Annotated in this window: 101 protein-coding genes and 1 tRNA gene (2 of these 102 only partly in view); 52 read left to right on the top strand and 50 right to left on the bottom strand. The window is 65.6% G+C overall.

Features of this window, described 5'->3' with window-relative positions; genetic code table 11:
• The 4 genes from V6X73_RS01470 to V6X73_RS01455 all read right to left on the bottom strand — a co-directional run.
• A protein-coding gene (locus V6X73_RS01470) for an SLAC1 anion channel family protein (protein ID WP_367958093.1) crosses the window boundary here: on the bottom strand, positions 1-175 show its 5' portion. It extends 785 nt beyond the left edge of the window; only the first 175 of its 960 coding nucleotides appear in the window; its start codon is at positions 173-175; its stop codon lies off the left edge, out of view.
• Positions 176-190: 15 nt separating this feature from the next.
• On the bottom strand, positions 191-538 hold the full coding sequence (locus V6X73_RS01465; protein WP_367958094.1) for a DUF5368 family protein: 348 nt from the start codon (positions 536-538) through the stop codon (positions 191-193).
• A gap of 11 nt (positions 539-549) precedes the next feature.
• Positions 550-1,884, bottom strand: coding sequence for an NAD(P)/FAD-dependent oxidoreductase (locus tag V6X73_RS01460; protein ID WP_367958095.1), 1,335 nt, complete (start codon positions 1,882-1,884; stop codon positions 550-552).
• Positions 1,885-2,001: 117 nt separating this feature from the next.
• On the bottom strand, positions 2,002-2,295 hold the full coding sequence (locus V6X73_RS01455) for a hypothetical protein (RefSeq protein ID WP_367958096.1): 294 nt from the start codon (positions 2,293-2,295) through the stop codon (positions 2,002-2,004).
• A 310-nt stretch (positions 2,296-2,605) separates the two neighbouring features.
• Between V6X73_RS01455 and V6X73_RS01450 the strand changes: the two genes are divergently transcribed.
• A complete protein-coding gene (locus V6X73_RS01450; protein ID WP_367958097.1) occupies positions 2,606-3,109 on the top strand; it encodes a disulfide bond formation protein B in 504 nt (167 codons plus the stop codon).
• Complete coding sequence (locus V6X73_RS01445) at positions 3,106-5,031, top strand: ATP-dependent DNA helicase (RefSeq protein WP_367958098.1); 1,926 nt, start codon at positions 3,106-3,108, stop codon at positions 5,029-5,031. The genes V6X73_RS01450 and V6X73_RS01445 overlap by 4 nt, the downstream gene beginning before the upstream one ends.
• Here V6X73_RS01445 and V6X73_RS01440 read toward each other — a convergent pair.
• Complete coding sequence (locus V6X73_RS01440) at positions 5,010-5,399, bottom strand: ectoine synthase (RefSeq protein WP_367958099.1); 390 nt, start codon at positions 5,397-5,399, stop codon at positions 5,010-5,012. The genes V6X73_RS01445 and V6X73_RS01440 overlap by 22 nt on opposite strands.
• Before the next feature lie 33 nt (positions 5,400-5,432).
• Positions 5,433-5,966, bottom strand: a complete 534-nt coding sequence (ectA, locus tag V6X73_RS01435; protein ID WP_367958100.1) for a diaminobutyrate acetyltransferase — start codon at positions 5,964-5,966, stop codon at positions 5,433-5,435.
• Between the two features lie 116 nt (positions 5,967-6,082).
• Here ectA and V6X73_RS01430 point away from each other — a divergent pair, with 116 nt between their 5' ends.
• The 8 genes from V6X73_RS01430 (at position 6,083) to V6X73_RS01395 (ending at position 12,749) form a co-directional block, all read left to right on the top strand.
• The gene (locus V6X73_RS01430) at positions 6,083-7,369 is read left to right on the top strand and encodes an MFS transporter (RefSeq protein ID WP_367958101.1); all 1,287 of its coding nucleotides are present in this window, start codon (positions 6,083-6,085) and stop codon (positions 7,367-7,369) included.
• On the top strand, positions 7,366-8,064 hold the full coding sequence (tsaB, locus tag V6X73_RS01425; RefSeq protein ID WP_367958102.1) for a tRNA (adenosine(37)-N6)-threonylcarbamoyltransferase complex dimerization subunit type 1 TsaB: 699 nt from the start codon (positions 7,366-7,368) through the stop codon (positions 8,062-8,064). Before V6X73_RS01430 ends, tsaB begins: the two co-directional genes overlap by 4 nt.
• An 85-nt stretch (positions 8,065-8,149) precedes the next feature.
• Positions 8,150-8,596, top strand: coding sequence for an Hsp20/alpha crystallin family protein (locus tag V6X73_RS01420; RefSeq protein WP_367958103.1), 447 nt, complete (start codon positions 8,150-8,152; stop codon positions 8,594-8,596).
• Between the two features lie 65 nt (positions 8,597-8,661).
• The gene (locus tag V6X73_RS01415) at positions 8,662-9,204 is read left to right on the top strand and encodes a Fur family transcriptional regulator (RefSeq protein WP_367958104.1); all 543 of its coding nucleotides are present in this window, start codon (positions 8,662-8,664) and stop codon (positions 9,202-9,204) included.
• Positions 9,197-9,520, top strand: a complete 324-nt coding sequence (locus V6X73_RS01410) for a class I SAM-dependent methyltransferase (RefSeq protein WP_367958105.1) — start codon at positions 9,197-9,199, stop codon at positions 9,518-9,520. The genes V6X73_RS01415 and V6X73_RS01410 overlap by 8 nt, the downstream gene beginning before the upstream one ends.
• Before the next feature lie 28 nt (positions 9,521-9,548).
• Entirely contained in the window at positions 9,549-10,349 is an 801-nt protein-coding gene (locus tag V6X73_RS01405) for a M23 family metallopeptidase (protein ID WP_367958106.1), read from the top strand.
• Entirely contained in the window at positions 10,342-11,907 is a 1,566-nt protein-coding gene (locus V6X73_RS01400; protein ID WP_367958107.1) for a cryptochrome/photolyase family protein, read from the top strand. Before V6X73_RS01405 ends, V6X73_RS01400 begins: the two co-directional genes overlap by 8 nt.
• A complete protein-coding gene (locus V6X73_RS01395) occupies positions 11,904-12,749 on the top strand; it encodes an ion transporter (protein WP_367958108.1) in 846 nt (281 codons plus the stop codon). The genes V6X73_RS01400 and V6X73_RS01395 overlap by 4 nt, the downstream gene beginning before the upstream one ends.
• A gap of 145 nt (positions 12,750-12,894) precedes the next feature.
• Here the strand turns inward: V6X73_RS01395 and pdeM are convergent, their stop codons facing one another.
• From pdeM to V6X73_RS01375, 4 genes are read right to left on the bottom strand one after another with little or no spacing between them, the layout of a single operon-like run.
• Positions 12,895-13,560 carry a ligase-associated DNA damage response endonuclease PdeM gene (gene pdeM, locus V6X73_RS01390; protein WP_367958109.1) on the bottom strand — a complete coding sequence of 222 codons (666 nt, stop codon included), beginning with the start codon at positions 13,558-13,560 and terminating at the stop codon, positions 12,895-12,897.
• Entirely contained in the window at positions 13,557-15,998 is a 2,442-nt protein-coding gene (locus V6X73_RS01385) for a ligase-associated DNA damage response DEXH box helicase (protein WP_367958110.1), read from the bottom strand. Before V6X73_RS01385 ends, pdeM begins: the two co-directional genes overlap by 4 nt.
• Entirely contained in the window at positions 15,995-17,584 is a 1,590-nt protein-coding gene (locus V6X73_RS01380) for an ATP-dependent DNA ligase (protein ID WP_367958111.1), read from the bottom strand. Before V6X73_RS01380 ends, V6X73_RS01385 begins: the two co-directional genes overlap by 4 nt.
• Entirely contained in the window at positions 17,584-18,588 is a 1,005-nt protein-coding gene (locus V6X73_RS01375; RefSeq protein ID WP_367958112.1) for a ligase-associated DNA damage response exonuclease, read from the bottom strand. The genes V6X73_RS01380 and V6X73_RS01375 overlap by 1 nt, the downstream gene beginning before the upstream one ends.
• Before the next feature lie 33 nt (positions 18,589-18,621).
• Here V6X73_RS01375 and V6X73_RS01370 point away from each other — a divergent pair, with 33 nt between their 5' ends.
• Complete coding sequence (locus tag V6X73_RS01370) at positions 18,622-19,389, top strand: SDR family NAD(P)-dependent oxidoreductase (protein WP_367958113.1); 768 nt, start codon at positions 18,622-18,624, stop codon at positions 19,387-19,389.
• Between the two features lie 11 nt (positions 19,390-19,400).
• Here V6X73_RS01370 and V6X73_RS01365 read toward each other — a convergent pair whose 3' ends face one another.
• The 5 genes from V6X73_RS01365 to V6X73_RS01345 are packed head-to-tail and all read right to left on the bottom strand — an operon-like array spanning position 19,401 to position 24,308.
• On the bottom strand, positions 19,401-20,822 hold the full coding sequence (locus tag V6X73_RS01365; protein ID WP_367958114.1) for a M20/M25/M40 family metallo-hydrolase: 1,422 nt from the start codon (positions 20,820-20,822) through the stop codon (positions 19,401-19,403).
• 49 nt (positions 20,823-20,871) lie between these two features.
• Entirely contained in the window at positions 20,872-22,662 is a 1,791-nt protein-coding gene (locus tag V6X73_RS01360) for an SLC13 family permease (protein ID WP_367958115.1), read from the bottom strand.
• Between the two features lie 18 nt (positions 22,663-22,680).
• Positions 22,681-23,601: an ABC transporter substrate-binding protein gene (locus tag V6X73_RS01355; protein ID WP_367958116.1), complete on the bottom strand. Its 921-nt coding sequence runs from the start codon at positions 23,599-23,601 to the stop codon at positions 22,681-22,683.
• A gap of 24 nt (positions 23,602-23,625) precedes the next feature.
• The gene (locus tag V6X73_RS01350; protein WP_367958117.1) at positions 23,626-23,808 is read right to left on the bottom strand and encodes a hypothetical protein; all 183 of its coding nucleotides are present in this window, start codon (positions 23,806-23,808) and stop codon (positions 23,626-23,628) included.
• Between the two features lie 29 nt (positions 23,809-23,837).
• Complete coding sequence (locus V6X73_RS01345) at positions 23,838-24,308, bottom strand: ProQ/FINO family protein (protein ID WP_367991039.1); 471 nt, start codon at positions 24,306-24,308, stop codon at positions 23,838-23,840.
• Between the two features lie 102 nt (positions 24,309-24,410).
• Here V6X73_RS01345 and V6X73_RS01340 point away from each other — a divergent pair, with 102 nt between their 5' ends.
• Genes V6X73_RS01340 through V6X73_RS01330 form a run of 3 tightly spaced genes read left to right on the top strand, consistent with a single transcriptional unit; the run spans position 24,411 to position 26,291 of the window.
• Positions 24,411-24,830 carry a hypothetical protein gene (locus V6X73_RS01340; protein WP_367958119.1) on the top strand — a complete coding sequence of 140 codons (420 nt, stop codon included), beginning with the start codon at positions 24,411-24,413 and terminating at the stop codon, positions 24,828-24,830.
• A gap of 1 nt (position 24,831) precedes the next feature.
• Positions 24,832-25,512, top strand: a complete 681-nt coding sequence (locus V6X73_RS01335) for a uracil-DNA glycosylase family protein (protein ID WP_367958120.1) — start codon at positions 24,832-24,834, stop codon at positions 25,510-25,512.
• Between the two features lie 5 nt (positions 25,513-25,517).
• Positions 25,518-26,291 carry a creatininase family protein gene (locus V6X73_RS01330; RefSeq protein WP_367958121.1) on the top strand — a complete coding sequence of 258 codons (774 nt, stop codon included), beginning with the start codon at positions 25,518-25,520 and terminating at the stop codon, positions 26,289-26,291.
• Here the strand turns inward: V6X73_RS01330 and V6X73_RS01325 are convergent.
• A complete protein-coding gene (locus V6X73_RS01325) occupies positions 26,288-27,394 on the bottom strand; it encodes a GTP cyclohydrolase II (protein WP_367958122.1) in 1,107 nt (368 codons plus the stop codon). The genes V6X73_RS01330 and V6X73_RS01325 overlap by 4 nt on opposite strands.
• Before the next feature lie 59 nt (positions 27,395-27,453).
• Between V6X73_RS01325 and V6X73_RS01320 the strand changes: the two genes are divergently transcribed.
• Positions 27,454-28,275 (top strand): RibD family protein, encoded by an 822-nt coding sequence (locus V6X73_RS01320; protein ID WP_367958123.1) that lies wholly within the window; start codon positions 27,454-27,456, stop codon positions 28,273-28,275.
• Here the strand turns inward: V6X73_RS01320 and V6X73_RS01315 are convergent.
• From V6X73_RS01315 to V6X73_RS01295, 5 genes are read right to left on the bottom strand one after another with little or no spacing between them, the layout of a single operon-like run.
• A complete protein-coding gene (locus V6X73_RS01315) occupies positions 28,256-29,140 on the bottom strand; it encodes a lysylphosphatidylglycerol synthase transmembrane domain-containing protein (protein ID WP_367958124.1) in 885 nt (294 codons plus the stop codon). The genes V6X73_RS01320 and V6X73_RS01315 overlap by 20 nt on opposite strands.
• The gene (locus tag V6X73_RS01310; protein WP_367958125.1) at positions 29,131-29,913 is read right to left on the bottom strand and encodes a class I SAM-dependent methyltransferase; all 783 of its coding nucleotides are present in this window, start codon (positions 29,911-29,913) and stop codon (positions 29,131-29,133) included. The genes V6X73_RS01315 and V6X73_RS01310 overlap by 10 nt, the downstream gene beginning before the upstream one ends.
• Positions 29,906-30,958, bottom strand: a complete 1,053-nt coding sequence (locus V6X73_RS01305; protein ID WP_367958126.1) for a glycosyltransferase family 4 protein — start codon at positions 30,956-30,958, stop codon at positions 29,906-29,908. The genes V6X73_RS01310 and V6X73_RS01305 overlap by 8 nt, the downstream gene beginning before the upstream one ends.
• Positions 30,955-31,359 carry a 6-pyruvoyl trahydropterin synthase family protein gene (locus tag V6X73_RS01300; RefSeq protein WP_367958127.1) on the bottom strand — a complete coding sequence of 135 codons (405 nt, stop codon included), beginning with the start codon at positions 31,357-31,359 and terminating at the stop codon, positions 30,955-30,957. The genes V6X73_RS01305 and V6X73_RS01300 overlap by 4 nt, the downstream gene beginning before the upstream one ends.
• Positions 31,326-32,339, bottom strand: a complete 1,014-nt coding sequence (locus V6X73_RS01295; RefSeq protein ID WP_367958128.1) for a dehydrogenase — start codon at positions 32,337-32,339, stop codon at positions 31,326-31,328. Before V6X73_RS01295 ends, V6X73_RS01300 begins: the two co-directional genes overlap by 34 nt.
• A 73-nt stretch (positions 32,340-32,412) precedes the next feature.
• Between V6X73_RS01295 and V6X73_RS01290 the strand changes: the two genes are divergently transcribed.
• Genes V6X73_RS01290 through V6X73_RS01280 form a run of 3 tightly spaced genes read left to right on the top strand, consistent with a single transcriptional unit; the run spans position 32,413 to position 34,641 of the window.
• A complete protein-coding gene (locus V6X73_RS01290) occupies positions 32,413-33,108 on the top strand; it encodes a CDP-alcohol phosphatidyltransferase family protein (RefSeq protein WP_367958381.1) in 696 nt (231 codons plus the stop codon).
• The gene (locus V6X73_RS01285; RefSeq protein WP_367958129.1) at positions 33,105-33,695 is read left to right on the top strand and encodes a YceI family protein; all 591 of its coding nucleotides are present in this window, start codon (positions 33,105-33,107) and stop codon (positions 33,693-33,695) included. Before V6X73_RS01290 ends, V6X73_RS01285 begins: the two co-directional genes overlap by 4 nt.
• Entirely contained in the window at positions 33,685-34,641 is a 957-nt protein-coding gene (locus tag V6X73_RS01280) for a patatin-like phospholipase family protein (RefSeq protein WP_367958130.1), read from the top strand. Before V6X73_RS01285 ends, V6X73_RS01280 begins: the two co-directional genes overlap by 11 nt.
• Positions 34,642-34,644: 3 nt before the next feature.
• Here V6X73_RS01280 and V6X73_RS01275 read toward each other — a convergent pair whose 3' ends face one another.
• Positions 34,645-35,658 carry a phosphoribulokinase gene (locus V6X73_RS01275; RefSeq protein WP_367958131.1) on the bottom strand — a complete coding sequence of 338 codons (1,014 nt, stop codon included), beginning with the start codon at positions 35,656-35,658 and terminating at the stop codon, positions 34,645-34,647.
• Positions 35,659-35,806: 148 nt separating this feature from the next.
• On the opposite strand from V6X73_RS01275, the gene rraA reads away from it, so the two are divergent.
• The 3 genes from rraA to V6X73_RS01260 are packed head-to-tail and all read left to right on the top strand — an operon-like array spanning position 35,807 to position 37,149.
• Positions 35,807-36,286: a ribonuclease E activity regulator RraA gene (gene rraA / locus V6X73_RS01270; protein ID WP_367958132.1), complete on the top strand. Its 480-nt coding sequence runs from the start codon at positions 35,807-35,809 to the stop codon at positions 36,284-36,286.
• A 22-nt stretch (positions 36,287-36,308) separates the two neighbouring features.
• On the top strand, positions 36,309-36,767 hold the full coding sequence (locus tag V6X73_RS01265; RefSeq protein ID WP_367958133.1) for a CBS domain-containing protein: 459 nt from the start codon (positions 36,309-36,311) through the stop codon (positions 36,765-36,767).
• Positions 36,754-37,149 (top strand): RNA-binding S4 domain-containing protein, encoded by a 396-nt coding sequence (locus V6X73_RS01260; protein WP_367958134.1) that lies wholly within the window; start codon positions 36,754-36,756, stop codon positions 37,147-37,149. Before V6X73_RS01265 ends, V6X73_RS01260 begins: the two co-directional genes overlap by 14 nt.
• Before the next feature lie 4 nt (positions 37,150-37,153).
• On the opposite strand, the gene V6X73_RS01255 is transcribed toward V6X73_RS01260, so the two are convergent.
• The 8 genes from V6X73_RS01255 to lexA form a co-directional block, all read right to left on the bottom strand.
• Complete coding sequence (locus V6X73_RS01255) at positions 37,154-37,618, bottom strand: GlcG/HbpS family heme-binding protein (protein ID WP_367958135.1); 465 nt, start codon at positions 37,616-37,618, stop codon at positions 37,154-37,156.
• Between the two features lie 33 nt (positions 37,619-37,651).
• Positions 37,652-43,159 carry an excinuclease ABC subunit UvrA gene (gene uvrA, locus V6X73_RS01250; RefSeq protein WP_367958137.1) on the bottom strand — a complete coding sequence of 1,836 codons (5,508 nt, stop codon included), beginning with the start codon at positions 43,157-43,159 and terminating at the stop codon, positions 37,652-37,654.
• On the bottom strand, positions 43,152-45,167 hold the full coding sequence (locus tag V6X73_RS01245) for a GNAT family N-acetyltransferase (RefSeq protein WP_367958138.1): 2,016 nt from the start codon (positions 45,165-45,167) through the stop codon (positions 43,152-43,154). The genes uvrA and V6X73_RS01245 overlap by 8 nt, the downstream gene beginning before the upstream one ends.
• A 2-nt stretch (positions 45,168-45,169) precedes the next feature.
• Positions 45,170-46,999 carry a DNA helicase RecQ gene (gene recQ, locus V6X73_RS01240; protein ID WP_367958139.1) on the bottom strand — a complete coding sequence of 610 codons (1,830 nt, stop codon included), beginning with the start codon at positions 46,997-46,999 and terminating at the stop codon, positions 45,170-45,172.
• A gap of 84 nt (positions 47,000-47,083) precedes the next feature.
• Entirely contained in the window at positions 47,084-50,176 is a 3,093-nt protein-coding gene (locus V6X73_RS01235) for an error-prone DNA polymerase (protein WP_367958140.1), read from the bottom strand.
• 4 nt (positions 50,177-50,180) lie between these two features.
• The gene (locus V6X73_RS01230) at positions 50,181-51,461 is read right to left on the bottom strand and encodes a DNA polymerase Y family protein (RefSeq protein WP_367958141.1); all 1,281 of its coding nucleotides are present in this window, start codon (positions 51,459-51,461) and stop codon (positions 50,181-50,183) included.
• A 17-nt stretch (positions 51,462-51,478) separates the two neighbouring features.
• Positions 51,479-52,150 carry a translesion DNA synthesis-associated protein ImuA gene (gene imuA, locus V6X73_RS01225; RefSeq protein WP_367958142.1) on the bottom strand — a complete coding sequence of 224 codons (672 nt, stop codon included), beginning with the start codon at positions 52,148-52,150 and terminating at the stop codon, positions 51,479-51,481.
• A 24-nt stretch (positions 52,151-52,174) separates the two neighbouring features.
• Complete coding sequence (gene lexA / locus V6X73_RS01220; RefSeq protein WP_367958143.1) at positions 52,175-52,804, bottom strand: transcriptional repressor LexA; 630 nt, start codon at positions 52,802-52,804, stop codon at positions 52,175-52,177.
• A gap of 84 nt (positions 52,805-52,888) precedes the next feature.
• Between lexA and relA the strand changes: the two genes are divergently transcribed.
• The 6 genes from relA to ppx all read left to right on the top strand — a co-directional run bounded on the left by relA (position 52,889) and on the right by ppx (position 60,396).
• Entirely contained in the window at positions 52,889-55,096 is a 2,208-nt protein-coding gene (relA, locus tag V6X73_RS01215; protein WP_367958144.1) for a GTP diphosphokinase, read from the top strand.
• Positions 55,097-55,148: 52 nt separating this feature from the next.
• Entirely contained in the window at positions 55,149-56,750 is a 1,602-nt protein-coding gene (locus V6X73_RS01210) for an ExeM/NucH family extracellular endonuclease (protein ID WP_367958145.1), read from the top strand.
• Positions 56,751-56,841: 91 nt separating this feature from the next.
• A complete protein-coding gene (locus tag V6X73_RS01205; protein WP_367958146.1) occupies positions 56,842-57,384 on the top strand; it encodes a hypothetical protein in 543 nt (180 codons plus the stop codon).
• Between the two features lie 23 nt (positions 57,385-57,407).
• Positions 57,408-57,803 carry a DUF2721 domain-containing protein gene (locus V6X73_RS01200; RefSeq protein WP_367958147.1) on the top strand — a complete coding sequence of 132 codons (396 nt, stop codon included), beginning with the start codon at positions 57,408-57,410 and terminating at the stop codon, positions 57,801-57,803.
• Positions 57,800-58,885: a GGDEF domain-containing protein gene (locus tag V6X73_RS01195; protein WP_367958148.1), complete on the top strand. Its 1,086-nt coding sequence runs from the start codon at positions 57,800-57,802 to the stop codon at positions 58,883-58,885. The genes V6X73_RS01200 and V6X73_RS01195 overlap by 4 nt, the downstream gene beginning before the upstream one ends.
• Entirely contained in the window at positions 58,882-60,396 is a 1,515-nt protein-coding gene (ppx, locus tag V6X73_RS01190) for an exopolyphosphatase (RefSeq protein WP_367958149.1), read from the top strand. Before V6X73_RS01195 ends, ppx begins: the two co-directional genes overlap by 4 nt.
• Before the next feature lie 9 nt (positions 60,397-60,405).
• Here ppx and ppk1 read toward each other — a convergent pair whose 3' ends face one another.
• Together ppk1 and sthA are read right to left on the bottom strand one after the other, a co-directional pair.
• Positions 60,406-62,484 carry a polyphosphate kinase 1 gene (gene ppk1, locus V6X73_RS01185; protein WP_367958150.1) on the bottom strand — a complete coding sequence of 693 codons (2,079 nt, stop codon included), beginning with the start codon at positions 62,482-62,484 and terminating at the stop codon, positions 60,406-60,408.
• Between the two features lie 79 nt (positions 62,485-62,563).
• Positions 62,564-63,961 carry a Si-specific NAD(P)(+) transhydrogenase gene (gene sthA, locus V6X73_RS01180; protein ID WP_367958151.1) on the bottom strand — a complete coding sequence of 466 codons (1,398 nt, stop codon included), beginning with the start codon at positions 63,959-63,961 and terminating at the stop codon, positions 62,564-62,566.
• A gap of 157 nt (positions 63,962-64,118) precedes the next feature.
• Between sthA and V6X73_RS01175 the strand changes: the two genes are divergently transcribed.
• The 6 genes from V6X73_RS01175 to V6X73_RS01150 all read left to right on the top strand — a co-directional run bounded on the left by V6X73_RS01175 (position 64,119) and on the right by V6X73_RS01150 (position 71,242).
• A complete protein-coding gene (locus V6X73_RS01175; RefSeq protein ID WP_367958152.1) occupies positions 64,119-66,293 on the top strand; it encodes a malate synthase G in 2,175 nt (724 codons plus the stop codon).
• Positions 66,294-66,438: 145 nt separating this feature from the next.
• Complete coding sequence (locus V6X73_RS01170; protein WP_367958153.1) at positions 66,439-67,611, top strand: TRAP transporter substrate-binding protein; 1,173 nt, start codon at positions 66,439-66,441, stop codon at positions 67,609-67,611.
• An 80-nt stretch (positions 67,612-67,691) separates the two neighbouring features.
• A complete protein-coding gene (locus tag V6X73_RS01165; RefSeq protein ID WP_367958154.1) occupies positions 67,692-68,309 on the top strand; it encodes a TRAP transporter small permease subunit in 618 nt (205 codons plus the stop codon).
• Entirely contained in the window at positions 68,306-69,724 is a 1,419-nt protein-coding gene (locus V6X73_RS01160) for a TRAP transporter large permease (RefSeq protein ID WP_367958155.1), read from the top strand. The genes V6X73_RS01165 and V6X73_RS01160 overlap by 4 nt, the downstream gene beginning before the upstream one ends.
• Positions 69,717-71,072 (top strand): amidase, encoded by a 1,356-nt coding sequence (locus V6X73_RS01155; protein WP_367958156.1) that lies wholly within the window; start codon positions 69,717-69,719, stop codon positions 71,070-71,072. Before V6X73_RS01160 ends, V6X73_RS01155 begins: the two co-directional genes overlap by 8 nt.
• On the top strand, positions 71,072-71,242 hold the full coding sequence (locus V6X73_RS01150) for a hypothetical protein (protein ID WP_367958157.1): 171 nt from the start codon (positions 71,072-71,074) through the stop codon (positions 71,240-71,242). The genes V6X73_RS01155 and V6X73_RS01150 overlap by 1 nt, the downstream gene beginning before the upstream one ends.
• 80 nt (positions 71,243-71,322) lie before the next feature.
• Here the strand turns inward: V6X73_RS01150 and acnA are convergent, their stop codons facing one another.
• From acnA to mnmA, 3 genes are all read right to left on the bottom strand, one after another.
• A complete protein-coding gene (gene acnA, locus V6X73_RS01145) occupies positions 71,323-74,073 on the bottom strand; it encodes an aconitate hydratase AcnA (RefSeq protein ID WP_367958158.1) in 2,751 nt (916 codons plus the stop codon).
• Between the two features lie 124 nt (positions 74,074-74,197).
• Positions 74,198-74,824: a high frequency lysogenization protein HflD gene (hflD, locus tag V6X73_RS01140; RefSeq protein ID WP_367958159.1), complete on the bottom strand. Its 627-nt coding sequence runs from the start codon at positions 74,822-74,824 to the stop codon at positions 74,198-74,200.
• Positions 74,811-75,932: a tRNA 2-thiouridine(34) synthase MnmA gene (gene mnmA, locus V6X73_RS01135; protein ID WP_367958160.1), complete on the bottom strand. Its 1,122-nt coding sequence runs from the start codon at positions 75,930-75,932 to the stop codon at positions 74,811-74,813. Before mnmA ends, hflD begins: the two co-directional genes overlap by 14 nt.
• A 91-nt stretch (positions 75,933-76,023) precedes the next feature.
• On the opposite strand from mnmA, the gene clpS reads away from it, so the two are divergent.
• Together clpS and clpA are read left to right on the top strand one after the other, a co-directional pair.
• Entirely contained in the window at positions 76,024-76,344 is a 321-nt protein-coding gene (clpS, locus tag V6X73_RS01130; RefSeq protein WP_367958161.1) for an ATP-dependent Clp protease adapter ClpS, read from the top strand.
• Between the two features lie 58 nt (positions 76,345-76,402).
• Positions 76,403-78,673 carry an ATP-dependent Clp protease ATP-binding subunit ClpA gene (clpA, locus tag V6X73_RS01125; RefSeq protein ID WP_367958162.1) on the top strand — a complete coding sequence of 757 codons (2,271 nt, stop codon included), beginning with the start codon at positions 76,403-76,405 and terminating at the stop codon, positions 78,671-78,673.
• Positions 78,674-78,692: 19 nt separating this feature from the next.
• Here the strand turns inward: clpA and infA are convergent, their stop codons facing one another.
• The 4 genes from infA to V6X73_RS01105 all read right to left on the bottom strand — a co-directional run bounded on the left by infA (position 78,693) and on the right by V6X73_RS01105 (position 81,596).
• Positions 78,693-78,911, bottom strand: coding sequence for a translation initiation factor IF-1 (infA, locus tag V6X73_RS01120; RefSeq protein ID WP_367958163.1), 219 nt, complete (start codon positions 78,909-78,911; stop codon positions 78,693-78,695).
• A 66-nt stretch (positions 78,912-78,977) separates the two neighbouring features.
• Positions 78,978-79,706: an arginyltransferase gene (locus tag V6X73_RS01115; RefSeq protein WP_367958164.1), complete on the bottom strand. Its 729-nt coding sequence runs from the start codon at positions 79,704-79,706 to the stop codon at positions 78,978-78,980.
• Positions 79,703-80,446, bottom strand: coding sequence for a leucyl/phenylalanyl-tRNA--protein transferase (aat, locus tag V6X73_RS01110; RefSeq protein WP_367958165.1), 744 nt, complete (start codon positions 80,444-80,446; stop codon positions 79,703-79,705). The genes V6X73_RS01115 and aat overlap by 4 nt, the downstream gene beginning before the upstream one ends.
• Positions 80,439-81,596 carry a GNAT family N-acetyltransferase gene (locus V6X73_RS01105; RefSeq protein ID WP_367958166.1) on the bottom strand — a complete coding sequence of 386 codons (1,158 nt, stop codon included), beginning with the start codon at positions 81,594-81,596 and terminating at the stop codon, positions 80,439-80,441. The genes aat and V6X73_RS01105 overlap by 8 nt, the downstream gene beginning before the upstream one ends.
• Positions 81,597-81,689: 93 nt before the next feature.
• On the opposite strand from V6X73_RS01105, the gene V6X73_RS01100 reads away from it, so the two are divergent.
• From V6X73_RS01100 to V6X73_RS01080, 5 genes are read left to right on the top strand one after another with little or no spacing between them, the layout of a single operon-like run.
• Positions 81,690-84,035, top strand: coding sequence for a DNA translocase FtsK (locus V6X73_RS01100; RefSeq protein WP_367958167.1), 2,346 nt, complete (start codon positions 81,690-81,692; stop codon positions 84,033-84,035).
• 2 nt (positions 84,036-84,037) lie between these two features.
• Positions 84,038-84,706: an outer membrane lipoprotein chaperone LolA gene (gene lolA, locus V6X73_RS01095; RefSeq protein ID WP_367958168.1), complete on the top strand. Its 669-nt coding sequence runs from the start codon at positions 84,038-84,040 to the stop codon at positions 84,704-84,706.
• Between the two features lie 60 nt (positions 84,707-84,766).
• Positions 84,767-85,150 (top strand): fluoride efflux transporter CrcB, encoded by a 384-nt coding sequence (gene crcB, locus V6X73_RS01090; protein WP_367958169.1) that lies wholly within the window; start codon positions 84,767-84,769, stop codon positions 85,148-85,150.
• Between the two features lie 15 nt (positions 85,151-85,165).
• Positions 85,166-86,449: a serine--tRNA ligase gene (gene serS / locus V6X73_RS01085; protein ID WP_367958170.1), complete on the top strand. Its 1,284-nt coding sequence runs from the start codon at positions 85,166-85,168 to the stop codon at positions 86,447-86,449.
• Positions 86,446-86,829, top strand: a complete 384-nt coding sequence (locus tag V6X73_RS01080) for a GNAT family N-acetyltransferase (RefSeq protein WP_367958171.1) — start codon at positions 86,446-86,448, stop codon at positions 86,827-86,829. The genes serS and V6X73_RS01080 overlap by 4 nt, the downstream gene beginning before the upstream one ends.
• 11 nt (positions 86,830-86,840) lie before the next feature.
• Here the strand turns inward: V6X73_RS01080 and V6X73_RS01075 are convergent, their stop codons facing one another.
• Positions 86,841-87,512 (bottom strand): 7-cyano-7-deazaguanine/7-aminomethyl-7-deazaguanine transporter, encoded by a 672-nt coding sequence (locus V6X73_RS01075; RefSeq protein ID WP_367958172.1) that lies wholly within the window; start codon positions 87,510-87,512, stop codon positions 86,841-86,843.
• A 37-nt stretch (positions 87,513-87,549) separates the two neighbouring features.
• Here V6X73_RS01075 and V6X73_RS01070 point away from each other — a divergent pair, with 37 nt between their 5' ends.
• Positions 87,550-88,878 (top strand): MATE family efflux transporter, encoded by a 1,329-nt coding sequence (locus tag V6X73_RS01070; protein WP_367958173.1) that lies wholly within the window; start codon positions 87,550-87,552, stop codon positions 88,876-88,878.
• Here the strand turns inward: V6X73_RS01070 and hisC are convergent.
• Positions 88,863-89,960: a histidinol-phosphate transaminase gene (gene hisC / locus V6X73_RS01065; RefSeq protein WP_367958174.1), complete on the bottom strand. Its 1,098-nt coding sequence runs from the start codon at positions 89,958-89,960 to the stop codon at positions 88,863-88,865. The two genes, V6X73_RS01070 and hisC, sit on opposite strands and share 16 nt — an antisense overlap.
• Before the next feature lie 99 nt (positions 89,961-90,059).
• On the opposite strand from hisC, the gene V6X73_RS01060 reads away from it, so the two are divergent.
• Entirely contained in the window at positions 90,060-91,757 is a 1,698-nt protein-coding gene (locus V6X73_RS01060) for an ABC transporter permease (RefSeq protein ID WP_367958175.1), read from the top strand.
• On the opposite strand, the gene V6X73_RS01055 is transcribed toward V6X73_RS01060, so the two are convergent.
• The gene (locus V6X73_RS01055) at positions 91,754-92,893 is read right to left on the bottom strand and encodes an ABC transporter ATP-binding protein (protein WP_367958176.1); all 1,140 of its coding nucleotides are present in this window, start codon (positions 92,891-92,893) and stop codon (positions 91,754-91,756) included. The genes V6X73_RS01060 and V6X73_RS01055 overlap by 4 nt on opposite strands.
• A 145-nt stretch (positions 92,894-93,038) precedes the next feature.
• On the opposite strand from V6X73_RS01055, the gene V6X73_RS01050 reads away from it, so the two are divergent.
• From V6X73_RS01050 to xerD, 3 genes are all read left to right on the top strand, one after another.
• Positions 93,039-94,064: a Fe(3+) ABC transporter substrate-binding protein gene (locus tag V6X73_RS01050; RefSeq protein WP_367958177.1), complete on the top strand. Its 1,026-nt coding sequence runs from the start codon at positions 93,039-93,041 to the stop codon at positions 94,062-94,064.
• A 147-nt stretch (positions 94,065-94,211) separates the two neighbouring features.
• The gene (locus V6X73_RS01045; protein WP_367958178.1) at positions 94,212-94,997 is read left to right on the top strand and encodes a slipin family protein; all 786 of its coding nucleotides are present in this window, start codon (positions 94,212-94,214) and stop codon (positions 94,995-94,997) included.
• Positions 94,994-95,893, top strand: a complete 900-nt coding sequence (gene xerD / locus V6X73_RS01040) for a site-specific tyrosine recombinase XerD (RefSeq protein WP_367958179.1) — start codon at positions 94,994-94,996, stop codon at positions 95,891-95,893. Before V6X73_RS01045 ends, xerD begins: the two co-directional genes overlap by 4 nt.
• Here xerD and fdxA read toward each other — a convergent pair.
• From fdxA to V6X73_RS01015, 5 genes are all read right to left on the bottom strand, one after another.
• A complete protein-coding gene (gene fdxA, locus V6X73_RS01035; protein WP_367958180.1) occupies positions 95,890-96,213 on the bottom strand; it encodes a ferredoxin FdxA in 324 nt (107 codons plus the stop codon). The two genes, xerD and fdxA, sit on opposite strands and share 4 nt — an antisense overlap.
• Positions 96,214-96,295: 82 nt before the next feature.
• On the bottom strand, positions 96,296-98,845 hold the full coding sequence (gene mutS, locus V6X73_RS01030) for a DNA mismatch repair protein MutS (protein ID WP_367958182.1): 2,550 nt from the start codon (positions 98,843-98,845) through the stop codon (positions 96,296-96,298).
• Positions 98,846-98,852: 7 nt separating this feature from the next.
• A complete protein-coding gene (locus V6X73_RS01025) occupies positions 98,853-102,026 on the bottom strand; it encodes an ATP-binding protein (RefSeq protein WP_367958183.1) in 3,174 nt (1,057 codons plus the stop codon).
• A complete protein-coding gene (locus tag V6X73_RS01020; protein ID WP_367958184.1) occupies positions 102,026-103,312 on the bottom strand; it encodes an exonuclease SbcCD subunit D in 1,287 nt (428 codons plus the stop codon). Before V6X73_RS01020 ends, V6X73_RS01025 begins: the two co-directional genes overlap by 1 nt.
• 90 nt (positions 103,313-103,402) lie before the next feature.
• A complete protein-coding gene (locus V6X73_RS01015; protein ID WP_367958185.1) occupies positions 103,403-103,753 on the bottom strand; it encodes a hypothetical protein in 351 nt (116 codons plus the stop codon).
• A 164-nt stretch (positions 103,754-103,917) separates the two neighbouring features.
• On the opposite strand from V6X73_RS01015, the gene V6X73_RS01010 reads away from it, so the two are divergent.
• Positions 103,918-104,847: a LysR substrate-binding domain-containing protein gene (locus V6X73_RS01010; RefSeq protein WP_367958186.1), complete on the top strand. Its 930-nt coding sequence runs from the start codon at positions 103,918-103,920 to the stop codon at positions 104,845-104,847.
• 20 nt (positions 104,848-104,867) lie between these two features.
• On the opposite strand, the gene V6X73_RS01005 is transcribed toward V6X73_RS01010, so the two are convergent.
• Positions 104,868-105,569 carry a response regulator transcription factor gene (locus V6X73_RS01005; protein ID WP_367958187.1) on the bottom strand — a complete coding sequence of 234 codons (702 nt, stop codon included), beginning with the start codon at positions 105,567-105,569 and terminating at the stop codon, positions 104,868-104,870.
• 275 nt (positions 105,570-105,844) lie between these two features.
• Here V6X73_RS01005 and V6X73_RS01000 point away from each other — a divergent pair, with 275 nt between their 5' ends.
• Positions 105,845-106,741, top strand: a complete 897-nt coding sequence (locus V6X73_RS01000; protein WP_367958188.1) for a transporter — start codon at positions 105,845-105,847, stop codon at positions 106,739-106,741.
• An 8-nt stretch (positions 106,742-106,749) separates the two neighbouring features.
• On the opposite strand, the gene V6X73_RS00995 is transcribed toward V6X73_RS01000, so the two are convergent.
• A complete protein-coding gene (locus tag V6X73_RS00995) occupies positions 106,750-107,790 on the bottom strand; it encodes an NADP(H)-dependent aldo-keto reductase (protein ID WP_367958189.1) in 1,041 nt (346 codons plus the stop codon).
• Between the two features lie 165 nt (positions 107,791-107,955).
• On the opposite strand from V6X73_RS00995, the gene osmF reads away from it, so the two are divergent.
• From osmF to V6X73_RS00975, 4 genes are read left to right on the top strand one after another with little or no spacing between them, the layout of a single operon-like run.
• Positions 107,956-108,864: a glycine betaine ABC transporter substrate-binding protein OsmF gene (gene osmF, locus V6X73_RS00990; protein WP_367958190.1), complete on the top strand. Its 909-nt coding sequence runs from the start codon at positions 107,956-107,958 to the stop codon at positions 108,862-108,864.
• 22 nt (positions 108,865-108,886) lie between these two features.
• Positions 108,887-110,047: an ABC transporter permease gene (locus V6X73_RS00985; protein WP_367958191.1), complete on the top strand. Its 1,161-nt coding sequence runs from the start codon at positions 108,887-108,889 to the stop codon at positions 110,045-110,047.
• Positions 110,040-110,981 carry an ABC transporter ATP-binding protein gene (locus tag V6X73_RS00980; RefSeq protein ID WP_367958192.1) on the top strand — a complete coding sequence of 314 codons (942 nt, stop codon included), beginning with the start codon at positions 110,040-110,042 and terminating at the stop codon, positions 110,979-110,981. The genes V6X73_RS00985 and V6X73_RS00980 overlap by 8 nt, the downstream gene beginning before the upstream one ends.
• Complete coding sequence (locus tag V6X73_RS00975; protein ID WP_367958193.1) at positions 110,978-111,682, top strand: ABC transporter permease; 705 nt, start codon at positions 110,978-110,980, stop codon at positions 111,680-111,682. Before V6X73_RS00980 ends, V6X73_RS00975 begins: the two co-directional genes overlap by 4 nt.
• Positions 111,683-111,697: 15 nt before the next feature.
• Here V6X73_RS00975 and V6X73_RS00970 read toward each other — a convergent pair.
• Positions 111,698-111,772: transfer RNA gene (locus V6X73_RS00970), tRNA-Val, on the bottom strand.
• A gap of 140 nt (positions 111,773-111,912) precedes the next feature.
• Between V6X73_RS00970 and gltX the strand changes: the two genes are divergently transcribed.
• A protein-coding gene (gltX, locus tag V6X73_RS00965) for a glutamate--tRNA ligase (RefSeq protein ID WP_367958194.1) crosses the window boundary here: on the top strand, positions 111,913-112,903 show its 5' portion. 440 nt of this gene lie beyond the right edge of the window; 991 of the gene's 1,431 nt are visible here — the first part of the coding sequence; it begins with the start codon at positions 111,913-111,915; the stop codon falls past the right edge of the window.

Here is a 112,903-nt window from a genome sequence, read left to right as displayed (position 1 = left end):
CGAGGGCAAACACGCCAAATATCAGCGTCGCCAGCGCAAGCAGCCCTTGGCCGATCACCGCCGGGGTGTCGAACACCTCGGCGGCTTTCTGCCAGACCAGGCTGAGGCCCGACAGCCCCATGACCATGGCGAAGAAGCCGACCGGAAAATGGGCGAGTCGGGTGTCTGTCTGCATACCGCCCAGTGTCGGTCAGGCCGGACGACGCATCAACAGCTGTACCGGTGGATAGCTCAGCAGCCCGATGGCAACCCCCACACCGATCGCACCGCCGATGATGCCGGCATAGTCGATCATGCTGCTCAGCTGCGATAGATCGGCCCCGGTCCAGGCGGGCAGGTAGAAGGCCGTGGCGGCGGCGGCCACTGCGCCGATGATCAGGCTGGTCCGCACGCCGGCGCGCAGGTTGAGTCGCCGATGCCGCCCAATGACGGCGCCAAACAGCAGCAGATCCGCCGCAACCACCAGCCCCATGGGCAGGAGCAAGGGGCGGAAGAGCTCCAGGACCACCGCCAGGATGCCAAAGATCGAAAATTCCATGACGATTCTCCTCAGACCCGGCCGCGAAGCATGGCGTTGTATGCGGCATGCAGCATGCGCTCTTTCAAAAACCACGGCGCCCATTGGGGCTCGAATGGATTGAGAAAGTCGAACGACGGCGTCATCTCGAGGCTGAAGTCGAACTCCACCAGCATGGCCTGTCCCCGTTCAGTGATCAGCGGGCACGAGGTGTAGCCATTCCAGGCAGCGGGGAATTCCCGTTCCTCGATGGCGGCGACCAGGTTGTCCGCCACCACCGGCGCCTGCGCCTTGACACTGGCGGCGGTCTTGCCAAGCGGGGTGCCGACCACGTCACCGGCCCCAAAGACATTGGGGTAGCGCCGGTGCTGCATGCTGTACTGATCGACTTCCATCCAGTTGCGGAAGTCGCCCTCCTGCCAGCCCAGGTCGCCGTATCGGATCATGTCCGGGGCGGACATGGGCGGGACCACGTGGATGAAGTCATAGCCAACGGTCCGGGGGCCTTCCGGTGTCGTGAAGGTGGCCTCGCGCCGGTCGCTGTCGATTGCCGCCAACGGATGGTTCCAGTCGATGGCGATGCCGCGTTTTTCCGGAAAGTAGTCCTTGAGAAACTCGTGGATATCCGGCTGCGAGAACAAGCCCTCGCCCGGCGGCAGGTAGTGCATCTCGGCCGCCTCACGGGTGCCCTTGTCGCGCAGCGCATCCTCGATGAGCATGGTTACCTTCAGCGGTGCACCGGCACATTTGATCGGCCCCGGCGGACGGGTGAAAAGGCCCACGCCGCCGTTTTCGACATACTGGCGGGCGGCCTGCCAGGTGCGCTCGGCATGATCGGGGTTGGCATAGACACAGCCCACTCCTTTGTTGCCGATCAACGATGGCTCCATGCCCTCGATCTCATCAAAGTTGAGCTGCAGCCCCGTGGTGACGACCAGGTAGTCATAGTCGACACGCTCGCCACCGGCGGTCTCGACCTGGTTGTTGTCCGGGTGGAATGCCACCACGTCGTCCTTGATCCAGCGGGCATCGCCGGGCATGTAGCGGGTGTTCCGGTCCTTGACATGGTCGCCATCCCACACGCCGGTGGCCACCAGTGTGAGACCGGGCTGGTAGAGATGCGTTTCGCGACTGTCGATGAGGGTGATCCGGGCGCCGTTGAGCGAGCGGCTGAGCCGGGTGGCAATGGACAGACCCGCCGCGCCGGCTCCGGCGATGACGATACGGGCGTTGGTGTCGACGGCACGAGCGGCCGGACTGCCCAGCAGGGCACCGGTGCCAAGGCCGGTTGCGGTTGCCCCGGCGGCCATCGCCGAGGCGGTGAGAAAGCGGCGTCGAGACGCGTTCTGTGGCGTCTTGGTATTCATCGTATTCCTCCTCCCGAATCACTGGCTTTAAAGCCATATCAAAGTGTCGCGCCGGGCGCGCCGGGGCGACAGTGACATAGTCACCGAGGTCGCGATGCGGGGAGGGGCGCCCGGTCCCTAGCGCTCATCGGCCGGGGCCGACCCGTCGCCGGCCGCGGGGGTTCGGGCGTCGTTCGCGTTGCTTAACTGGTCGAAGTAGCTGCGCCAGAGTTGCCCGCGCATCTGCAGCGCACTTAGGGAGAGTTCCGAGGCCACATCGACCATGCCGTTGACCCCGGGGACATCGGCGGCATTGCGGCGAATGGTCTCGAGCAGATTGGCCTCAAGGTCGATGGTCCGCTCAACGCTCTCGCGCTGCAGATCGATCCACTGTTGTGCCAGGTCGCTGACGGCTTTCTCGGTCGGTTCCATGATCTCGCTCCACTTGTCGTTGTTGGCCAACCGGCAAACGCTTCGATGCCAGTCTCTGCCCATTGCGACCACGCGGTGAATCCGAAATTCGGGTCAAAGCAAGGCGGCCGCCGGCCGGGGGTGGCGCGGCTGTCATCGAGCCGGCACACTGCCGGATCAGGGAGCGCGGGCGATGGATCTGCGCCCGACACCGTCAAAGGGCTCAACGGTTTTTCTGTGGATCTGGGAATTTGCGTGATGTGCGATCAAACGGTCGACGTAGGCGCGGCGCGCCCAATGCCGCGAGCAGGCATCGCTGCCGGCTAGGCTGATGGCAGCAGTCTATCGACAAAAGCGATTTAACCGCCGGGTCAACGCGCTGGTGACGCTCGTCTGTTTTGCCTTGGTGGCGGTTGCCGTCGCGCTGGAACATTGGGCGGGCATGGAGCCCTGTCCGCTTTGCTGGTTTCAGAGAATGGCGTTTGTGGCCTTAGGGGTGGTTGCGGCAATCGGTGTGATCGCCCCCGGGTGGGTCGTGGCTGGCCTGGGCGTGCTGGCAGCAGTCAGTGGGGTGGCACTGGCGTGGCGTCATCTCTGGCTGCAATCCCTGCCACCTTCGGAGGTGCCGGCCTGTGGCCCGGGGCTGGATTACATGCTCGAGACGTTCCCGTTGGCTGATGCCGTTGCCATGATCCTGTCCGGCTCGGGCGAATGTGCCGAGGTCGACCGTGTCCTGGGTGTGAGCATTCCCGCCTGGACGCTGCTGGCCTTTTTGATCCTCGGCACGTTGATGGTGCTTGGCAACTGGCGGGCACGCGGGTCGGCGCGTTCATGAGCCTTGTCGATCTGGCACAGGCCGCGCTGGCGGAGGACGGGCCGTTTGCCGATTGCATCGACGGTTACCGGCCGCGGCCACAGCAGGCCGCCATGGCGGGTGCGGTGGCCGGCGCCATTGAACAGGGCGACAGCCTGGTGGTGGAGGCCGGCACCGGGACCGGCAAGACCCTTGCCTATCTGATCCCCGCCCTGCTGGCCGGGCGCCGGGTGATCGTCTCGACCGGCACCCGGACGTTGCAGGATCAGCTCTACCATCGTGACCTGCCAATGGCCCGTACGGCGCTGGAACGGCCCGTTCGAACCGCTCTGCTCAAGGGCCGGTCGAATTATCTCTGCCCCTATCGCATGGAGCGCACCCTCGAGGAGGGCCGGTTGGAGGATGCCGAAATGGCCGACAGCCTCCAGCAGCTCAAGGCCTGGTCGGGTCACACCCGCAGCGGCGATCTGGCCGAGCACCCTGCCGGACCGCCGCCGGGGCGGTTAGTGCCCCGGGTGACCTCCACCGCGGATAATTGCCTGGGGCAGAACTGCCCGCTCCACAGCGAGTGCTTTCTCATGGAGGCGCGCCGCCAGGCCCAGGAGGCGGAAATCGTGGTGGTCAACCATCACCTGCTGCTTGCCGACTGGTCACTGCGCCAGGGCGGCTTTGGCGAGGTGCTGCCCGAGGCCGATGTCTACATCCTGGATGAGGCCCACCAGCTGCCCGAGACCGCAGCACGCTTTTTTGGACTCAGTCTCTCATCGCGGCAGCTCCAGGATCTGGTCCGGGATACCCGCCTGGAGCAACAGCGGGAAGCCGGTGACAGCGCGGAACTCCTGGATGCGGCCGCCGTTGTCGAGCGCTGCAGCGCCGATATGAGACTGGCGCTGGGAGAAACCGGGAAATCGGCCTGGGCGGCCATCCGCGGCGAGGTGACACCGCTCGCCCAGGGGCTGATGAATGCCCTGCATGGTCTGACCGAGACGCTGGCGCCGCAGGCAGCCCGGGGCCGGGGCCTTGAGAACTGCCACCGACGGGCCGAGGCGCTGCTCGGGACACTGCGGGCCTTTGTTGATCACCGCGACGAGGACAATCGGGTCGGGTGGGTGGAGACCCGCAGCCAGGGATTCATCCTGCGGCTCACCCCGCTGGATGTCGCCGACCACTTTGCCGGCCATCGCGAGCGTCATGGCAGCAGCTGGGTCCTGACTTCGGCGACCCTTGCTGTGGGCGAGGACTTTGGTCACTTTACCCAGCGCATGGGGCTGCCCGATGCCAGGACGCTTCAGCTGGATTCGCCTTTTGATTATGCCCACCATGCGCTTTTGTACCTGCCGCCGGATCTTCCGGCACCGGGAGAGGCGCGCTTCAACCAGGCCTATCTCGACGCAATCGAGCCGGTGCTCAGGGCCAGCCAGGGCCGGGCGTTTTTGCTCTTTACCAGTCATCGGGCACTGCGGGAGGCCGCCGAGACCTTGCGAAGCCGGGGCTGGCCGGATCTGCTGGTGCAGGGCGAGGGCGCCCAGCAGCAGCTGCTGGAGCGCTTCCGCGAGCGTGCCGGGGGGGTGCTGTTGGGCACGCAGTCATTCTGGGAAGGCGTTGATGTCCGTGGCGAGGCGTTGTCCTGTGTGATGATCGACAAACTGCCCTTTGCCTCACCATCCGAGCCGGTGTTGCAGGCGCGCATGGCCTGGCTGCGGGCGCAGGGCGACAATCCATTTGCCCACCATCAGTTGCCCGAGGCGGTGATCAGCCTCCGGCAGGGGGTGGGCCGGCTGATACGGGATGCCGATGACCGGGGCGTCCTGGTGCTGGGCGACAATCGCCTGACAAGCCGTCCCTATGGCCGTCATTTTCTCGACAGTCTTCCCCCCATGCCGTTGACCCACCGTCTGGATGAGGTCGAGGCGTTTTTCGCTCAGTCCTCCACCAGCTCGTAGGACCCATCGGCATCGTGGGTTTCACGGCCCGTCACCGGCGGGTTGAATGCACAGATCAGTCGCATGTCTTCGGACCCGCCGCGCAGGATATGCCGGTCATGCTGGTCCAGTGCGTAAAGGACACCATCACGAATGGGGTGAATCTCGCCGGTGGCGAGATCTTCGATGCTGCCGTCGCCGGCCACGCAGTACACCGCCTCGAGGTGATTTTTGTACCACAGCTGCAGCTCGGCACCGGCGGGGATGATGGTCTCGTGGAACGAAAACCCCATGCCGTCCTTTTTCAGCAGCAGCCGCCGGCTGGTCCACCCCGGGCCCTCCACCTCTTGGTCGGAGCCCTTGATGTTTTCGATATCGACGATTTTCATGGTCTGGTTCTCTGGCAGTGCCTGGGGGTTGCGCTACGGCGCCAGGCGGTTGAGGGCATCGGGCCGGTACGGGCCGATGGTAAAAAGCTCTTCGGCCGCATGGCCGGGCTCGGGAAAGTCCTCCGGAGCAAAGCAGGGCGACACGCGGCAATCGGTCTCAAGCTCCCGGGCCATCGCCTGAAACAGCGCCCTCGAGGCCTCGTTATCCGGGGCGATGGTGGTCTCTAGCATGCTGGCACGGTCGGCACCGGGCTGGCGGAGGAAAGCGGCGATAAGCCGCTTGCCCAGCCCCTGGCCCTGGTGATCGGGGTGGATTCCCACCTGCCATAGAAAGATCACCTCGGGATGGCGCGGGCGGCGATACCCGCTGGCAAAACCCACCACCTTGCCCTGCCGCTCGGCGACGACGCAGGTGTCGGCAAAATCCCTTGCCAGCAGCATGTAGAGGTAACTCGAGTTCAAATCCAGGGTGCCGGTCGCCCTGGCCACTTCCCACATGGCACCGCCTTCGTCATGCTCGGGGGCGCGTAGACGGATGCCCTGATCGGGGATTTCCTCGAGAATCACGGATGATCACTCCTGCCGGGGTTGTTGCCAGGGTAGGGCGCAGATCTTAGCAATGCCGTCCCGGGGCTTGCCAATCGATCATGGCCAATCGCCGATGGCTGCACTAGACTCTGGCCGTGTACCGCGTTATCTCGCCATTTGTCGCGCTTTTTGTCTCGATCGGGTTATTGCTCGGCGGCGGTGGGCTGCTGACCACGCTGGTGGGTGTGCGGATGTCCGAGGAGACCTTCCCCACCACCCTGATCGGTGTGATCACCGCCTGCTATCCGGTGGGCTTTGTCATTGGCACGCGCCTTTGCGCCCCCATCATTGCGGCCGTCGGGCATATCCGGAGCTTTGCTGCGTTTGCGGCCATGGCAGCGATCAGCACGCTGGTCTATCCGATGTTGATCACCCCCTGGGTGTGGGCGGGGCTGCGTCTGGCGTACGGACTCAGTCTGGCCGGGCTTTTCATGGTCACCGAAAGCTGGCTGAACGATCGCACACCCACCGAGCGCCGGGGCCAGGTCCTGGGCGTCTACAGCATTGTGACCTATGTCGCGCTTGGCGGGGGGCAGTTTCTGTTGCTCACCGGTCGCTCCGGTGGCTTCGAGCTCTTCAGTCTGGCGGCGATGCTGATCGCTGCGGCGGTGGTGCCGGTGACCATCACGCGGATCGTCTCGCCGGAGCTGCCCAGCATCGAGCGGGTCACCCTGCGGGCCCTTCTGGATGCTTCGCCGCTGGGGGTGGTGGGATCGGCGCTGGCGGGCATGATCAACGGCGCCTTCCTCGGGCTCGCGCCGGTCTATGCCCGTGAGACCGGATTTGCCGATGCCGGCATCGCGCTGCTGATGGGCTTGTCGATCCTCGGCGGATTTTTGCTTCAGTGGCCCATCGGTCATCTGTCGGACCGGTTCAACCGGCGGGACGTGCTGGTGGGGGTCAGTCTTGCCATGGCGGTGTGCAGTCTGGCGATCGTACTCGCCACGGGTCGCGGGCCTGTGTGGGTCATCGCATTGGCCGTGCTCTGGGGCGGGCTGGCATTCACCCTCTACCCCATCGCGCTGTCGCTCGCCAATGATTTCCTCAGTCGCGCCCAGATGCTGGGTGCCACCGCCGGGTTGCTCCTGGTCCATGGTCTGGGGATGATCATCGGACCGTTGGTGGCCTCTCAGCTCATGGCCCTGATCGGGCCGGTGGGGCTTTTCTACGCCCTTGCCGGCGCCGGGCTGGCCCTGGGGGCCTTCGCCTGGCTGCGCCAGCGGATCGGGCCGCCGATTCCGGTCGGCGAGCCGGATACCTATCGGGTGGTGCCACGGGAAGGGGTTTATGCCGGTGGCCTGGACCCGCGCTATGAGGAAGTGCAATTGGAGTTTCAGTTCGACGAAGGGCCGCCGGCGCCCACACCGGAGACCGAGCCATGAGTGGATCCCCCGTCATTCTGGGGCTTGAGGCCGCCACCGGCGTCAGCTCGGTGGCATTGATGCATGGCGGTCAGGTCATCACCCGGCGCCATGATCACGGCCGGGCGCGGACCGATGCGCTGTTGTCGCTGGCCGACGAGTTGCTGGCCGAAGCCGGGGTCCGGCGCTCGGCACTGGACGCGGTGGCCTGTGGTCGCGGGCCGGGTGGGTTTACCGGTGTGCGCATCGGCGTCGGTGTCGCCCAGGGGATCGCGATGGGAGTCGGCTGCCCGGTGGTGGGGTTATCGACCTTGCAGATCCTTGCCGAGACCGCCCGGGCGGCGCACCCCGGGCGTCAGGCCATCGCGGCGCTGCTCGATGCCCGAATGGGTGAGGTCTATGCCGGCTGCTATCGCGTCGATGACGCCGGATGGACCACGGCGGTGGGCGCGGAGTGGCTGGCAGACCCCGACACATGGGCGCTGCCGACGGGGGATTGGTTGGGCGTGGGCAGCGGTTTTGCCCGCTTTCCGGCGCTGGCACACCGCGACGGGCTGGTCGGGTGTGAGGCGGGGATGGTGCCGGAGATGCATTGTGCAATGGCACTGGCCGCAGCGCGGTTTGCCGCCGGTGAGATCCTGCGGCCCGAAGCCCTCGAGCCCCGCTATCTGCGCGATCGGGTGGCCCACCAAACACCCGTGGGTGGCGATGGTTGAAACCCTTGTCCCTTGCCCATATATCCGTTGGCGAGGGAGGGATGGAAAGTGAGCAACGATTCATCTCATCGAGGAGGTAACCATCATGGAGCTCAAACCCTATCGACCCATCGGCGGATTAATGGATCTGCGACGCGAACTCGATCGTTTCTTCGACGCCCCCTGGTTGGGCGGTGCGCCGGATGGCTCGACCGTTGAGACCAGCCAGTGGGTCCCGGCGGTGGACATCCGCGAAGAGGCCGATCATTACCGGGTAGAGGCGGATATTCCGGGCGTCAAGCCGGCGGATATCGAGGTCACCATGGAGCACGGCATGCTCAGCATCCAGGGTGAGCGGCGCACCGAACATGAGCAGACCGAGCACGGAGTGCGCCGGATGGAGCGTTCCCACGGAGTGTTCTACCGGCGATTCGCGCTGCCCGATGATGCTGACCCGGAGGCCATCGAAGCCAAGGGCCATGACGGTGTGCTGACCGTCACCATTGGCAAGCACAAGGCCAGTCACAGCCGCCGGATTCCGGTGAAACACTAACCATTCAGGGTTTTACGTATCGGGCCGATGACCGTAGGCTAGCCGCTGGGTCAGGAGCCATATCGATGCGTAAAACCCTTCAGTCAAACCGGGCGACGACCCATGTCGTCAATCCATTCCCGGGCGACGATCACGACCATCAGCACTGTATTGACGAGGCCCTTGCCGAGGCGGAGCGGCTCTGCGCCGAGCGGGGACGCCGCCTGACGGCGCTGCGTCGACGGGTGCTCGAGTTGATCTGGGCCAGCCATCAGCCGGTCAAGGCCTATGAGTTGCTGGCACGGCTCCAGGAGGCATCGGCCTCGGCGGCGCCGCCCACCGTCTATCGGGCCCTGGACTTTCTCCTGGCTGAGGGGCTGATCCATCGTCTCGCTTCTCTCAACGCCTACGTGGGCTGTGGCCAGCCCGATCACCACCATGCCGGGCAGTTTCTGATCTGTCAGGGCTGTGAGGCGGTGGCCGAGCTGGATGATCCGGCCATCGCCGGGCTTATCCGTGAGAAAGCCGAAAACCAGGGGTTTTCGTTGGTGGATCAGACCATCGAACTGGAGGGGCTGTGCCCGGAGTGTCGCGACAACGCGAATGACCGGGGTGTTGTCCATGACTGATGCCCGCGGCGAGAGTGTCGACCCCCGGGAGACCGCGCATTATCACCGCCTGGCCCAGGCCTGGTGGGACCCGGATGGGCCCTTCTGGCCGTTGCACGGGCTCAACCGGTTTCGCGTGGGGTATCTCCGGCAACGCGTCGCCGAGCATTACCACAGCGACGCGGATGATCGACCCGCTGCGGGGCTCTCGGTTGTTGACCGCACCGGCGTGGCGGTCAGTCCCGTGACGCGGCGGTTCCGCTACACATCCAGTCTGGCGGTCAACTATATGATGACGGCCATTCGCGAGAACAAGCCGGGGGTGTCGCTTGCCTAGTCCCCGGGGTGCCGCGATGCTTGTCGCCATGGCTGGTTGGCTTCTGGCCGGTGTGGCCATGGCGCTCGAGCTGGATGGCCCCCGACGCCAGGGGGGTCTGTTGCACGGCGAGGTGCCGCCCGGCAGCGAGGTGCGTTTTCTTGGCCATGCGGTCCCGGTGGATGAGGAGGGGCGTTTTCTGCTGGGGCTGGGTCGGGACGCCCCCGAGCAGCCGGTGATCACGGTGACGGCCGCCGATGGAAGCGTGACCCGCCACCGCCTGACGATCGAGACCCGTGCCTACGACATCCAGCGCATTGACGGATTGCCGGACAATCAGGTCAGTCCCGATGCCGAGACCCTGGCGCGGATCCGGCGGGATGCGGCGTTAGTTCGCGACGCCCGCGCCCGGCGTCTGCCACAGCGTTTCTTCGATGCCGGCTGGCGCTGGCCGCTCACCGGGCCGATTTCCGGGGTTTATGGCAGCCAGCGCATTCTCAATGGTCAGCCCCGACAACCTCATTACGGCATCGATATCGCCCGCCCCACCGGCACACCGGTGCGGGCGCCGTCGGACGGGGTGGTCACCCTGGCCGAGCCGGATCTTTTTTTCTCGGGCGGGACGCTGATTGTCGATCATGGCCAGGGGCTGTCGTCGAGCTTTCTGCATCTATCCGAAATGCTCGTCTCACCGGGCGAGGCGATCCGTCGCGGTCAGGTCATCGCCCGGGTCGGCGCCACTGGACGGGTGACCGGCGCCCACCTGGACTGGCGCGTGAACTGGTTCGATCAGCGCATCGATCCCACCTTGCTGGTCCCACCCATGCAGGAGGTGCGGGGCAATGACTGAATCGAATCGATTGGTGGTGGTGCTTGGGGATCAACTGGATCGCCAGAGCGCGCTTTTTGATGACCTGGATGCCGGCCGCGATCGGGTCTGGATGACCGAGGCGAGTGCCGAGGCTTCCCGGGACGCGGTGCATCAACAGCGTCTTGTGCTGTTTTTCGCGGCCATGCGCCACCTCCGCGATGAATTGCGTGGCCGTGGGGTGACAGTGGAATACCACGCCATCGAGGACCACCCCCCCGGGGCGGCGCCGCGAAGCCTGGCCGACCATCTGGCCGACGACCTGGACCGGCTGCGGCCGGCCGAGGTTGTTATGATGGAATGCGGGGACTGGCAGATCGAGCAGGCCCTCTGCGCGGTGATTGCCGAACGCGGTATCCCGCTGGACTGGCGCGACGACAGGCACTTTCTGGCCAGCCGCGCCGACTTTGCCCGCTGGGCCGAGGGGCGGCGCAGTCTCACGATGGAATATTTCTATCGTCTCATGCGCAAGCGTTATGGCGTGTTGATGGAGGGTGACCAGCCCGCCGGGGGCGCCTGGAACTTCGACAAGGACAACCGGGCCGCCTTCGGTGCCGAGGGACCAGGGGCGCTGCCGGCCCATCCGCAGTTTCAGCCCGATGCCCTGACCGCCGGGGTGATTGCCGCGGTCCGCGAGCGCTATGCCGACCACCCCGGTGATGCCGCCGACTTCAACCAACCGGTGACGCCGGCCCAGGCCAGGGCCGCGCTGGATGACTTCATCGAGCATCGCCTGCCGGCCTTCGGGACCTGGCAGGATGCAATCTGGACCGGTGAGCCGCTGCTCTTTCATGCCCGGCTGTCCACCTCGCTCAACCTGCATCTGCTCGATCCGCGCGATTGCATCGAGCAAGCCGAGGCCGCCTGGCGGGCCGGCCGGGCGCCGCTCAACGCGGTCGAGGGCTTTATCCGTCAGGTGCTTGGCTGGCGCGAGTTCATTCGCGGGGTGTACTGGCTGAAAATGCCGGATTACGCCGAGCTCAATGCCCTGGGGCATGAGCAGGCGATGCCCGCGTTTTTCTGGGATGGCGACACCGAAATGGCCTGTCTGGCGGATGCAATGGAGGGACTGCTCACCCATGGTTATGCCCATCACATCCAGCGGCTCATGGTCCTGGGCCTGTTCGCCCAGCTCTATGGGGTGCACCCGTATGCCTTCCATCGCTGGCATATGGCGATGTATCTCGATGCCGTGGACTGGGTGAGCCTGCCCAATGCGCTGGGGATGAGCCAGTTTGGCGATGGCGGGGTGGTCGGGACCAAGCCCTATTGCGCCAGCGGTGCCTACATCGATCGGATGAGTAACGCCTGCGCCCAGTGTCGCTACAACCCGAAAAAGGCGGTTGGCGACACGGCCTGCCCCTTTACCACCCTGTACTGGGATTTCCTCGACCGGCACGAGGCCCAGCTCGGTGGCAATCGGCGGTTGCAGTTCCAGTTCCGTAACCTGCAACGCAAAAGCGATGCCGAACGCAGCGAGATCCGCCAGGCCGCCGCGGCGCTGCGCACTCGGCTGGCTGACCATGGGGGCGGTGGATGAGGCAGGCCCCGATGTTCGAGCATTGGCGGGAACGGGCCGGCGGGTGGATCGAATCGCCCATCCCGCATTACGGCATCATCGGGCTGATCATCGCCAACGCCGTGTTGCTGGGCCTGGCCACTTCCGATGGCGTCATGGCCCGGGCCGGAGACTGGATCCTGGGGCTCGAGGCGGCCATCGTGGCCATTTTTGCCCTCGAGATCGGCATCAAGCTTTTTGCCTGGGGGCCGCGCTTTTTCCGCAGTGGCTGGAACTGGTTCGATTTCATCATCGTGGGTATCTCGCTGGTGCCCACCGCCGGGCCTTTGAGCATCCTGCGCTCACTGCGGATCCTGCGGGTGCTGCGTCTTCTCTCGACCGTCCGGCGTCTGCGACTGCTGGTCGAGGCGCTGGTTTCGGCCATTCCCAGTATTGGCTGGATTGTCTTTCTGCTCGGCCTGGTCTTCTACATCTTTGGTGTGATGGGCACCGAGCTTTTCGGTGAGCGCTTCCCCGAATGGTTCGGCACCCTGGGTCGGTCGATGTATACCCTCTTTCAGGTGATGACCCTCGAGAGCTGGTCGATGGGGATCGCCCGGCCGGTCATGGCGGCCTATCCCTTTGCCTGGCTTTATTTTGTCTCGTTCATCCTCGTGACGGCGTTCACGATCCTCAATCTTTTTATCGGTATCATCGTCAACACCATGCAGTCGGCGCACTGGGAAGAAGAAGACGAGCGCCGGGCCGAGTCAGAGGCCCGTGCGCACCAGGAGCGCGAGGAAATCCTCGAGCTGTTGCGCCGCACCGATCGGCGGCTCGAGACGTTGGAACGCAAAGCATTGATGCATGTCAAGAACGAGTGATAGGCGTGGCAGGAATAGGTTCATCCGAGCCGGATTTTGCTATACTGCAACGCAACAGAGGGTTTTCTCTCTCTCCTCCTCTTGGCCGGCCGCAATGCCGGCTTTTTTTTGCCCGGATCACGCCGGTGCCACCCGCCGAACCCGGTCAATCGCGGCCGACTTCAATCACCCGCGCGCCGGTCGTGACCAATCGTCGACACCCATCGCCCGGGCCCACGGGGGCACCGCCGGTGAATTCGCCGAACGCAGGCAGGATCAATCCCTGGTCGCCCCGGATGATGAAAGCCGGCAGGCGCAGTGCATCACCGCCGCCGCTGAGGCGGACCACCGGATGCAGGTGCCCGGCGATCCAGGGTTGAGCCGACGGCGTGGCCTCGTCGGGATAGTGACAAAGCGCCAGGCCGTCGCGCTGCGTCCCCTCGGTCAACAGGGTCAGTGCCGGCGTCAGACGCTCGAGAGCGGCGTCGTGGTTGCCCGGCACGGCATGGAACTGAACGCCCGGATGGCCCTCGAGCCATGCATGCAGGCGCGCTTCGAGGTCACGGTCGGTGGCCAGCGAGGTATGCAGGATATCGCCGAGCCAGTAGACGCGCTCGGGCTGCCAGTGGTCGATGAGCGCCGACAGTCGGGTCAGCGTGGCGGCGCTCTGCCCTGCGGGCACCGGCACGCCGGCCCGCCGGAAGGCCGCCGCCTTGCCCAGATGCAGATCGGCCAGCAAAAGCGCCCGTTGGCCCGGCCAGTAGACCGCCCGCTCGGGCAGCAACTGCAGCCATTGGCCGGCGAGCTGGATGGGCAGATCGGTGGTGCTCAAGACGCGGCTTTCTCCAGTTGACCGATCATCCTTGCCACCCGATCCTCCCAGCTTTGTGTGGTCAGCCGGTTACGCAGCCGCTCGGCCCAGAGCGGAAAGGCCAGCGGCGTCAGTCGTTCGGTGTGGTTGATCGTCCATTCCTGGGTTTTCATCCGCTCGAGGGCGTGGCGCAGACGTTCGACCTCGAGCGCGCTTTCCAGGACCTCGCGTCGCGCCTGTTCGAGCAGACGATTGTCCGGGTCGTACCGGCTCAGGGTGTCGAACATCAGCCCGCTTGAGGCCTGCAACTGGCGGTTGCTCTTGCCGCGGCCGGGATACCCCTGAAAGACCAGCCCGGCAATGCGGGCAATATCCCGGAACTGACGCCGGGCCAGTTCGCTGGCGTTCATGGCCCCGAGCAGGTCGTCCACCAGATCGTCGGTGGTCAGTATCGCCCCGAGGCTTGCTGTATCAAGCGCGGGCATCTCACGGCCGAGCAATTCAAAGCCATAGTCATTGACCGCCATGCTGTAGGTGGCGGGCCGGTACCCGGCGAGGCGCCAGGCGACCAGGGTGGCCAGCCCCTCGTGGGCCAGCCGTCCGGCGAATGGATAGATAAAAAGATGCTCGCCCTCCCGCGAGCGGGTGCGCTCGATGACCAACCGGTCGGGGCCGGGGAGGCTGGACCAGCGCTTTTGCACCGCCAGCAGGGGCCGCAGGGCTGCCATCTCGGGTTCTTGCCACCGGCCCTGGTCGGCTTCGGCCAGCAGGCTGAGTACCTGGTCGGCCAGCTCGCTGGACAGCGGCAGCCGTCCGCCTTGCCAGCGCGGAATCGCCTGCCGACGTCGATGGGCCCGACGGACCCAGGCGGTGAGATCGCGGACCCGGATCAGCTCGAGGCTGCGGCCGCCGAACAGAAAGACATCGCCGGGCTTCAGACGGGCGATGAAGCTCTCCTCGATGCTGCCGATATACCCGCCACCCTGGTAGCGCACCGAGACGGCGGTATCGCTGCTGATGGTGCCGATGCTCATGCGATGGCGGCTTGCCTGTTGCCGCGAGGCGATCCGATAGCGTCCATCCGCGGCCTCGACCACGCGCTGGAAGTCCGGATAAGCCGCGAGCACTGGACCGCCGTGGGTGATGAAGGCGAGTACCCAGTCCCAGGCGCTGTCTTCGAGCGCGCGGTAGGCGTGGGTAGTGCGGACCTCGGCAAGGGTTTCGGTCGGGTCAAAACCCTCGCCTGTGGCCAGGGTGACCAGATGCTGGGCGAGGACATCGAGGCTGTTTTGCAGTGGCGGACGGGCTTCGATGACGCCTGCCTGCCAGGCCCGCCGGGCGGCGGCGATTTCGGCCAGTTCCAGCGCATGGGTGGGGACACAGAGAATCGCGCTGCGGCCGTCGGGTTGATGGCCGCTGCGGCCGGCGCGCTGTGCAAGCCTTGCGATGCCTTTGGGACTGCCGATCTGGACGACGCGATCGACCGGAGAAAAATCCACGCCCAGGTCAAGGCTGGATGTGGCCACCACGCAGCGAAATTCGCCCCTGGCCAGACCCGTCTCGATGCGCTGTCGCAGCCGCCGGTCGATCGAGCCATGGTGCAGTCCCAACCCCTCGAGCCAGTCACTGCGCGCATGCAGGATGGTCTCGAACCAGCGCTCGGCCTGCGATCGGGTGTTGGTAAAAAGCAGACAGGTCCCGGGCTGATCAAGATGGGCGAGTACCCCCTCGCTCAGACGCGTGCCCAGATGGCCGGCCCATGGAAAACGCTCGCAGCCTTCCGGTAACAGCGCCTGGATGGCAACCGGCCGGGCCGACGGCCCCTCGATCAGCCGACCATTGTGGCTGTCCTCGCCGAGCAGGGTGTCCTGGGCCTCGCCCAGATTGCCCAGTGTCGCTGACAGCCCCCAGGTGCGAAGCTCCGGCCGCAGCCGGCGTAATCGGGCCAGGCAGAGCTCGAGCTGGACCCCGCGTTTGGTCCCCATCAGCTCATGCCATTCATCGACAATCACCGCCTGGAGATGGCGAAACTGCCGTCCGGCATCCCGGTAGGAGAGCATCAGCGACAGGCTCTCCGGCGTGGTGACCAACGCCGCGGGCGGGCGTTGCCGTTGCCGGCTGCGGGCGCTGCTGGCGGTATCGCCGGTGCGGGCCTCTACCCGCCAGTCCAGACCCACGCCGCTGGCCGCGGCCTGCAGATTGCCCACGGTATCGGCGGCCAGCGCCCGCAGCGGTGTGATCCAGAGCACCATGAGCCCCGGGCTGGCACGGTCGTTGTCGATGCCTTCGGCAAGCGGCCCGCCCCAGGCAGCCAGGGATTTGCCCGAACCGGTGGCCGAGTGGATAAGCCCGCTCTCGCCCGATCGGTACGCCGCCCAGGCTTCGCGCTGAAAGGCCGCCGGCGTCCAGCCCCTGGCGGCAAAGTAATCAGTCAGTGCCCGGGGAAAGGCCTGGCTCATGGCAGCAGGGCCCGGATCTGCTCGAGGGTATCGGCATCATCGGGGCCGAGGTCTTCGCGCCAGCGCTTGATGCGCGGAAAACGCAGCGCGACTCCGGATTTGTGTCGGCTCGAGGGGGCGATGCCCTCGAAAGCGAGCTCGAAGACCTGCACCGGCTCCACCGATCGGACCGGGCCGAAGCGTTCGCGGGTGTGACGGCGGATCCAGTGGTCGAGGCGCCGGATCTCGGCGTCATCCAGCCCTGAATAGGCCTTGGCAATGGGCACCAGGGTGTCGCCATCCGGCACGGCAAAGCTGTAGTCGGTATAGAGATTGGCCCGGCGACCGTGACCGGGCTGGGCGTAGAGCAGGATGGCATCGAGGGTGAGGGGCGCTACCTTCCACTTCCACCAGATCCCCCGCGGCCGACCGGCGCCGTAGGCGCTGTCGCGACGCTTGAGCATGACCCCCTCGACCCGGCGTTCGCGGGCCTCGGCACGCCGATCGGCGAGCTCCGACCATTGCCGGGCATGAATCAGCGGTGAGCACATCAACGGTGCCTGGACATTCGCCATGAGGGCCTCGAGGGTCTGGCGGCGTGCCCCGAGCGGCCGCTCGCGGATGTCTTCACCCCTCTGTTCGAGCAGATCATAGGCGAGCAGCCGCACCGGCACCTCGCGGCGCAGTTTGGGGCCGGCGCGCTTGCGTCCCAGGCGACGTTGTAGCTCGGCAAAGGGCAGTACCGCCTCGTCCCAGGCCAGGATCTCGCCGTCGACCACCGTGTCATCCGGCAACTGCGAGGCGGCCTCAACAATCTCCGGAAAGGTCTCGGCGATCAGCGCCTCACCCCGCGACCACAGCCAGGTCTGGCCCTGACGGCGAATCAGCTGCGCGCGGATGCCATCCCATTTCCATTCGAGCTGCCAGTCATGGACGGGCCCCAGCGTATCGGCCGGATCCCCTTCGAGCGGATGGGCCAGAAAGAACGGATACGGCCGCGAGGCGTCCTCGTCGGCCGAGCGAGCCTCGAAGAGGCTTTTGAAAAAATCAACGCTCGGCTGCCACTGACCCATCAAGCGGTGGGCGATCACCGGTTGGGGTTGTCCAGTGGCCCGGGCCAGCGCGCGCTGCACCAGGGTCTGCGAGACCCCGACCCGAAGTGCGCCGGTCAGCAGTTTGTTGTAGACAAACCGGCCGGATTCATCCAGCGCCTGCCAGGCGGCGGTCACCCGCTGGTACTGCTCGTGCGCTTCGATATCCCGCAGTGCCAGTATTTCTTCCTCCACCCAGCGGGCAAGCGGCCGAGGATCGTGCCGATCGCGATCGCCGGTGGTCTCGAGCATCAAGGCGATGGTCTCGGCCAGATCGCCGACGTGCTGATGGGTTTCTTCGACCAACCACTCGGGCAGCCCGCTGCATCGGGCCAGCCATTCGCGCAGCCGGACCGGGCCGATGAGCCGCTTCAGTCGCCGGCCGCTGAGAAAGTAGACCGCCCAGGCCCCGTCGTCGGGCTCGACCCGGGCAAAGAAATCGGCCATGGCATCGACCTTGGCGTTGGTGCCGCGCTGCTCATCGAGCTGGCGATAAAGACGGGCGAATGCCTGCATCAGCCATCATCCTCGACATCGCCATAGAGCGTCGCCAGTGGGCGGGCTTCCAGCCCCCGCTCACCCAGGTAGCGCACCAGCTCGTCGGCCCGGCCATGGGTGGTCAGCACCCGCCTGGCGCCGGTCTCGGCCAGCGTTTGCAAAAGCCCGGGCCAGTCGACATGATCCGAGATAACGAATCCACGGTCGTAGCCGCGCCGGCGCCGATTGCCGCGGATGCGCATCCAGCCCGAGGCAAACCCGGTCGCCGGTCGGCGAAAACGTCGCATCCAGGTGGAGCCGCCGGCGCTGGGCGGTGCGATCACCAGCGCCTGGGCATAGTCCTCATCCGCCGGGGCCTCGCTCACACGGCGGGTGGTGGGCAGCGGGATGCCGGCAGCGCGGTAATCGTCGGTCAGCGGGGCCACCGAGCCGTGCAGATAGATCGGGCCGGGGGATGGTTGCTCCAGCGCGGCGAGCAGTCGCTGGGCCTTGCCCAGGGCATAGCTGAAAAGCACCGTGGTCCGCCCCTGGCGGGCGTTGTCATGCCACCACTGCTGAATCTCGGCGGCCACCGACGCCACCGGCGGCCAGCGATAGACGGGCAGGGCGAATGTGGCCTCGGTAATAAAGGTATCGCAGGCGATCGGCTCGAAGGGCTCGCAGGTCGGGTCGGGATCGCGCTTGTAGTCCCCCGAGGCCACCCAGACCTCGCCGTCATGCTCGACGCGCACCTGGGCCGAGCCGAGAATATGACCGGCGGGATGCAGGCTCACCCTGACCGGGCCGAACGAATGGACCACTCCGTAGTCGAGCCCACGCAGGGGGGCGTTCTGGCCCAATCGGCGGCGTAACAGCGAAAGCCCGGGGCTGGCGGCGTAGTATTGGTCGCTGCCGGGGCGGGCGTGGTCGGCATGGGCGTGGGTGACCACCGCCTGCGGGACCGGGCGCCACGGGTCGATGAAAAAATCGCCGGCAGCGCAGTAGAGCCCCCGGTCGGTGGGTTGGATGAGCGGCTGGGACATCGGTCAATTGTATCGCGAGGTGCAGGAGGATGAATGCAGCATCTTGATAATGACTGCGAGGCGCTGGTCGTCGGCGCGGGCGGCGGCATCGGCGGTGCCCTGGTGAAAAGGCTGCTGCAGGATACCCCGGTCGGACGGGTCTGGGCCGCCAGTCGGACACCCCGGCAGGCGAGCCTCGCGGCGCTCGCCGACGCGTATGGCGAGCGGCTTGCCCCCATCCATGTCGATGTCGCCGATCCGGACAGCATCGAAGCCATGGCCGGCGAGCTTCGGGCCCGCGGGGTGCGGCTTCATCTGCTCATCAACGCCTTTGGATTTCTGCATGATGCCAACCACAGGATCTGGCCGGAAAAACGCCTCGAGGACATCAGCGCCGAGGGCATGGAGCGGAATTTTCGCATCAACACCCTGGCGCCGGCGCTGGTCGTGCGGCACTGCTTCGATCGACTCAACCATGGCGAGCGGGCCGTGATCGCCAATCTGTCCGCCCGTGTGGGCAGTATCAGCGACAATCGGCTGGGCGGCTGGTATGCCTACCGCGCCAGCAAGGCGGCACAGAACATGTTCACCCGCGGGCTTGCCATCGAGTGCGCCCGCCGGGCTCGCCGCGTCATCTGCCTGGCGCTGCACCCCGGCACCACCGATACTGGCCTCTCCGAGCCCTTCCAGGCCCGGGTGCCGGCCGGCAAGCTTTTCTCGCCGGATTATGCTGCCGGTCAGCTGCTGGCCCGCATCGATGGTGCCACCGAGGCCGACTCGGGCGCCTTTCTGGCCTGGGATGGCGCGCGGATTACCTGGTAGGCCGGCCGCACTCAGGCCGATGTGGCCTGGGCGGCCAGGGCCTCGGCGACCACACCGGTCAACCGGCGGGCCATGGGCAGATGCAGGAACTCGTTGGGTCCATGGGCGTTGGCCCCCGGCCCCAGCACCCCGGTGACCAGAAAGCGGGCGGCCGGGAATCGCGACGCCAGCAGGTTCATCAGCGGGATGCTGCCGCCCTCGCCCATGAACACCGCCTCGCGCTGGAACCAACGCCGGGCGCTGGCGTTGAGGCTGTCCTCCAGCCAACCGGCAAAACCCGGGGCATTCCAGCCGTTTGCCGAGCCACCGGGATGAAACTGCACCCGGGCTCCCTGGGGTGGATCGTCGGTCAATGTCTCGGCCATCGCCCGGGTTGCTGTCTCACCGTCCACGGTCGGGGGCAGTCGCAGCGACAGGCGCAGTGCGGTCCGCGGACGCAGGACATTGCCCGCCTCGGAGCTGGCCGGCAGCCCTTCGGCCCCGATCACCTCCAGCGCCGGTCGCCAGGTGCGATTGAGGATCAGCTCGGCGGTATCCGTGGCATTGGGTCGGGTCGTGCCGGCAAACGGAAATTTGCCCGCCAGTCCGCCGCCGATGACTTCGGCGGCGGCCGTTGCCTGCCGTCGCCGCTCTTCGGGGATGTCGGCCTGCAGGGCCGGATGGGTGATGCGGCCCGTGGCGCTTTCCTCGAGCCGCTCGATCAACGCCCGGGCAATGCGGAAGCTCGACGGCACCACCCCCCCGGCATCGCCTGAGTGGACCCCCCGTTCGAGGACCTCGACGCTGAGATCGCCGGCGGCCATGCCACGCAGGGAGGTGGTCACCCAGAGTTGCTCATAATTGGCGCAGCCGGAATCCAGGCAGACCACCAGCCCCGGGTTGCCGAGCCGATCGGCAAGATGATCGAGCTGGGCGGCGAGATCCGGGCTGCCGCTTTCTTCGGCGCACTCGATGACCAGCATGCACCGGGGGTGGGGGACCCCTTCGTCATGCAGAAGGCGGATCGCCTGTAGCGAGGCAAACAGGGCGTAGCCATCGTCGGCGGCGCCGCGGCCGTAGAGGCGGTCTTCGGCAATGACCGGCTGCCAGGGCCCCTTGTCGCTGTCCCAGCCGCTGGCCTCGGGTTGTTTGTCGAGATGGCCATAAAGCAGGGCTTCACCCTCGCCGGTGGCGGGCACATCCACCCACAGCAACGGCGTTCGACCGGGCAGACGGATGACTTCGACCTGGCTTTGCGGTGGTGCGATGCGCTGGCACCAGTCCTCGGCCAAGCTGACGGCCTCGTCCAGATAGCCGTGGGTGGCCCAGTGCGGATCGAAAGCAGGGGATTTGGCCGGGATGCGGATGAAATCCTCAAGGGCAGGGAGGATGTCCGTTCGCCAGGCCTCGTCGACCTGGGCTCGGGCCTTGTCGATGGGCAGGGTGTCGCTCATGGCAGCTCCGGTTGGTTCAATGCCGATCCACCAGCCTAACGGCCACCGTCTAGAGGGGCCAGACCATGGGGATCAGGGTCAACGCCACCGCCATGACCAGCAGGTTGAGCGGCAGACCGAAGCGCAGGTAATCGCCAAAGCGGTAGGCCCCGGGGCCGAAAACCATCAGATTGGTCTGATAGCCGATGGGCGTGGCGAACGCTGCCGAGGCGGCGATCATGATCGCCACCACAAACGGCATGGGCGAGACAGCCAGTGACTCTGCGGCGGCCATCGCGATCGGGAAGACCAGCACGGCGGCGGCGTTATTGGTAATCAGCTCGGTGGCAATCAGGGTGAGCAGATAAATCGCCGCCAGGGTGAGCAGCGGCGACCCGGCCGTCAGCCCCATGACCTGCTGGCCGATCACCGCGGCGGCGCCGCTGTTGTCCATTGCCTGGCCAATGCCCAGTGCCGCGCCGATGACCAGCAGGACGTTCCAGTCGACGTTGCGCAGCGCCGCCCCCGGATCCATGCAACGCGTTGCGATCAAAGCCAGCGCCGCCAGAAGGGCGGCGTTGAGCATGCTCACCCCGGGCAGGGCAGCGAGCACCACCATCACGGCGAGAATGGGCAGGGCGATCCGGGCTTTGTCGTGCTGGGGCGGCGCGGAGTCGTCGACCCCACTGACCAGATAGAAATCACGCGCATCCCGCTGGCGCTCGATAAAGCTGGGGTGGGTCTCGAGCAGCAGGGTGTCGCCTGGGCGCAGGACGATGTCACCGATCTTGCCGGGCAGCTGGCGACCGGCCCGTGACACGGCAATCACGGCGGCCCGGTAGCGCTCGCGAAATCGTCCGGCCCGGATGCTGCGTCCGACCAGCGGGCAGGCCTCGGCAACCACCGCTTCGACCAGACAACGCTCCCGGCGGGGATCTTCCAGGTCATCCACCGCATCGGTTGCCGGTTTGAGCCCGCGCATTTTCTGCAGATCGACCACCGACTCGAGGACACCGACAAAGACCAGTCGATCGCCGTTGCGCAGTACCTCATCCGGGCCCACTGCCGGTATGACCTGTCCATGGCGCTCGATTTCGGCAAGGAACAGATCGGGCAGATGCCGCAGGCCGGCCCCCTCGATGGTCTTGCCCACCATCGGGCCGTCCGGCTCGACGAGCAGTTCAACGGTGTAGCGACGCGGATCCAGGCGTTCAGCAATGGCCTCGCGCCGATCCGGTAACAGCCAGCCCGAGGCGAGTAACAGATAACCCAGACCCAGGATCGTGGCCGGTACGCCCACCCAGGCCAGATCGAAGAGCCCCAGCCCCTGGCTTGCCGCGCGGGTGCGGAGCAGGTCGTTGACGATCAGGTTGGTGCTGGTGCCGATGAGCGTACAGGTGCCGCCGAGGATGGCGGCATAACTCAACGGCAGGTAAAGCCGCGAGGCGGGCAGCTTGAGGCGCCGGGCCAGATCATCGACCACCGGCAGGAACAGCGCGACGATGGGGGTGTTGTTGAGAAAGGCGCTCAGTCCGGCCACGGGGGTGAGTAATCGCCATTGTGCCGAGCGAAGCCCTCTGGCCCGGCCGATCAGCGGTTCGGCGATCAACGACACTGCCCCGGTGCGGGTCAGACCAGCGGCCACGACAAAGAGCAGCCCCACGGTCAGCAGTCCGGTGCTGCCAAACCCGTCGGCCAGTTCGGCCGGGCTGATCAGTCGATCGGTGCCGGTCAGCGCACCGACGGTCACCAGCAAAGCCACCGCCGTGAATACCACCCCGACCGGTGCCGCGATGTTGCTGGCCAGCCCGGCGAGGACCATCAGTACAACGGCAATGGTAAACCAGCCTTCCCAGGCCATGGAGACTCCCTTGCAATTTCAGCGATCGGCGCGGTACTCCGACGGGCTCGCCGGGCGCCAGTATCCCGCCGCCGGATCCTGCTGACCAGTCCCCAGGATGTGGGCGATGATCTCAAGCCCGGTGAAGGCGCTGGGCCCCGGGCGGCTGAAGTGCCGATTGCCGTCCAGCAGATAGACCGCTGCCGATTGCACCGCGGTCAATGCCGGCCACCCCGGTCGCCGGCGCAGCGATGCCAGGGCGTCGGCCGCCCCGGTGAGATCCTCACCGCAGGGCATGATCAGGATGACCTGGGGGTCGAACGCCTGGACCGCCTCCCATGACACGGTGGTGGAATGGGCCCCGGGTTGGCCCAAGGGGGCACCGCCGGCGGCGACGACCATATCCGGCACCCAATGACCGCCGATGAAAAGCGGGTCGGGCCACTCGACGGTCAACACCCGTGGGCGGGGCGCCGGTGGGGTGCCAATCGCCAGGCGCCGTTCCACGAGCCGGTCAACCAGCGCCTGTCCATGGTCGGTGGCACCGGCGGCCGCGGCAACGGTGTGAATATCGGCGAGCAGTCCGTCCAGATCCCGGCCGTCGAGGGCGAGCACCCGGGCGTCACCCACCGCTGCGGCGGTCAGCGCATCGGGTGTGGCGGCGCAGACATCGCAGAGGGACTGCGAGAGGATCAGATCAGGGCGCAGCGCAGCGAGCGCTTCATGATCGGCCCGAAAAAGGGGCTCGCCCGCGGCCAGTCGATCGCGGACGCGGCGATCGATCTCGGCGGCCTCGGCATCACCGGTGTCCAGCAGCGAGAGACTGACCCGGGGGCGGTCCATGACCGAGGCGGGCTGATCGCATTCGGCCGAGATGCCGACCAGCCGGTCTTCGAGGCCCAGTGCGCAGACAATGTCGGTGCCGCCGGGCAGCAGCGAGACGATACGCTCGGCGTTCATGGCTTGCCGCGGTGCAACGCGGCGTCAGCGCCGCTGATCCTGCGCCCGGTGATGTCGATCGATCCAGGCCTGTTTGTCCAGGTGGGAATCGAGTTCACGGCGCAGCTGCCGCTCGAAGGCCCGCGCCTCCAGTTCGCTGTCCACCTGGGCGCGCAACGCATCCAGAGCTTCACGACTCATCTCGGCCAGATTGATATCTCGCTCCACGGGCTCGTTCCTGTCCTTTTTGACGAAAACTACTGATTGAACCGATCGGCGAGGCGTTGGAGTTTTTCCGATCGCTCGCGTTCCGCTTTGGCCTCGGCCTGTTGGCGTCGACGCTCGGCAGCCCGGGCTTTTTGCTCGGCGCGTCGGGCGCTGGCGTGCTCGATGGCTGCCTCGGTGACCGGCTCGACCGGGTTGCCGTCCAGATCGATGCGATCACCGCCGGCCATCACCGCCGCCAGATAGGCCGGCGTGCGGGTGTAGCGGGCAAGGGCCTGACGGATGAGCCAGCCCGGCACCGGCTCGGTGGCGTCATCCTTCTCGAGCTGGCTGCGGATGGCCTTCTCGATGCCGATGGCCAACGGCCGGACGTCATCCCGGTTGCGGGTAAAGCATGCGGGAAAGCGCTGGGTGAGTGTCTCGACGAACGCTTGTGTCCGCTGTGCCCGGCGGCGTTTCTGGTTGGGCGTGGTAGCCATACTGATCCGCGTCGATTCCTTCAACTGCACTGCTTTTAACATACCGCATGGTGGAGTGGGTCAACAGACCGCCGATCGGGTTGTATGATGCAATAATGACAACCTAGCCATCGCGAGGTGAGCCCCATGACCACCGATGCCATGATTGCCAAGGAAGAACTGCTGCAGATCCTTGAAGAGAGCCCGTTCGAGCATCTCACAAGCAGCGTCCATGTCATGGACAACCAAAAAGGCAAGGGCCATGAACTGGCCGGTGTCTCGCTGTACTCCAACGCGCGGGGCTGGATGGCCCAGGTCAACTGGCGGGCGGTCATCGATGCCGACGAGATCACCCTGCGTGTCGGTGACGGTGATAGTGGCGAGCGCGCCTATGAATTGCGCGGCGAGGACCACGCCCGTCTGAGCGTGGAAGACGACGACGGCGATCTGGTCAGCGCCGACGAAATCTCGGCACTGGTGGCACGGTCACCGCTTGCCAAGAGTTGGGAGGAGGATGTGGTGGGTGTGCTCAAGGACACCCGCGAGCGTCAGGCGACGCTGCACTGAGATGCGGACATTGCCCGCCGCCCTGGCCGAGCGGTTTCACCGCGAGGCCGATCAGCTTGCCGGGGTGGACGAGGCGGTCTACAGCGCCGCCGGCCGGGATGTGCACGATCCGGTCTTCGGGCTTGGTCCCCGCGAGGCAAAGATCGCGTTCTTCGGCCGAGACCCCGGGCGCGATGAGATCCACATCGGCGTGCCGTTCATTGGTGCGGGCGGCCGCCAGCTCCGTCGGGTGCTCTACCGGCGGCATTATCACGGCGAGCTCGTCACCACCGAACAGGCCCTCGCCGCGGGCGAGGGCTACTTCTGGGCCAACACCGTCCCCTACAAGCCGCTGGGCAATAAAGCCTGGTCCATGGGGGTGAAACGGCGATTCCAGCCGCTGGTCGCCGAGGTGCTCAGCCATCAATGGACGGGGCGGCACGTCATCACCCTGGGGCGGGAGGCGTTTTTCTGGTTTGGCATCAATCAACCGGCAGCGCTGCGGCAACACCTCACCCATCACTGGCGCCAGGCGGATCGCTTCGAGACCGAGCTGACCGTCGACTTTGTCACGCCACAAGGCGAACCACGGCCGCTGACGCTCCACCCGCTGCCGCATCCATCGCCGCTCAACGCCACCTGGTTCAAACACTTCCCGGGGCTGCTCGAGGCACGACTCGAGCGCATCGAGGGCACGCCGTGAATCCGATGGACTGGTCGGATCTCACCACCGTGGCGGTGGCCGAACGGGTCAACGATCGGACCGTGGCGGTGCTGCCCCTGGGGGCGACTGAGCAGCACGGCGGGCATCTGCCGTTGGCAACCGATACGCTGATCGCCCGGGCGCTGGTCGAACGGGCCATTCACCGACTGCCGGCGGGCACCGACGTGCTGCAGTTGCCCACTCTTGCCCTGGGGCAGGGCATGGAGCACGCCGACTGGCCGGGGACGCTGGCGCTCTCGCCGGCCACCATGGAGGCGCTACTCGACGATCTGGGGGATTCGCTGGCGCGCAGTGGTCTGCGCCGGTTGGTGATATTCACCGCCCACGGCGGCAATGGGGCGGCCATGGAGCATGCCGGGCTGCGGATGCGTCGCCGGCACGGCATGCTGGTGGTGAAAAGCTGCTATTTCGACTTTCCGCGCCCGGCGCAGCTCCTGGCTGACCGTGAATGGGATGTGGGTATCCACGGCGGTGCCGTCGAGACGGCGATCATGCAGGCGCTGCATCCCCGGCAAGTAGGCCCGGTCCAGCCGTCTGATCCCGTCGGGGCGCATCATCCCGAAACCTCTACTCTGGGGTACGAGAATGCCTCGGGGCGGATCGCCTGGTTGGCCGAGGATATCGGCCCGGACGGGGTGGCCGGCGATGCCAGCCTGGCGACGCCGCAACTGGGTGAGCGACTGGTGGCGCACTACGCCGACGAGCTGACCGCCATACTGACCCGGGCCGGCAGCTGGCCCTTGCCAGGGCAGCCTTAGCGGGAGGCCGAGTCGGTGATGACCGCGTCCAGCCAGTGGCCGGCGCGGTCCGCCTTGGCTGTGAGATATCGCTGGTTGTGCGGGTTCATCAGCCCGTGAACTGCCGATCGCCCCTCGATGCCGATACCGGCCGCTTCGAGGGCGGCGATTTTCTCGGGGTTGTTGGTCACAAGCCGGATCCGGGTCAGCCCCAGGTCCCGCAGAATGGCTGCGGCACTTTCATAGCGGCGCTCGTCCGGGCCAAACCCCAGGCGCTGATCGGCATCCACGGTGTCGAGGCCGGTGTCCTGCAGGCCATAGGCGCGGAGCTTGTTGGCGAGACCGATCCCGCGGCCCTCCTGAGCGAGATAGAGCAATACCCCGCCGCCGTCTTCGCGAATCATGGCCACGGCATTGCGTAGCTGCTCACCGCAGTCACAGCGCAGCGAGCCGAACAGATCGCCGGTCAGACAGGCAGAGTGCAGGCGCAGCGAGGGGGCCGCCGGCCATTGCGCCGGATCGCCGATCAGCACGGCGACATGCTCGTGCAATCCGTCGGCCTCGCGATAGACCACAAAGCGGGCGGATTCGGACGGCTCCAGGGGGACCTGCGCTTCACTGACGCGTACCGGCGGCTCGTGGGCCATGCGGGTGAAATCGGCGACCGCCCGGGGGGTGACCGAGAGGATTTCCATCTCGTTGATGGCCGCTTCGAGCAGGCCACTGCCGGTATCCACCGGCAGGCTCACCAGTGCCGGCAGCAGGCCACCCGAGCGGGCCAGTGCAAGCCCGGCCCGCTCCGCCGTGAGGGCACGCTCGGCGTGGTCAGCCAGGGCGTCGGGCAGCTCATCGCCCAGGCCGAGGCCGACCGGGTCGGCGAGCAACCCTGGATCGTGACAGGGAAATGCCAGGTCCTGCTCGTCCCCGATGTCCAGGCCCACCGCCCGGGCCCGATGGTCTCTCAAGACCAATCGGGGTGTGCGTCGGGTCATGCCATCGAGTGTCGGAAGCACCGATGACTGGAACATCTCAAGCGCGAGAATGATCACCGATGCCGGGCCGTTGTCGAGATGAACCGGCTCTCCGCGCCGCAGATCGGTCAGCGCACGGCGAATGCGTTGCATGGATTGTCCCTTTGTCTGGCCTATGGCGATGGACCATCGATCACTGTAACAATTCCGTGATGACAACGCAGATCGACCCGCCGCCCTATGCCGAGGGCAGTCAAATGATCTGGCGCTACCTGCGGCAGTGCTGCGGCCGGTGGCGCCCGCAAGCCGATGAATCGGCCATGGAACGGGCAGTGGATCTGCCATTGGATGAGACCATGGCCGCCGAGGTCTTGCATCGACGCTATGCCCCGGCAACCGCCGCAGGGCCCGGGTCACCCCGGGTCATTGCCCAGTTGGGCCAATCGCTGGATGGGCGAATTGCCACGGCGACGGGGCATTCCCACTATGTCACCGGCGCCGCGGACCGGGCCCACCTGCATCGGCTTCGGGCGCTGAGCGATGCGGTTGTCGTCGGGGCCGGGACGCTGCGGGCCGACGACCCGGCGCTGACCGTACGGGCGGTGGCCGGACTCAATCCCACCCGTGTGGTGCTGTCGGATGCGCGGGGGGTAAGCGGCGATGAACGGATCTTTCGTGACGGCGAGGCACCGGCATGGCTGATGGGACCCGTCCGCGACCTGCCGACGGGCCTGGATCGCCACGACCGGGTGGATGTGAACGACCCGCATGCGGTCCGTGATGCGCTTGCCGAGGCGGGATTCGAGCGGGTGCTGATCGAGGGCGGTGCCCGCACCGTCTCGGCCTGGCTGGCGGCGGGGTTGGTGGACGTGCTCTATCTTACCATCGCGCCGGTGATCATCGGGGCCGGGCCGACGGGCCTCGAGCTGCCCCCCATCGAGCGCATGGATGAAGCGCTCCGGCCCCGGGTGGCGCGTTTCGAAATGGGCGAGGATATCACCTTCTGCCTCGAATTCAGCGGCGCAACAGGGTGAGCAGGCCCGGCGTGCTGCCGATCAGGCAGACCAGTCCATAGACCACCGCACCACTGATGCCCTGCTCGGCAGAGAGGCCGGCCAGTGGCCAGATCGCAGCCGCGGCGCCCTCGCGCAGGCCCCATCCGCCCACGGTCAGGGGGATGAGCATGGCCAGCAGGATGAGCGGAATCAATGGCAGCCACACCGAGGCCGGCGCCTCGATGCCGATGGCCAGCAGACAGCAGGCGTATACCGCCACATAGCTTGCGACCACCAATGCCGAGGTGGCCAGCTGTACGCCGAGCACCCGTCTTTGCAGCAGTGCCTGCCCCACGGCATGCCGCCACCGGGCCAGCCAGGCGGGTTGATCGTCCGGTCGATGCACACGGCCAAGCCACCCGCCGGTGGCGAGGACGAGCAGCAATCCCGTGCCCGCGCCGGCATAGTGCCGCCAATCGGGCGGTTCGGCCGGCCAGTGGATGAGTGCGATCATCACCGCGCCCAGCATGGCGAGCTGCCCGGAGACCCGCTCGATCACCACCGCCTGGAAGGCCGGGCTCAGGCCGCTGGCGGTCCGGCCGTGGCGCCAGGCGCGGTTCGCGTCGCCGAGTACACCGCCTGGCAGCAGTTGATTGACCAGGTTGCCCAGGTAATACTCGCCGACCGCATCGGCCCCGCCCAGGGGCAGATCCAGTCGGCGCGCGGTGTACCGCCACCGCCAGGCCGACAACAGGGTCTGAGCCACCGTGATCGCCAGGGCCAACGCCAGCCAGGTCGGCTGGGCGGCCAGCAACCGTGCTAAGACGGCCTCGCCGAACCGGGCCATCAAAAGGCCAAGCAGAAGGCCCGTGAAGCCGATGCGCAGCAGCGGGCTTATGGCCATGCCAGAAGGTCCTGATGCCCCACCCGGATGTGGCTTCGATCGAGCAGCTCGACCCGGGTGTGCAGCCACTCATCGAAGCGCTGCCGGTCACCGGGGTTTTGCCGGATCACTGCGGCATGCCAACCCACAAGCAGCTGACGCTGCAGTTCTGCCTCATCGGGGGTGAGTTGCCAGTCGCTGGCCATCAATCGGACTTGGTAGCCGCGCTCGCGAAAAAGCGCCGCGGCCCGTGCCGGGGCCGTGGTGCCGAGCGCGGTGCCCATGTCTTTGGGGCCATTCTGATGGGCCTGGAGCGCCGCCAGCACCCGGTCATCGTTGCTCGCCGGCGGGTCGAGCTGGATTCGGCCGTCGACGCTCAACGCCAGCAGCGCTACACAGTCATGGGCGATGCAGTAGTCCACCAGCCGCGCCAGCCAGGCCTCGGTGACCAGATCGAGCAGGGCCGAGGCGGTGATCAGCTGCGGCGGCGGCAGCGTGGGTGGCGGGAAGGCTTGTAATGCCATGCACAGGGTGTCGAACGGGACATCGCCGGGCGTGGTGACCGCTTCGAGCAGCGCGGCGTCGTGATCGATAAGCCGCCAGTGCTGACGCCGGTCGAGCCGTGGTCCGAGGTAGCGCAGATTGCTGCCGCTGCCGGCGCCAAGGTCGATGACCTCGAGCGGTTCGGTGCCCGGCAGAACGGTGTGCAGGGCGTCGAGCAGCGCCCGGGGGCGAGCAGCATGGTCGGCGGGTTCACGCAACGACAACCAATCCGCGGCAAAAACCTCAATCATGGCCCAGGACCTCCCGCAGGGCGGCGGCAAACCCGGCCGCGGCCTGGTCAGGCGTGGTCAGCGCTGCCCGGGCCGCACGGGCGCCCCGGGCCAGTTGGCGGTGGGTGGCCGGGTCGCGCAGCAGCTGACTCAGCGTCTTGCGCAGTGCATCGGCATCATGGGGTGGGACCAGTACCCCGGCGCCCGGTGGCAGTGTATCGGGGATGGCACCACCCTGTGTGCTCACCACCGGTAGCCCCCGGGCGATCGCCTCGTCGATGACCATTCCATAGCCCTCATAGACCGCAGGGAGGACAAACAGATCCGCCCGGTGATAGGCGTTTTCCAGTCGATCCGTATCCAGTGCGCCGGTCACTGTGATGCGCCGGTCGAGGCGCTGTGTCTCGATCTGCCGGCGAATCCGCCGGGCATAGGCCGGGTTCAGACGGTCCTCGCCGGCCAGTGTGCAGTGCCAGGGCTGATCCTGCATGCCGTTCAGGGCGTCGATGAGTACATGCTGTGCCTTGCGCGGGGTCAGCGAGGCGACGCACAGCAACGTCGGGTCGCCATCGCTGCCTTCGGCGAGTGGCCGGGGCGCGGTCCCCGGAGGCGCCACATGCACCGGTCGGTGGGCCAGTCCAAGCGTTTTGATCCGGCGGGCGGTGAAGGCACTGGTGGCGATGATTCCCTTGCAAAGCGCCAGGGATCGGGCTTCACTGAGGCGCAGTGTCTCGGCGCTCGGGTGGCTCAGGCCGGTTTCATCAGCCAGCGGGTGGTGGACAAGCCCGATCAGTCGCAGCCGGTTGGCCTGTTCGGCAAACAGCTCGGGTAATCCCCCCAGAATCAGGCCATCCACCACCAGCACGGCGCCATTGACTTGCGATTCCAGGGTTGCCCTGAGTTGCTGCTGGTCGTCTGCCCCGGGATGTGGAAAATCTCCGGTCACCGCGGCCAGCCGGGTCTCGATGCCCAGGCCGGGGAGTGCCTCGGCCATTCGCCGGTCATAGGCGTTGCCGCCAGTGGCCCGCTCGATGGGCGCGGGCATGACCAGGGTGACCGTGGTCACGGGTTGATCGGGCGCTCGCAGGCGGCGGATGCCACATGGGATTCATGCAGGGTGACGCGCAGATGGCTCAGGCCCCGGGCGGCTTCACCCAGACGCCCTGCATGAACCGCCTCGGCCAGCTGGTCGGCAATCCGGCCGGCGAGGAATTCGGTGGTGGTGTTGACGCCGGCAAATGCCGGGTTGTCATCCAGATTGGTCAGGTTGTACTGCTGCAGCGTCGCTTGCAGCACGCGCATGGCCAGTGCGATGTCCACCACCACACCGTCATCGTCCAGCGACGGGCGGAAGAAGGTGGCATCGGTGACATAAGTGGCGCCGTGCAGCGCCTGTGCAGGGCCGAACGTCTCGCCCTGAAAACTGTGGGCGATCATGAAGTGGTCGCGGACGTTGACAGAAAACATGATGACTCCGAATAGCGAATGCGATGACAAAGGGCGTCGCCGGCGGCCACTGAGGCCATGACCCGGGGGAGGTCGGCGAATTGGCTCTCGCCATCGATCAGCACCTCCCACGCCGGGTTGGCGGCGAGCAGTTCGAGCGCCTTCTGCAGCCGGCGTTGGTGATCCCAGCGTGGGCGCTGGGCAGCGGCCAGCTGGCCCACCTGACTGGACTTTAAAGTCAGCCGCCTCGAGTGAAAGTCCTCGCCGAGCGGCAGGCGCACAGCGCGTTGGCCATACCAGCTCAACTCGACGATGGTGGCCTCGTCGGCGGCCAGCGACAGCGCCAGCGCTGCGCCGGACTCACTGGCGCTGGCATGAACCACGCGATCCGCGCCGCTGCGGGCGCGTGTCGGCTCGGCAAAGGCGATGCCCAGTCGTTCGGCGATCCGGCGGCGTTGGGGGTTGATGTCAATGAGCTCCACCTCGGTCCCGGGAACCGCCGCGCAGAGCGCCGCGGTCAGACAGCCCACCACACCGGCGCCGACGACGCTGATGCGCTCGCCGGCGAGGGGGCTGGCGTCCCAGCAGGCGTTCAACGCGGTCTCGGTGTTGGCGGCCAGGACCGCGCGTTCCGGCGCCAGCCCCGGTGGCAATGGATGGGCGTCGCGCACCGGGAGGACAAAACGCTCCTGGTGGGGATAGAGCGAGAAGATCCGCTGACCCGGCCATGGCTCCGGGCCGGCCTCGACGACGCCGATGTTGCAGTAGCCATACTTGACCGGTGCCGGGAAATCACCGGCCTGAAACGGGGCGCGCATCCGCTGGTACTGACTCTCGGGCACCTGGCCATTCCAGACCAGCGACTCGGTGCCGCGGCTGATGGCGGAAAAGCAACTGCGCACAAGCAGCTCGCCGTCTTTCGGCTCGGGCAGCGGCTCATCGCGCAGCTCGCCCTTGCCGGGCGCGGTGACCCAGAAAGCGCGGGCGGTGCTGTATGCCATGCCGATGCCTCCTTTGCGGCTGCTAGACTGCCCCGTCGAGGGCGTCAACGGCAGGAGGGTAGCATTGGTTGCGGTGCTGGCGGATCTACTCATCGGGGCCATCCTGCTGGTGGCGGCGGCCGCCGCGCTGCAGCAGACCCTCGAACTGACACCGGTGGTCCTGCCGCTGGCGCTCTTCGCCTACCTCGGCATGGCCATGCTCATTGCCATCGCCCGGGATGGCCGGCCGCTGACGCCCGCCGACCGGGTCACCCTGGGGCGCGGGGTGCTGGTGATGCTGCTCGTGGGGCTGCTGGCTGCCGCCGGCGATCTGGCCGCGGATCCTTCGGTGGTCTTCGCGCTGGCGCTGGTGGCGGTGCTGCTCGATGGCGTCGATGGTCTGGTGGCGCGTCGTCTGGATTGCGCGACCGAGGCCGGCGGGCGTTTTGACATGGAGCTGGATGCCTTTTTGCTTCTGGTCTTGTGTCTCTGGCTGTTGTTGCTCGAGCGGGCCGGCGCCTGGGTGCTGCTCATCGGGCTCTGGCGCTATGCATTCGTCGCGGCGGGCTGGGGGGTTGCGGCGCTGAAACGGCCGCTGCCGCCATCCCAGCGTCGGCGGGTGATCTGTGCGGTACAGGGCCTCGGCCTTGCCGGCTGCCTAATCCCCGGTCTGCCGGCGCTTTGGTCGTCGCTCATCGCCGCCGGCCTGCTCATCCTTGTGAGCTATTCGTTTGTCACCGACATTGCGGCATCATGGCGGGCCGACCCGTCGCGAGGAGTATCCCCATGACTGTCTTTCGCTGGTTTGCCACCGTCTTGCTCGCTGGTCTGGTGTCATCTCCAGGCATCGCCGCGCCCGAGCGATTCGTGCTGGACGAGTCCCACGTCAGTGTCGGCTTTCTTGCCGGGCATGCCCGGTTCGCCCGGGTGCTGGGTCAGTTCACTGAGGTTAGCGGTGACTTTGTCTACGACGCCCAGACCCGGACGCTCGCCTCGGCCGAGGTCACGATTGCCGCCGACAGCGTGTTTACCGCCCACGAGGGGCGGGATGAGCACTTGCGCGATGGCGATTTCCTGGATGCCGGGGCGCATCCGACCATCCGGTTTGTTGCCACCGATTATCAGGCCGATGATGATCGCAGCGGCACGGTGACCGGTGATCTGACCCTGCGTGGCGTGACACGGCCCATCACCCTGGATGTCACGCTCAATCGGCGGGGACCTCATCCCATCGGCGGTGCCGATACCCTGGGTGGCTCCCTGCGCGGCAGTCTGCGGCGCAGCGAATTTGGCATGACCTATGCGCTGGAAGGCGAGTTGGTGAGTGATCGCATCGATTTGATCATCGAGTTCGAAGCCACCCGCGATGACGAGTGAACAACAACGACCGCGGATCGGGTTGGCGTTGGGGGGTGGCGCGGCCCGGGGGTGGGCGCATCTGGGCGTGATTCGCGCCCTTGATCGCATGGGTATCCAACCGGACATGGTCGCCGGCACCTCGGTGGGGGGCATTGTCGGGGCGGTGCTCTGCAGCGGACATATCGCGGCCTTCGAGCAGTGGGTGCGTGGTCTCAATCGCCGCGATGTGCTCGGCTACATGGATTTTGCCCTGGGCAATGGCGGGTTTATTCAGGGGCGTCGGCTGATGCGGCGGTTTCAGGAGGCCTTTGGCGCGGTCGATTTTGCCGATCTGGACCGGCCGTTGGCGGTGGTGGCCACCGATCTGTACAGCGGCCAGGAACGCTGGTTGCGTGAAGGGGATGTGGCCACGGCGGTGCGCGCATCGATGGCGCTGCCCGGGGTGTTTACGCCGATCCGTCTGGGTGAAGAGTGGCTGGTGGACGGCGGGCTGGTCAATCCGGTGCCGGTATCGCTGTGCCATGCCATGGGCGCGGATCGGGTCATTGCGGTCAACTTGAGCGGCGGCTTGGTGGGACGCCGCATTCAATCGCCGGTCACTGCCACGGCCAGCGACTCGAGCGATGATGCACTGGATGAGGCCGAGGCCGACGGCCCCCTGGGCTGGTGGCATCGTCTCTCGAGCGGGATGCGCGATGGTGCCGAGGCCTTGCAGGCGCAGTTCCAGCGGGGTGACGCCGATGCCGCACCCGGGGTGTTCGATGTGATCGCCACCTCGGTCAATGTCATGCAGGATCGCATCACCCGCAGCCGGATGGCCGGTGACCCGCCCGATCTGATGCTATCGCCGCGCCTTGCCCATATCGGTTTGCTCGAGCTCCACCGTGCCAGCGAGGCCATCGCCGAGGGCGAGGCCTGTGTCGAGCGCATGGCGCCGGCCCTCGAGGCGGTTTTTGATCATTGACCGTCAGTCGCCGGCGGCGATGGCGCTGATGCGATTGATGACCGGCCAGGCCACCAGCATTTGCGCGAAGCGCACCGTTGCCGGCCACTCGATCCCACTGCCACCGGCCGGTGCATCGAGCCCGGCGAAGGCGCAGATGGACTGCGTCAGTGTCTCGAGCCCCGCCGGCGCCATGTGGCCGTCGACGTGCAGGACATTGACCGTGCGGGCCTGATACTGACTGGGGACGATGGCCAGCATGAAGGGCATGGCCTGCTCGCGGGTCATGCTGTTGAGATCCACCGGCAGAAACAGCGAACGCTGATCATCGCCACCGGGGGCAACGATCAACTCGAGGTGATAGAAGCTGTCGGGCACATCCGCTGACAAGCGGCCAATGGCCAGCTTGCCCAGCTCGCTGGGGTGGATGCGCAGGATGACCTCGGCGTGTTGCTCTTGATCGGCGATCCACCGCTCGTACTGATGGGCCCGTCGCGCGATCTCGGCCTCGGCTTCGGCCCCCTTGTAGCCCCGCTCGCGGGTGTCCCGGCGCATCTTCCATTCGCGTTTGACCTCGGTGGCGGTGTCGACATACACCGCGACATCGAGCATCGACCGCAGCGCCGGATACAGCGTGTGCAGGCCTTCAACCAGGATGATCGGCGTGGGTTGATAGACCCGGGCGTCCCTGAAGACTCCGTCCTCGTGGTCATAAATGGGGATGCGGGTCGCCTCGCCGCGACTGAGTCGCTCAAGATCGGTGCCGGCCCGCTCGAGGTGATTGGCTTCGGGATCCAGGGGCGAGCGACCCGAGGCCCGTCGGGTGGCCCGGTCTTCGGCATGGTAGCCGTCCAGACTGACCTGACTGACCAGCTCGGGGCCCAACAGCCACTCCAGCCCCTGGGTGTAGGTGCTCTTGCCGCTGCCGCTGTCGCCGGCGACACCGATGATGATCGGTCGCCGGCGACGCCGCAGTCGCGCGGGCAGGTCGTTGACGCCGGCCTGCGGCGCCGGCTTGTCGTGCGGGTCGCTGGTCATGGTTGGTTACCGCCGTCGATCGGGCTCTAAGGCAAGGGCTTGCATTCTGCGCCCTTCAGAAGTGCTGTCAAATCGTCGCGCCGATGCGGTGTTGCTCGCATGGGCTGACAGGGTTAGCTTTCGGTTGTCAGGGCAAGGGACATGTTGGATGGCCATCAAAACCACGGATCTGTGTGACGATCATGCATCGGCGTTGCGCGTCATGGCGCCGATTTTCGGCAATTACGGCGGGCGCCACGGTTTCTCGGGCACGGTCGAGACCGTCAAGACCTTTGAGGACAACAGCCAGGTGCGCGAACTGCTCGCCGAACCCGGTGAGGGGCGGGTGCTGGTCATCGATGGCGCCGGTTCGCTGCGCTGTGCGTTGATCGGTGACCAGATGGCCGCCCGGGCCCGCGACAATGGCTGGAGCGGGCTGGTGGTCTACGGCTGTGTCCGTGATTCGGCCGATCTGGCCGATCTGGACATCGGCATCAAGGCCCTCAACACCCATCCTTGCAAGAGTGAGAAAAACGGCGTCGGCGAGATCGGCGTCAAAGTGACTTTCGCCGGAGTCACCATCACGCCGGGCGAGTGGCTCTGTGCCGATCGCGACGGCATTGTAATCGCCAACGAACCCCTGGTCTGAGGGGTGACGGGGGAGGGGAGCGATGAGTGCAACAGTCCGTAGTCTGATTAAAACCCGTGTCGACGGCGTGCATGCGCTGGCACCGCAGAGCATGGTCAGCGATGCCGTCGACCTGATGAATCGGCGCAATATTGGCGCGGTGGTGGTCATGAACCCGGAGGCGGAGCTTTTGGGGGTGTTCACCGAGCGGGATGTGCTTCGCCGGGTCCTTGGCGAAGGGCTGGATGCCGCCCGCACCCCCCTGGAGGCGGTGATGACACGGGAGGTGTTCTGGATTCCGCCGGATTGCTCGGTGGACGAAGCCATGGCCGTGGTCACCGAACGTAACGTCCGCCACCTCCCGGTGATGGAGGCCGGCCGGGTGCTGGGTGTGATCTCGGTCCGGGATCTGACCGGCGCGGTGGTCGCCCATCGCGAGTTCGAGCTCAACGAACTGCGCAGTTATGTCCACGGAAGCTACGGCGGCCATGTCGGCAGCTGACAGCGTTCGCCTCGACCGGTGGTTGTGGGCGGCACGGTTTTTCAAAACCCGTCGGCTTGCCGTCGACGCCATCAAGGCGGGCAAGGTGAGTGTTGACGGGGTTCGTGCCAAGCCGGCGCGGGCGGTGAAGACCGGACAGCGGCTGGATATCCGCAAGGGCGCGGTCACGTTCAGTGTCGATGTCGACGCATTGAGCGACCAGCGGGGGCCGGCAAACACCGCCGAGACCCTCTACACCGAAACGCCCCAGAGTCGCGAACGCCGAGCGCAGCAGCGGGCCGAACTGCGGGCGGCCTCGGCCGCCCAGCCGCGCCCGATGCACCGGCCGGAACGCCGCAGCCGTCGGGAGCTGGCGGCGTTCAAACGCGGCGGCAGCCAGTGATGGCTCAGTCGGGGGTGTCCACCCCGGCCGTGTAGCCGGCCGCTTCGATGCCGGCCACCGCACATTCCTCGTCGGCATCGGAGGTATCACCGCTCACCCCGACCGCGCCGATGATGCGGTTGTTTTCGATCACCAGCACGCCCCCGGGTACCGGGATGAACTGACCGTCCGAGGCGGCGGCCACCCCCGCCAGGAATGCCTCTCTGCCTTGATTACGGGCGCCGACGGTCCGGCTGCTGATCCCAATGCCAAGGGCCCCCCAGGCCTTGCCACGGGCGACCGGCTCGCGGGCGATCCCTGACCCATCCTCGCGTTCCATGGCGATGGTATGTCCGCCGTCATCGAGCACCACCACTGTCAGCGGCATGAAACCCCGCTCACGACCGCGCTGCAGCGCGGACTGGATGATCGACCGGGCCTTGTCCAGGGGCAGGGCGCTGGGGCGAAGGAAAACCTCACTTTTGGGCACGATATACACTCCTTGGTCTGACCAAAACGGGCGTCATGATAAAGGTTCCGCTGCCGACGCGCACCGACGCTCGGCAAGGAAGGGGCCGAGCAGCACGCCGGTACGGGACTCGGTGTTTCGTCCGACCTGCTCCGGGGTGCCCTGGGCGACGATACGTCCGCCGGCACTGCCGCCCTCCGGTCCCAGGTCGATGACCCAGTCCGCCTCGGCCAATACATCCATGTTGTGCTCGATGACCACAACGCTGTGGCCGGCATCCACGAGCCGGTGGAGCACACCGATGAGGCGCTCGACATCGGCCATGTGCAGACCGACGGTGGGCTCGTCCAGGATGTAGAGGGTCCGGGCGCCTTTTCTCGGGCCGGTATCCGGGCGGGCCTTGGCCAGTTCGCTGACCAGTTTGATGCGCTGGGCTTCGCCACCGGATAACGTGGGGCTGGGTTGCCCCAGGGTGAGATAGCCCAGACCGGTATCGCGCAGCAGCTCCAGGGTGTGATGGAGGCGCGGCTGGGCGGCGAAAAAATCCACCGCGGTCTCGATATCCATGTCCAGGACCTCGCCGATGGACCGGCCCCGCCAGGTCACGGCCAGGGTCTCGCGGGTAAAGCGCTGGCCGTGACAGGCCTCGCAGGGCACGGTGACATCGGGCAGGAAATTCATCTCGATGCGCCGCATCCCCTGTCCTTCGCATTCAGGGCAGCGTCCCTCACTGGTGTTGAAGGAAAACCGCCCCGGCCCATAGCCGCGCAGCCTGGCCTCTTCGGTCTGGGCGAACAGGCGGCGGATTTCATCGTAAATGCCTACATAGGTGGCCGGGCACGAGCGAGGTGTCTTGCCGATGGGCGTCTGGTCGACCTCGAGGACCCGGTCAATGCCCTGCGTGCCCCGCAGGGCGGTGCAGCCGGCGACCTTGTGGTTGTATTTGTCGGGGTTGAGCCGCGCCTTCAGCCCGCCGTGGAGCACCTCGCGGACCAGTGTGCTTTTGCCCGAGCCCGAAACGCCGCTGACCACCGTGAGCCGGGCCAGCGGGAAGCGGGCATTGACCGCCTGCAGGTTGTTGGCGCTGGCCTCGACCACCTCGATCGCCTCGGCGGCATGGGGGTCGCGGCGGGCGCCGCGGATCGGGTGACGGAGTGGATCGGCCAGGGCCCGGCCGGTGACCGAAGCCGGGTTGTCGAGCAACTGCTCGAGGGTGCCTTCGGCGACGACCCGGCCGCCGCGAACACCCGCGCCCGGCCCCAGGTCGATGACATGCTCGGCCCGCCGGATGGTGTCCTCGTCGTGTTCAACCACCACCATGGTGTTGCCCTTGGCTTCCAGCGCGGCGAGGGTGTCGAGCAACATGCGGTTGTCCCGGGTGTGCAAGCCGATGGTGGGTTCATCGAGGATGTAGCACACCCCCTGGAGATTCGAGCCGAGCTGGGCGGCGAGTCGGATGCGCTGGGCCTCGCCGCCGGACAGCGTGGGGGCGGCGCGCTCGAGGGTCAGATAGCCAAGCCCGACCGACTGCAGAAAGCCCAACCGGCCCTGGAGCTCGACGAGAATATCCCGGGCAATGGTCCTGGCCCGGCCATCCAGGGTCATGTCGGTAAAAAACGAGGCGGCCTCGGTCACCGACCAGGCGCCGAAATCGGCGATGCTGCGCTCGGCAAACCGCACGGCCAGGGCCTCGGGTCGCAGCCGATGGCCCTGGCATGCATCGCATTGCACGGGCTGCTCGTCGGTCTTGCGCCAGTGTCGCTCTTCACCGGTCTGCTCGGCGTCAAAGCCTTTGAGGATCACGCCGGTGCCGTAGCATCGCGGGCACCATCCATGGCGGGTGTTGTACGAAAAAAGCCGTGGATCCAGCGGCTCAAAGCTGCGGGCACAGCCGGGGCAGGCGCGTTCGGTGGAATACAGGCTGGTCGCGTGATCGTCCCTCGCCACCCGGAGCTGACCCTTGCCATAGGCGAGGGTCCGCTCGAGGGCTTCGCGCAGGGCATCCTCCCGGGCCGGGTCGATGGTCAGCTCGGCGACAGGCAGGTCGATATCATGTTCCTGGTAGCGATCCAGTCGCGGCCAGTCGTTGGTGGGGATATCGGCGCCATCCACCCGCAGATGGGCAAAACCCTTGCCCGCCGCCCACTGAGCGAGGTCGGTGTAGTAGCCCTTGCGGGCGACGATCAGCGGGGCGAGCAGGGTGACGGGTCGGCCGCGGTCGTGGGCAAGCAGATGATCGAGGATGCTCTCGATGCTCTGCTCGCGGATCGGCAGATCGCAGTCGGGGCAGTACTGGGTGCCGAGCTTGACGAACAGCAGCCGCAGAAAGTGGTGGATTTCGGTCATGGTCGCGACGGTACTCTTCTGCCCGCCGCGGCTGGTGCGCTGTTCGATGGCCACCGTCGGCGGAATGCCGAATACCCCATCGACATCCGGCCGGGCTGCCGGCTGGACAAACTGCCGGGCATAGGCATTGAGCGATTCCAGGTAGCGGCGCTGCCCTTCATTGAAAAGGATGTCGAAGGCGACGGTGCTTTTCCCCGACCCGGACAGTCCGGTAATCACGGTCATGCGGTTTTGCGGGATATCCAGATCGATCCCCCGCAGGTTGTGCTCGCGCGCCTGACGGATCGCAATGGCCGTGGCCGATGGCCGGGACGGGGCAGCCGGCCCCCGCGGTGCCAGGGCGCTCGCCGGCTGGTCGGCAGTGCCCGGCCGCAGGGCCTCGGCGGTATGGCCGATGCCGGCGGCGGCGACTGTTTCGGGCGCGCCTTCGGCGATCAGTTCGCCGCCGGCCTGTCCACCCTCGGGGCCCAGATCCAGCAGGTAATCGGCGGCGCGGATGACATCGAGGTTGTGTTCGATCAGGACCACCGAGTGCCCGGCATCCAGTAGCCGCTCGAGGGCGGTCAGCAGGACGCGGATGTCTTCGAAGTGCAAGCCCGTGGTGGGCTCATCGAAGAGGAAAAGCTTGTGCCCCCCCCGGCGTTTGCCGGCCCTGGCCAGATGGCCGGCAAGCTTGAGCCGCTGGGCCTCGCCGCCGGAGAGGGTCGGCACCGGTTGGCCCAGCTGCATGTACCCCAGGCCGACGGCGGCCAGGGGTTCGAGCCCGCGGAGAATCTCGGCCTGATCGGCGAAGAACTGCCGCGCTTCGTCTACGGTCATGGCCAGGCAATCGGCAATGGACGCCGGTGGATGGTCGCATCCCGCCGCCGGCGGCATGCGCACATCGAGTACCGTGTCGCGGTAGCGTTGCCCGTCACAGACCGGGCAGCGCAGATAGACATCCGAGAGGAATTGCATCTCGACATGCTCGAACCCGCTACCGCCACAGGCCGGGCATCGGCCGGCGCCGGCGTTGAAGCTGAAGGTGCCAGCGGTATAGCCCCGCTCGCGGGCCAGGGGTTCGCGGGCAAAGGCCTTGCGGATCGGGTCAAAGGCCCCCACGTAGCTTGCCGGGTTGGATCGGGTGGTCCGGCCGATGGCCGACTGATCCACCATGACCACTTCGTCGATGGCCTCCGCGCCCTCGATGCGGTCGTGTTCGCCGGGCGGCTCGACGGCCTCGCCCAGGCGCTTTCGCAGCCCGCGATGGATGATCGACTCGAGCAGTGTCGACTTGCCGGATCCGGAGACACCGGTCAAACAGACCAGCCGCTGCAAAGGGATGTGCACGTCGAGGTCTTTGAGATTGTGTTCCCGGGCGCCATGGATGCTCAGCCATGCCTCGGGCGCCGGCCGCGAAGGGCGGTCATCGGCCTGGACTTGACGCGCGCCGCGCAGATAGGCGCCGGTCAGCGAGTGCTCGCTTTCCATCATCGCCGAGACGCTGCCGTTGAACACGATCTCGCCCCCGGCGCGCCCGGGACCGGGGCCGATATCGATCACCCGGTCGGCGGCCTGCATGATCGCCGGGTCGTGTTCGACCACCAAAAGCGTATTCCCGGCGTCCCGCAATCGGGTCATGACCGTGTTGATGCGCTGGATATCCCGCGGATGCAGACCGATGCTGGGTTCGTCGAGGACAAAAAGCGTGTTGACCAGCGATGTGCCCAGAGCCGTGGTCAGGTTGATGCGCTGCACCTCGCCGCCGGACAGGGTCCGCGACTGCCGGTCGAGGGTGAGATAGCCCACGCCCACCTGTTCGAGATAACCAATTCGGGTGCGAACCGCCTCGAGCAGCGGGGGGACGGCTTCGTCCATCGGTGCCGGCAGGGTCAGATCGTTGAAAAACGTCGCGCTGCGGCTCAGGGGCAGCGACATCAGATCGTGGACATTCAGCCCGGGCAGCCCCTGCCATTGGGCGTCGGTCAGCGTGGCCCCGCGCGGCCGGTGCCTTTGCCCGGCCGCCACCGCGGCATCGGCCTCGGCGTGCCCCCCGAGCCGCCATAGCAATGCCTCGGGCTGCAATCGTGCCCCCTGGCAGTCGGGGCAGAGGTCGTAGCTGCGATATTTCGAAAGCAGCACCCGGACATGCATTTTGTAGCTCTTGGACTCCAGCCTGTCGAAAAAGCCCTGCACCCCGTACCAGCCCGCGCCATCCCCGTCGATCACCCAGCGGCGGTCCGCTTCGGGCAGGTCCTGCCAGGGGATGTCGGTGGCCACGCCCGCGCGTCGCGCCGCCTGCAGCAGATCCTTCTGACATGCGGCGGATTTACCCGACTGCCAGGGCCGGATGGCGCCCTGTGCCAGGCTGAGGCGCTCGTCGGGGATGACCAGCCCGTAGTCGATACCCATGATCCGGCCGAACCCGCGACAGGTCTCGCAGGCACCCACCGGCGAGTTGAACGAAAAAAGGCTGGGACTGGGATCCCGGTAGTGGCGGTCGCAGTCGGCGCAGTGCAGCGCCGCCGAGAAACGGTGTTCACCACAGACGCTGCGCTCGGCGTCGAGTACCTCGACGACCATATGGCCGCGGCCGTGGCGGAAGGCCGCCTCCGCAGCCTCAATGAGCCGATCGCGGCGTGTGTCGCTGACTCGCAGCCGGTCCTGGGTGACCCTCAGACGCTGGCCATCGAGCTCACGCACCCGGGTATAGCCCTGGCGCTCGAGGAGGCGGCGCATCTCGGCCGTCTCGTACTGCGGGGGGATGGCGATATCAAAGGCCACCACCACCCGCTCGCCCCCGCAGCGATGCTCGAGGCGGTGGAACACCCCCTCGGCCGTATCCCGGGTGACCTCCCGGCCGCAGCCACCGCAAAAAAGCCTTGCCGCACGGGCAAACAACAGCTTGAGGTGGTCGTTGAGCTCGGTCATGGTGCCCACGGTGGAGCGTGAGGTGCGCACCGGGTTGGTCTGGTCGATGGCGATCGCCGGTGGGATGCCCTCGACCCGGTCGGTGGCCGGCCGATCCATGCGGTCGAGAAACTGCCGGGCATAGGGCGAGAAGGTCTCGACATAGCGCCGCTGTCCCTCGGCATAGATGGTGTCAAAGGCCAGGGATGATTTGCCCGAGCCCGATACCCCGGTGATCACGGTGAACTCGCCGATGGGCAAATCCAGATCGAGGTTGCGCAGGTTGTTCTGGCGGGCGCCGCGGATGCGGATGCACGAGTCAGTCATGGGCGTTGTCCAGCAGTTTGAGGGTCAGGCGACGCAGCTTGGTGATGGCCTTGCGCCGCCCGTCGGTGCCGGTGGCCGCGCTCAGCGATCTGGCATCCTGCGGGCTTGCGAGGGCTGCATCAAGCACGCGTCGCTCCCGGTCGCTCAGATTGCTGGCGCAAACCGGACGGGCAAGCAACCGCGCAAGCGCCCCGCGGCTGTCGAGCAACAGTCGCTGGCCGCGGGCGAACGCCCTCAGATCACGGGCATCGATGGCGGTTTCATCGGGCGATGGCAGCTCGCGCTGCAGGGCAGCAACGATGGCCGGGTCGAGGGCGGGGGTGGCGGCGGCGATCTGGTCGGGGAGGTGGACGGCCAGACGCGCCCGAGCCGATCGGTACAGCGCCTCGCCCCGCCTGGAGAGCGGTTTGAGGACGATGACCGAGGGTTGACCGCTGCGCGGATCCGCCTGATTGCCCAGCCGGACCGGCCAGACACCGTTGGCCCACCAGAAGGCCAGCAGATCCGGGTCGCTGCCAAAGCTCGCCCCGATCCAGTCCAGCCCCTGCAAGGCGGCCCACTGGCCGATCGCCGCCACCAGCTCGCTGCCCAGCCCCTGGCGGTGGCGATGGGGGTGGACGGCCAGTCGCTGGATGCGCAGCCCGCGACAGGTGGGTGCCCGGGGGATGCCGGCGTGAAACGCCAGCGACTGGGCGATCAGGTGCCCGCGTGGTCGTCGTCGGCCCTGGTGGATGGCCTCGCCAAGCCGGCGCGCCAGCCCCCCTTCTTGTCGGACGATGGCCACGGCGGTGGTCTGACCGTGCTCGCGGATTCGCCAGATGCGGACATCCGGGTCATCCAGCATCTGGCGAAGATCCCGGGGCCGGGTGCGGTAATGTGCCCCCACCAGAAGGCCAAAGGCCTCGGCGAGGGCGGATTCATCGACGGCCAGCGCCCTGGCGTCGACGGCCTCGGCATGGGCACGGCCGGCGGTCGGCGCCTCGGGGGCGGTCGCCTCTAACGGCGCCGGTTCGGCGTCCAGCAACAGGATCCGGTGGATGAGTGCCTCGAGTCGGTCATCGTCCGGCCAACGCACCGGCTGCGCCAGGTGCCGATGCACCAGCGGGCGGCCCAGCCCGGCCAGCCAGCGATGCAGACGCAGCGTCATGCCGTGGCCGCTGCCCTCATAGCCGTGGACGGTGCCGGTGAGCACGCACCGGGGGTTGTCGCGCAGCAGTTGCTGCACCCGGGCAAGGGGCAATGCCGCCGCCTCGTCGACGAACAAAACCGCCTCGTCGCGACGGACATCTTCGGGGGCGATGAATGCCGGCGGCGTGGATCCGCTGTGCTCGATGGCGGTATGCACCGCCGAGCGGGAAGGCCCGGTCAGACGGGCCCGGCCGGGTTGCCGACCCATGGCCAGTCCCAGGGCGGTGGATTTGCCGCGGCCGCGATCGGCGGTGAGCAACAGTACCCCGGCTTCATCCTGGCGGGTCAGCGCAGCGATCTCGTCCATGGCCTGTCGCTGATCGGGTGTCGGCTCGAGGATCGCCGGATCCGGTCCAGCACCCGGTCGGGTCAGGGGGCGGAGCGAGTCGAGCCGCGGACGCTCGACCCAGCGGGTGGCCTGTAGCCAACCGATGAGCCGGGTGATAAACCCATCGCCGAGCGCTGCGGGTTGTCGTCCATGGCTCAGCCACCGCTGACAGGCGGTGTCCTCGAGCATCGTCCAGTCGTCGGTGGCGGGGCTGATCAGCACCAGTGCGCCGCCACCGCGGATCGTGCCGGCGAGGATGCCAAGGTCATCCGGGTCAAGGCCGGTGTGGGCGTTGAGGACGCCGACATCCAGGGTCTTGCCCAACAACGATCGACCCCTGCCGCAGGGGGTATTGTTGAGGTGGTCGGGGCCGCCGTCACCCACCCATGCCAGGCGTTCCGGGGGGAAGGACCGCAGCAGCCTGGCCGCGGCGGCCTCGCCGTCGGCACGATCGCCGGCAAGCCAGATCAAACGGCGCTGCCGAGTGTTCATGATCAGGCGTCGGCTGCTTCGGGCAGGTCGGCGATGACCTGCAGAAAGACCTCGCCGTAGCGTTTCAGCTTGCTGGCACCCACCCCGGGGAGTTCGGCGAATTCGGCGAGGCTGGCCGGGCGTTGCTCGAGCATGGCGACCAGGGTGGCGTCATGGAAGATGACATACGGCGGGATGCCTTCGTCTTCGGCGATCTGTCGTCTTGCCGCGCGCAGTGCCGCCCAGGCAGCCGGATCGACGGCGACATCGTTGGCGCTCACCCGCCGTTGCGGTGGCTGGCGGGATGCCAGGACATCCTCGCGCATCTGGATGGGCGTGTCGCCGCGCAGCAATCCGCGACAGCGTTCGCTTAAAAAAAGGATGCCGCGGCCATCGCGATCGGTCTGCAAATGACCGTGGGCCAGCAGCTGCCGGGCCACCGACTGCCAGGTGTCGCGGCCGAGATCCCGGCCGATCCCGAAGGTGCTCAGCCGGTCGTGACCGCGTTGGCGGACCCGGTCGGTGACCCGGCCGGTGAGGACGTCGATGACATGACCCGCGCCAAACCGCTGACCGGTCCGGTAGACGCAGGAGAGAAAACGCCGGGCCGCATCGGTGGCGTCCCAGCGTCGGGGCGGGGCCTGGCAGTTGTCGCAGCGCCCGCAGCCGCCGGGATGGGATTCATCAAAATGCGCCAGAAGCGCCGGACGGCGACAGTCGGCGGTCTCGCAGAAGGCCAGCAGGGCCTCCAGTCGCTGATGGCTGCGGATCTGTTGATCCGGTGGGGTATCGGTATCGATGCCCAACTGACGGACCCGGGCGATGTCCTTGAGCCCGTAGACCATCCAGGCGTCCGCGGGCAGTCCGTCCCGCCCGGCGCGTCCGGTCTCCTGATAGTAGGCCTCGAGGGTTTTGGGGAGGTCCAGATGGGCGACGAAACGCACGTCGGGCTTGTCGATCCCCATGCCAAAGGCCACCGTGGCCACCATGACCAGCCCGTCTTCGCGCAGAAAGCGGTTCTGGTGATGCTCGCGCTGATCCGATGACAGTCCGGCATGGTAGGCGAGCGCCGGTACCGCGCGGGCGTTGAGCCAGTCGGCGACTTGCTCGGTGGCCCGTCGCGACATGCAATAGACAATGCCCGAGTCACCGGGGTGCCGATCGCGGATAAAGCTGAGCAGCTGCTCGCGGGGCCGATCCTTTAAGTGGATTTCGTAATGCAGGTTCGTCCGGTCAAAGCTGCCGAGGAAGACCTCGGCCTCCGGGGGCAGGAGCTGCTGGCGGATCTCCTGACGGGTCCGATTGTCGGCCGTGGCGGTGAGCGCCAGTCGGGGAACGTCGGGAAAGCGCACCGCCACTTGGTGGAGCTGCATGTATTCTGGCCGAAAGTCATGTCCCCATTGCGAGACGCAGTGGGCTTCGTCGATGGCAAAAAGGGCGACAGGGATGTGACTGAGCCGGCCCATGAGGTCGCCATTGATGAGGCGCTCCGGGGCGGCGTAGAGCAGATCCAGTTCGCCGGCGGCGAGGGCCTGCTCGGTCTGGGCCCGGGTCTCCGGCGGCAGGGCGGAGTGGAGTGCCGCGGCATTCACCCCCTGGCGGCGCAGGGCCGAAACTTGGTCTTCCATCAGCGCAATCAGCGGCGAGATGACAACGCCAACCCCGGTGCGGACCAGCGCCGGTATCTGATAGCAAAGCGATTTGCCGCCGCCGGTGGGCATGAGCACCAGGGCATCGCCACCATCGATGACATGATCGATGACCGCCGCCTGTTGACCGCGGAAGTCGCGGTAGCCGAATACCCGTTGCAGAACCGCCCGTGGGCTTTCCCGTTGTGTCGACGCTTCGGGCATGCCGCCGCGCATCCGTTACCTCGTGTTCATGGAGGCCAACAGTCTACAGCGATCCAGCGCCCATGGGTGCCGGTGGATGAATGGTCAGTGGAAATCCCGCGAGCGGACCTGCAATGCGCCCAGGAGGTGGCTGTGATCCTCCAGCCGGCCGGCGACCAGGTGGCAGACGGTGCCGCGCCGCTCCCAAATGCCCACCACGCCCAGCAGCTGTGCCCCGACCACTACACGGCGCTGGCGCTCGGCCAGATCCTTCCAGACCACGACATTGACCGAGCCATCCTCGTCTTCCAGCGTGAGAAAGACCACGCCGCCGGCGGCCCCGGGGCGTTGGCGATTGGTGACAAGACCGGCCGCCCGGGCAATGCGCCGGTGACCGGTGGATTCAAGCGTGGCCGAGGGGCGATAGCCCCGGGCACGCAGTTGGTCGCGCAGCAGTGCCATGGGATGCCGGCCCAGTGTCAGCCCCAGGCTGGCATAGTCACTGATCAGGTCTTCGCCTTCCTCGGGTGCCGGAAGGTCTGCCGCCGGCTCACGGATCGGGGTGTTTTTCAGCAACGGGCCATCGTCCGCCACGCCTAGGACTTGCCACCAGGCCTGGCGGCGATGACCGCTGATCGCGGCGAGGGCCCCGGCATCCGCCAGCGCGCGCAGTGCACCACGATCCAGCTGAGCCCGGCGGGCGAGGTCGTTGACATCGCGAAACGGGCCTTCGTCGCGGCGGCTGCGGCAGAGCCGCTGTGCCGGTGCCTCGCCCAGTCCATTGATCATGCGCAGCCCGAGCCGCAGAGCCGGTTGCTCGCCCTCACCGGGCGCAGCCTCGAGGCTGCAGTCCGAGTCGCTGTGGTTGACATCAACCGATCGCACCGCCACGCCATGTTGCCGCGCGTCCCGGACCAGCTGAGCCGGTGCGTAAAAGCCCATGGGCTGGCTGTTGAGCAGGGCACAGACAAAAACGGCAGGGTAGTGGTGCTTGATCCAGGCCGAGACATACACCAGCAAGGCAAAGCTTGCGGCATGGGATTCGGGAAAGCCGTACTCTCCAAACCCACAGATCTGCTGGAACAGTCGATCGGCGAAAGCCGGCGAATAGCCGCGGGCCTGCATGCCATCGAGGAGCCTGTCGCGAAACGGTCCCAGTCCGCCGCGTTTTTTCCACGCCGCCATGGCCCGGCGCAGCTGATCCGCCTCGCCGGGTGTAAAGCCGGCGGCAACCACGGCCAGTTGCATGACCTGTTCCTGGAAGATGGGCACCCCCAGGGTGCGCTCTAGTACGGCACGCACCTCGTCGCTGGGGTAGTCGACGGCCTGCTGGCCGTCGCGTCGGCGCAGATAGGGATGGACCATATCGCCCTGGATGGGCCCCGGCCGCACGATAGAGATCTCGACGACCAGGTCGTAGAACGTCCTTGGCCTGAGCCGCGGCAGCATGGCCATCTGGGCCCGCGACTCCACCTGGAACACCCCGACCGTATCGGCCCGGCAGAGCATATCGTAGACCGCCGGGTCCTCGGCGGGGATGTCCGACAGGGCAAGGGTGCGGCCGTGCTGCTGCTCGATCAACGCCAGGGCCCGGCGGATGGCGCTGAGCATGCCCAGTGCCAGACAGTCCACCTTGAGCAGACCCAGTGTCTCGAGATCATCCTTGTCCCACTGGATGATGCTCCGCCCCGGCATGGCGGCGTTTTCGGTGGGCACGAGCTCACTCAACGGGCCCTGGCTGATGACGAATCCGCCGACATGTTGTGAGAGATGCCGGGGAAATCCGATGATCGCCGCCGCCAGGGTCAATGTGCGGTGAACCAGCGGCTCATCCGGGTCGATACCGTTTTCCCGTACGCGCTCGACATCGACCCGTTGGCCGTCCCACCACTGAATGCTGCCGGCCAGTCGCTCGACAAGGACCGGATCGAGCCCCAGAGCCTTGCCAACGTCGCGCAAGGCGCTGCGGGGGCGATAGCAGATGACCGTGGCCGCCAGCGCGGCCCGGTGGCGGCCGTATTTGCGATAGACGTACTGAATGACTTCTTCGCGTCGGTCGTGTTCGAAGTCCACATCGATGTCCGGTGGTTCGTTGCGCTCTTTGGAGATGAAGCGCTCGAACAAAAGGCTGGCGCGGTCCGGGTCGACAGCCGTGATGCCCAGGCAATAACAGACCGTAGAATTGGCCGCCGAGCCCCGGCCCTGACAGAGAATCCCTTTGCGCCGGGCAAAGGCCACGATGTCGTGGACGGTGAGAAAATAGGGCTCATAGGCCAGCGACCGGATCAGGCCGAGCTCATGTTCGATGGCCCGGCTGACCTTGTCGGGGACACCATCGGGCCAGCGGGCCCGGGCGCCCGATTCGACCAGCGATCGCAGCCAGCTGGGCGGGTCATGGCCCGGGGGAACCAGTTCTTCTGGATATTCGTAGCGCAGCTCATCCAGCGAGAAGCTGCAGCGTCGGGCGATCCGTGTGCTCTCGGCGAGCATCTCCGGTGGATAGGCCCGGGCCAGTTGACGGCGTGGGCGCAGATGGCGCTCGCCATTGCTGGCCAGCTCGTGGCCCATGGCCGATAGCGGGCGGTTGTGTCGGATCGCGTTCAGGGTGTCCTGCAGCGCGCGGCGGCTGCGGCGGTGCATGACCGCGCCGGTGCTGGCAACCGCGGGTAGACCGGTAAGCCGGGCCAGGTGACGGCAGCGTGCCAGCCGCAGGTCATCATGACCGTCATGGCGGATCGACGTGGTTAGCCAGGCCCGATCGGGAAAGCAATCGGCCAGCCAGCGTGCATCCGCCTCGGGTGTGTCGCCCCGGATGACGAGCAGTGCCAGACAACCGGGGATGCCCGCTTGCAGATCGCTGCGGCAGAGATGGTACTGGCCTTTGCTGGCCTGGCTTCGGCCCAGCGCGATGAGCGCAGAGAGTCGGCCATAGGCGTGGCGGTCGGGGGCCAGGAGGACGATTTCCGGACCGTCCTCGAGCCGGATGGTGCTGCCGATGATCAGTTGCAGCCCGTAGTCCCGGGCGGCGGCGTGGGCGCGCACCACGCCGGCCAGCGAGCATTCATCGGTAATGGCAAGGGCGCGATATCCGAGCGCCTGGGCGCGATGCACCAGTTCTTCGGGATGCGAGGCGCCTTGCAAAAAGCTGAAATTGCTCAGGCAATGAAGCTCAGCATAGGCTGGGGTCGGCGCTTGCATGGCGTCAGGCAAACAGGCCGTGCAGATACCAGCGACGCCCGCCACGCCGGTCGCGATAGACCCACAGCCGCTGGCCCCGGGGATTGCGGGCTATGTAGTAGTCACGGGCGACGTCTTCGCCATCCCACCAGCCCGATTCGATACGCTCGGCGGGCGATTCCAGCACCAGCGCGCCATGATAGTGGGGCTGTCCCTGGCGGGTGTCGAGTGACAGCGGTGTCTCCAGCAGCCACCCGGGTCGTGGTGGATGATCCGGCCGATGCTCATCGCCAGGGCTTGGGTCACCCGGGCGTCGATAACGCCAGGCGCGTTCCGGGCGATGGTCGGGATACGCGTCGACCAGGCTGAGCTGCGCCTCGCCCAGGCGGTGTCCCAGCAGTTCCACCAGCGTCTGCCAGTCGTTCTGAGCGCTGTCGTCGGCCAGTGCATCCAGCAGATCCAGGGGCGGGCTGTCATTGTTGAAGCTGCGCAGGGGGCCGCTTTGCAGGTGGGCGCCGATGATCCCGTCGGCGCTGGTCTGGCCCTCGAGTCGTTGTTGGAGAAGCGCCTTGAGGTGCTCGGCATCGCGGCTTGGTGAGAGCACGCCGACCGTCAGTGTCCTGGCGTCACCCCGTGTGGGTGTGAGGGTGATGTGCACCCGCAGGATACCGGCATCCCGTCGCCGCAGCTCGGTACAGAGGCGGTCAATCAACCCGCCCAGTGGGGTGTGTAACTGCTGGTGATCGGTCACCGGATCGGCAAAATCAAGATGTGCTTCAAAGGACTGCGCCGGCTTCCACTCGGGCTGTGGATCCGGACGCTCACCATGGGCTTTTTGCAGGGTTTCGACCACGTGGCGGCCGATCCGGCGGGTCAGACCGGCGACCGGCAGACGACGCAGCTCGCCAATGGTCCGGCAGCCCAGCCCCTGCAGGGCCTTTGCCTGGCGTTGCTCGACAGACAGCACCCCCAGGGGCAGCGGCGCGAGTCCTTCGGGCAGATCGCGGCGATGGATGATCGGCGTGTCACCGCCCGCGCGGGCAATCAGCCAGGCTGCGGTGGGGGTGGGGGCGATCCCGGTATGGATCGGGATACCCAGCTTCTCCAGTCCCTTTTGTACACGCTGGCGCAAGGCCTCCAGGCCGCGGAAGTAATGCAGGCTGCCCCCGATTTCGAGCAAGACGCTGCCGGGCAGATTCAGACTGATACGCGGCGTGAACTCCAGCGCCCAGTTGGCCAGGCGCTGGAGCGAATCGGCCTGCCTCTCCCGGTTTGGGTCATCAGCGAACAGGCACAACCACAACATCGCAGATCATGGATCTGTCAGTTGTGCAGGGGGAGGGGCTGTTGCTCATGCAGCGCACCAGCCGGGCGGTCATCCAGCTGGACGGGGCCGGGTGTGGCGCCACGGCATTTCAACACCCGGACCCCCAGCCGCTGGCCGTTGTCGCTGTCGATTCGCAGTCGTAGCGCGGCCGGAGAATGTTGCCCTGCAGCCAGGCTGTCGCGGAACAAAAGCCCCAGGCTGTTGCCGGTCTCTGCCGCCAGCTGAAAGCGCCGCAGGCTGCGGTCATCGCAATGCTCTGGCCAGGCCAGTACCGCCGCACAGGTGCCGGCTCTCAGGGCCTGTTCCAGCGCCCAGCGGGACTGCTGTTCGCTGGTGGGATGAACCACCAGTACGCGTGACAGATCCATGCCCCGTGCCGATAACCCCGGTGCATAGGGGATGTGGGGCGGGGCGATCATGGCAATCCAGCGTCCGCCGCGGGAGAGCCTGGCGAGGGCCGGCATGGCAAGCCGCAACTCGCCCATGCCATGACTGTCGTGCAGGACTTCGGTGAGCGCGCCGCTCGGGAAGCCGCCCCCGGGCAGGGCCGTGTCCAGCACCGAAAATCCGGTGGGGATATGCTCACCCCGGGCCCCGGTATGTCGAGCCGTTTCGCTGGCCCGCCAGATGCCCGGGCGGGCCAGTAGCTGATCGATGGCCTGTTCCATGATTAAACCTCCGTGGGTGGGGCGTCAGAGTCCGGAGCGGATGACGCCGACACCAATGCCTTCAATCGCCAGTTCTTCCTGGCGCAGATCGATTTCGATGGGCTGGAAATCGGGGTTTTCCGGCAACAGCCGGACCCGATGGCCTTCACGAGTGAAGCGCTTGACGGTGACCTCGTCGTGCAGCCGGGCGACGACGATCTGTCCGTTGTGGACCTCTCCGGTGCGGTGCACGGCCAGCAGGTCGCCGTCCAGGATGCCGGCATCCCGCATGCTCATGCCCCGGACCCGCAGCAGGTAATCCGCACCGGGGGTGAAAAGCCCGGCGCTGACCTGGCAGTGCCGCTCGACATGGGCCTCTGCCAACAACGGGCTGCCGGCGGCCACTCGACCGATGACCGGCAGGCCCTGTTCGTCTTCGGCGAGCAGTTCGGCGGGGCGGTCCGCTTCGCACAGTCGAATCCCCCGTGAGGCACCGGGCTGTAACCGGATGACGCCCTTGCGGGCCAGGGCGCGCAGATGCTGTTCGGCTGCATTGACCGACCGAAAGCCCAGCTCGGCGGCGATTTCACTGCGGGTGGGGGGATAGCCCGTGCGCGCAATGAAACGCTGGATAAGCTCAAGGATCTGTTGTTGTCGAGCAGTGAGCGCTGGCATGGCCAACTCCATCATTTGCGATAACTGTTAATATATACAGTACTGTATGGATTAACAATACCTCAAGACGGTAAAATCCCACCCATGACTACCGAATCGTTGAATGCCCAGGGCGCTGACCCGGGCTTTGTGTCCTGGGTCGCGGATCTGCCGCTGAATCTGGGTGATGAAGACCGTGATCGGCTGGCACGGGCCTGGTCGCTGGCGCAGACCCATTACGCCGACCAGCGACGGGCCGCCGGTGATCGGCGCATGGATCATGCCCGGGCGGTTGCCGACATCCTGGCCGGACTGGGGCTGGATGCAGACTCGCTGATCGCCGGTCTGCTCCACGACCTGCCGGTATGCGGGGGGCCGGATGTGGCGACCCTGGGGCGTCTGGTCGGCGAGCCGGTGGCCAGTCTGGTCGATGGCTGTCTGCGCATGGGGCAGGTCAGCCGGCTCCATGGTGCCGGCACCGCCGGTGACGAGAGCGCCCGGTCCGAGGCACTGCGCAAGATGCTGCTGGCCATGGCCCGGGATATTCGCGTGGTCTTTCTGGTGCTCGCCGAGCGGCTGCACGATATGCGGCTTTTGCGTGATCGCGATGCGACGATGCAAAAGCGCATCGCCCGCGAAACCCTGGATCTGTATGCGCCGCTGGCCAATCGACTGGGCATCTGGCAGATCAAATGGGAGCTCGAGGATCTTTCATTCCGCTACCTCGAGCCTGACACCTACAAGCGCATCGCCACCCTGCTGGCCGAGCGGCGGGTGGATCGGGAGCGGTTCATCGACGCCATGCGAAGCCGCCTGATGGAGGCGCTCGGCGAGGCCGGGCTCAATGCCGAGGTGACCGGCCGGCCCAAGCACATCTACAGCATCTGGCGAAAGATGCAGCGCAAGGGGCTCGGCTTTCACGAGCTCTATGACCTGCGGGCACTGCGTATCCTGGTGGACAGCGTCCCGGACTGTTACGCCGCGCTGGGGCTGGTGCACAGCCTCTGGCAGCCCATCCCGCGCGAGTTTGACGACTACATCGCCAGTCCCAAGGAAAACGACTACCGATCACTGCATACCGCGGTGGCGGGCGAGGGCGGACGGACGGTCGAGGTCCAGATCCGCACCCGTGAGATGCACGAACAGGCCGAGCTCGGCATCGCCGCGCACTGGCGCTACAAGGAGGGCCGGGGCTCGGACCCGGATTTTGATGCCCGGGTCGCCTGGTTGCGCAAGCTTCTGGAGTTCTCCGGCGACGGTGACAGCGACAGCGATAGCGACCTGATCGACCGTTTCCGTGCCGAGGTCTTCGAGGATCGGGTCTATGTCATCACCCCCCGGGGAGATGTGGTGGACCTGCCACGGGGCAGTACGCCGCTGGATTTTGCCTACAGCATCCACAGCGAGATTGGCCATCGTTGCCGTGGCGCCAAGGTCAATGGCCGTATCGTGCCACTGACCCAGGCATTGCAAAGCGGTGATCAGGTCGAGGTGCTGACCGCCCGCAATGCCGAACCCAGCCGGGACTGGCTCAACCCGTCGCTGGGCTATCTGACCTCGCCGCGGGCCCTGTCCCGGGTTCGCGCCTGGTTTCGCCAACAAGACCAGGCCCGCAACATCGAACAGGGCCGCGACGTCCTCGAGCGCGAGCTCCATCGACTGGGCCTTGCCGATGTCAATCTCGAGGCCCTGGCCGGGCGGTCGCGCTACCCACGGCTCAACGACTTTCTCGCGGCGATCGGTCGTGGTGAAGTGACCGGTGCCCAGATCGCCGGTCTGCTGCGGGATCGCCTATTGCCCGATGCCGATGCGCAGACGCGGTTGACCGGCCGTCAGCGTCGACGCCCGGCCACCGGCGGCGACCAGGACGACGTCACCATTCACGGCGTGGGCAATCTGCTGACCCGGCTGGCGCGCTGCTGTCAGCCGGCCCCCGGGGATGCCATTGTCGGGTTCATTACCCGGGGCGAGGGCGTGAGTGTCCACCGCAGCGACTGCAGTAATCTGCGCCGGCTGCAGGATACGGCCCCGGAGCGACTCATCGAGGTGAGCTGGCAGCCCGCCGGCGAACGCTATTATCCGGTGGACATAGCCCTCGAGGCCTACGACCGGCGGGGATTGATTCGTGATATCTCTTCTTTGCTCAACAACGAAGGCATCAACGTGACCGCGGTCAACACCCGCACCGACCCCGGTGATCAGATGGCGCGCATGACGTTGAGCCTCGAGGTGCTTGATGTCGATCAGCTGAGCCGCGTCATGGAGCGTATCAGCGGACTGCGAAACGTGCGTGATGTCCATCGCGCCAGCTAAGCGATCGTCCCGATGGCCGGGGTGGTGCCGGGCTCGTGTCCTGGTGGCCGCGATGGCTCTGGCGGCCGGACCGGTTCAGGGGGCGGTGGGGGCATGCGGCGCATCGGGGACCACATCGATTGCGGCGGTCACGGGCCTGACCGGCGAGGCGATCGCCGAGGGTGAGCCTGTCGTGGTCGAAGCCACCGTGACCGCCAGTTTTCTGGGCGAGGACGCGCTGGATGGGTTCTATCTGCAGGGTGGCACCCCACCGGCGGGGGTATTCGTCTATGCACCCGGGTTCAAGCCGCCGGCCCCGCCACGACACGGCGAGCGATGGCGTCTGCGCGCCCGGACCGGACGCTATCGCGGTCGGGTCCAGCTCGAGGCCGTCGAAGGGACGCGCTTTTGTGGAAAGGCCCCGGTGGCGCCGGTCGCGCTGGATGCAACCCGCCGACATCGCCTCTCAGCGCTCGCCGATCGGCTTGTTCGTCTCAAGGGGCCGTTGACCGTAGCGGATGTCTACAACCTTGGCCGCTACGGCAGCCTGGGCCTGGCGGTTGGCGGGCGGCCGTTTCACCCGGCCAATGGCGTAGACGGCGGCGCCCGGCTCGGGGTCCTGCTGGATGACGGCAGTTACCGCCGACAGCCGCGCCCCCTGCCCTTTGTGGACGAAAACGGCGTGCGGCGGGCCGGGGATCGGGTCGGGGACATTACCGGTATCCTGACCCGGGCCTTTGGCCATTGGCGGATCCATCCGCTGGATCCGCCGCGTTTCGAGCCTCGCAACCCCCGTCCCGAACCGCCCGGGCCCGGTGACGGGCTGCGGGTGGCGCAGTGGAACCTGCGCAATTACTTTGTCGATCTGGGCGGCCGCGGCGCCCGGACACCGGGAGATCTCGCGCGTCAGCGTCAACGGGTGCGATCGGTGGTCCGTCATATCAACGCCGACGCGCTCATCCTCCATGAGGTGCAAAACGATGCGGCAGCGGTGGAGGATCTGCTGGCCACCATAAATCGTGGGCTGGAGGGGCGGGACCGCTATCGGGCCGCTTTCCGGGGGGGCGGCGAGTCGGTCATCCGCACCGTGATCCTCTATCGGCCCGATCGCCTGCGCGTGACAAAGCGGCGACGCGCTGCCCAACCCATCCACCCCCGGCCGCCCCTGTGGGTGCGGTTTGATCGTCACGGGGGTGATGAATTCGCCGTGCTTGCGGCGCATTTCAAATCCCGGGGTGGCTGTCCAGAGCGCGGCGATCACGACCGTGGCCAGGGCTGTTGGGCGCAGCGGCGCGACGCCCAGGCTCGAGCGCTGGTGCGTTGGTTGGACGGGCTGTATCCCGAACCCGGGTCGATGCCGCCGACGCTGATACTCGCCGACTTCAATGCCTATGCCCTCGAGACCGCGATGCGGACCTGGCGGGATGCTGGTTTTATGGATCTGATCGCCGCTCGCGTCCGGCCGCAGGATCGCTACACCTACAACTACCGGGGCGAGAGCGGTTATATCGACCACGCACTGGCAGGCGGTGGGCTGTCTGAACAGGTGCAGGCGGTGGATATCTGGCATATCAATGCCGACGAGCCGGCCTATCCCTACCGCCGCGGGGCGGGAATCTGGCGGGCATCCGACCATGATCCGGTGATTGTCGAGCTACGCCCCCCGGCAGAATGAGCCCGGGCCACTCCGGCGTTGTTGACAGGCAACGGCGCCAGACTGCTAACTTGCTGACCTTAAACCAACACGCAGCCCCTGGAGGCCGACCATGGACCGAATCATCCCCGCCCGGGCATCGCTCGTCTGGATGGCGATGGCGCTATTAACGCTTGGGCTTGCCACGCCGGTCTTTGGCCAGGGCAGTGATGGCGATATCCAGGGCAAGCGACAGGAGCTCCAGTCGCTGCGCCAGTCGCTGGCGGCGATTCGGCAGAGCACCATGGAGGCCAATCCCGAGCTGGCCGAGCGTCAGTCGCAGCTCGAGGACCAGATGATGGCCCGTATGCGTGACGAAGGGGTGCGTCCGCGGCAGGACATTCGCCGGCTTCAGGATATCGCCAGTGAACTGCGGCAGGAGGGGCTTGAGGATGCTCGCCGCGAGTCGTTGATGAGCGAGTACCAGTCCACCCGCCAGGACCTACTGGCCGCTCGCCGGGCGGCGATGGACGACCAGCGGATCCGGGACTCCCAGTTGGCGCTGCGCGAAGAGATGGTGGCGGCCATGACCGAGCAGGACGCCGACGTGCCAGGGATGATCGATCGGTTCGAGGCGCTACGCGAGGAGTTGTCCGGCGCCGGTGGCGTCCGCTGAGTCCGGCCGTCGGGTAGGCATCAATGGAGTTGACCCTGGGGACACCGTCATTGCTCTTTCCGGCGGTGTCCCTCCTGCTTTTGGCCTATACCAACCGCTTCCTGGCCCTCGCCTCGCTGATCCGTGACCTTCAGGCGCAGTACAGCACCACACCGCGGCAGAGCCTGGCCGCGCAGATCGATAACCTTCGCCGGCGGGTCCGTCTGATCCAGTCCATGCAGGCCACGGGCGTGGGCAGTCTGCTGCTGTGTGTGGCGAGTATGTTCGTGCTCTTCGGTGGCCTCGCCGAAGTCGCCGGGTGGTTGTTCGGGGCCAGCCTGGTATTGATGATGCTCTCGCTGGCGCTTTCGGTCCGTGAGATATGGATCTCGGTGACGGCGCTCAATATCCAGCTGGCCGACATGGAGTCGGGCCGATGAACCTGCCCCTTGGCGCGTTGTTGCCCGGTGAGGATCCGCGTCAGTCGTTGCGGGTCCGCCGCTTTTTGCTTGCATCGACGGTCTACGTGTTGGTCATTGCCTTTATGGGGCTCTATGTCCGCCAGGGACTGCTGGACTTTCATGAGTGGCGGCTGACCACGTTGTTGATCGTCCTGGTCAACCTGGCGCTCTATGTGTTGTTGCGCTCGGGGCGTAACGAGCGATTCGCCGACCCCAGCCTGACCGGTATCCAGATGTTTGTGGTCTGCCTGATCATGGGACTGACCATGTATCTGCTCGATGGTGGTCGCGGCGGCATTCTGCTGTTGTTTCTGGTTTTGCTGATGTTTGGCGTGCTGCGGCTCAACGCCCGGCAGTTCACGGCCCTGGGTGTGTTTGCGGTGGTTTGCTACGGCGTGGCGGTGACAGCGGTCTGGCAACAGCGCCCGGCGGCCTTCGACGCCCAGGTCGAACTCTTGCATCTGGTGGCACTGGGGACCCTGGCGCCCTGCGGCGGGTTCTTTGCCGGCTATGTCAGTGGCCTGCGCCGGCGCTTGAGAGAACGGCAGATCGACCTGCAGCGTGCCCGCGAGGAGGTCCACGACCTCAAGGTGCTGGATCCGCTCACGGGGGTGAGTAATCGCAGCGCCATCATCGCCTTTCTGGGTCAGGAGCGAGAGCGGGCCGATCGGCTCGATCAACCCCTCGCGGTGCTGTTGGTGGATCTGTATCGGTTCAAGCGCATCAATCGCGAATTCGGTCACCGGGTAGGGGATCAAGTGCTGTACGAAACCGCCCAGCGCCTGCGCGGTTGTATCCGCGATATCGACGGCCTGGGCCGTTATGGCGGCGAGGAGTTCCTGCTCGTGTTGCCCGACGCCGACGTCGACGAGGCCGGTCGGGTCGCTGCCCGGGTAGCCGATCGGATCGAGTCACGTCCCATGGCGGGGCTGCCGGCCAATTACCGGCAACGCTGCACGGTTGGCGTGGGGCTGCTGGCCGCCGCGGATGACGATATCTGGCAGGTCATCGAGCGCGCCCGGAGCGATGCCGAAGCCCGGCAAACGGATCCGTCGCGATGAAGCGTCGGCGACGGCCGACGGATGATGCCGAGGTGGCGGCCGTTGACCTTGGCTCCAACAGCTTTCACATGATCGTTGCCCGACCCGAGGGCAACAGCTTGCGGATGATGGACCGACTCCGCGAGCCGGTCCGGTTGGCCGCCGGGCTGGATGACAAGCGGCGCCTGGATGCGGCCGCCCGCGACCGGGCGCTGGCTTGCCTCGAGCGCTTCGGGCAACGCCTGCGGGGACTGCCCTCGCAGGCCGTTCGTGCCGTCGGCACCAACACCCTGCGGCAGCTGCGCGCCGCGGATGATTTCCTCGACCGGGCCCAGGCGGCCCTCGGCCACCCGATACAGATCGTCTCGGGCTACGAGGAGGCGCGGCTGGTATATCTGGGTGTCGCCCACAGCATTGCCGGTGATGACCGACGCCGGCTGGTCATGGACATCGGTGGCGGGAGTACCGAGCTGATCATCGGCGAGGCCTTCGTGCCACGACAGATGGAAAGCCTGCACATGGGATGTGTGAGCGCCACGCAGCGGTTTTTTACCGATGGCCGTATCACCGAAAAGACCCTGCAGGCCGCGGAGCTCGCCGCCCGACGCGAGCTCGAGCCGATCGCAGCGCGGTATCGCCGTGCCGGCTGGGAACGGGCCGTGGGTGCCTCGGGCACGATCCGCTCGGTGGAGCGCTGCCTGCGGGATAACGGGTGGTCGGAAAATGGCATCCACCCTGCCGGGCTTGCCCGGTTGCGGGCTGCGCTCATCAAGGCCGGTCGCATCAACAAGCTCACCCTCGATGGTGTCAGTGCCCGTCGCGCCGAGGTTCTGCCCGGCGGTTTTGCGGTGCTCAGCGCCGCCTTTGACCAGCTTGGAATCGCCCACATGGACGCCGCGGATGGCGCGTTGCGCGAGGGGCTTTTGTTTGACCTGCTCGGTCGTATCCGACACGAGGATGTCCGAAGCGCCAGTATTGCCGCCATGGCCCGTCGCTATCACGTGGATACCGAGCATGCCGGGCGGGTGGCCGATACCGCCGAGCAGCTACGGCGCATGGTGGCTGATGCGTGGCAGCTCGATGAGCCGGGCATGGCCGATATGCTGCGCTGGGCGGCATCCGTCCACGAAATCGGCCTGGATATCTCTCACAGCCAGTATCACAAGCATGGCGAGTATATCCTCCGCCACAGCGACCTGGCGGGCTTCTCGCGCGAAGATCAACAGGTCATCGCGACACTGGTCCGCGCCCATCGGCGCAAGTTCCCGCGTGCGGTTTTCCGTGAGCTGCCCCAATACTGGCAACGCCCGGCAATGCGTCTTGCCATCGTGCTGCGACTGGCGACCACGCTGCACCGTGCCCGGACCGCCGAGCCACCGCCGCCGGTCTCGGCGACCACCGAGGGCAAGACATTGCACCTGGCTCTTGCGGATCGCGGTGGGGCGGGGCACGCGCTGATCGAGGCTGATCTGCAGGAAGAGGCGGACTATATTGCCGTGGCCGGCTACAGGTTGCTGACAAGCCGGGGCTGAGCCCGGCGTCTAACCATCCTCGGCATAGCGGGCGAGCAGTTGTTGCTGCGCAGAAACCGCCGGACCCTCTGCCGCCGGGCCGGCGCGCTGATATTCACCATCGGCATCGAGAAGCCAGGCCTGGGCATTGTCGGCGAGATAGATCTCGAGATCGGACAACACCCGCTGGCGCAATTCGCCATCGACCAGTGGAAAGCAGGTCTCCACCCGACGGAAGAAGTTGCGCTCCATCCAGTCGGCTGAGCTGCAATAGAGCTCGGGCTCGGTGTGGTTGGCGAAGTAGAACACCCGGGTGTGTTCGAGAAAGCGGCCGATGATCGAGCGCACACGGATGTTGTCGCTCACACCCGGGATCCCCGGCCGCAGGCAGCACATGCCGCGAACAATCAGATCGATCTCGACGCCCGCCTGGGACGCGGCGTAGAGCGCCCGGATGACCTTGGGTTCGACCAGCGAGTTGACCTTGATGATGATCCGGGCATCCCGGCCGGCTTCGGCATGGGCCTGTTCGCGCCCGATTTTCTCGATCATGGCCGGGTGCAGGGTGAAGGGCGACTCCAGCAGGTGGGTAAGATCCGAGACCTTCCCCAGGCTGGTGAGCTGCAAAAACACCCGATGGACGTCTTCGCCGATATCCGGATCGGCGGTGAGCAGCCCGTAGTCGGTATAAAGCCGGGCGGTCCGCGAGTGATAGTTGCCCGTGCCCAGATGGACGTAATGCCGCAGCCGTCGGCCCTCGCGGCGGACGACCAGGATCATCTTGGCGTGGGTTTTGTGCCCTACTACGCCGTAGACCACATGGGCGCCGGCTTCCTGCAGCCGGTTGGCCAGTCCGATATTGGCCGCCTCGTCAAAGCGGGCCCGCAGCTCGACCACCACGGTGACCTCTTTACCCGCGCGCGCCGCGTTGACCAGGTGTTCCACCACCGCCGAATCCGGACCGGTTCGGTAGAGGGTCTGTTTGATGGCCAGCACATCCGGGTCCTGTGCCGCCTGACGGAGCAGCTCGACGACCGGAGCGAAGGATTCGAACGGGTGATGGAGCAGCACATCATGCTGGCGCATGACCTTGAGCAGATCACCCCCGTGGCGGAGCTCGGCCGGCAGACCCGGCGTGAACCCCGGGTATTTGAGCTCCGGGCGGTCGACGATGTCGCAGACCGCCAGCAGGCGGTTGAGGTTGACCGGACCGTTGACCTGGTAGAGGTCGTCGGGCTCGAGCCGGAATTCCTCGAGCAGAAAATTGGCCATGTGATCCGGGCAGTTGGCGGCGACCTCGAGGCGGACCGCATCGCCGTAGCGGCGTGATGCCAACTCGCCTTCCATCGCCCGCAACAGATCATCCACCTCTTCTTCGTCCACATACAGGTCGCTGTTGCGGGTCACCCGGAATTGATAGCAGCCGGTGGCATTCATGCCGGGGAAGAGATCCGTGACATGGGCGTGAATGATCGATGAGAGGAAAACGAAGTCGTAAGCGCCATTGCCCTCAAGCTCCGGCGGCAGCTGGATGATGCGGGGCAGGGCACGCGGGGCTTGGACCACCGCCATACCGCTGTTGCGGCCAAAGGCATCCCGTCCCTCGAGCGAGACGATAAAGTTGAGGCTTTTGTTGAGCACCTGCGGAAACGGATGGGCCGGATCCAGGCCGAGCGGGCTGAGGATGGGAAGCAGCTCGGTTTCGAAATACCCCCGAATCCATTTCTGTTGCGCCGGCGTCCACTCATTGCGGCGCAAAAAGCGGATGCCCGCCTCGGCAAGCGCCGGTGTGACCTCGTCATTGAGTAGCCGGTACTGTTCTTCGACCAGGTCGTGGGCACGCTCACTGATCTCGCGCAGGACCTGTTGAGGGGTGCGATTGTCCGCGCCGCCTGCGCCCACGCCCATCTCTCGTGCCTGGCGCAGTCCAGCGACCCGGATCTCGAAGAACTCGTCCATGTTCGAGCTGGCAATGCAAAGAAACTTCAGCCGCTCGAGCAACGGATTGGCCGTGTCGGCGGCCTGTGCGAGCACCCGACGATTGAATGCCAGCAGGCTGAGCTGGCGGTTGAGATAGAGATCGGGATGGCTGAGATCCGTATTCGTCATCGACCCTGCTCTGTTTGCCCCAAGGGAGTTTGCGACAGCCGTGTTACCGCTCGATGACCGGCCACCCCGACAGTGCCGCTCATCGAACCCGGTTGTAACCGTTCAGTGCCGCGACCCGGTAACCCTCGGCCATGGTCGGATAGTTGAAGGTGGTGTTCATGAAATAGCGCAGGGTGTTGTTGGGTGCGGGCTGCGCCATGATTGCCTGGCCGATGTGGACGATCTCTGCCGCTTGGTCGCCAAAACAGTGGATGCCGAGGAGCTCGAGTGTCTCGGCATGGAAAAGCAGCTTGAGCATGCCGGTGGTCTGTCCCGAAATCTGCGCCCGGGCGAGATCCTTGAAAAAGGCATGACCGACCTCGTACGGGACGCGGGCGTCGGTGAGCTCTTGTTCGTTGCGTCCCACCGAGCTGATCTCGGGGATGGTGTAGATGCCGGTGGGCACGTCATGGGCGAGGCGATAGTCGCAATCGCCCTCGACCATGTGGGTTGCGGCAAACCGACCCTGGTCATAGGCCGCGCTGGCCAGGCTGGGGTAGCCAATCACATCGCCTACCGCATAGATGTGGGGCTGGTTGGTGCGGAAGTGCTCATCGACTTCGATCTGCCCCCGTCCGTTGGGTTGGATGCCCAGCGCCTCGAGGCCCATGTCATCGGTGTTGCCGGTGCGCCCGTTGGCCCAGAGCAGCAGATCACCACGGATGCGTTTGCCCGACTGCAGCGCCAGCGTCACCCCGTCGTCGTCGGCTTCGATATGGTCGTACTCCTCGCGATGGCGAATCAGTACACCGTGTTCGCGCAGGTGATAGGACAGCGCGTCGGAAATCTCATCATCGAGAAAGGCCAGCATGCGTTCGCGGGTATTGATCAGGTCGACCTTGACCCCCAGCCCCCGAAAGATCGAGGCATATTCGCTGCCAATGACACCGGCGCCGTAGATAACAATATTCCGCGGGGTGTGGCTGAGGCTGAGAATCTGGTCGCTGTCGCAGATGCGCGGGTGGCTGAAGTCGACGTCGGATGGCTGATACGGGCGCGAGCCGGTGGCAATCAAAAATCGATCGGCGCTGTAGTGATTGACCGTGCCGTCCGGGTCGGTCACCGCGATCTCGTGGGGCCCGACAAATCGCGCCGGCCCTTTGAGGATGGGGACATCGTTGCGCAGGTAAAACCGACTGCGCAGCCCGACCTGGTCGTCGATCACCTGACGGGCATGGCCCAGCATGGTGGGGAAGGACAGATGACGGGGCTCGCCGGCTTTGCGAAAGAGCGGCGAGTCGTTGTACTCCATCAGTCGCCGGATGTTGTGACGGAGCGCTTTGGAGGGGATCGTGCCCCAGTGAGTGCAGCCGCCGCCCACCTCCCGGTAGCGCTCGACCATGGCCACCGACCGGCCGCTTTTGGCCAGTTTCATCGCGGCGCCTTCGCCGCCCGGCCCGCTGCCCAGTACGATTGCGTCGAAATGCATCTCTGCCATTGCCGCTGCCCTGCGATGCAAACCCGCGATTTTAGCAGCTCGTCGACCATGCTTCATGGGGTGGGCGGGGCTTGCGCGGGTTTAAAGGGTCGCGACGCTGGTTTATTTTAGCGAGCCATTCGTCCACGACAGAAAAACCACCAACGAGGAAGAGGCCATGAGCGAGCGCGTCGAAGCCGCTGGGTTGCAGATTGCCAAACCCCTTTACGAACTGATCAACCGCGAAGCCATTCCGGGCACCGGCGTTGATGCCGATGCTTTCTGGCAGGGGCTGGCGGCCATTGTCGGCGATCTCGGGCCTCGCAATGCGGCGCTGCTCGAGCGACGTGAGGCGCTGCAGGCCCGGATCGATCAGTGGCACCGCGACAACCCCGGCCGCCATGCCGATCCCGCCTACCGGGCGTTTCTCGAAGAGATCGGCTACCTCGAGGCCGACCCGGGCGAGGTGGCGGTGACCACGGCCAATGTCGACCGCGAAGTGGCCGAGGTCGCCGGCCCGCAGCTGGTGGTGCCGGTCAATAACGCCCGCTACGCCCTCAACGCTGCCAACGCCCGATGGGGCAGTCTCTACGACGCGCTCTACGGCACGGATGTCATCCCGGAAGCCGACGGTGCCGAGAAAACCCGCGGCTTCAACCCCGAGCGGGGCCGCCGTGTGGTGGCCTGGGCCGCCGCCTTTCTGGATGCGAATTTCCCCCTGGCTGCCGGCAACCATGCCGATGTGACCGCCTATCGGGTGGTCGCCGACCAGGCCGGCCATGCCCTCTCGGTGACCCTCGAGGGTGGGGGCGAGACCGGGCTCAAGGACCCGGGGCAGTTCGCAGGGTTTGCCGGCGGCGAGCAACCATCGGCGGTATTGCTTCGCAACAATGGCCTGCATGCCGAGATCAGCATCGATGCCGAGGATCCCATCGGTCAGAACCATCCGGCCGGCGTGCGCGACGTCATACTCGAGTCGGCGGTCACGGCCATCCAGGACTGTGAGGATTCGGTGGCCGCCGTCGATGGCGAGGACAAGGCGCTGGTCTACCGTAACTGGCTGGGCCTGATGCGGGGCGATCTGCAAGAGACTTTCTACAAGCAGGGACACCCCGTGACCCGCCAGCTCAACCCGGATCGACGCTATACCGGCGCCGATGGCGAGCCACTCACGCTGCCGGGGCGCAGCCTGATGCTGGTGCGCAACGTGGGGCATCTGATGAGCACGCCGGCGGTGCTGGATGCCCAAGGCAACGAACTGCCCGAAGGCATGCTCGATGCCATGTGCACTTCGCTGATTGCCATGCACGATCTCCAGCGCGAGGGCGGTAACAGTCGCACCGGCAGTGTCTACATCGTCAAGCCCAAGATGCACGGGCCCGACGAGGTCGCATTGACCGTCGAGCTTTTCAGCCGGGTCGAACAGGTGCTTGATCTGCCCGCCAACACCCTCAAGGTGGGAGTGATGGACGAGGAGCGTCGCACCACGCTCAACCTCAAGGCCTGCATCAACGCCGCCCGCGAACGGCTGATCTTCATCAACACGGGCTTTCTCGACCGCACCGGCGATGAGATCCACACCAGCATGGAAGCCGGCCCCATGATCCGCAAAGGCGAGATGAAGCAGTCGCGGTGGCTGAACGCCTACGAGGACTGGAACGTCGACACCGGTCTGGACTGCGGCTTGCCGGGGCATGCGCAGATCGGCAAGGGGATGTGGGCCATGCCCGATCGCATGGCCGATATGCTCGAAGCCAAGATCGGCCACCCCCGCGCCGGCGCGAACTGCGCCTGGGTGCCATCGCCCACGGCCGCGACGCTCCATGTCACCCATTACCATCAGGTCGATGTGCGAGAGCAGCAAAAGGCCCTCGCGGGCGGCCACCGCAGCAGCATGGATGATCTGTTGACCATTCCGGTGGCGGATAACCCGGATTGGAGTGATGAGGCCATTCGCGCCGAACTGGAAAACAACTGCCAGGGCATCCTGGGTTATGTGGTGCGGTGGATTGACCACGGCGTGGGCTGCTCGAAGGTGCCGGACATCAGCGATGTCGGCTTGATGGAAGACCGGGCCACCCTGCGTATCTCCAGTCAGCACATCGCGAATTGGCTCCATCACGGCATCGTCTCGGAGGATCAGGTCATGGAGACGATGAAGCGCATGGCCGCGGTGGTGGACCGGCAGAATGCCGATGATCCGACCTACCAGCCGATGGCGCCGGCATTTGACGGGATCGCCTTCCAGGCTGCCTGTGATCTGGTTTTCAAGGGGCGCGAGCAGCCCAGTGGCTACACCGAGCCGCTACTCCACGCCCACCGGCTCGCACTCAAGGCCCGGTCAGCAGAATGATCCAAATGGCACAGACCATTTGCGAGCGGGGCACAGATATGGTCTAGTCTTTGGCCAGACCAATTTGACCCGACAATCCGTCGGGCATCGGGTCTAGCGAGAGCGCCCTGCGGGGCGGTTTTCCCGAAACTGGAGGAGAGAAGCAATGACCGATTCCAAAGTGGAGAGCGTCAAGAAAGACTCGGCGCAGCCCGATGGCTCCCGCCGCAAATTCCTCAAAGGCAGCCTTGCCGCCGCTGGAGGGGTCGCCGCAGGCACCACGATCGTCGGGGCACCGTATGTCAACGCCCAGTCGCCGATCGTGCTCAAGATGCAGACCGCCTGGGGTGGCGGCAACATCTGGAACGATTTCGCCCGCGAGTATGTGGATCGGGTCCACAGCATGTCCGGTGGCCGCATCCAGATCGACCTGCTGCCCGCCGGGGCCGTGGTCAAGGCCTTCCAGGTGATGGACGCCGTGAGTGACGGCGTGCTGGATATCGGTCACGACGTGCCCGTCTACTGGTATGGCAAGAACAAGGCCGCCTCGCTCTTTGGCACCGGCCCGGTCTGGGGGGGTGACGCCAACAATATGCTGGCCTGGTGGTATGCCGGTGGCGGCCGCGAGCTCTATCGCGAGCTGACCCAGGACATCATGGGGCTCAATGTGGTTGGCATGTTCGGCTTCCCGATGCCCTCGCAGCCGTTCGGCTGGTTCAAGGACGCCGACGTCACCACGGTTCAGGACATCCAGGGCCTGAAGTACCGCACCGTGGGCCTGGCCGCCGATCTGCTCCAGGAGATGGGCATGGCCGTCGCCCAGCTGCCCGGTGGCGAAATCGTCCCGGCCATGGAGCGCGGCGTCATTGACGCGTTCGAGTTCAACAACCCGTCTTCGGACAGCGACTTCGGCGCCCAGGACGTTGCCAAGAACTACTACCTCGGCTCGTATCATCAGGCCAGTGAATCGTTCGAGTGGCTGTTCAATCGGGATATGCTCGAGAGCATGGACGATGATCTGCAGGCCATCCTCATGCATGCCGTCGAGGCGACATCGACGTCCAACACGGCCAGCGCGCTGGACCGCTACTCGGCGGATCTCGAGGCGCTTCAGACCGAATCCGGCGTCACCGTTCACCGGACCTCGGACGAAATCCTGGCCGCGCAGCTCGAGGCCTGGAGCACCCTCATCCCGACGCTGGAAGAGGACAGCTTCATGCGCCGCGTCATGGAAAGCCAGAAGGAGTGGGTGGAGCGCACCGTGTTCTACGAGCTCATGAACCAGCCGGATCTGCAGCTCGCTTACGAGCACTTCTTCCCCGGCCGGCTCAACATGTAAGGCCGGCGCCACGCCGACGACACTGCCCCGGTCTACGCACCGGGGCAGATTTATTTTTATCGCACAACCAAGAGTGATCTATGCTTCAGGTCATCCATTTGATTGATCGATTGACGACATGGGTCGGGAGAAGCTTTGCCTGGCTCATTCTGCTCATGGCCTTTGGCATGGGTTACGAGGTGTTGTCGCGTTATCTGTTCAACGCGCCGACGGCCTGGGCCTACGACATGTCGTACATCCTCTACGGCACGCTTTTCATGGTGGGGGGTGCCTATACCCTGTCCCGAAACGCCCACGTCCGCGGTGACTTTCTCTATCGCCTCTGGAAGCCGCGCACCCAGGCGATCGTCGAGCTGATCCTTTATTTCATTTTCTTCTTTCCCGGCATCCTGGCGTTGATCTTTGCCGGCGGAAAATATGCCTCACGCTCGTGGCAGTACATGGAGACCAGCGTTTTCTCGCCGGCGGGGGTGCCAATTTTCCACTTCAAGACGATGCTGGTGGTAGGCGCGGTTTTGCTGTTCATCCAGGGCATCGCCCAGGTATGCCGCTGCATTGTCTGCATCCGCAGCGGTGAATGGCCCGCCGACGTCCGCGATGTCACCGAGCTCGAGGATCAGTTGCTGGAAAGCGGTGGCCAGGACTTCACCGACAACCCCGAGACCAATCCATCGACCGCAGGAGGAAATGAGCGATGACCGATCCCCAAATCGGGATCCTGATGTTAGGGGTCTTCATTCTCTGTATCTTCCTGGGGTTTCCGATCGCCTTTACCTTGATGGCGCTGGGGATCGGCTTTGGCTATTTCGCCTACTTCGACGGCGGTCGCATGTGGCGTGGCTATGAGCGGCTTGTCGAAGAGGGGGCCGAAGGCTGGCAGGTCTGGCAGGCCTACCTCGAGGGGTTTCTCAACAACCGCATCTTCGATCTGTTCGTCAACCAGACCTACTCTGTCATGGCCAACGAAGTGCTCACCGCGGTGCCCTTGTTCTTGTTCATGGGCTATATCGTCGAGCGTTCGAACATCGTCGAGCGGCTGTTCTCCACGCTCTACATTGCCGCGCGCCGGGTCCCGGGGGCCATGGCGGTGGCGGCGCTGATTACCTGTACGCTGTTCGCGACGGCCACCGGCATCGTCGGGGCGGTGGTCACGCTCATGGGGCTGCTGGCATTGCCGGCGATGCTCAATGCCCGGTACAACAACTCCTTCGCCTCGGGGGTGATCTGCGCCGGCGGGACACTCGGGATCCTCATCCCGCCTTCCATCATGCTGATCGTCTACGCGGCGGCCACCGGGACCTCGATCGTCCGGCTCTATGCCGGGGCCCTTTTCCCGGGGCTGTTGCTGGCGGGGCTTTATATCACCTACATCGTGGTGCGCAGCTTTCTGCAGCCGTCGGTGGCACCCAAGCCCACCGATGACGAGGTCGGCGATGTCTCCATGGGCAAACTGGTGGTGATGATCCTCACCTCGTTTGTGCCGCTGGCGGTACTGATCATTGCCGTGCTCGGGTCGATCCTCTTCGGCCTGGCAACACCGACCGAGGCGGCCTCGGCCGGTGCACTCGGCGGGCTCGGCTTGGCCGCCATCTACCGGGCGCTGACCTGGGACAAGCTCCGCGATTCGGTGTATCTCACGCTCAAGACCACCGCCATGGTGTGCTGGCTGTTCGTGGGCTCCTGGACGTTTTCGTCGGTGTTCTCCTACCTCGGTGGTGAGCATCTGATCACCGAGTTTGTCACCGGGCTCAACCTCAACACCATTACGTTCCTGATCCTGGCGCAGTTGATCATCTTTTTGCTCGGCTGGCCGCTGGAGTGGTCCGAGATCATCATCATCTTCGTGCCCATCTTCCTGCCGCTGCTCGAGATCTTTGGCGTGGATCCTCTGTTTTTCGGCATCCTGGTGGCGCTTAACCTGCAGACGTCGTTCCTGACACCGCCAATGGCCATGTCGGCCTACTATCTCAAGGGCATCGCGCCGCCATCGGTGCAGCTGATGCAGATATTCAAAGGCTGTATGCCATTCCTGTTCTTTGTCCTGGTGGCGATGGTGGTGCTCTACGTCTTCCCCGAGATCGTCTTCTGGCTTCCGGACACGGTCTATGGCTGAGCGGGTTGAGATCGGTGATCCATCGACGCTGACGGCGACGGCGCTTGCCGGCCATCTGGCGGACGGTGTACTGACAGCCGAAGCGGTGACCCGGGCCTGCCTCGAACGGATCGAAGCCTCCGAGCCAGATATCCAGGCCTGGGCGCACTATGACGAGCGGTTGGCGATCATGCAGGCAAAGGAAGCCGATCGCCGTCGGGCCCAGGGGCTGCCGCTCGGGCCGTTGCACGGCGTCCCGGTGGGGCTGAAGGATATTATCGATGCCCGCGGTTTGCCGACCCATAACGGCACACCGCTGGATGCCGGTCACCGGCCGCTTGAGGATGCCACGGTCACCCAGCGTTTGCGTAATGCCGGGGCGATCATCGTTGGCAAGACGGTGACCAGCGAGCTTGCCTATTTCCATCCCGGGGCGACAAAGAACCCGCATGACCCAACGCGAACCCCCGGGGGTTCGTCCAGCGGATCCGCCGCCGCGGTGGCCGCTGGTATGGTGCCCTTTGCCGTGGGTACCCAGACCAATGGCTCGGTGATCCGGCCGGCGTCTTTCTGTGGTGTGGTGGGGTACAAGCCCAGCTACGGGACGGTCCCCCGCACCGGTGTGCTCAAAGCGGCCCCCTCGCTGGACCACGTCGGGTTTTTCGCCCGTAGCATCGACGACATCACGCTCGCGGCCGCGGCAATGGGCCCGGATGACGAGGATCGCGACTGCGATCTCAACGTCGGGCCCCTCCAGCCGATCGCGCAGTCCACGCCGCCGGTGACACCGGATATCGCCATGGTTCACACGCCTTTCAGCGAGCGCCTCGAGCCCGAGACCCGGGCGGGGTTTGCCGAGCTGGTGGACGTGCTGGGTGAGCATGGAACGGAAACCGAGCTGCCCGAGCTCTTCGGCCGTGGCGCCGGCTGGCTGGCGACGATCATGGCCAGCGAAATGACCCGTAATCTGGGGCATTACCTGGACCGGGATGCCAGCCAGATTAGTGATGCCTTTAAAGCGCTCATGGATCAGGGCCAAGGCATCCGGGCGGTGGATTATCTGGCCGCCCGCGATATGCAGCCGGTCCTGCTCGAGGCGCTTGAGCCGCTTTTCGAGCGGTTTGATGCGATCATCACCCCGGCGGCCCCGGGTGAGGCGCCGGCGGATCTCACAACCACGGGGGATCCGATATTCTGCACACTCTGGACACTGTGCGGACTGCCCGCTGTGACACTGCCGCTTTTGAGCGGTCGAAACGGGATGCCCGTGGGCGTTCAGCTGGTCGGCGCCTATGGACAGGATGCACAGCTGCTGCGCACGGCACGTTGGCTACTGGCACAATGCCAGCCGGACGGAGAGGAGACGTAATGATCGACCGAATAATGGCGCTGATCGGTTTGTTGATGCTCGGGGCATTCCTTGTGGTCGTCCCGATCTTTGTGCCCCATCTGGATTTGATTGCCGTGATCGTCGGCTGTGCTGTTCTGGCCACCTATGATATGTGGCGCCACGTGGTCGGCAAGCACAGTGGTGGATGACAGCACTTTGATGTGATCAAAAAAAAACCCGGCACATGGCCGGGTTTTTTGATCGGGGCGAGGCTCGCCCGTTGCCGGCCTCAGGCCGCTTGAGAGCGCTGCGCCAGATCCCGCAGGACGTAGTGCAGGATCCCGCCGTTGCGGTAGTACTCCCACTCGGTGGGAGTGTCGATCCGCACCCGCGCCTCGAAGCTCTTCACCTCACCGTCCGGTGTCACGGCCCGGACCGTCACGGTGCCGGGCTGGTCATCGAGACTATCGATGCTGAAGGTCTCTTCGCCGGTCAGCCCCAGCGTCTCGGCGTTCTCACCGTCCTTGTACTGCAGCGGTACCACACCAAAGCCGACCAGATTGGAGCGATGGATACGCTCGTAGGTCTCGGCGATGACCATGCGAACCCCGAGCAACGCGGTGCCCTTGGCGGCCCAGTCACGGCTCGAACCGGTGCCGTATTCCTTGCCGGCCAGCACCACCAGGGGTGTCTGCTCTTCTTTGTAACGCATGGCCGCGTCGTAGATAGAGATCTGCTCGCCGGTCGGGAAGTAGGTGGTCCAGCTTCCCTGGGTGCCGGGTGCCAACTCGTTTTTCAGTCGGACGTTGGCGAAGGTCCCGCGCATCATGACCTCGTGGTTACCACGGCGCGAGCCGTAGCTGTTGAAGTCCTGCGGCATGATGCCCTGCTCCTGCAGGTACTTGCCTGCCGGGCTATCGGCCTTGATTGCACCGGCCGGCGAGATATGGTCGGTGGTGATCGAGTCACCCACCTTGACCAGGCAACGGGCCTGCTTGATCTCCGAGACCGCGCCGGGCTCCAGGCCCATCCCCTCGAAGTACGGGGGGTTGCGGACATAGCTGGAATCGGGCCATTCGTAGATTTCGCCCGCCGGCGTCGGCAGCTCCTGCCAGGTTTTAGAACCCTCGAAGACGTTGGCGTACTGCTCGCGGTACATCTTCGAATTGATGTGTTCCTCGATGACATCGGCGATCTCTTTCTGACTCGGCCAGACGTCTTTGAGGTAGACCGGGTTGCCGTTGTGGTCTTCACCCAGCGGCTCGCTGGTCAGATCACGCGCGGTTGACCCCGCCAGGGCATAGGCCACCACCAGCGGCGGCGACGCCAGATAGTTGGCCGGGACATCCGGGTGGATACGGCCTTCGAAATTGCGGTTGCCCGAAAGGACACCCGAGACCATCAGGTCCCCTTCGCGGATGGCGTCGGTGATCTCCTCGGCCAGCGGGCCGGAGTTGCCGATGCAGGTGGTGCAGCCGAAGCCGACCACGTTAAAGCCAAGGGCCTCCAGCGGCTTCATGAGCCCCGCATCATCGAGGTAGGCCGGGACCACCTGAGACCCCGGCGCAAACGATGTCTTGACCCAGGGCTTGCTGGTCAGGCCGCGCTCGTGGGCCTTCTTGGCCACCAGGCCGGCGGCCACCAGCACCGCCGGGTTGGAGGTGTTGGTGCAAGAGGTGATCGCGGCAATCACGACATCGCCGTGGTTGAGGGTGAAGGACTGGCCATCCATGTCCACCTGAACCGCGCCGGTCTCATGCAGCAGCTGATTGCCGGGGGCGGTGTCGCCTCCCTCGCCCTCGAAGCGCGCCTCGTCGGCGTCCGGCATGGTTCCGCGGGCGGTCAGCTCGTTTTCGAGATGATCGAGGAACGAGCGCTTGGCTTCGGTGAGCGGGATGCGATCCTGTGGCCGCTTGGGCCCGGCGATGCTCGGGACCACCTGACCCATGTCCAGCTCGACCACGTCGGTGTAATCGGCGTGGCGCGAGCCGGTCTCGCGCCACATGCCCTGCTCGCGGGCGTAGGCCTCGACCAGGTCGATGGTCCCCTGGTCACGGCCCGAGACCCGCAGATACTCGATGGTCTCGTTGTCGACCGGAAAGATCCCGCAGGTCGCCCCGTACTCCGGCGCCATGTTGCCGATGGTGGCGCGATCGGCGAGCGGCAGGTTATCCAGGCCATCGCCGAAGAACTCGACGAACTTGCCGACCACGCCCTTCTTGCGCAGCATCTCGGTGACGGTCAACACCAGATCGGTGGCCGTTGCACCCTCGGGCAGCTCGCCGGTGAGCTTGAAGCCGATGACTTCGGGAATGAGCATGGTGATGGGCTGGCCCAGCATGGCGGCCTCCGCCTCGATGCCGCCCACGCCCCAGCCCAGGACGCCCAGGCCGTTGACCATGGTGGTATGCGAGTCGGTGCCGACCAGTGTGTCCGGGTAGGCCAGCGTGCCGTCATCGGTTTCCTTGGTGAAGACCGTCTTGGAGAGATATTCCAGATTGACCTGGTGGACAATGCCGGTGCCCGGCGGGACCACACGGAAGTTGGAGAACGCCTTCTGTCCCCAGCGCAGGAACTTGTAGCGCTCTTCGTTGCGCTTGAACTCGATCTTGGTGTTGAGATCCAGCGCATTGTTGCTGCCGGCATGGTCCACCATGACCGAGTGGTCGATCACCAGATCCGCCGGCTCGAGCGGATTGATCAGTTCGGGGTCGCCACCGAGACGCTGCATGGCGTCGCGCATCGCCGCCAGGTCAACCACGGCCGGTACACCGGTGAAATCCTGCAGCACCACCCGGGCGGGCATGAACGACACCTGCTCGCCGGGGCCGCCTTTGGGGTCCCAGTTGCAGAGCGCCTCGATTTGCTCGGTGGTCACATTGCGTCCGTCTTCCTTGCGCAGGAGGTTCTCCAGCAGCACCTTCAACGAGAAAGGCAGGCGGTCGACGTCGTAGCGTTCCTTGAGCGCATCCAACCGGTAGATTTCGTATTGTTTGCCCTTGACGTCCAGCGTCTGGCGGGCGTTGTAACTGTTACTCATGGTTCCTCCCGAAATCGCAGTGCGCGCAAGGCACGTTGCTTTATACTGAGTATCGTCGCCGTTGACGTGGCGCCGGATTATACATGATGCAGCGCCGCAACGGCAGTCCCGACGCGCCGCTCGATCACCCCGAGGGCACCTGGCTGAGGGCGCGGCGCGCGGACTCGATGATTTGCGGCCGACCGAATATCAACCGCAGCCGGCCGCCGCCGTTGGCCTGCCATAGTCCGGCGGCGCGAATGGCTGCCAGCAGCAATGCCCGGATGGCCGCGGCATGGCGTTCGTCTTCGAGATACCGACCATGGCCCTGCACGATAATGCGCGGTCGAAGGGGGCTGATCCGGTCTTTGTAGGTCTGGGCCACACTGGCGATGACGCTCGGATGCGTGACCTCGCCAAAGTAATCCATCTGTCCCCGGGCCCGTTCCAGTCCGTCCCCGACCTCGGCAAGTCGGCCGCGATCCCGTCGCAGCTTGCGCTCGAGCTGGAGTACGCTGACCAGATAGCGGGTCAGCTGCATGTTGCGCGGCTGCGAGAGATGGTCGGCCAGCAGGCGAAGGCCTTCATCAAGACAGCCCGGCTCGCCGTAGAGTGTCTCCACATCGTTTTGATAATGCCCCAGCAGTCCGCGCAGGCAGACGGCAAGCGCGGCGTTGTCGGTACGCCCCTGCTCGGCAATCTCGCGGACTTGCTTGAGCGCGAGGAACAGGGCGCCAAGGGCCATGGCCCGCTCCGAGTCAGGCGACGCCACGGCGATTCGGCTCCTCGAGCGGTAGCCGCTCGGTGATCGTCCCGCCCCCCAGGCAGGCGACTTCGTCGTAGACCACCACCGACTGGCCCGGTGTCACCGCGCGCTGGGGGCGTTCGAAAACCACCCGGTGACGGCCATCCGGCGCCGGTGTGAGCCACGCCCGCTGCTCGGGCTGGCGATGTCGCAGCCGGACAGTGCAGGCCATCGGCGCAGCCGGCGGTTGACCGGCCACCCAATGCCAGTCGTCGGCGATCAATCCGCGACTCATCAACGCCGGATGATCATGGCCCTGGGCGACAATGAGCCGGTTGCCGGCCATCTCTTTGTCCACCACGTACCAAGGCAATCCCGAGTGCCGGGCCATTCCGCCGAGGTCGAGTCCCCGCCGCTGTCCAATGGTGTAGAAGGCAAGGCCGTGGTGCTCACCCAGCGTCTCCCCCTCGACGGTGACGATGGGGCCGGGATCGGCGGCGATGTATTGTCCGAGGAAGGCGCGAAAGTCGCGCTCGCCGATAAAGCAGATACCGGTGCTGTCGGGCTTGTCGAAGTTGGCAAAGCCGGCCTCATCGGCCAGCTCGCGGACCCTTGCCTTGGTCAGTGTCGCCAGCGGGAAGATCGCCGGTGCCAGCTGTGACTGGTCCAGCGCGTAGAGGAAATAGGTCTGGTCCTTGTTGCTGTCGGCGGCGCGAACCAGTCGGCGCTCCCCCGTCGGTCCGGTGACACCGGCGTAGTGCCCCGTGGCGATCCATGTCGCGCCCAGCCGGCGGGCATGATCGACAAAGGCCCGAAACTTGATGTGCTGATTGCAGAGAATGTCCGGGTTGGGGGTGTGACCGGCCCGAAACTCGTCGAGGCAGTGATCAAAGACCTGCTGCCGGTAGGCGGCCGCAAAGTTGACCCGATGCAGGGCAATCCCCAGGGTGTCGGCCACCTGTCGGGCGTCGGCGTAGTCGGCCTCGGCACTGCAGTGGCCGCTGTCATCGTCATCTTCCCAGTTTTTCATGAAAAGCCCCTCGACCCGGTAGCCCTGCCTTTGCAGCAACCAGGCGCTGACGGCGGAGTCCACACCACCAGAGAGGCCGACGATCACCAGGGGGTCATCATTCATGTGTGAGAGGATAACATTGGCGGGGCAGGCATCAGCTTTTAGAATTGCCACTCTGACCATTTATTACGCCGCAATCCCGGGGTCCGTGCCCATGAGCGAAGAAAACGAGCCGCTACGGGAGGACGACCTGTCGGTCCAGGAGGCCGATCCCGAGGTCAAGGAGCCGCCCCTGTACCGGGTCATCCTTCTCAACGATGACTACACGCCCATGGAGTTCGTGGTAGAGATATTACAGACCTTCTTCCGCATGGATCGGGAGCAGGCAACGCAGGTGATGCTCCATGTCCACACCCGGGGCAAGGGGGTTTGCGGGGTGTTCAGCCGCGACGTGGCCGAAACCAAGGTTGACCAGGTCACCGAATATGCCCGCGAGCACAATCACCCGCTGATGTGCACCATGGAGCCGGCATGAACAGGAACACATCCGCCGCCGGCGGGTCCAAGCAGGCAGCAAGCCAGGTGGGAGTCCGATGCTGAGTAAAGAGCTGGAATTCACGTTGAACCTGGCCTTCAAGGAGGCCCGGGAGAAGCGCCACGAGTTTCTGACCGTGGAGCATCTGCTGCTGGCGCTGACGGACAACCCCGCAGCCCTTGAGGTGCTGCGCGCCTGCGGCGCCGATCTGGATACCCTGCGCAAGGATCTGGAGGCGTTTCTCGACGAGACCACGCCGCTGCTGCCGCACAACGACAACCGCGAGACACAGCCCACGCTGGGGTTCCAGCGGGTGCTCCAGCGCGCCATCCTGCATGTCCAGTCCTCGGGCAAAAAAGAGGTGAGCGGCGCCAACGTGGTGGTGGCCATCTTCAGCGAGCAGGAATCCCAGGCGGTGTATTTTCTGCACAAGCAGAACATCTCGCGCCTCGATGCGGTGAACTTCATCTCGCACGGGATCTCGAAGGTCTCCGACGAGGAGGCTAGCTCGGATGCCGAGGGGGCGCAGGAGTCGGGCGAGACGGATGAAGACGGCGGCAGCGCCAAACCGCTTGAGAGCTATGCCACCGATCTCAATGCCCGCGCCCGGCAGGGCCGGACCGATCCGCTGATCGGCCGCAAGCACGAGGTGGAACGGACCATCCAGATCCTCTGCCGTCGGCGCAAGAACAATCCGCTTTATGTCGGCGAGCCCGGGGTGGGCAAGACCGCCATCGCCGAGGGCCTCGCCAAACTGGTCGAAGACGGCGAGGTGCCGGATGTGCTCGCCAATGCGCAGATCTATGCCCTCGACCTGGGGGCGCTGGTTGCCGGCACCAAGTACCGCGGCGACTTTGAAAAGCGGCTCAAGGCGTTGCTGGCGCAGCTCAAGAAGTCGGACAACGCGGTTTTGTTCATCGATGAAATCCACACCATCATCGGCGCCGGCTCGGCCTCGGGCGGTGTGATGGACGCCTCCAATCTGCTCAAGCCCATGCTCGCCAGCGGCGAGTTGAAGTGCATCGGCTCGACCACCTACGAGGAGTACCGCGGGATTTTCGAAAAGGATCGGGCGCTCGCCCGGCGCTTTCAGAAAATCGATGTGCCCGAGCCCACCGTCGATGAGACGGTCCAGATCCTGCGCGGGCTGAAGGATCGCTTCGAATCCCATCACGGGGTGCGTTACACCCACCCCGCGCTAGAGAGTGCAGCGGAGTTGTCGGCCAAGTACATCACCGATCGTCATCTGCCCGACAAGGCCATCGATGTCATCGACGAGGCCGGCGCCAATCTGCGGCTGCTGCCACCGTCAAAGAAGAAGAAAACCGTCGGTGTGGGTGACATCGAGACCATCATCGCCAAGATGGCCCGGATTCCGCCCAAGCGCGTGTCCAGCTCGGACATGCGGCTGCTCGAGACCATGGAAAAGGATCTCAAGCGGGTGATCTACGGCCAAGACGAAGCCATCGACACGCTGGCAGCGACCATCAAGATGTCGCGGGCCGGGTTGCGGGATACCGAAAAGCCGGTCGGCAGCTTCCTGTTTGCCGGGCCCACCGGTGTCGGCAAGACCGAAGTCACCCGACAGCTCGCCGAGATTATGGGGATCAACCTGATCCGGTTCGACATGTCCGAGTACATGGAGCGCCACACCGTCTCGCGGCTGATCGGGGCGCCGCCGGGGTATGTCGGCTTTGATCAGGGCGGGTTGCTGACCGATGAGGTGCTCAAGCACCCGCATTCGGTGGTGTTGCTCGATGAGATCGAAAAAGCCCATCCGGATGTCTTCAATCTGCTGCTGCAGGTCATGGACCACGGCTCACTGACCGACAACAACGGCCGTCATGCAGATTTCCGCAACGTGATCCTGGTGATGACCACCAACGCCGGTGCCGAGGAGCAGAGCCGGCGCAGCATCGGTTTCACGCCCCAGGATCAGAGCAGCGACGCCATCGAGGTGATCCGCAAGCAGTTCACACCGGAGTTCCGCAACCGGCTGGATGCGATCATCCAGTTCAACAGCCTGGTGCCCGAGGTCATCCAGCGGGTGGCGGATAAGTTCATCCGCGATCTGCGCCATCAGCTGGCTGAAAAACGCGTCACACTCGAGGTCAGCGAACCGGCCCGTGCCTGGCTCGCCGAGCAGGGCTACGACCCGGTCATGGGCGCCCGGCCTATGGCCCGGTTGATCCAGGACCGGCTCAAGCGCCCGCTCGCCGATGAGCTACTGTTCGGCCGCCTCACGCAGGGCGGTCACGTGCAGGTCGAACTGGATGAAACCGGCGAGGCACTGACGTTCCGGATCGATACCCCGGAGCCGGTCGAGTAGGGAAGGGCGCGCGGGCCGTTTAGCGCGCGCGATAGACGATGCGGCCTTTGTTGAGGTCGTAGGGCGTGAGCTCGACGGTGACCGTGTCACCCCGCAGGATGCGGATGTAGTGCTTGCGCATCTTGCCGGAGATATGGGCGGTCACGGTGTGGCCGTTCTCCAGTTCGACGCGGAACATGGTGTTGGGCATCACCTCGGTAATGGTGCCCTGCATCCGGATGTTTTCCTCTTTGGACATGCAGCCTCTCGCTTGCGGTAAAACCCGATAGTCTACCGGAGGCGTTGCAACGGCACCAAGCGGTGATCACAGCGCCGGGAAGCGTTGCCACTGCCCCTGGATGTAACGCTCGTGGGGCGCGAAATGCCGCTTGTAGTCCATCCGGGGGGCCGCGCCAATCCAATAGCCAAGATAGAGCCAATCCCGCTGGCGGCGACGGGCCTCGTCGATCTGCAGCAGGATGGCAAGCGTGCCCAGACCCCGATGCGCTGCCTCGGGGGCGTAGAAGGTGTACACCGCCGAGAGGGAATGGCCCGTGTCGTCGGTCACCGCCACACCCAGCAGCTCATCGGTATCGCACTGACGCAGCTCGAGAAAGTCGGTCGGGCACCATGGCGCGGTGAGGAACTGCCGGTACATATCGACATCCACATCATCCATGCCGCCGCCTGGATGGCGAGCGTTGACGTAGCGCTGGTAGAGGGCGAAGTGCTCGGGGTTGTGGCGAAACCCGGCATTGACCAGCCGGATGTCGTGGTTGCGCCGCAGGCACCGTCGGTGGCGTCGCCGCGGCGCGAACGCGGTGACGGGGATGCGCAGACTCTCGCAGGCCTGGCAGCCGGGGCAGCCGGTGCGGTAGATGTGTTCGCCGCCGCGACGGAACCCGGCCGCTAGCAGCTCATCGTAGAGCGCGGGTGTGCAATCGAGCCGCGGGTCCACCACATCAAAGCGCGACATCCGGTCGTCGAGGTAGGGGCAGGGCTGGAAACCGCCGTCAAAAAGCCGGATGGATCGATAGGATGTTGCTTTTGTCATCCCAGCCACGCATCCAGATCGTCGGCGCGGATTTCAAGCGACCAGGGCCCGGGATGGGTGGAGGCGCGTTGACTGGCCGCCAGTGCCATTAGAAAACGTTTTCGGGGCATGGTCTCGGCGCCCAGCCGCATCAGGTGGTCGGTCGGCATCTGGCAGTCCAGAAAGTCAAAGCCCCAGTGCTCGAGCTGACAGCACAGCCAGGCCATGGCGATCTTGCTGCCATTGACCCGGGCGCTGAACATGGATTCGCCAAAAAAGGCCCGTCCCAGCGACACGCCGTAGAGCCCGCCAACAAGGTGCCCGTCCCGCCAGATTTCGATGGCGTGGGCCAGCCCCAGGACATGCAGCCGGCTGTAGGCGGCATGCATCGCCGGGGTGATCCAGGTCTCCGGTTGACCCGGGCGGGGGGCGGCGCAACCGCTGACCACCGCATCGAAGGCGGTATCCAGGGTCACCCGGTAGTCATGCCGTCGCAGGGCCCGGCGCAGCGAGCGGCTGACATGGAAGGCCCCGGGACGGAGGATGGCGCGGGGGTCCGGGCTCCACCACAGGATGGGTTCGCCGGGCGAGTACCATGGAAAGATCCCTCGACGGTAGGCGGATTCCAGCCGACGCGGCGATAACGACCCACCGATGGCCACCAGACCATTCGGGTCGGCCATTGCGGTCTCCGGGTCGGGCAGCGGGGTGGTTTCGTCATCCGCTGCCAGCCAGGGCACCGGAAGCCGGGGCTCAGTCATGCGGCAGTCGCTCCATGACCTCGGCGCGATAAGGCGCTTCCCGGGTCAGCTGCCGTGCATAGTCCTCCACCGCCGGGCGCTCCCGGGCCAGAAAGTCGTCCACGGCCACCTGGAAGCGTTCGTCCAAAAGCGCATGGGCCGAGTGGGTGATCACCGGCAGAAACCCCCTCGGGATCTTGTGCTCGCCTTGCGCCCCGGGTTCATAGCGATCGATCCCGTGGCGGATGCAATAGTCGATCCCCTGGTAGTAGCAGGCCTCGAAATGGAGTCCGTCATAGTCGGCGGCCGCGCCCCAGTACCGTCCGTACAGGGTGTCGTCGCTGCGCAGGCAGATCGCCCCGGCCACCGGGGCCTGGCCATGATGGGCCACAAAGGCCACCAGCCGGTCGCCGAGGCGTCGACCCAGCGCCTCGAAGCAATCCCGGCTGATCACCGGCAGATTGCCGTGGGCGCGGAAGGTATCCACATAAAACGCATGCAGCGCATCCCATTGCCGGGCATCGATCTCATCGCCATGCAGGGTCTGCAGCTCAATGCCCTGGTCGGTGACCTGGCGACGCTCGCGGCGTATGTTCTTGCGCTTTTTCGAGCTCAGCCCGGCGAGAAACGCATCAAAATCGGCATAGCCGGCATTGCGCCAGTGATACTGGCAGCCATAACGGTGGGCATAGCCGCTGGCCTGCAAAGCGGCCTGGTCCGCGCGCCGGGTAAAAAGCCAGTGGACCGAGCTGATGCCCATTTGCGCGGCCATCTCGCGGGCACCGTCGGCCAGTGCCTGGCGCAACGCCCCGGCGGGATGGTCGCCGTTGAGCAGCATGCGCGGGCCATTCACGGGGCTGAAGGGCACCGCAACCACCAGCTTGGGGTAGTAGTCCATGCCGTTGCGCTCGTAGGCATGGGCCCAGGCAAAGTCAAAGACGAATTCACCCCAGGAGTTGAGCTTGAGATAGGCCGGCGCCGCGGCCAGCAGCGTGTCGCCGTCCTCGAGCAACAGGTGATGGGGGATCCAGCCATGGGCCTCGCCAACGGCGCCATGGGCTTCGAGTGTCGACAGAAACTCGTGTCGAAGGAACGGGTTGTCCGCCCCCTCGAGGGCGTTCCAGCGCGCGGCGGCGATCTCGTCGATGGCGGGGATGGCTTTCAGCTGCATGCCTCGATGGACCCTGGGGTGCTCTGGAAAGTGCCTTTGAACCGGCGAGCGCGACGCTGCTAAACGCCAGATCCCTACTGTACACTTCGTCCTATGGCAAGCAAGACAACAGCCCGGGCTGACGCCACGCCCATCGCCCAGCAGCTCGGCAGGATGCTGCGCGAGGCATCACTGCTGCTGCTCATGGCGGTGGCGGGCTTTTTGCTGCTCGCCCAGCTGACCTACAGCCCGGCAGATCCGGGCTGGAGCCGCGCCGGACCGGCGAGCGGTATCGCCAATGCCGGGGGCGTGGTCGGGGCCTACTGGGCCGATGTCAGCCTCTATCTTTTTGGCTACCTGGGTTTTCTCTTCCCGGTATTGATTGCCCTGCTGGCCTGGCTGGCCTATCGCTGGCAACGGCAGGACGGGCGCATGCAATGGGGCGTGATCGGCGTGCGTGTGGTGGGGTTTGTCCTCACGCTGCTGGCCGGTGCGGTGCTGGCGCGGCTGCACATCGAGCCGGTCGCCGGCACGGTGCCGCTGAGCTCGGGCGGGGCGCTGGGCAACCTGCTTGGCGACTGGGTGGAGCAGGGATTCAGCTTTACCGGTGCCACGCTGCTGACGCTGGCGATATTCCTGGCGGGGATTACCCTTTTTACCGGCCTGTCCTGGATTGCGCTCATGGACCAGCTGGGCCGACTCGTCCTCGCCCAGGGCCGGCATCTGGCCGCGCTACAAGCGGCGTTGCAGGATCGGCTCGCCGCCCACCGGGCCCGCAAGGCCCGGAGCACCGCCCGGGTAGAAGAAAAGCAAAGGGCGAGCCGTCGACCCCGACCGGCGATCGCACCGCCGGCGGAGGATCCCAAACCGGGCGAGAAGGCCAAGCGCGAGCAGCAGATCCAGCTTTTTCATGCGCCCCCCACGCCGGGCGATCTGCCACCGGTCTCACTGCTCGATCCACCCCCCACCGAGAAGGCGGGCTACAGCGATGATGCGCTCGAGGCGATGTCGCGGCTGGTGGAACACAAGCTGCGCGATTTTGGCGTCGAGGTCGAGGTGGTCGCCGTCCAGCCCGGCCCGGTCATTACGCGTTTCGAGCTCAAACCTGCCGCCGGGGTAAAGGTCAGCCAGATCACCAATCTGGCCAAGGACCTGGCCCGGGCGCTGTCGGTGACCGCCGTGCGTGTGGTCGAGGTGATCCCCGGCAAAGCCGTGGTGGGGCTCGAGATCCCCAACGAGCATCGGCAGGTGATCGCCCTTGCCGAGATCATCCAGTCCGAGGCCTTCGAAAAGGCGCCATCGCCGCTGACCCTGGCCATCGGCAAGGACATCGGCGGCCACACCCAGGTGGTGGATCTTGCCAAAATGCCCCATCTGCTGGTGGCCGGGACTACGGGTTCGGGCAAATCAGTGGGGATCAACGCCATGATCCTGAGCCTGCTCTATAAAAACGGGCCGGATCAGGTCCGCACCATCATGATCGACCCCAAGATGCTGGAGCTCTCGGTCTACGATGACATCCCGCATCTGCTCGCGCCGGTGGTCACCGACATGAAGGAAGCCGCCAACGCCCTTCGCTGGTGTGTCGGCGAGATGGAGCGTCGATACCGCCTCATGGCCAGTCTGGGCGTGCGCAACATTGCTGGGGCCAACCGCAAGATCCGCGAGGCCCGCGAGCGGGGCGAGCCACTGACCGATCCGCTGTGGTCCGGACCGGACGAGCGCATCGAGCCGACGCTCGACGGCGAGGGCGAAACACCCCGTGCGCCAGAGCTCGAGACCATGCCGTATATCGTCGTGGTGGTGGACGAATTTGCCGATATGATGATGATGGTCGGCAAAAAGGTCGAAGAACTCATCGCCCGGCTGGCGCAGAAGGCGCGCGCTTCGGGGATTCACCTCATACTGGCCACTCAGCGGCCTTCGGTGGATGTCATCACCGGGCTGATCAAGGCCAACATCCCGACCCGGATGGCCTTTCAGGTCTCCTCCAAGGTGGATTCGCGGACCATTCTCGATCAGATGGGCGCCGAGTCGCTGCTCGGTCATGGCGACATGCTCTATCTCGGCCCCAGCAGTCGGGGCATTCCCGAGCGGGTCCACGGCGCCTTTGTCTCGGATGCCGAGGTCCACCGTGTCGCCGAGCATCTCAAGCAAAGCGGCCAGCCGGAGTATGTCGAGGGCATCCTCGAGGAAGGCGGTGGCGATGCCACGGCGATTCCCGGACTGCCCGGCGAGATGAGCGCCGATGGGGGCGAGGCCGATCCGCTTTATGACCAGGCGGTACGGATTGTCACCGAGACCCGCAAAGCCTCGATCTCGGGGGTGCAGCGGCGGCTGAAGATCGGCTATAACCGGGCCGCCCGGCTGGTGGAAGAAATGGAAGCCGCCGGTATCGTCGGACCGCTCCAATCCAACGGCGGGCGCGAGGTGATCGCGCCGCCACCGCCCGGGGATTGATCGTGCGGTGGCTGCCCCGCTGTCTTACCATGCCGGTGTTTGCTCTGGTGGTCATTGTGCTGGTTGCGATTTCCATCGCCCGGGTCGCCGAGGCTGCCGATGAGGCGTCGACGGCGGCCGACGGGCCGGTCGCCGAGCTCAGCGGGTATTTCGAATCGGTGGAGACCCTCGCCGGCGAGTTTCGTCAGACCACCCGTGATGACACCGGCACGGTGATCGAACAGGCCAGGGGGCGGTTTGTCATGGCCCGGCCGCAGCGGTTTGTCTGGGATTACCGGACGCCGTGGGAGCAACTGATCGTCTCGGACGGCGAGCGGCTCTGGGTCCACGACGTGGGGCTAGAGCAGGTCGTTGTCCGGCCCCTGGAAGAGGCGCTGGGTGTCGGTGCGGCGCAGCTGCTCAGCGGTGATATGGCGCAGCTCAAGCAGAACTTCTCGCTGACCGCGGTGGGTGAGGACGGGGTGATCCTCCAACCCACTGATCCGGCCTGGGACTTTCAGCGGGTCCGGCTGCGGCTCGACGATGGCATTCCAACGGCGATCACGGTCGAAGATGGCCTGGGGCAGCGGGTCGAGGTCCGGCTGCTGGATCTGACCCTCAACCCCACGTTCGAGGCGGATCGCTTTGAATTTGACCCGCCCGCCGGCGTCGACGTCATCGAAGGCTCATGATCGATCGACCTCACCGGATTCGCGTACACTTTCCTGCTTTCGAAAGCGAGGCATTGGCCGATGGCCTTCTTCGGTGAATGGACGGCGGTTGCCGCCGGTGGGGCCCTTGGCGCATTGATGCGTCACGGCACCACGCTGGCGGTGGCGCAATGGCTGCCCCGCGGGTTTCCTTGGGGCACGCTGGCCGTGAATGTGCTGGGCAGTCTCTTCATGGGCGTCGCCTTTGTGCTGCTGGTTGAACGCGGCCTCGTCGCGCCCGCCTGGCGCGTGTTTTTGACCGTTGGTCTGCTGGGCGCCTTCACCACGTTCTCGGCGTTCTCGATCGACGCCCTGACGCTCTTCGGCACCGGCGCCACGGCGAGGGCGATGCTCTACATACTGGCCAGCGTAGCGATCTGCCTCGCCGCTGCCCTTGCCGGTATCATGATGGCCCGGAATTTCTAGGACACGATCGAATCCATGCTTGATCAAAAAGCCCTCAGACAGGACCCGAAAGCCATTGCCGAGGGGCTGGCCCGCCGGGGCCATGACTTCGACGCCGAGCACTACAAGGCGCTCGAGTCGCAGCGACGTGAGCTTCAGTCGCGCACCGAGTCCCTGCAGCACGAGCGCAATGAACGCTCCCGGGCCATCGGCCAGGCTAAGAAAGCCGGCGAAGACATCCAGCCCCTGCTGGATGAAGTGGCCACGCTGGGTGAGTCACTGAAGGCCGCCGAAACCGAGCTCGAGGCCGTGCAGTCGAGCCTGCGTGACATCCATCTGGGACTACCCAACCTGCCCCATGAAAGCGTCCCGCCGGGTGAGGACGAAAGCGACAATGTCGAGATCCGACGCTGGGGCGTACCGCCGGCGTTCGATTTTCGGGCGCGTGATCATGTCGAGCTGGGCGAGGCACTGGGCAACGGGCTTGACTTCGCCGCCGGCGCCAAACTCTCCGGGGCGCGTTTTGTTGTCATGCGCGATGGCATCGCGCGGCTGCATCGAGCGCTGGCGCAGTTCATGCTCGATATCCACACCACCGAGCACGGTTACCGGGAAACGGCGGTTCCCTATCTGGTCGGTGAGTCGGCACTGATCGGCACCGGGCAGTTGCCCAAGTTCGCTGAGGATCTTTTTGCCATCGACAGCGACGAGCACCCGCTGCATTTGATCCCCACCGCCGAGGTGCCGCTGACCAACCTGGCGGCGGACGACATCCTGGATGCCGGTGAGCTGCCGCTGGGCCTGGTCTGCCACAGCCCCTGCTTTCGCTCCGAGGCCGGATCCTACGGGCGCGATACCCGTGGCATGATCCGTCAGCATCAGTTCGACAAGGTCGAGCTTGTCCAACTGACCCGGCCGGATGACTCCTACGATGCCCTCGAGCGGCTGACGGCCCATGCCGAGGCAATCCTGCAACGCCTGGGGCTGCCCTACCGCGTCGTGACCCTGTGTGGGGGGGATATGGGATTTGCCGCTGCCAAGACTTACGACATCGAGGTCTGGCTGCCGGGACAGGCGGCCTACCGCGAGATTTCGTCATGCAGCAACACCGAGGCCTTCCAGGCGCGGCGGATGCAGGCCCGTTGGCGAAACCCTGACACCGGCAGGCCCGAACCACTCCACACCCTCAACGGCTCGGCGCTGGCGGTGGGTCGCTGCCTGGTTGCGGTGCTCGAGAACTACCAGCAACCGGACGGCCGGGTGGCTATCCCCGAGGCGTTGCAGCCCTACATGGGCGGTCAGTCAGGGTTGGCGCCATGATCGGCGATGTGCACGAGGTGATGGCCGCCTGGATGGCCCGTACCGAACCCGCCGAGGCGACCGGCGAGGGCACGTTGGCCTATCGCTGGTTTGGCCACGTCCGGGCAGTGCTCGAGGCCGAATCGGCGTATCTGGTGCTGATGCGTATCGAAACCGATCCGGCCTGGCGGGGGCAGGGCGAGGCCAGTGCCGTGCTGGAATGGCTCAAGGCCCAGTGCGATGAGCACGGGGTTACCCTGCTGGGTCAGGCCAATGTCGATGACGAGACCGGGCTGGACGAACAGGCGCTGCTTGCGTGGTACAGCCGCCATGGCTTTGAAGTCGACGACTCGCTGCAGGGCGAGCCGCTGGTCTGGTACCCGTCAAGGCCCGCTGGGTAAGGGGGCGTACCCTATCCGGTGGTCGCCCGGGTGGTGACCATGCCGTCGGGCCCGAGGACGCGGCGCTGCAGCGATGCCAGCACCACCCCGTAGGCCGGGACAAAGAGCAAAAGCGAGATAAGCAACTTGGAGGCGTAGTCCACAGCCGCGATCTCGGGCCAGTTGGCGGCCATGAACGGATCCGGGCTCTGGTAGAAGGCGATGCTGAAAAACGCCGCCGTATCGGCCAGGTTGCCAAAGACCGTTGAGACCGCAGGTGCGATCCACCAGCGCGCGTTGCGGCGCAGGCGGTCGAAGACGTGGATATCGAGCAGCTGGCCGAGGGCGTAGGCCATGAAGCTGGCGGTGGCAATGCGCCCGACAAAGGTGTTGGCCGCGAGCAGCGCATCGGCCCCCTGGAAGCTGCCCTGCTGAAAAAGCACACCGATGACATAAGAGATCAGCAACGCCGGTCCCATGGCAAAGAAAATGATCCGGCGGGCGGCCTCTTTGCCAAAGATTCTGACCGACAGATCGGTGGCGAGGAAGATGAACGGAAAGGAAAACGCCCCCCAGGTGGTATGCAGACCGGCCAGATTGATCGGCAGTTGGACCAGGTAGTTACTGGCGGCGATGATGGTGATGTGTGCCGCTGCCAGAAACAGGACCGCACGCCGGTATTGAGCAGGAGTAATGGTTTTCATGGCAGCGGAGTATAACAGGCCTGATCCGGGCGTTGAGATGCCGCGCCGAAAGGTGTTCGATCTGGCCTGGCCGCTGATCCTCTCGAACATCACCGTTCCGTTGCTCGGGCTCGTGGATACCGCCGTGGTCGGGCATCTGCCGGATAGCCGCTATCTGGGGGGTGTCACCCTGGGGGCGACCCTTTTCAGCTTTCTTTACTGGGGATTCGGTTTTCTGCGGATGGGAACCACCGGGCTGACCGCCCAGGCCCACGGCCGGGGCGAGGTGGATGCCATGCTGCGGCTGCTCGGCCAGGGGCTGATGCTGGCGCTGGTCATTGGTCTGGCGCTGGTCGCGCTGCACCCGCCGGTAATCGCGCTGGGCCTGTCGCTGCTCGATGGCAGTGCCGCGGTGACCGCCCAGGCCGAGCTCTACGCCCGCTGGCGCATCTTCAGCGCGCCGGCCGTGCTGGCCAACTATGTGTTGATCGGCTGGTTTCTGGGGCGGGGTAACAGTCGCGTGACACTGCTTTTGATGGTGATCAACAACAGCATCAACATTGTGCTCGATCTGCTCTTTGTGGTGGGGCTGGGTATGACCGTTGACGGTGTCGCGCTGGCCAGCGTGATGGCCGACTACTGCACCCTTGCGGTGGGGATTGCCCTGGCGATGGGCGTCTGGCGGCGCTGGTCATGGCGGCCAGTGGCCGGCGTTTTTCGCGACCTTGGGGGATATCGTCGCCTGTTGTCGGTCAACCTCGCCCTTTTCATCCGTACGCTCTGTCTGCTGTTTGCCTTTGCGTTTTTCCACGCCCAGGGGGCGGATATGGGCGATACCACGCTGGCGGCCAATGCGGTTTTGCTGCAGTTCGTGCTGCTGGCCTCCTACGCGCTCGATGGGTTTGCCCATGCCACCGAATCGCTGGTGGGGCAGCGGATTGGAGCCAACGATGAGGCTGGGTTCCGGGCCGTGGTCTGGGCGGCGTCGCAGTGGTCGCTGTTGGCCGCCGGGTTGGCCAGTGTCAGCTTCTGGCTGGCCGGTGACGCGCTGGTGGCGGTGCTCACGGATCTGCCTGCGGTGCGCACGATGGCCGGGGTGTATCTGCCCTGGGTGATTGCCATGCCGCTTCTCGCGGCGGCCAGCTATCTGCTTGATGGCATCTTCATCGGTGCCACCCGTACGCGGGCGATGCGGGATACCATGGTGCTGGCGGTGCTGGGGTTTTATCTACCGGTCTGGTGGCTGACCCAGCCCCTTGGCAATCACGGCCTGTGGCTTGCCTTTGTGGCCTTTACCCTGGCGCGCAGCCTGCTGCTCGGTGGGCTTTTCCATCGGGCATGGTCGCAGAGGCGGTGGTTTGCGCCCGCCGGTCATCCGGCCGGCTGATCAGCGGCGGCGGCCAGGATCTCGTCCAGCGCGGTGATCAGGCGGTCGTTTTGCTCCGGAGTGCCCACGCTGATGCGGATCTTATCGGCCAGCCGCGGGGTGTCGAAGTGACGGATCAGAATGCCCCGGGCCTTTAACCCATCCTTGATCGCTGCCGCGCTCAGTGGGCTATCCGGCGGCCGGGTTGCCAGGCAGAAGTTGGTCGCGCTCTCGGGCACCGTAAAGCCGCGCGCCTCGAGCGCCCGGGTCAGTCGGCCCCGCGCGTCACAGACCGCCTGCCAGGTCGAGCGGGCATGGTCCTGGTCGGCCAGTGCCGCGGCCCCCACGGCATCGGCCACCGCGTCCACGCTGTAGCTATCGCGGGTCTTCTCGGCGATCGGTGCAATCAAACCGGGTGCGCCGATGCCATAGCCTAGACGCAGCCCGGCAAGCCCGTATCCCTTGGAGAGGGTGCGCAGGACCAGCAGGTTGTCGTGGCGAGCGATCAGGCCGACGACATCATGATCGGCAGGCGCAAAATCCACATAGGCCTCATCGACAAGCAACACGCCGTCGAGCGCCGCCGCCAGTTGGCTGATCCGCGCGGCCGGGAGCAGGTGGCCACTGGGGGCATGGGGGTTGACGATGAGCGTCAACGGCACACCCGCGGCATTCATCCGCTCGGCAAAGTCATCCGGCAGCGACCACTGGGCGTCCAGCTCGGCCGCCTCGATGGGGCTGTCATGGATGGCGGCGAGCACCGGATACAGCGAATAGCTGGGCTCGGCGATGCCGATCGGCGCGCCCGGCGGCACGAAAGTGGTCATGGCAAGGCGCAACAGCTCGTCGCCGCCGTTGGTGGTGACGATCTGGTCGGTTGATACGCCATGCAATCGGGCGGCCTGGTGGCGCACGGCCGCCGCCGTCGGCGAGGGATACCGGCGCAGGGCGTCTTCGGCGATCTGCTGCAGCGCTGCCATGGCCGCGGGGGAGGGCGGCCAGGGGTTTTCGTTGGTGTTGAGCTTGAGGACCCGGTCGTCATCGGGCTGTTCGCCGGGCTGATAGCCGGCCATGCGCTGGATGTTCTCACGTTCGTAGGTCATGCCCCATGATACCGCGCGTTGGTGAAAAAATAAGCGCTCATGCGTATTATTCTGGACCAATAAAGTCCACTTCGATTGATGCCGCCAGGAGAGCCGTCCGTGGTTGCCACTGCCCGTTCGCTGCCGCTTCTCAGCCGTCTTGCCCTGGGCCTGCGCCGTACCGGTGCATGGCCGGTGATCATGGCAGTGATTGCGCTTCTGGTCTCGTTGCCGGTGCTCACTGTCCTGAGCCAGATATTCGTGCCGGCGCCGGAGATCTGGTCGCATCTTGCCAGCACCGTTTTACCGCGTTATCTGCTTAATACCGCCGGATTGACCCTGGGCGTTGCGGTGGGTGTGCTGGTCATCGGTGTGGGCACCGCCTGGCTGGTGGTGATGTGCCGGTTTCCGGGCCAGCGCTGGTTTGAGTGGGCGTTGCTCTTGCCACTGGCGGTGCCCACCTATGTGATCGCCTACGCTTACACCGACTTCTTTCAGTTTGCCGGCCCGCTGCAGTCGTTTTTGCGCGAGACATTCGGCTGGGGCGCGGGGGATTACTGGTTTCCGCCCATTCGCTCGCTGGGCGGGGCGATTGCGTTGCTCACCCTGGTGCTCTATCCCTACGTCTATTTGCTGACCCGGGCGGCCTTTCTCGAGCAGTCGGTCTGTGTGCTGGAAGTCGGACGAACCCTGGGGCGCGGGCCATGGCGGCTGTTTGCAACGGTGGCGGTGCCACTGGCCCGTCCGGCGATCGCCGGCGGCGCGGCGTTGGCGTTAATGGAGACCCTCAACGAGTTTGGCGCAGTGCAGTTCTTTGCCGTGGATACCTTCACCGCGGGCATCTATCGGACGTGGTTCGGGCTCGGCGAGCGGACCGCCGCCGCGCAGCTTGCCGGGGTGTTGCTTTTGTTCGTGCTTTTGCTGTTGGTCATCGAGCGCGCCTCGCGGGGCAAGGCGCAGTTCTTCCATACCTCGAGCCGCTATCGTGAGCTGCCGCGCTACGAGCTCAGCGGTGCGCGGCGGTGGCTTGCCACCACGGCCTGTCTGTTTCCGGTGGCGCTCGGTTTCCTGCTGCCGGCGGGGTTGTTGCTGGAGATGAGCTTGACCAACGGCGATCAGCAGCTCGGCTGGGGATTTCTTGGTTATATCTTCAACAGCGTATCGCTGGCCACGGCGGCGGCGCTGGGGGCGGTGGGCCTGGCGGTGGTGTTGTCCTACGGAGTCCGGCTTTCGGGGTCCGGTTTCAGTCAGGCCATGGTCCGGGTCTCGGCGATGGGCTATGCAATCCCCGGGGCGGTTGTCGCGGTGGGCATCCTCATCCCGCTGGGCTGGCTCGACCAGCGGCTCTATGGCCTGCTCCACGGTGAGTGGGGCTGGGATGTGGGGCTGGTGCTCACCGGCACCGGCTTTGCCCTTGTCTATGCCTATCTGGTGCGTTTTCTCGCGGTGTCCTACAACGCCGTTCAGGCCAGTCTGACCAAGGTCACGCCCAGTATGGATGCGGCGTCCCGCACCCTCGGGCGGACCGCCGGCGGCACACTGCGTCGGGTCCATGCGCCGATTATCCGTGGCAGCCTGCTGGGTGCCGGTATCCTGGTCTTTGTTGATGTCATGAAAGAGCTGCCGGCGACCATCATCCTGCGCCCGTTTGATTTCACCACACTGGCCGTGCGCTCTTACGAGCTGGCATCGGATGAACGCCTCAGCCAGTCCTCGACCGCGTCCCTGGCCATCGTGCTGGTGGGGATCATCCCGGTGATCCTGCTCAGTCGGGCGATGCGTCGCTCGCGGCCGGGTTCCGGGGCCGGGGAAGCCTAGAGCGGAAAGACGAACGCCTGGCTGGCGTCGAGATGGACGTCGATGGGGTCGTCACGCTCGGGCAGGTAAACCCCCGGGATATGGGCGTGCATGTGGAATTCATCGTTGCCCTGGTGCACACACAGATGAATGAAGCTGGCCCCACCGAGTAGCCGCGACATCAGCACATGGCTGCCGGTATGGTCCCGCGGGCCGCTTCGCTGTTCCACGCGCAGGGCCTCGGGCCGGATCAGTACCTGTGCCTGGCTGCCCTCGGGCAGGTGTTGCGCCTCGACCGGGCCGACCGGTGTCTCGACACGGCCATTGGCCACCACGCCCTGGAGTTCGTTGACATCGCCAAAGAACCGCACGACAAAAGGGTCGATGGGGTGGCAGTAGATTTCGGTCGGGCGGCCCTGCTGGATAATCCGGCCGTTGCGCATCACCGCGATCCGGTCGGCCATGAAAAGCGCCTCTTCCGGGTCATGGGTCACCAACAGGGTGGCGGTGCCGTTGCGTTTGAGCAGATGCAGCGTGTCATCGCGAATACGATCCCGCAGTCGCGCATCGAGCCCCGAAAACGGCTCGTCGAGCAGCATGATACGGGGCGATGGGGCGAGGGCCCGGGCCAGGGCCACCCGTTGTTGCTGGCCGCCGGAGAGGACATGCGGGAAGCTCTCGGCGAAAGGTGCCAGCCCCAGCTGTGCCAGCAACGCCCGTGCCCGCTGCTCGCGCTCTTTGGCAGAGAGCTTGGGCAGGCCAAAGCAGACGTTTTCGAGCACGCTGAGATGCGGAAAAAGCACCGCATCCTGGAATACCAGTCCGACCTGACGCTGCTCGGGCGGCGTCCAGGTGCTGCTTTGCGAATCCGACATCAGCTGCTCGCCGATTCGCACCCGTCCGTGTTGTGGACGCTCCAGCCCGGCAGCGAACCGCAGCAAGGTGGTCTTGCCGCAGCCGGATGGCCCCAACAGGCAGACCAGCTCCTCGGGCTCGACATTCAGGTTGATGTCTTCGGCCGCTGTCACGGTGTCGAAATCGTGGCTGATGTGCTCAAGCGCCAGTGCCTCGCCGGCCGGATAGGGGCAGGGTGACTGCACGGCCGAGACACCGCCGGCGGGGAAGCGAGAGACCAATGGATCGTGCTGTGCGCTCATGGGCAAAGTGTCGGCGATCGGGCCGGCCAATTGCAAGCGATTCTCATTGGGGTTGACCCGGGGGCAGCGATGGGGTGGAATGCCTCTCAGATGCGAATGGTTCGCATCCTCATTTAAATTGCAACGTTTTAAAGGAGAACCACCCATGGCAAAGCGGACCCACACCACGGCATGGATGATCGGCCTGGGGCTCGCCACCGGGGCGAGTGTTGCGGCGGCGCAGACGCTCAACCTCTACACGGCGCGGCACTACGACTCCGACGAGGCGCTTTATGACGCTTTTACCGATGCCACCGGCATTGAGGTGAATGTCCTTGAGGGCGATTCGGACCAGCTCATCGAGCGAATCCGCCGCGAAGGGGCGGCCAGTCCGGCGGATGTGTTCATGACGGTCGACGCCGCGCGTCTGCAGCGTGCCGAGAACGCCGGTATCCTCGCCCCGGTGGACTCCGAGGTGCTGGAGTCGCGTCTGCCGGCTGCACTCCAGCACCCGGATGATCTGTGGTTTGGCTTCAGCGAGCGTGTCCGAGTGGTCTACTACAACACCGATGTCTACGACGAGCCGCCGCTCGAGCGGTACGAGGATCTCGCCGATGCGCGTTTCGATGATGAAATCTGCATCCGCTCGTCGAGCAATGACTACAACCAGTCGCTGGTCGCCTCGCTGATTGCCGCCAACGGCCTCGAAGCGACAGAAGCCTGGGCCGAGGGCCTGGTGGAGAACATGGCCCGTCCGCCGCAGGGCGGGGATACCGATCAGCTCCGGGCGGTTGCCGCGGGCGAGTGCAGCCTGGGTGTGGGTAACCACTACTACTACACCCGTCTGGAACTCTCGGACGATCCGCAGGATCAGGCCGTGGTCGACACCACCGCGCTGTTTTTCCCCAATCAGGATGACCGGGGGGCGCATCGCAACATCGGGGGTGCGGCGCTGGTGGACGGCGCACCGAATGCCGATGCGGCGGTGCAATTCCTGGAGTTTCTCGCCTCTGACGAGGCTCAGCGGATGTTCTCGATGGGCAATAACGAATTCCCTGCCGTGGACGGGATCGAGCCCATTGAGGCGCTCCAGCCCTATGCCGATCGCCGGCTTGATGACCTGAACGTCGGCGTGCTGGGCGAGAACAACGCCCAGGCGGTGCGGCTGATGGATCGGGCGGGCTGGCGTTAAGCCGCCGTTTGTAGACTGACTCTCTCCCCTTGGAGTGCTGGCCGTGGTCGGGGCGAACCCGTCCACGGCCTTTTTTGTCCCAGTCAGTGATCAGCGGCAGGCGTGTCTGCCGGGGTATGATCATTCAACAACCAACAGGGGACGGTCATGACCATTCCAGTGCTTATCATTTTGGCCGCGGTCGCGGCGATTGTCGTTGCATCGTTTCGGGTCTTTCGCGAGTACGAAAGGGCGGTGATCTTTCTGCTGGGCCGGTTCTGGAAGGTCAAAGGGCCCGGATTGCGGTTGGTCATCCCGATCATCCAGCAGGCGGTCAAGGTCGACCTGCGGTTGATCACCCTGGATGTGCCCTCGCAGGATGTGATTTCGAAGGATAACGTGACCGTGAAGGTCAACGCGGTGTTGTATTTTCGCGTAATGGACCCGGAGCGCGCCGTCATTCATGTCGAAGATTATTACGCCGCGACCAGTCAGCTGGCCCAGACCACGCTGCGATCGGTGCTCGGCAAGCATGATCTCGACGAGATGCTCTCTGAACGGGATAAACTCAACGCCGACATCCAGGAGATCCTCGACACCCAGACCGACGCCTGGGGCATCAAGGTGGCCAATGTCGAGATCAAGCATGTGGATCTGGACGAGTCGATGATTCGCGCGATCGCCCGCCAGGCCGAGGCCGAGCGAAACCGCCGGGCCAAGGTCATCCATGCCGAAGGCGAGTATCAGGCCTCGGAACAGCTCCTGCAGGCCGCCCAGGTGCTCGCCGAGAACCCCCAGGCCATCCAGTTGCGCTATCTGCAGACCTTGAGTGACATTTCCGTGGATAACGCCTCGACGATCGTCTTTCCGGTGCCCATGGACATGCTCAAGGCGCTGGGGCCGAATGCGCTGGGGTCGAACCCGCTGAAACCCAATCCGGAGCCCGAAGCATGACCCAGGCCCCCGAGGCCGACCGGATCGCTGCCTTCGTTGATGCGTTGTGGATGGAGCGGGGCCTGGCAGAAAACACCCTGGCCGCTTACCGGAGTGATCTGCAGGGCTTTGCTGCCTGGCTGGCGGCCCATGGGCAGACACTGCTGGCCGCCGATCGCGGCGATGTGATGGGCTATCTGGCCTATCGGGTGGGGCATGGCGCCAGCCGCCGCAGCAGCGCGCGGCTGCTCTCGAGCCTGCGGCGGTTCTATCGCCACCAGCAGCGCCAGGGCGCGGTCCGCGAGGATCCTACACAGCGTGTCGACGCACCGCGGCCGGATCGGCCGCTGCCCGGGGCACTGACCGAGGCCGAAGTCGAGGCACTGCTACAGGCGCCTGATCGACAGACCGACCTGGGGCGACGCGACCGCTGCATGCTGGAGGTGCTCTACGCCACAGGGCTGCGGGTCAGCGAATTGGTGGGTCTGCGGCTTGACCAGGTCAATCTGCGCCAGGGGGTAGTGCGCATCACCGGCAAGGGAGGCAAGGAGCGCCTGGTGCCGCTGGGCGAAACGGCGGTGGACTGGCTGGAGGATTACCTAGCCAGCACCCGGCCGGGGTTGGCCCCGGCGGGTCGCAGTGATGCGGTATTCGTCACCACTCGCGGTCGCGGCATGACCCGGCAGGCGTTCTGGTACCGAATCCGCCACCACGCGCAGCAGGCAGGCATCCAACGGGCGCTCTCACCCCATACGCTTCGCCACTCCTTCGCCACCCACCTGCTCAACCACGGGGCAGATCTGCGGGTGGTGCAACTGCTGCTTGGCCACAGTGACCTGTCCACCACCCAGGTCTACACCCATGTGGCCCGCGCCCGGCTGCAAGCGCTGCATGCCGAGCATCATCCACGAGGCTAGCGCTCGAGCAGTTCCAGTTTGCCGCTTTTGCCGTCCCATTGTTCGGCATCCGCCGGTGGATCTTTCTGTTCGGTGATCACCGGCCACTGCTGGGCGAGTTCGGCGTTGAGTTCGAGAAAGTGGGCCATGGACTCCGGCAGGTCGTCCTCGGAGTAGATGGCCTCGGCCGGGCATTCCGGCTCGCAGAGGGTGCAGTCAATGCACTCGTCCGGGTCGATGGCCAGAAAATTGGGCCCCTCGTGGAAGCAGTCCACCGGGCAGACTTCGACACAGTCGGTGTATTTGCATTTGATGCAGTTTTCGGTGACGACGTACGTCATGAGTGACTCCACAGGCAGTGGTCAGAGGATATCGTGACCATAGGGGGCTGCACCGATCGCATCAACCTAGCGGCGGTGGGGTTTAGTCACCGCCATCCACCAGGCCGCGCAGCCGATAGAGCGCCTCGAGCGCTTGCCGAGGCGTCAGGGCATCGGGGTCGAGCTCGCGCAGTGCCTCATGGAGCTTGTCGCGATCATCCGAAGGCGCGGCAAACAGGGGTAATTGCGGGGTGTTGTCGGGCGTCGATTCCAGCTCGGCGAGCTTGCGCCGGGCGGCCCGCAGGACATTCGTCGGCACACCGGCGAGGGCGGCGACCTGCAGTCCATAACTCTGATTGGCCGGCCCGGGTCGGACGGTATGCAGAAAGACGATCTGCTCGCCGTGTTCCACTGCTTCGAGATGCCGGTTGACGGCCTCCGGATACTGATCCGGCAGCGCGGTGAGTTCGAAGTAATGGGTGGCAAACAGGGTGAAGGCTGAGATCGTCTGGCAAAGGGCTTCGGCGGTGGCCCAGGCCAGTGCCAGACCATCAAAGGTGCTGGTGCCCCGGCCGATCTCATCGAGCAGCACCAGGCTGTTAGCGGTGGCGTTATTCAGGATATTGGCGGTTTCGGTCATCTCGACCATGAACGTCGAACGCCCCCCGGCGAGATCGTCAGAGGCACCGATGCGGGTGAAGATGCGATCCAGCGGCCCGAAGCGCGCCGACTCGGCAGGGACAAAGCTGCCGATATGGGCCATGAGCGCCAGCAGCGCCACCTGCCGCATGTAGGTGGATTTGCCGCCCATGTTGGGCCCGGTGATGATCAGCATGCGCTGCTGGTCGTCCAGGACCACATCGTTGGGGACGAACGGCTCGGTGGTGTTCTGCTCGACCACCGGATGCCGTCCGCCGCGGATGTCCATGCCGGGTCGGTCATCCAGTTGCGGGCGAACGTAGTCGAGGGCGGCGGCCCGCTCGGCGAGCGCGGTCAGACTGTCGAGTTCGGCCAGCGCCGCCGCCAGGCCCATGAGGCTGTCAAGATGATCGGCCAGCCAGGCGATGAGCGCCTCGAAGAGGGCCTTTTCGCGGGCCAGGGCCCGCTCGCGGGCGGAAAGCACCTTGTCCTCGAAGGCCTTGAGCTCGGGGGTGATATAACGCTCGGCGCCCTTGAGGGTCTGTCGGCGGATGTAATGGGCGGGGGCCTGGTCGCTCTGCCCCTTGCTGATCTCGATAAAGTAGCCGTGAACCCGGTTGTAGCTCACCTTGAGATGGGGGATCCCGGTGGCTTCACGCTCGCGGTGCTCCAGGTCGGTCAAAAAGCCATCGGCGTTGCGCGACAGGCCGCGGAGCTCGTCCAGCTCGTTGTCATAGCCATCGGCGAGGACACCGCCGTCACGGATGACCACCGGCGGTTGTTCCACCAGCGCCGAGGCGAGCCTGTCGAGGATCGAGGGCTGAGGGCTTGCCGCCGCGGCCAGCTCGCGGAGTCGCGGGTCGGCGAGCGGCTGCAGTGCGTCGGCCAGCGCCGGTAGCGTTTGCAGGGTGTCACGCAACCCGGTCAGATCCCGGGGGCGGGCACTGTTGATGCCGATACGCGCGGCAATACGCTCGATGTCCGCCGCGCGACGGAGCTGTTCGCGAATGAGCAGATAGTCGCCGCCGAGCAGCGTTTCGACCGCTGCCTGGCGCTTTTCAACGACGGCCTGGTCACGGAGCGGGCGATTGATCCATCGCCGCAGTGCGCGGCTGCCCATGCCGGTGACGGTTGTATCGAGCACCGCCGCCAGTGTCTGTTCGCTGCCGCCACCCAGGTTGCGTTCGAGCTCGAGGTTGTGACGGCTGGCGGCATCGATGGCGATCGCCGCATCGCTGCGCTCGATGCCCAGATGCTGAATATGCGGAAGGGCCGAGCGCTGGGTGTCGGTGACGTAGGCGAGCACCGCGCCGGCCGCGGCGATGGCCATGGGCATGGCCTCGACGCCAAAGCCACTGAGATCACGGGTGGCGAAATGCTCCACCAGCCGACGTCGGGCGCTGTCCGACTCGAAATGCCAAGGGGGACGGCGAGTGACCCCGCCGTGGTGATGGGCGATCCAGTGGTCCGGCTGATCGTCACTGAGCAGCATCTCCGCCGGATCCAGCCGCGCGAGCTCTGCATCGAGCGCTGCCTGTCCGGTGCCTTCCATGACGGTAAAGCGCCCGGCGGCAAGCTCCAGGCTGGCGAGCCCCCAGTGATCGGGTGTGCCGGCAATCGCGGTGAGCAGGGCGCTGCGGCGCGCTTCAAGCAACGCGTCATCAGTCAGTGTGCCGGGCGTGACGATACGGACCACCTCTCGCTCGACCGGTCCTTTGCTGGTGTTCGGGTCGCCGGTTTGCTCGCAGATGGCCACCGACTCGCCGCGGGCCAGCAAGCGAGCCAGGTAGTTTTCGTAGCTGTGAACGGGCACACCGGCCATGGGGATCGGCGCCCCGGCCGACTCGCCGCGTTGGGTGAGCGTGATATCGAGCAATTCTGCCGCCCGACGGGCGTCTTCATAGAAAAGCTCATAGAAATCACCCATCCGGTAGAAAAGCAGCGTCTCGGGATGCGCTGCCTTGATGCGCAGATACTGCTGCATCATCGGGGTATGGCGGGGGGGTTCGGTCATCCCGATACTATACGAACTGACCACTCCCGGCGGCCAGCCAGTCGCTGATCGATCGAATCCGATCCGGCTCGATGCGATGCCCAAGCTCATCCAGCAGGGCCCGGGTAATGCCCTCGGCGTCCAGTATCGGGCGCGGGTCAATCCAACCGCCATCAATGAGCCACTGCTCGAGTTGATCGATGGCATCGCGCTTGAGACGCGGGATGGCTCGATCCCTGAGGGCAGCGACCACCCGGGCGCCGTCCCCGCCCATTTCGGTGGCCTTTTCATCCACCCGCTCGAGCATCTTCTCCGATAACGCACCCGAAGCGACGAGCGCCTCTCGGTCAATCGGTCGCCCTCGGCCCTGTCGGGCCAGTTCCAGCCAACGCCGTGCGATCACCAGGCGCTCGGAAAGATCGTCGGGAAGCCGGTTTCTGGCGCGGGCGCTTTCGCCGGCGGGGCTTTGCAGCCAGACCTCAAGCGGGCCCAGGGTGTCGATCCGCCAGGTATCGAGCAGTTGATGCAGGCCGGGCAGGTGGTCGCGGAGCAGATGGAACAGATGGATCGATTCGGCGGGCCTGGCAAGATCCACCGCCGGCACCTCCAGTGTCACGGCATAGGCGACCGGGTCCATGCCATCCGGTGACGGGACGGATGGCCGGGTGGTCGTGACAAACCGGTGGCCCGGGCGACGCCGGCTCCGTCTCTGCGCCGCCAGATCAATGCAATGCGGTGTCTCGCCGGTGGCCGCCGTCCAGAGCTGGATGTCCTCCTGGCGCGTGGTCAGATAAAGGATCTGACGCCCATCGGCGGCTGCCAGCGAGGCAAGGTTGCCGGCGATCGCGGTGAAGCGCTCGGCGTCGGTGTTGGCAAGGGCTTCGTCCAGGGCCAGGGGCAGGGCGGGGCCACCCCGCTCGTGGCTTCGGGCCCAGGCTAGACGGGCGGCGAGCAGAAGCTGCATCCGGGTGCCGGCCGAGAGCTCGTTCAGCGACCGGGTGGTCGCGGCACGCAGATCCCTCGCCCGGGGGTGGTGCTGCGCGTCTACGACCAGCGACCACTGCCCCTGGGTGAATGCCTCAAAGCGTGTCCTTGCCTCGCGAATCAGTCCAGGCTCGTGGTTGCGGCGGTAGTCCTGCTCGATCTCATCCAGCAGCCACGCCCCCAGCGTGGCCTCGATGTGGCGCTCACGACGCTGGGCCAGCTGCTCGGCCAGTCCGGTGGACTCGGCCAGTGCCGTGGCAAGCGCATCGTCATCGCCGGCCTGCTCGAGGTCGCGTTCGATTCGGGCAATCCGGGTGGTCAGATCATCCAGTCGATCGGCGATCTGTTGATGCGTCTCGAGCGTTTGCCGCAATTCGCGATCGTCATCGGCCTGCGCCTGGGCGAGCAGGGCTGCATCGTCCTGCAGGGGCAAGGCCAGTTGCCGTTCGGTCTCGCGGGCCTGTTCAAGACGTTGCCGGGCCTGCTGATAGGCCCGGTGCTGTTCGGTGAGCCTCGCCAGCCCGGTCTGATCGTCCGGATCGATTTGCAGTCGCGCAAAAAGGCTGGTCTGTGACTCGACGACCACGGCCCTTCGTGACATCGCCTCATCGCGACGCGCCTGAAGTGATTCGCGGGCCTGTCTGAGCTGTTCGAGATCGCGCAGCCGGTCATCCAGGTCCTGGATGGTTTGCTGGATGGCGACCGGGTCGGTGGGAACCGCTATCAGCCACGGCGCGAGTTCGTCCTGGATGGCGGCGAGTCGGGCGTCGTATTGTGTCTGGGTGGACCGGCGTTCGGCGTCAATGGCCTGCACCCGGGTCCGGGCTTCGTCCAGGGCCCGAGTCAGGCTCAACAGCCTGGGGATGCCCACGTCGCGGTAATCCAGGTCGCCGATGCCGCTTTGCGACAGCAGCTCACCAAGCTCTTGTTCGGCCGCCTCACGATGGGCCGTCGCCGCCCGGGCGCCCTCCGTACCGCCGAGCAGCGGCGATACAACCACGAGCAGGCCGGCGATTGCCCCGGTTGTTGCCGCGAGGGTGATCAACGGCAGATTGGCCGTCCAACCCAGCCCGGCCGTTACAAGGCCCGCGGCGGTGGCAATCGCACCCAGGGCCTGACCAAGGCGGCCGGTCGTGGTGGGTTTTCCGCCCAGGCGGAGGGTCCAGGCGATGGCTTCGTTGCGTCGTTGCAGGGCATGACCAATGGACTCGATGGTCGCCGGGTCGATGACCGGCGGGTCGGACGGATCGGCGCCCAGTGCATCGGCGGCGGCCTGGCGTTCGCCTTCGGCGGCAGCGAGCTGCCTTTGCAGCCGATCCAGCCGCTCGGCCAGTGGCCACAGCGCCTCGAGACGTTGCCGCAGCGTGGCAATCAGCGACCGGCTGATCCGGCTCTCGGCCAGCCCGGTGTCTTGCTGGCGTTGCCGGTTCTCCTCGAGGGTCGCATCAATGCGCGCTAGCTCGGTGTCAATCTGTTGTCGCTGGGCGGACAGGGTGCGGGCCTGTTCGTCTTCATCGCCCCGCATGGCGGCCATTGTCTCGGGAAACGTGGCCAGTGCCTGCTCGGCGAGGCGGCGGTTGGCGATCGCCTGATGCAGCTCCCGGGCTCTTTGGATGCGCACAACCGTTTCCGCCGCCGATCGGGCCTGGCGTTGTTCGGATTTGAGTCCTGCCAGTGTCTCGCGTTCGTCCTCGAGGGCCTGGTATGCCCGCTCGGTCTTTTGCCAGCGGCTCCGGGCCTCGCGCCAGCTCTGATACAGCCCGCGGGGGAATGGCTCGGCCTGGATGCCCGCGGCGCTGCGAACATGTGCGATGTCGATGCCACCGGCAAGGGCCGCCTGGAATCGGCGCCGCAGCTGGTCCTCACGTTCTTCGTCGGGTGCCAACAGGCTCTGTGCATCCAGCCAGTAGCAATGCAAGGCCTCGGGGTCCGGTGCGATCGGCGGGTCGGTTGGCACGCCGGCCCGACTCCAGCGCTGCTGGGCGCCTTGACGGCTCAGCTGCCACTCGGTGGTGCCATCAACCAAGGTGGCGGCGAGGCTCAGTGCCGTGGGGTCGCCGCGCCGGGGCGGGGCCAGCAGCAGATGCAACGCGCGGATTAAGCTGCTCTTGCCAACGGCGTTGGGGCCCACAATAAAGTTGACGCCCGGCTGAAAGTCGTCGAGGTGGATGGGGTCAATGCCCGGCAGCGAACGGATGTCAATGCTGGCCAGTCGCATCAATCGCGCTCCGCGGCCAGCATGGCGCGCAGGGCCGCCAGGCCGCGCTGCTGCAACCACTCGGCAATGGTCTCTGCATCCGGTACTTGACCGGGCAGGCGCTGCCACTGCCCCTGTCGCTGTGCATCGTTGGCCACGCGGGCCGCGGACTGGAGGATCGACTGTCGCTCGGGGTCGGTCGCCGGCCGCGCGAGGATCTCCAGTCGACGGGCCAGCAGCCCGGGTTGGTCATCCCGGCGGGCGAGTTGACTCAGCGCAATGGTGGGCTGGGTCTCGAGCGTCCAGCGTTCGAGAAACCATTGACCGGCATAACCGGCCGGGCACTCGTGCACCTGATCCCGGTTGGGCAGCGCCGCGGCGACATCACCATCGGTGTAGTCGGACTCGCCGGTCAGGGTGACCTGCAAGGCATACAGATCGGGGGCGCGAGCGGCCTGTTCAGGAGCCGTTCCCAGCGCCTTCTCGAAGGCAGTGAGGAGTCGCCCTTCGATGCCATCGACGCTGTCCGTGCCGGTCAGATCGACCCTGAGGGGTGTCCACTGGATGGGCGCAAGCGCCCGCTGTTCAAACCGGCTGATCTCGCCGTTGGTCACGTCGATACGCCAGGGGCCCCGGGGCCCCTGGTCTCCGGCGTCAAGTCCGCAGACCGTCCCCAGGTAGCCGTACGGGCTTGCCGCGCTCAACGAATCGGGTTGGTGGATATGCCCGAGCAGCCAGACATCGACCCCCGAGTCGGCCAGTGCCTGGCCGGATACCGGGGCATAGGGGCTTTGCAACTGATCGCGATCGCAGTGCAGAACACCGACGTTCAACCGGCCCGGCCGGGCGCCGGGAAAATCAACCAAAGGCGAGCGCTCGACCCGTGGCTGGGGGAATGACCAGCCCCAGAGCACCACACTGTCCGAACGGGCGCGATCATAGACCTCAATCGCCTGCCACTCGCCCTCGGCGCCGAGCAGCTCGGCATCAGGGACCCGCTGGATCAGACGAGGTAACACCTCAACGTCATGATTGCCGCTGACAAGACAGGTGCGAATACCCGCGGCGGTCAGCTGCTGAATGCCGCGTTGGAGTCGGGGCAACGCCTCAAAATAATCCCGGCTCGATTCCACGACATCGCCTGCCAGGATCACCGCATCGACGGCCTCGCCAATGGCGCAGTCAATGAGTCGCTGCCAGGCCTCGGCCGGTGCATAGTCGATGGCATGTCCCGACACGGCATCCGGAAGGCGGCCCGGACGACGGCCCAAGTGCAGGTCTCCGGCGGCCAGAAGTTTGATGGTCATGGCCGGAATGCTCGGACATCCACTGCCCGGATACAAGAAGGCCGGCGTCCGATTGTCCGGACGCCGGCCTGATGGCAGCTGCCCGCGCGCTTACTGGCGGGTGTCGCGGACGCGGTTGCGAGTCGCGTGGAACTCGGCGGGCTCGCCGCTGCGCTGCGAGATACGAATGCTCCCGAGCGGCTGTGCGTAGATGGTGGTCAGCTGCTTTTCATCCACCCTGGGCTGCCGTGCCGGGCTGAAACCCAGATCATCGCCCAGCCGGCGATCCAGCTGGTTGAGGGTTCCGCTGCGGCGTGCGCGGCGGCGGCCACGCAGCCACTGGCTGATCGCCCGTGACAGCCCCATCGGCGGCATGGCCGGCATGTAGATGCCCGTGCCCTCGTGGTTGACCCCTTCACGGAGGTTGATGGCGGTGCGGCGGCGGATATGGTCAAAGGCCATGGTTTTTACCTCCGTTTGTACTGTTCAAGCAGTGGGTTACAGGTGTTATTCGCTTTGGATTGTCAATATTGTCAGGGAACGGAGTTGTTCAGGCAACTGAAAAAGACTAAACTTTGTCATCAATTAGATTGATCAAAAGACAGCGGCTTTCGGAGGAGGCCGATATGGCAACACCCACCGCCGCCAACTCGCCGCAGGGACTGCCGCTGCTGGATATGGACATCCTGCGGACGTTTGTGGCCATCTCGGAGACCGGCAGCTTTACACGGGCCGCACAGCAGGTGTTCCGGACGCCATCGGCGGTCAGCATGCAGATCAAGCGACTTGAAGAGATGCTAGGCCGGGCGCTTTTTGTGCGCGAGCCCCGGCAGATCAGCCTTACCCCCGAGGGCGAGACCATGCTCGGGTATGCGCGGCAGTTTCTCGAGCTCAACGACGAGGCGGTCGGGCAGTTTCTCTCGCCACAGGTCGGCGGCACTGTGCGGCTGGGGACACCCGATGACCTGGGTACCCGCGTGCTGCCCGGCATTCTCTCGCAGTTTGCGCGCAACTACCCGGCCGTGCAGGTGAACGTCCGTGTGGGTCGCAGCCCGGATTTGATCCGCCGTCTGGATATCGGTGAGCTTGATATCGCCCTTTTGATTGCCGAGGCCGGGCAGCGCCCTCATCCAATGGCCGAGCCCATCTACCGCGAACCGCTGGTCTGGGTGGGCCGCGAGGGGGGTGTCGCGCTTCAGCGCGCGCCGCTGCCCCTGGCAGTGGCCGATCGTGGATGCCCTTGGCGGCGAATGGCACTGGAGTCGCTCAATCGCAGCGGTCATCGTTACCGGATTGCCTATACCTGCGAACACACCGGCGCCCAGGAGGCAGCGATCCTGCAGGATATCGCCGTGACGCCGTTTCCACGCAGTCTGGTTCAGTCGCCGCTGCGAATCCTCGAAGAGGACGAGGCCGGTTTGGGGCCGCTGGGCGACTACGAAGTGCTACTGCTCCACCTGCCGGCGCGCGGCGCCGCCGTTGAGGCATTCGCCGAGCATGTCGTGGAGCACTTCTCTGGACTGGGGCCCGGGCAAACGACCCCGGCGACAAACTGAACACGGACCGGGCGCCGGGGTCATGACTGGGGTGTGGAGCGGTTGACCTTGAGTGTCGCCGTAAATGCGTAACCGATCCCCCGGGCTGTCTGAATCGGTACCGGCTGTTCGGTGTGTCTTTCGATCTTCGAGCGCAGCCGGCGGACCATCACTTCCATCCGGCGGAAGTCATAGGTGCGCGGATCCAGGTCCATGCCGGTCACGATCTCATGGCGGTCGACGGCTTCACCGGGTGCGGTGGACAGGGCGTTCATGAATGCCACCTCAAGCGCGGTCAGCGGAATCGGTTCGCCGCCGGGGGGTTCCAGTGACCAGTTCAGGTGGTCGAATATCCAGGCGGCCCCTTCGGGCAATCGGTTGAGGAGGTTGCGAACGGTCAGGGCCACTTCGTCGAGGTTGAGTGGTTTGGTCAGGTAATCATCGGCCCCAAGCTGCCGCGCTTCTAACCGGGCCTCGTCGGCCGAGCGCCCGGTAATGATGATGACCCCCATCGCGTCGCGGTCGGCGCGCGAACGAAGCCAGGTCATCCCGTCCTGGCCGGGCAGAGTGAGATCGAGCACAAGCACCCGGGTGCCGTTTGACTCGAGCCATGCCTGCGCCGCTTCGGCCGAGGACAGTCCGATCACCCCGAGGTTGTCCATGCTCAACCGGGTGACGAGCGCATCCTGCAGCGCGGACTCGTCCTCCACGATCAGCGCATCCAGCGTCTTTTGCGCCCCCATGGGTATCGCCTCAGATTGGGAATTGCGATTTGACGACTTAGAAATAGCACACCGCCGGCCGAATCCGCTACGTCGCATTATGTAGGTTTTTGTCGGTCTATTCGTAAACGGCATATGGATCAACGTGCCCCGAGTCGTGTGTATGAGCTCGGCGTGGACCGGGGCGAACGGGATTTTTTGGGGGACGTCATCTTTGGGCAATGTTCGTTAGAACTACAAAAAACTGACTAGACCTTGCCGAAGCCCGCCCGCATACTCAGGGCATGGGCAGGGTTATGGCACTGATCACAATGTTGTTGGCCTCACCGGCCAGCGCCCTCGATCTTGGCCCCCGCGATGGGGTGCCACCGCCGGCGGGGATCAGCGGTGTCAGCATCGAGTACAGCGATCGGCGGTTTGACGGCTCGCTTGATATCAACGGCCTGTCGCTGGGTGCCACCCTCGATCGCGAGGCGGTCAACCTGCGGTGGGGACACAGCCTGCGATTGGCCGGCCGGCCGGCCTATTTCTACGGCGAGCTGCCGCTTGTCGAATATGCCGCCGATGGAGCGGTCACCGACACCTTTGATATCGATCCGGGCAGTGGCCCGGGCGACCTGGCGCTGGCCATGGCAATCTGGCCCTACGCCGATCGCGATGCCAGTCGGTATGTCGGGGTGGCGGGCTATCTTTTGTTGCCCACCGGCGAGTACGAGGCGCATCGGACCTTCGGCGCCAATCTCAACCCGGGCAACAATCGGGTCGCAGGCATTCTGCAAACGGGCATTCATCAGGGGCTGGGCCATGGTGTGGCGCTGAGCGTAGCCGCTGATGTCATGGTTTTTGAAGACAATGATCGTTATATCGGTGCACGCCTCGATCAAACATTCCAGCCCGCGGCGCCCGGGCGTCTTGAGGTCAGACCCTACTATACCGGCCAGGCCTCGCTGTCCTGGCAGCCCATGCCGGGCATGACACTGGCGTCGAGCTATTACATTGACCGCGGCGGCGAATCGCGGGTTGACGGTGGCGATTGGGAGAGCGCCGTCAATCGCGAGCGCTACGGGCTTCTGGCCCAGGTTGCCCTGTCACGGCAGTGGATGGTGAGCGCCAGCTACAAGCGACCCATCAACCGCGGGCCGGATTTCGGCCTCGAAGAGGCCGCCCAGCTTCGGCTCATCCACTGGTTCTGATCGGCCCGTTACGGGCAGGGGTTCGGCGCCCTGGCATGAATCGCCTCGATGGCTTCGTACACCGCCTCGCTCAGTACCAGTTCGGCACTGTCGATGTCACTCTCAAGTTGGGCCAGGGTGGTGGCGCCGATGATATTGCTGGTGACAAACGGCCGTGATGTCACCCAGGCCAGGGCCATCTGCGCCGGATCCAGCCCGTGTTCACGGGCCAGATCGACATAGGCTTTCGTGGCCTCGACGCCCGGATCCCTGGTGTAGCGGGTAAAACGATCGAACAGCGTCAACCGGGCTTTTGGCGGTCGCTCGCCACCCAGGTATTTGCCACTGAGCACGCCGAAGGCCAGTGGTGAGTAGGGCAGCAGACTGACCTGCTCGCGGTGCGAGACCTCCGCAAGGCCCACCTCGTAGCTTCGATTGAGCAGGTTGTAGGGGTTCTGGACGCTGACTACACGGGGCAGTCCATGGCGCTCGGCCAGCTCGAGGAATTTCATCGTGCCCCAGGCCGATTCATTGGAAAGGCCCACATAGCGGATTTTGCCGGCATCGACCATTTTCTGGAGGGATTCGAGCACCCCGAGCATGTCCGGTACAGGGTCCGGCTCGTCGCGATCCGGGGCAAAACCGAGCCGCCCGAAGAAGTTGCTGTTGCGGGCTGGCCAGTGCAGTTGGTAGAGGTCGATGACATCGGTCTGCAGTCGTTGCAGCGACTGCTCCACCGCGGTCTCGATGTCCGTCTTGCTGTAATCCCCCTTGCCGTCGCGGACTGTCCCCAGGCCCGGGCCGGCGATCTTGGTGGCGATAATGAGATCGTCCCGCTTGCCACGCGCCGCAAGCCAATTGCCGATCATGGTCTCGGTATCCCCCTGGGTTGCCGTCTCGGGGGGCACCGGATACATCTCGGCGGTGTCGATGAAGTTGATGCCCCGATCGACCGCCATATCGAGCTGGTCCGAGGCCTCGGCCTGAGTGTTTTGTTTGCCGTAGGTCATCGTCCCCAGGCATAGGGCGCTGACATTGAGGTTGGTGTGGCCAAGTTTGCGGTATTCCAAGATCGCACTCCTGTCGAATCATCGATCCAGTCTGGTGGCATCAACCCGACAGTGTGACGGGCCAGGCGCTCGGGTGCCAGCCGCGGTGGCGGTCGGCCGTCGGGGTTGTCGAATCCACTGGGGTGGTCCGTTAGACTATGGCTTCATTCCAATAGGTGATCCCCGATGCACTTTTTCAGCCGTTTTGCCTGCGCCGCCGCGCTCGGGCTGGGGGTGGGTGTGGCCCAGGCCCAGTCGCCGGTGGTGGTTTCATCCAAAATCGATACCGAGGGCTCGGTGCTCGGCCAGCTCATCATCCAGACCCTCGAGGCCAATGGGGTGCCCACCGAAAACCGTCTGCAGCTCGGCGGCACCAGTATCGTGCGCGAGGCCATCAAGGCCGGCGAAATCGACATCTATCCCGAATACACCGGCAATGGGGCGTTTTTCTTTGACCGGGCCGATGCGCCCGGGTGGAACGATGCCGAAACCGCCTACCAGACGGTCCGCGAGCTCGACCGCGAGCGCAACGACCTGATCTGGCTGCAGCCGGCGCAGGCCAACAACACCTGGGCGATGAGTGTGCGGCGCGACCTGGCCGAGGCCGAGGGCCTCGAGACCCTGGATGATCTGGCAGCCTATCTGCAAAGCGGTGGCGATTTCCGTTTTGCCGCCAGTGCCGAGTTCGTCGACTCCGAATCGGCGTTGCCGGCTTTCCAGTCGGCGTATGGTTTCGAGCTCGACGCCGACCAGCTGCTGACCCTCTCTGGGGGCGACACCGCGGCCACCATGCGAGCTGCAGCGCAGCCCGACAATGACGTCAATGGTGCGATGACCTATGGCACCGATGGAGGCGTTAATGCGTTGGGCCTGGTGGTGCTGGAGGATACTCGCGGTGTGCAGCCGGTCTATCAGCCAACGCCGGTGGTGCGATCGCAAGTGCTGGACGCCTATCCGGTTATTGCCGATACCCTCGATCCGCTTTTTGCCTCGCTGGATCTGGAAACGCTCCAGACACTCAACGCCCGGGTGGCCGTCCAGGGGCAACCGGCCAGGGATGTGGCTGCCGACTACCTCGAGCAGCTCAACGACTGAGCGCGCTGCGCCCCGGGTTGTCATGAGGCGGACCAATCGGGTCAGTCTGGTTCTGGTCCTGCTGGCCCTGCTTGGGGTATTCGGGCTGGATGCGGTTCGCATTCAGCCCAATCGCATTGTGGCCGGCACCGGCTATCGCTTGTTTGAGGCCCTGGGCCCGGTGGGGTTGCTGGCGATTGTCCTGCCGCTTTGTCTCATTGCCGGGCTGGCGCTACGCGGCAGTCGAATCGGCGCGATGATTATGCTGGTCTCGGCGGCCGGTCTGCTGCTGGCCGCGCCCTGGGGGCTGGGGGCCGCCATTACTACGCTGATCGAGCCGGGCAACGGCGCTGCACGGGCGGCGGTTGGCGGTGGCACCTGGCTTTTGATCTTTGCCCTAGCGTTGTTGCTGGTGGATCTGCGTCAGCGCCTGGGGCTGGGGGTGGGCGGTGGCCTTCTGGTTGCCACACCGCCGGTGGCCTCGCTGGCGATGGCACTGATGCAGGGTCGGCTCGATGCCCTCGGGCTGGTGCGCGAGTATCTGGGCCGGCGCGCGGCGTTTGTCGATGCGATGGTCGATCATCTGGTGCTGGTGGGGCTTGCCGTGGGTGCCAGCCTGGGGATCGCTGTGTTGCTTGCGCTTTTGATGCGCCGGGCGCCGCGTCTCCGGCAGGGGACGCTGGGCGTGCTGAGTTTTGTGCAAACCATTCCCAGCCTGGCGCTGTTTGGTCTTTTGCTTGCGCCATTGTCCTGGCTGGTGGCGCGCTATCCGGTGCTGGAATCACTGGGCGTGCAGGGCATCGGGCTGGCGCCGGCGCTGCTGGCGTTGGTCGGTTACAGCCTCCTGCCCATGACCCGCAACACCTACATTGCCCTGGAGAGTGTCGACGAAGCGGTCATTGAATCGGCCCGGGGCATGGGGATGGGCCCGCTGCAGGTCTTCTTCAGGGTCCGGCTTGTGCTGGCGCTACCATTGATCATCGAGGGGGTGCGCATCACCTCGGTTCAGGCCATTGGGCTTGCCGCAGTTGCGGCGTTGATTGGTGCCGGTGGCCTGGGGACGTTGATCTTTCAGGGACTGGGGCAGGCGGCGATGAACCTGGTCATGCTCGGGGCGCTGCCCATTGTCATGATGGCAATGCTGGTCGATGCGCTGCTCAAGGCCCTGGCAGGGGCGCTGCGTCGAGGGGATGCCGATGATTGAGCTCGACGGTGTGAGCCGGTTTTTTGGTGCCGAGGTGGCGGTCGACAACATCTCGCTGACCATCCCCGACGGCAGCCTTTGTGTGCTGGTGGGTACCTCGGGATGTGGCAAGTCGACCACGCTGCGCATGATCAATCGCCTGATCGAACATAGTGCCGGCGAGATCCGCATCGATGGCCACCAGATCAGGCGTTTCAACGAAGAAAAGCTGCGCCGGCGGATCGGTTATGCCATCCAGAACACCGGGCTTTTCCCGCATTGGACGGTGGCCCGCAATATCGGCGTTGTCCCTCGGCTGTTGAAGTGGGACCACGCGGCAGTCGACCAGCGGGTGCGCGAGCTCATGGCGTTGTTGGGCCTTGAGTTTGACGAGTTCGCCAACAAGTACCCGCATCAGTTGTCGGGCGGACAGGCCCAGCGGGTTGGTGTGGCACGGGCGCTGGCGGCCGATCCGGGGATTTTGCTGATGGACGAGCCGTTCGGCGCCCTCGACCCGATCACCCGCGCCAATCTGCAGACCGAGCTGTTGCGCATCCAGTCGCATATCCGCAAGACCATCGTTTTTGTCACCCACGATATGGATGAGGCGCTGCGTCTTGCCGATCACATCGTTGTCATGCGCGCCGGCCGAATCATTCAGCAGGGGCCACCGACCCGGATCCTGGCGGATCCGGCGGATGACTTTGTCGAAACCCTGGTAGGGGGGCGGGATCGTGGCCTCAAGCGGGCGGCACTAACCCGTGTGGGCGAGATGATGGAACCGGCCGACGCAGGCGCGCCGGCAGCGGTGGCGACGGTGACTCCCGATGACAGTATGCGCCTGGCGGTCTCGCTGATGCTCTGGCACGGGGTCTCGCGGCTGGCGGTGGTGGATGACACCGGCCGCCGGGTGGGGACGCTGCCATTGTCGCGGCTGGTGGACGAAGGCCCATGAGGCGCGTGGCACGGCCGCTGGCGTGGTTGGTCCTGTTGCTCGCGGCGGCGTGGTTGATGCCGGTGCTCGAGCCGCTTTTCGGGGCCCTTGCGCCGGATCGCGGCACGGTCATCTACCCCCGGGCCAGCTTTTTGTCCCTGCTGGGTGAGCATCTGGCCATTGTCGGGGTGGCGGCGACGATGGCCATTGTCATTGGCGTCGGCGCGGCGATTGTCGTGACCCGTCCGGCGGGGTCGGAGTTCTTGCCGCTGGTCAGCCAGCTCGCCTCGATCGGGCAGACATTCCCGCCGGTGGCCGTGCTGGCCCTGTCGGTCCCGGCCCTGGGCTATGGCCCGAGCGCGGTGGTGGTCGCGCTGGTCCTCTACGGGTTGTTGCCGATCGTGCGAAACACCCTGGCGGGATTGAAAGCGGTGGATCGGGGGGTGGTCGAGTCGGCCCGCGGCATCGGTCTGAGCCCTGGTCAGGTGCTGTGGCAGGTGGAGCTGCCCATTGCCGCGCCGGCGATCCTTGGCGGTATCCGGACGTCGGTGACCATTAACATCGCCACAGCTGCCATCGGCTCGACCATCGGGGCCAATACCCTGGGTGACCCGATCATCTCGGGCATCGTCAACAACAACATCGCCTTTACCCTGCAGGGGGCGGTGCTGATCGGTCTGCTGGCGGTGACTGTGGACAGCGCTTTCAGTCGCCTTGGCTAGGCGCGCGTGTGGGGTTGGTGGGCGGTGCTGGGATCGAACCAGCGACCCCTGCCGTGTGAAGGCAGTGCTCTCCCGCTGAGCTAACCGCCCAACCCAGCGTTGAGTCTAGAAACTCCCCCGATGGCTGTCAACGCAAAGCCCGCGGCCATGCGCGCCACCAGCTCGTCGGCACTGGCCCGATGGCCCGGCCACTCGCTACACTGTAGCGTTTTCAACCAAACAAGGCTGTTATGTCTGTCGTCACTCGATTTGCGCCCAGTCCGACCGGTTATCTGCACATCGGCGGTGCCCGGACGGCCCTTTTTTGTTGGCTCTACGCCCGTCGCCACGGGGGTCGATTTGTGCTGCGCATCGAGGATACCGATCTCGAGCGGTCCACCCCGGAAGCCATTAACGCCATCCTCGAAGGCATGAGCTGGCTGGGCCTCGACTACGACGATGGACCGTTCTATCAGACCCAGCGTTTTGACCGGTACCGTGAGGTGATCGATCGGATGCTGGCCGATGGCACGGCCTACCGCTGCTATTGCACGCGAGAGCGGCTCGATGAACTGCGCGCCGATCAGCAGGCACGCAAAAAAAAGCCCCGCTACGACGGTCGGTGCCGCGATTTGACCGAACCATCCGTCGACGCCACCCATGAGCCGGTGATCCGGTTCCGTCAGCCCTGCGAGGGGCAGACCGTTGTCCACGATCGGGTCAAGGGCCCGGTCGTTTTCGACAATACCGAGCTGGATGATCTGATCATCGCGCGGGGTGACGGGTCGCCGACCTATAACTTCGTCGTGGTGGTGGACGACATGGATATGGCCGTCAGTCATGTCATTCGCGGCGATGATCATCTCAACAACAGCGCCCGCCAGGTGAACATTCTCAAGGCGCTCGGCGTTGAGCCGCCGGTGTATGCCCATGTGCCCATGATTCTGGATGAGCAGGGCAAGAAGCTCTCCAAGCGCACCGGCGCGGCCAGTGTCATGGACTACCGGGATGCTGGTTACCTGCCCGAGGCGGTGATTAATTACCTGGTTCGTCTGGGGTGGGCCCATGGCGATCAGGAAATCTTCGGCCTCGACGAGATGACCGAGCTTTTCGACATCGACGCGATCAATCACTCCGCCTCCAGCCTCAACCCTTCAAAGCTGGACTGGCTCAATCAGCACTACATCAAGACTCTGCCGCCGGCGCGGGTGGCGCGTCACCTGGCCTGGCATCTGGCCGCGA

The sequence above is a fragment of the Spiribacter pallidus genome, assembly GCF_040838495.1.
Lineage (GTDB): Bacteria > Pseudomonadota > Gammaproteobacteria > Nitrococcales > Nitrococcaceae > Spiribacter > Spiribacter pallidus.
Note: the sequence above shows the minus strand (reverse complement) of the source record. Positions and strands in the feature narration are given on the sequence as shown.

What these genes read in the sequence shown, in the direction of transcription:
- V6X73_RS01465 (WP_367958094.1), bottom strand. Translation starts at nt 538, where the DNA reads ATGGAATTTTCGATCTTTGGCATCCTGGCGGTGGTCCTGGAGCTCTTC.
- V6X73_RS01460 (WP_367958095.1), bottom strand. Translation starts at nt 1,884, where the DNA reads ATGAATACCAAGACGCCACAGAACGCGTCTCGACGCCGCTTTCTCACC.
- V6X73_RS01455 (WP_367958096.1), bottom strand. Translation starts at nt 2,295, where the DNA reads ATGGAACCGACCGAGAAAGCCGTCAGCGACCTGGCACAACAGTGGATC.
- V6X73_RS01450 (WP_367958097.1), top strand. Translation starts at nt 2,606, where the DNA reads ATGGCAGCAGTCTATCGACAAAAGCGATTTAACCGCCGGGTCAACGCG.
- V6X73_RS01445 (WP_367958098.1), top strand. Translation starts at nt 3,106, where the DNA reads ATGAGCCTTGTCGATCTGGCACAGGCCGCGCTGGCGGAGGACGGGCCG.
- V6X73_RS01440 (WP_367958099.1), bottom strand. Translation starts at nt 5,399, where the DNA reads ATGAAAATCGTCGATATCGAAAACATCAAGGGCTCCGACCAAGAGGTG.
- tsaB (WP_367958102.1), top strand. Translation starts at nt 7,366, where the DNA reads ATGAGTGGATCCCCCGTCATTCTGGGGCTTGAGGCCGCCACCGGCGTC.
- V6X73_RS01420 (WP_367958103.1), top strand. Translation starts at nt 8,150, where the DNA reads ATGGAGCTCAAACCCTATCGACCCATCGGCGGATTAATGGATCTGCGA.
- V6X73_RS01415 (WP_367958104.1), top strand. Translation starts at nt 8,662, where the DNA reads ATGCGTAAAACCCTTCAGTCAAACCGGGCGACGACCCATGTCGTCAAT.
- V6X73_RS01410 (WP_367958105.1), top strand. Translation starts at nt 9,197, where the DNA reads ATGACTGATGCCCGCGGCGAGAGTGTCGACCCCCGGGAGACCGCGCAT.
- V6X73_RS01405 (WP_367958106.1), top strand. Translation starts at nt 9,549, where the DNA reads ATGGCTGGTTGGCTTCTGGCCGGTGTGGCCATGGCGCTCGAGCTGGAT.
- V6X73_RS01400 (WP_367958107.1), top strand. Translation starts at nt 10,342, where the DNA reads ATGACTGAATCGAATCGATTGGTGGTGGTGCTTGGGGATCAACTGGAT.
- V6X73_RS01395 (WP_367958108.1), top strand. Translation starts at nt 11,904, where the DNA reads ATGAGGCAGGCCCCGATGTTCGAGCATTGGCGGGAACGGGCCGGCGGG.
- V6X73_RS01385 (WP_367958110.1), bottom strand. Translation starts at nt 15,998, where the DNA reads ATGAGCCAGGCCTTTCCCCGGGCACTGACTGATTACTTTGCCGCCAGG.
- V6X73_RS01380 (WP_367958111.1), bottom strand. Translation starts at nt 17,584, where the DNA reads ATGCAGGCATTCGCCCGTCTTTATCGCCAGCTCGATGAGCAGCGCGGC.
- V6X73_RS01375 (WP_367958112.1), bottom strand. Translation starts at nt 18,588, where the DNA reads ATGTCCCAGCCGCTCATCCAACCCACCGACCGGGGGCTCTACTGCGCT.
- V6X73_RS01370 (WP_367958113.1), top strand. Translation starts at nt 18,622, where the DNA reads ATGCAGCATCTTGATAATGACTGCGAGGCGCTGGTCGTCGGCGCGGGC.
- V6X73_RS01365 (WP_367958114.1), bottom strand. Translation starts at nt 20,822, where the DNA reads ATGAGCGACACCCTGCCCATCGACAAGGCCCGAGCCCAGGTCGACGAG.
- V6X73_RS01360 (WP_367958115.1), bottom strand. Translation starts at nt 22,662, where the DNA reads ATGGCCTGGGAAGGCTGGTTTACCATTGCCGTTGTACTGATGGTCCTC.
- V6X73_RS01355 (WP_367958116.1), bottom strand. Translation starts at nt 23,601, where the DNA reads ATGAACGCCGAGCGTATCGTCTCGCTGCTGCCCGGCGGCACCGACATT.
- V6X73_RS01340 (WP_367958119.1), top strand. Translation starts at nt 24,411, where the DNA reads ATGACCACCGATGCCATGATTGCCAAGGAAGAACTGCTGCAGATCCTT.
- V6X73_RS01335 (WP_367958120.1), top strand. Translation starts at nt 24,832, where the DNA reads ATGCGGACATTGCCCGCCGCCCTGGCCGAGCGGTTTCACCGCGAGGCC.
- V6X73_RS01330 (WP_367958121.1), top strand. Translation starts at nt 25,518, where the DNA reads ATGGACTGGTCGGATCTCACCACCGTGGCGGTGGCCGAACGGGTCAAC.
- V6X73_RS01325 (WP_367958122.1), bottom strand. Translation starts at nt 27,394, where the DNA reads ATGCAACGCATTCGCCGTGCGCTGACCGATCTGCGGCGCGGAGAGCCG.
- V6X73_RS01320 (WP_367958123.1), top strand. Translation starts at nt 27,454, where the DNA reads ATGACAACGCAGATCGACCCGCCGCCCTATGCCGAGGGCAGTCAAATG.
- V6X73_RS01315 (WP_367958124.1), bottom strand. Translation starts at nt 29,140, where the DNA reads ATGGCCATAAGCCCGCTGCTGCGCATCGGCTTCACGGGCCTTCTGCTT.
- V6X73_RS01310 (WP_367958125.1), bottom strand. Translation starts at nt 29,913, where the DNA reads ATGATTGAGGTTTTTGCCGCGGATTGGTTGTCGTTGCGTGAACCCGCC.
- V6X73_RS01300 (WP_367958127.1), bottom strand. Translation starts at nt 31,359, where the DNA reads ATGTTTTCTGTCAACGTCCGCGACCACTTCATGATCGCCCACAGTTTT.
- V6X73_RS01295 (WP_367958128.1), bottom strand. Translation starts at nt 32,339, where the DNA reads ATGGCATACAGCACCGCCCGCGCTTTCTGGGTCACCGCGCCCGGCAAG.
- V6X73_RS01285 (WP_367958129.1), top strand. Translation starts at nt 33,105, where the DNA reads ATGACTGTCTTTCGCTGGTTTGCCACCGTCTTGCTCGCTGGTCTGGTG.
- V6X73_RS01280 (WP_367958130.1), top strand. Translation starts at nt 33,685, where the DNA reads ATGACGAGTGAACAACAACGACCGCGGATCGGGTTGGCGTTGGGGGGT.
- V6X73_RS01275 (WP_367958131.1), bottom strand. Translation starts at nt 35,658, where the DNA reads ATGACCAGCGACCCGCACGACAAGCCGGCGCCGCAGGCCGGCGTCAAC.
- rraA (WP_367958132.1), top strand. Translation starts at nt 35,807, where the DNA reads ATGGCCATCAAAACCACGGATCTGTGTGACGATCATGCATCGGCGTTG.
- V6X73_RS01265 (WP_367958133.1), top strand. Translation starts at nt 36,309, where the DNA reads ATGAGTGCAACAGTCCGTAGTCTGATTAAAACCCGTGTCGACGGCGTG.
- V6X73_RS01260 (WP_367958134.1), top strand. Translation starts at nt 36,754, where the DNA reads ATGTCGGCAGCTGACAGCGTTCGCCTCGACCGGTGGTTGTGGGCGGCA.
- uvrA (WP_367958137.1), bottom strand. Translation starts at nt 43,159, where the DNA reads ATGACTGACTCGTGCATCCGCATCCGCGGCGCCCGCCAGAACAACCTG.
- V6X73_RS01245 (WP_367958138.1), bottom strand. Translation starts at nt 45,167, where the DNA reads ATGAACACTCGGCAGCGCCGTTTGATCTGGCTTGCCGGCGATCGTGCC.
- recQ (WP_367958139.1), bottom strand. Translation starts at nt 46,999, where the DNA reads ATGCCCGAAGCGTCGACACAACGGGAAAGCCCACGGGCGGTTCTGCAA.
- V6X73_RS01235 (WP_367958140.1), bottom strand. Translation starts at nt 50,176, where the DNA reads ATGCAAGCGCCGACCCCAGCCTATGCTGAGCTTCATTGCCTGAGCAAT.
- V6X73_RS01230 (WP_367958141.1), bottom strand. Translation starts at nt 51,461, where the DNA reads ATGTTGTGGTTGTGCCTGTTCGCTGATGACCCAAACCGGGAGAGGCAG.
- imuA (WP_367958142.1), bottom strand. Translation starts at nt 52,150, where the DNA reads ATGGAACAGGCCATCGATCAGCTACTGGCCCGCCCGGGCATCTGGCGG.
- lexA (WP_367958143.1), bottom strand. Translation starts at nt 52,804, where the DNA reads ATGCCAGCGCTCACTGCTCGACAACAACAGATCCTTGAGCTTATCCAG.
- relA (WP_367958144.1), top strand. Translation starts at nt 52,889, where the DNA reads ATGACTACCGAATCGTTGAATGCCCAGGGCGCTGACCCGGGCTTTGTG.
- V6X73_RS01210 (WP_367958145.1), top strand. Translation starts at nt 55,149, where the DNA reads ATGGCTCTGGCGGCCGGACCGGTTCAGGGGGCGGTGGGGGCATGCGGC.
- V6X73_RS01205 (WP_367958146.1), top strand. Translation starts at nt 56,842, where the DNA reads ATGGACCGAATCATCCCCGCCCGGGCATCGCTCGTCTGGATGGCGATG.
- V6X73_RS01200 (WP_367958147.1), top strand. Translation starts at nt 57,408, where the DNA reads ATGGAGTTGACCCTGGGGACACCGTCATTGCTCTTTCCGGCGGTGTCC.
- V6X73_RS01195 (WP_367958148.1), top strand. Translation starts at nt 57,800, where the DNA reads ATGAACCTGCCCCTTGGCGCGTTGTTGCCCGGTGAGGATCCGCGTCAG.
- ppx (WP_367958149.1), top strand. Translation starts at nt 58,882, where the DNA reads ATGAAGCGTCGGCGACGGCCGACGGATGATGCCGAGGTGGCGGCCGTT.
- ppk1 (WP_367958150.1), bottom strand. Translation starts at nt 62,484, where the DNA reads ATGACGAATACGGATCTCAGCCATCCCGATCTCTATCTCAACCGCCAG.
- sthA (WP_367958151.1), bottom strand. Translation starts at nt 63,961, where the DNA reads ATGGCAGAGATGCATTTCGACGCAATCGTACTGGGCAGCGGGCCGGGC.
- V6X73_RS01175 (WP_367958152.1), top strand. Translation starts at nt 64,119, where the DNA reads ATGAGCGAGCGCGTCGAAGCCGCTGGGTTGCAGATTGCCAAACCCCTT.
- V6X73_RS01170 (WP_367958153.1), top strand. Translation starts at nt 66,439, where the DNA reads ATGACCGATTCCAAAGTGGAGAGCGTCAAGAAAGACTCGGCGCAGCCC.
- V6X73_RS01165 (WP_367958154.1), top strand. Translation starts at nt 67,692, where the DNA reads ATGCTTCAGGTCATCCATTTGATTGATCGATTGACGACATGGGTCGGG.
- V6X73_RS01160 (WP_367958155.1), top strand. Translation starts at nt 68,306, where the DNA reads ATGACCGATCCCCAAATCGGGATCCTGATGTTAGGGGTCTTCATTCTC.
- V6X73_RS01155 (WP_367958156.1), top strand. Translation starts at nt 69,717, where the DNA reads ATGGCTGAGCGGGTTGAGATCGGTGATCCATCGACGCTGACGGCGACG.
- V6X73_RS01150 (WP_367958157.1), top strand. Translation starts at nt 71,072, where the DNA reads ATGATCGACCGAATAATGGCGCTGATCGGTTTGTTGATGCTCGGGGCA.
- acnA (WP_367958158.1), bottom strand. Translation starts at nt 74,073, where the DNA reads ATGAGTAACAGTTACAACGCCCGCCAGACGCTGGACGTCAAGGGCAAA.
- mnmA (WP_367958160.1), bottom strand. Translation starts at nt 75,932, where the DNA reads ATGAATGATGACCCCCTGGTGATCGTCGGCCTCTCTGGTGGTGTGGAC.
- clpS (WP_367958161.1), top strand. Translation starts at nt 76,024, where the DNA reads ATGAGCGAAGAAAACGAGCCGCTACGGGAGGACGACCTGTCGGTCCAG.
- clpA (WP_367958162.1), top strand. Translation starts at nt 76,403, where the DNA reads ATGCTGAGTAAAGAGCTGGAATTCACGTTGAACCTGGCCTTCAAGGAG.
- infA (WP_367958163.1), bottom strand. Translation starts at nt 78,911, where the DNA reads ATGTCCAAAGAGGAAAACATCCGGATGCAGGGCACCATTACCGAGGTG.
- V6X73_RS01115 (WP_367958164.1), bottom strand. Translation starts at nt 79,706, where the DNA reads ATGACAAAAGCAACATCCTATCGATCCATCCGGCTTTTTGACGGCGGT.
- aat (WP_367958165.1), bottom strand. Translation starts at nt 80,446, where the DNA reads ATGACTGAGCCCCGGCTTCCGGTGCCCTGGCTGGCAGCGGATGACGAA.
- V6X73_RS01105 (WP_367958166.1), bottom strand. Translation starts at nt 81,596, where the DNA reads ATGCAGCTGAAAGCCATCCCCGCCATCGACGAGATCGCCGCCGCGCGC.
- V6X73_RS01100 (WP_367958167.1), top strand. Translation starts at nt 81,690, where the DNA reads ATGGCAAGCAAGACAACAGCCCGGGCTGACGCCACGCCCATCGCCCAG.
- crcB (WP_367958169.1), top strand. Translation starts at nt 84,767, where the DNA reads ATGGCCTTCTTCGGTGAATGGACGGCGGTTGCCGCCGGTGGGGCCCTT.
- serS (WP_367958170.1), top strand. Translation starts at nt 85,166, where the DNA reads ATGCTTGATCAAAAAGCCCTCAGACAGGACCCGAAAGCCATTGCCGAG.
- V6X73_RS01080 (WP_367958171.1), top strand. Translation starts at nt 86,446, where the DNA reads ATGATCGGCGATGTGCACGAGGTGATGGCCGCCTGGATGGCCCGTACC.
- V6X73_RS01075 (WP_367958172.1), bottom strand. Translation starts at nt 87,512, where the DNA reads ATGAAAACCATTACTCCTGCTCAATACCGGCGTGCGGTCCTGTTTCTG.
- V6X73_RS01070 (WP_367958173.1), top strand. Translation starts at nt 87,550, where the DNA reads ATGCCGCGCCGAAAGGTGTTCGATCTGGCCTGGCCGCTGATCCTCTCG.
- hisC (WP_367958174.1), bottom strand. Translation starts at nt 89,960, where the DNA reads ATGACCTACGAACGTGAGAACATCCAGCGCATGGCCGGCTATCAGCCC.
- V6X73_RS01055 (WP_367958176.1), bottom strand. Translation starts at nt 92,893, where the DNA reads ATGAGCGCACAGCACGATCCATTGGTCTCTCGCTTCCCCGCCGGCGGT.
- V6X73_RS01050 (WP_367958177.1), top strand. Translation starts at nt 93,039, where the DNA reads ATGGCAAAGCGGACCCACACCACGGCATGGATGATCGGCCTGGGGCTC.
- V6X73_RS01045 (WP_367958178.1), top strand. Translation starts at nt 94,212, where the DNA reads ATGACCATTCCAGTGCTTATCATTTTGGCCGCGGTCGCGGCGATTGTC.
- xerD (WP_367958179.1), top strand. Translation starts at nt 94,994, where the DNA reads ATGACCCAGGCCCCCGAGGCCGACCGGATCGCTGCCTTCGTTGATGCG.
- fdxA (WP_367958180.1), bottom strand. Translation starts at nt 96,213, where the DNA reads ATGACGTACGTCGTCACCGAAAACTGCATCAAATGCAAATACACCGAC.
- mutS (WP_367958182.1), bottom strand. Translation starts at nt 98,845, where the DNA reads ATGACCGAACCCCCCCGCCATACCCCGATGATGCAGCAGTATCTGCGC.
- V6X73_RS01025 (WP_367958183.1), bottom strand. Translation starts at nt 102,026, where the DNA reads ATGCGACTGGCCAGCATTGACATCCGTTCGCTGCCGGGCATTGACCCC.
- V6X73_RS01020 (WP_367958184.1), bottom strand. Translation starts at nt 103,312, where the DNA reads ATGACCATCAAACTTCTGGCCGCCGGAGACCTGCACTTGGGCCGTCGT.
- V6X73_RS01015 (WP_367958185.1), bottom strand. Translation starts at nt 103,753, where the DNA reads ATGGCCTTTGACCATATCCGCCGCCGCACCGCCATCAACCTCCGTGAA.
- V6X73_RS01010 (WP_367958186.1), top strand. Translation starts at nt 103,918, where the DNA reads ATGGCAACACCCACCGCCGCCAACTCGCCGCAGGGACTGCCGCTGCTG.
- V6X73_RS01005 (WP_367958187.1), bottom strand. Translation starts at nt 105,569, where the DNA reads ATGGGGGCGCAAAAGACGCTGGATGCGCTGATCGTGGAGGACGAGTCC.
- V6X73_RS01000 (WP_367958188.1), top strand. Translation starts at nt 105,845, where the DNA reads ATGGCACTGATCACAATGTTGTTGGCCTCACCGGCCAGCGCCCTCGAT.
- osmF (WP_367958190.1), top strand. Translation starts at nt 107,956, where the DNA reads ATGCACTTTTTCAGCCGTTTTGCCTGCGCCGCCGCGCTCGGGCTGGGG.
- V6X73_RS00985 (WP_367958191.1), top strand. Translation starts at nt 108,887, where the DNA reads ATGAGGCGGACCAATCGGGTCAGTCTGGTTCTGGTCCTGCTGGCCCTG.
- V6X73_RS00980 (WP_367958192.1), top strand. Translation starts at nt 110,040, where the DNA reads ATGATTGAGCTCGACGGTGTGAGCCGGTTTTTTGGTGCCGAGGTGGCG.
- V6X73_RS00975 (WP_367958193.1), top strand. Translation starts at nt 110,978, where the DNA reads ATGAGGCGCGTGGCACGGCCGCTGGCGTGGTTGGTCCTGTTGCTCGCG.